Below are 115343 nucleotides of genomic sequence, written 5' to 3'. Positions count from 1 at the left end.
AGCAGCTTGTCCTGCGACTCTTGCTGCGAGCGGTAACGGCTCAGTAAACCGTCCCAGCCGTCGGGGGCGAACCCTATGCCGAAGCGCTCGACAACCTGGTCCGATAACCCACGAAAGGCCAGATAGTCCAACACCTTCTGTTTGTCCTGGTGTTGCCTGAGCTGGCTTTGATAAAACCTGTTGGCCTCTTCCATCAACTGGTAGAGATCGCGGCTGAGCCCTTCGTCGCGACGACGGTTGGGATTGTTCTCCCGCGGCACTTCCAGCCCCAGTTGGCTTGCCAGCTCCTCAATGGCATCGAGGAACTCGAGACGGTCATACTCCATGATGAAGTCAATGGCATTGCCATGGGCACCACAGCCGAAGCAGTGGTAAAACTGTTTGTCTCTGCTGACGGTGAAAGAGGGTGATTTTTCACTGTGGAAAGGGCAACAGGCAGAATAATTCTTACCCGCTTTTTTAAGGGGTACCTTGTGATCGATAAGATCAACTATGTCTGTGCGAGCAATCAGCTCATTGATAAAATCACGAGGTATAGCCATCAGACTGAGTCATGCACCCTTGACCGATGTAAACAAACAAGCCGCGCAGAAGCACGGCTTGTTCATACGTGGAAACCCGCTTATTGCAGTTTGGCACGGATCTGGGCACTGATGGCACCCATGTCTGCACGACCCTGAACTTTGGATTTCAACGCTCCCATTACTTTGCCCATATCCGCCATGGTGCTGGCACCGCTATCTTGGATAGCGGCATCAATCAGCGCAGCGATTTCGCTTTCGCTCAGAGGCTGGGGCAGGAAAGTTTCAATAACTTGAATCTCTGCTGCTTCCGCTTCTGCCAACTCCGGACGACCCGCTGCCTCATATTGGGCAATGGCATCACGGCGTTGTTTCACCATTTTGGTCAAGACAGCTATTATCTGCTCATCATTCAGAGTTTCGCGGGTGTCCACTTCAATCTGTTTGATGGCAGCTAATGCCATACGAATCGTACCAAGGCGGACCTTCTCTTTGGCCACCAAGGCTTGTTTCATTTGGTCTTTTAGCTTATCTATCAGGCTCATAAGGAATTAGTATAAACGTACGCGACGTGCGTTTTCGCGAGAAAGCTTCTTGGCCAGACGCTTAACTGCAGCAGCTTTTGCACGCTTACGAGCAGTAGTTGGCTTCTCGTAGAACTCACGAGCACGCACGTCGGCCAGGATACCGGCTTTTTCACAAGAGCGCTTGAAACGACGCAGAGCTACGTCGAATGGTTCGTTTTCACGTACTTTAATAATTGGCATACGCCATCACCCCTTAGGTGTAAGTTTGTATTGAGTCAATCACTTGACCCAAGTGTATTTAAAATGGTGCGGAATTTTAAACCGACTGGCACTGGATGTAAAGTCCCTAAAGTAAATTCACTTTAGCCTACAACTGGAGAAATCTCTTGGTTAGGGGTAGAATTGGCGCCCCTTTTCAGGCGGAAAGATTTCATAGATGCGGGTTTTAGGTATTGAAACATCCTGTGATGAGACAGGAATAGCGGTTTACGACGAAGAGCAGGGGTTGTTGTCCCATGCTCTCTACAGTCAGGTTAAGTTACATGCCGACTATGGTGGCGTGGTGCCTGAGCTGGCATCAAGGGATCATGTGCGCAAAATAGTGCCGCTGATCCGTGAGGCGCTGGCCAAGGCCGATACCCGTATCGAAGATCTCGACGGCATCGCCTACACCAAGGGCCCTGGCCTGATTGGTGCGCTTTTGGTGGGCGCCTGCGTCGGCCGTTCTCTGGCATTTGCCTGGAATAAGCCCGCAGTAGGTGTTCATCATATGGAAGGGCATCTGTTGGCGCCCATGCTGGAAGAGGATGCGCCTGAATTTCCCTTTGTGGCACTTTTGGTTTCAGGTGGTCACTCCATGCTGGTGAAGGTGGAAGGCATAGGTCGCTATGAAGTCTTGGGTGAATCCATAGACGATGCGGCCGGTGAAGCCTTCGACAAGACAGCCAAACTGATGGGGCTGGATTATCCAGGTGGTCCAAGACTGGCCAAGCTCGCCGCCAAAGGGGAAAAGGCCGGCTATAAGTTTCCCCGGCCAATGACCGACAGACCGGGATTGGATTTTAGTTTCTCAGGACTGAAAACCTACGCCGCCAATACTATAGCCGCCGAACCGGATGATGAGCAGACCCGCGCCAATATCGCCCGGGCCTTTGAAGAAGCCGTGGTCGATACCATGGTCATCAAGTGCCGCCGAGCACTGGAGCAAACCGGCTTTAAACGCTTGGTCATTGCCGGTGGCGTCAGCGCCAACACCCGTCTGAGAAACTCACTGGCCGAGTTGATGCAAAGTCGTGGTGGCAAGGTTTTCTACCCAAGAGGCGAGTTCTGCACGGATAACGGTGCCATGATAGCCTACGCTGGCTTGCAGCGCCTCAAGGCCGGCGAGCGTGAGCCGCTTGCGGTGAAAGGGCAGCCACGTTGGCCGCTGGATACCCTGGAAGCGATTTCCTGAAGCCCGGCTAACCCACCATCTGTAATACCTGAAAAGTAAAAGGCGCCATTGGCGCCTTTTACTTTTTGATAGCTGCTTTAAAAGCTGGCAGCCTTTGGCCCTATTTAGTGCGCTTTGAGCGCGACATCTTGGACTCTTCTCCCTTGAGCAGACGGCGAATATTATCCTTGTGGCGGATAATGATCAGCGTCGATAGCATGGCCACCGGCAGGGTAAATCTGTCATCCAGCCACCAGGTATATACAGGCGCCAAGAGCGCCGTTACCAAAGCCGCCAGTGATGAATAGCGGGTCAGCAATACCACCAATAACCAGGTGCCCATCAAACACAGCGCCAAGCCTTCACCTATGGGCGCCATGGCACCGAGTGCTGTGGCAACGCCTTTGCCGCCCTTGAAGCCGAAGAAAATCGGGTATATGTGCCCCAGACAAGCGGCAATGGCTATCACCCCGAGCCAGATGGCATCTATTCCCATCAGATAAGCGGTATAAGTGGGCAGGGCACCCTTGAGCATATCGAAGAAAAACACCATGGCTGCGGCCCAAGTGCCGCCGATGCGCAACACGTTGGTGGCGCCCGGGTTGCCCGAACCCTTGCCTCTGGGATCCGGCAGGCCCTTGAGGCGGCACACCAGCACGGCACTGGAGATAGAGCCGAGCAGGTAAGCGGCCACAATCATAATTGGGGTCAGTACCATGGTACTCAAATTGGTTTCCTTACTCGTCTTAAGGTATTATCGCGCACACTGAAATATGCAGCCCTTGCCCGGATAACCCAAGGTGAAAATCTTTACCGTCAGCTGGCGGTTAAAAATCTCGGGTTCATCTTGTCCTTCAATGCCTTATCCTACTTAAGATCGGGCCAGGTAGAAAGGGGCTACAGTGAATATCTCCGGAACGGGGCGGATTATAGCGGTTTTATTGCCGATAGCTTATCTGACCTCAGGCCCGGCAGCTGCTAAGGGGGATTTTATGGACAGAGTGCTGATACGGGAATTACAGATAGAAACGGTTATCGGGATCTATGAGTGGGAGAAACAGGTACACCAGACACTGCTTATCGATCTGGATATGGCCTGGGATAACAGAGCCGCCGCCGACAGTGATGATTACAGCCAGGCGCTCTGTTATGAAACCGTCAGCAAGCGCCTCACTGCCCTGATCACCGAAAAGCCCATTGAGTTGATTGAAACCGTGGCCGAGATGATAGCCCATTGCCTGATGAGTGAATTTTCAGTGCCTTGGGTCAAGGTGCGGGTGATGAAGCCCGGCGCCGTTCCTTCGGCCAAAGCGGTCGGTGTTGAAATCGAGCGTGGTATCTAACGGCAATATGGCACATATCTACATCAGTCTGGGCAGCAATATCGACCCGGAACATTATCTGCGTGCAGCTATCAAAGAGCTGCACGCTGCGTTTGGTGAGCTGCAGCTGTCATCGGTTTACGAGAGTGAATCAGTGGGATTCAAGGGCAGTAATTTTCTCAACATGGTAGTGGGCGCTCATACCTCGCTCGGTATTGCCGAAGTGGTGGCCTGCTTCAAGGATATAGAGCTGCGTCATGGGCGTATTCCCGGGGCGAAAAAGTTTGCTCCGCGCACCTTGGACTTGGATCTGCTGCTCTATGATGACCGGGTCTGCCACCAGCCGGTAGTTTTGCCCCGAGCCGAGATCCTGACCAATGCCTTTGTGCTTTGGCCACTGGCTGAACTGGCGCCGCAAACCAAGCATCCACTGGCACAACTCAGCTACCAAGTGTTGTGGCAGGAATATGACAAGGCCAGCCAGAAACTCTGGCCTATCGCTTTCGATTGGGGCCTGTCGGCCTGATTTTTAAAGGACAATTATGGACACAATACAGGTCATCATCCTTGCCCTGATCCAGGGCCTGACTGAATTTTTACCTATCTCCAGCTCGGCGCACCTTATTTTGCCCTCCCAATTACTGGGGTGGGAAGATCAGGGGCTGGCCTTCGATGTGGCGGTGCACATAGGCTCATTACTGGCGGTGGTGCTCTACTTCCGTACTGAAATCATCGCTATGCTGAACGCCTGGTTTGGCAGCATATTCAAGGGTAACCACAGTGCCGAGAGCAAACTGGCCTGGTGGATTATTCTGGCCACCATACCCGCGGTCGTTTTTGGTTTTGTGGCCAAAGATCTGGTTGAAACCTATCTGCGGGGGCCAGGCGTTATTGCCATCACTACTGTGGTATTCGGTTTGCTGCTCTGGTGGTCGGATAAGATGGCACGGCTTGAGCTCACTGAGTATCAAACCGGCTGGCGCAAGGCATTGATGATAGGTTTTGCCCAAGCTTTGGCACTTATTCCCGGCACCAGTCGCTCGGGGATCACCATGACGGCGGCCCTGATGCTGGGGCTAAACCGTGAGGCGGCGGCGCGTTTCTCTTTTTTGATGTCGATTCCTGTGATCCTGGGGGCGGCGCTGCTGATGGGCAAAGATCTGCTCGACGGCGGGCATGTGATTGACTGGCAGGCCTTGATACTGGGCGTAGTGCTCTCTTTTGTGGCGGCTTATACCTGTATCCACCTGTTTTTGAAGATTATCAGCAAGATGGGCATGCTGCCTTTCGTGCTCTACCGTCTGGCGCTGGGTGCGCTTCTATGCGGCTTTATCTTTCTGTGGAGCTAAGATGAATTCAGCGCAATTTCAGTGCCCGGTTTGCCAGAGTGAACTCAAGCAACATCAGGCATCCAGAGGTTTTTACTGCGCCAACAAACATCACTTCGATCGCCAGGAAGACGGTTATTGGCTGCTGGCCAAGCCCAAGAGCGCGGCGGTACATGCCTTGTCGCGCCAGGCGTTGCGGGCCCGGCGTTTTCTGCTGCAGTCTGAGTTGATGGCGCCTTTGCATCAGGCGCTTAATCTTAAGCTGGCCAGGCTCGCCGAAAACTGTGACGCTGTACTTGATCCCAACGCCGGAGACGGCGCCTTGCAGCAGATGCTGCAACTGCCGGATGAACTGCAACGTCTGCTTATCTGTGATGCGCAAAATGCCGCCTTCGCCGCTGCCAAAGCCTTGCCGACGGCGCAGGTATTTCTCAGTGTTGCCAAACGCTTGCCCTTTGAAGATGCGCAGTTTTCACTGGTGACTCTGCTCGATGGTCAGCTCAAGGGCAAGGAGATCCCCAGGGTGATGAAGCCTGGGGCACATCTTGTGATGTTGGCACCCGGGCCCAGACACTTATGGCAGTTGCGTGAGCAATTAAACGCGGATCTCAAGCAGCGGGAGTTCAGTATCAGCCTGCCGGCCGAGTTGACTGTGCTGGAAACCGAGAGCTTGAGTTTTTCTCTGGATGTGAGCGGTGAGCAGGCGTTGACGCTTTTGGAAACCACTCCTTATGCCTGGCGCGCCAGCGAAAAACAGAAGCGTGCGCTTGCTACTCGAGCAGTTAAGGGGCTGGAGCTGGATTACCGTGTGTTGGTGATTAAACGGAACTGAGTTTGAGCCTCGGGTTTAGGCTGAAAAGTGAAGGTTTTGGCTGGAATTTGGGTCAGGACTGACTGGAAGTCACTATAGGTTTTAGCGAAAAGCAAATCGGCAACACCTTGGTGTTGCCGATCCGGGACTGAATTACTTCTTGTAACGAGAAGCAACGTTGTCCAAGCGGTCGTTAGCACGCTTAGCTTCAGACTGAGCGTCCATAGCAGCAGCTTTGGCATCTTTAACGTCAGCAGACAGTTTGCCTTGCTCTGCTTTCAGAGAGCTAACTTCGGCTGATAATTGATCAACTTTGTTGCCCAGGTTAGCAACGCTTTCTTCCAGAGCAGTGGTGTTGGCACAGCCACCCAGCAGAGCAGTCATTGCTACGCCAGCAATCATCAGTACTTTTTTGTTCATGAAGAAATCCCTTTAGATAGGTTGGATTTTTAATGGCTCGACTGTAAAACAGCCGACACCGCCTAATTATGTCATAGTCAATTTATTTTGCTACGAATATTCACGTACAGGCCGCTTTACCTTATCGAATACTCATTGAATTGCCAAGTCTTTGGGAAGATAGCCAGTTTCTTTCGCCATTTTCTTAACATAACTGAAAATATTGCCGTCAATATCTTGCCTTTCTATCAGGAAACGGCGGAATTCAGTAACAGTTGCTTTTCTTGACGTACGGCGGCAATCCGCTGGCGACTGAGCTCTTCTCTGATGGCCGGCCCCTTGTGTCCCGCTGCCACTATGGGTTTGACATCTATGGCTGAGGCGACAGCAAATAACTGCCTCAATGCTTGCGCCTGCGGGTAGGGGGCTTGTTCAAGCCCGCTGCGGCCTCTGGCATCGGCCTCGCAGGCCAGCGCCAGTTGCTCCAGACGCTCGGGCTTGCGCCAGAAATCGGCTTTGTCGAAGATTTTCACTATGGTTTCCGGCTTGAGCTCCGCCAGATTATGAATATTTTGATGCTGATCGCTGACCAGCAACGCCAGATCCCGATACTCGGAAGGCACTCGCAGCCGCTCGCACAGGTTTCGAATAGGTTCAAGTCCCTTCTGGCCGTGGCCATGGTGCTTGGGCAGCATGTCGGCCGGGGTCAGTGCCTTACCGAGATCGTGCACCAGCGCGGCAAAGCGCACGGCTTTGTCGCGGGTTAATAGTGCGGCTTGCTCCAGTACCATCAAGGTGTGAAGGCCGGTATCAATTTCCGGATGCCACTTGGCTGGTTGCGGCACACCAAACAGGGCATCGATTTCCGGCATCAGTGCTTGTAAGGCGTTAACCTGGCGCAGTACTTCAAAAAACACCTGGGGCTGCTCGCAGCCGAGCACCTTATCCAGCTCCTGCCATACCCGCTCAGGCGTCAGTGCGCCAAGCTCGGGGCCGGCGGCAATTTCCTGCATCAGAGCCAGGGTTTCCGGCGCTATACTGAAGCCCTGAGGGGCAAAGCGGGCGGCAAAACGGGCCACCCTGAGTACCCGCAGCGGGTCTTCAACGAAAGCGGGGGAGACATGCCTCAGCACCCGGGCCTCGATATCCTTTTGGCCGTTGTAGGGGTCGTGCAGTTCGCCATCCTCACCTTGGGCTATGGCGTTAATGGTCAAGTCCCGCCGCAGCAGATCCTCTTCCAGGGTGACATCGGGCGCTGCATAGCAGGAGAAACCGCCGTAACCCAGGCCTGTCTTGCGCTCGGTTCTGGCCAGGGCGTACTCCTCCTGGGTTTTGGGGTGCAGAAACACGGGAAAATCCTTGCCCACCTGCCGGTATCCCAGTGAGGCCATCTGCTCCGGAGTCGCGCCTACCACCAGATGATCCCTGTCCTTGACGGGTAAGCCCAATAGTTTGTCACGCACTGCGCCACCAACCAGATAAATCTGCACGCTTGTGGATTCCTTATAATCGACTGCTTTGGTAATGGCCTCAGGATAACATGAGACCCGGCCGTGGGGGACTTTCCCGTGCATCACATAAATGGCGGCCGGGGTTTTACAATTTATGGCCTTGCCTTAAACTGGGCTGTCTCTAGCAAAGAAGGATGGCAGTGCCTATGTACAAGGCCTTTTATGGACTGAACGATAACCCGTTTTCTATCGCGCCCAATCCCAGTTATCTGTTTCTCAGTGACAGGCACAGGGAGGCGTTGGCGCATTTGACCTATGGCCTGGGGGAGACGGGGGGCTTTGTGCTGCTGACAGGTGAAGTCGGTACCGGGAAAACCACGGTTTCCCGCTGCCTGCTGCGGCAACTGCCGGAAAATACCGATACCGCCTTTATCCTCAATCCATCTCTGACCGAGCTTGAACTGCTGGCTACCCTCTGTGATGAGTTGAAAATTCCCTATGGTGAGGGGCCCACCCTCAAACAGCTGACCGATCATATCAGTGGTTTTCTGTTGGCTAACCACCAGGCCGGGCGCAACACTGTGCTGATCATAGATGAGGCCCAGCATCTGCGGGCCGAAGTGCTTGAGCAACTGCGCCTGCTTACCAATCTGGAGACAGATACCCGTAAACTGCTGCAGGTGATCCTCATAGGTCAGCCCGAGCTGCAGCAACTGCTCAAGCGCCAGGAACTGCGGCAGTTGGCGCAGCGAATCACTGCCCGTTACCATCTGTTGCCGCTCACCGAAGAGGAGGTGGGCTTCTATGTGCAGCACAGGTTGCAGGTGGCCGGGCGCAGCGAGCCCTTGTTCAACCGCGGCGCGATTCGGGCGTTGCATAAATTCAGTGGTGGTATTCCAAGGCTTATCAACCTCTTGTGTGAGCGGGCCTTGATGGCGGGTTATGGTCAGTCTCGAACCCCTATCGATGCCAAAATGGTGGCCACTGCCGCCGAAGAGGTGCTGGGAGAGAAAATCAAACAGCGTAATTATTGGTTACCGGCTTCTGCCGCCGCCATGCTGCTTCTGGCATTTGCCGGTGGTTACTATTTCCTGGCTCAGCCCGAACAGGCTGTCGCCCAAGATCAGTCCGGACATCAACTTCAGTCAGTGACAGATGCCAAACAGACTCAGGTTTCCGGTAATAAAGCTGCTGTTAACCATCTTTCTGTCAATCAAGCTGCTGCGGACAAGCCCGCAGTCAACCGGGCGCAGCGGATCTTGACGCAAGCCATAGATCAGAGCCGAAATATAGATACCGCCTTTGCGGCCCTGTTTGCCCTTTGGGACAAGGTGCCATATTCAGGCATCAGTGCCTGTCAGGCCGCCGAACAGCAGGGGCTTGCCTGCTATCAGCAGCAGGGCAATCTCAACTCCTTACTGCGGCTCAACTATCCCGCTGTGGTCTATCTGGAGGATGAACAACAGCAGCCTTTCTATGGCACTCTGGTGACCAAAGATGGTGAGCAGTTGTTGCTGCAACTCAATGAACAACAACTCTGGGTCAGCGTCGATTGGTTCAACCGTCATTTCAGCGGTACTTTTGAAATCATCTGGGATGCCCCCAAGGATCCGCTCAAGGCGATAGGCCCAAGTGCCGGTTTGGCCCAGGTGCAGTGGCTGGAAAATACCCTGGCGCAGGTGGATGAACGCCCGGCCAGGCTGATGAGTTATTTCGACAGCGAGCTGGAGCAGTCACTGCAACAGTTTCAGCGGCGCCACGGCTTGAAACCGGACGGCATTGCCGGCAGCCAGACTCTGGTTCAGCTTAATCTGTACTTGAGTCATCAAGGCCCCAGATTGCACGCAGGAGGAGCGAGCTGATGTCTATCCTTCTCGATGCCGTGACCCGGGCCAAGCAACAGGAAATGGGTGAACAACTGGATCCTGTGTTGACCCCCAGGGCGCAATATCGCCGACAATCTTCAGCAAGTAGCTATCTCAAGCCGCTGGCCGTCTTGGTGGCGGCCGTGCTGGCAGGTGGCGCCTTGGCTTGGGGCTGGCACTCGCTTGATACCAATAAAAAGCCGCTGGCTCCCGAGACATCTTCAGTTGGGGGGCAAGCCTCGCAGCAGCAAGCCAGGCAACAAGATGAGTCTCAAGGATATAAGCAACCGACTCAAGCCGCTGAGGTGGCTGAACAGGGGGCAACGGAAGTACGTTTGGCCGGTAAGGTTGCCTTGCCTATGGCCCAGCCGATACCTCAGACTCAGGCTGTTCAATCTCGGACAATCCAGTCGCAAAATACGCGGCCTCAAAATTCTCAGGCTGAGAATAGGGCGACCATAAACCAAAGTTCAGTAAACCAGGGCTCAATAAACCAGAGTTCAATAAACCAGAGTTCAATAAACCAAAGCGGCGAAGCTGAAATTGCAGCCCGCCAGAGTCCGGCTTCGGTTAATGCACCGTCGACTGGCAGTGATTTATTGGCCGCCAGTGTGGCCGAAGCGGCTAAAGAGCTGCAGTTTGCGCAACTCCAGGCTGATGGCTCAGCAACTGTAAATCAGCCGCAGGAGATGCCGGCGGCTGACGATGAGCCGATTATCCTGGGAGCCAACCCCAATCGCCGTGGGCTTGAGGTGCTCGAGTCTCTCAAGCGCCAGGTTAATGAAGCGGCTGAGGATGTGGGGCTATCCAGTGCCGAGAGCCGCCGCCAGGATGAGTTGGTGGCTCAGTTTCAGGCGGCGCTTGCCGATGTGGAGCACCGGCACTCGGCGGAAAAACCCGTATCGCCTCCCGAATTGGATCCCATTCCCAAGACTGAGGAAGAGGTGCCTCCTTACGGCGGCTTGCCGGCCGGGCTGCAATTGCAGGTTCCTGAGTTTGAGATCAGTGCTCACGTATATGCCTCAGAGCCTTCCAAGCGTTGGCTGAATGTGGAGGGTGCCGAACTGCAGGAGGGTGACAGCATCAAGGGTCAACTGAAGATCGTTGAGATACGTCCAAGGGATGTGGTGCTGGAAATTCAAGGGCAGAAGTTCCGGGTGCCGGCCATCTAAGTCGACCCAAAACGGCTGGAACCAAGCATAAAAAAGCGCCATTAAGGCGCTTTTTTATCTTAGGGAAGGTGCGAATAAGTCCTCGCGGCACTCTGGCTTACACAGCAATTGGCGTTCAAGGCATCTGACTGAAGGCATGCCGGGGCCTGTCAAAGTCGGATAACGCAGAGAGCCGGTTGCTGTGCAAGCCCCGAAGGGCGTGGCTTACAGGCCTGCCTGCTTTGTTGTGCTTCTTACAAAGGACTGAGGCCATTTGCTGCGAACCACGCCTTGCATCCAGGCCTGTAAGCCGACGCAGAGCACGCATGGGACCTGTTCGCACCTTCCTTAGAGCTCAAGCTCCGTAGAAGTAGTTCCCCAGCAGCAGTGTCAGGGCGTAGCCTACAGAGTAGCACAGCAACAGCGCCGGAACATACTTGAGGTAAGAGACAAAGGTCAGCTCTTTGACCTTGCTCATGGCGATGATCCCGGCCGCCGAACCTATCACCAGCAGAGAGCCACCCACACCTACTGCGTAGGTCAGGCCCAGCCACTCAGGCGTGGTCAGTTCAGGTGCGGCTTTCAAAAGCGCCGCGGTCAGTGGCACGTTATCCAATATGGCCGATCCCATACCAGTGACAAAGTTGGAAATGTTGGGGTCGTGACGGGCGTAGACCTGGGCCAGAAGATCCAGCGTGCCTATCTCTTTGAGCATACCCACCAACAAGAGGATCCCGAGGAAGAACAGCAGGGTGTCGTATTCCACTTGGCGGATATACTCGAGGATCTGCAGTTCTTCTTTGTCGTTGCGGGCGGTGTGGCCCACCAGGAACATGATTGATAACCCGGTGAGGAAGGTTAGCACGGGGGGAATGGCAAACAGAATGTTCAGTGCCATGGTCATCAATATGGTGGTGAAGAAGATGATGGCGATAAGCACATCCACTGTCTCGTAACTTTGACGAATAGGTGTGGTGGACACCTCGCCCTTGGCATTGAGGGAGAAGAGTATTGCCAGCAACATCACGCTGAATGCCGCCGGCAGCACCAACATCAGCAGTTCTGACATATGCACATGGCCGCCGAGGAAGATCATCAGGGTAGTGACGTCACCCGTTATCAGAGAAACTCCCCCTGAGTTGACGGCAAAGATAATCAATACCGCCATCCGGCGACGCATCTGTTTGTCGAGCTTGAAGGTGGTCAGCAGCCCAAGAGAGACCAAGGTGGCGGTGACGTTGTCACAGATGGCCGACAATACCAGGGAAAACAGCGCAACCTGCAGCATCAGCATCCGGGTGCTGACCCGCTGCGGAAACAGCTTCTGCACTATTATCTGGATCATGCCCTTGGCGTTGAGATAGGCCACAAAGGTCATGGTCGACATCAAAAACAGCCAGAGCGTCGCGATTTCCAGCAGGTTTTCATTGAGTTGATGCTCTACCAGCTTTTCATGGCCGGGGTCGCCGGCAGACATGAACAGAGCTATCCAGGAGATACAACCGAAAAACAGAGTCGTTTTGGCTTTGTTGAGGTGAGTCACCTCTTCAAAAATGATACTCAGCAGTGCCAACACCGCCAGTATGATAAGAAAGGTATAGAGCATAAATGCAATTCCAACTGCTGATTTTATGTTCGTCTGCCCTGGGGGAAGTGGGCAGTTTTTGTGTCGGCTATCAAGGTTCAATTAATCGAGCTGTGATAACGCGTGCGGATCAGACCACACTGACATGGATAACGCAACTGTTAACTGGAACACATTTTCTTAGACTTTGTGATAAGTGTCCGTCGACTTTCGGGTCGAGCCAGTTATTTGGTCTGTTTGTTTTTTGTATCTTGGTGTTTTGTACTGATTGGATCTGTTTGGCAGCGAAAGGCGACAGTCGACTAGCGGGCCGGTGGCAAGTTGGCGTGACAGCCATGGTGCAGCCTTAATTGGCTTGTGAGTATGGCGCTGGATGGAAAATTTGTGGAAGGGGAATTGAGCAACCAGAATTTGAGCTGGACGCCAGAGAAATCTACCCGGCGGGAGTGGGCATAAAAAACGGGGCCGTATAGGCCCCGTTTTCAATCCATCTGCGGATTACTTCATGCGTGCCAGAACACGATCGGCTGCATCCAGAGTCGCCTGCAGCTCTTGCTCGCCGTGAGCCATGGACAGGAAGCCTGCTTCAAAGGCGCTCGGTGCCAGGTAGATACCTTCGTCCAGCATGCCGTGATAGAAGGCGCGGAACTGCTCCATGTTGCACTTGGTAACCTGCTCAAAGCCGGTGATCTTCTCTTCATCGGTAAAGAAGAAACCAAACATGCCGCCAACATAGTTGATGGCCATGGGGATACCATGCTTGTCGGCTGCGGCCTTGAAGCCTTCGGCAATACGCTTGGTCTTGGCAGCCAGCTCTTCATAGAGGCCTGGTTCGGACAGGGCTTCCAGTTGAGCCAGACCTGCGGTCATGGCGATAGGGTTACCCGAAAGTGTGCCGGCCTGGTACACAGGGCCGGTCGGGGCAATATACTGCATGACTTCTTTCTTGCCACCGAAGGCACCAACCGGCATACCGCCGCCGATCACCTTACCCAGAGTGGTCAGATCCGGTGTCACGCCATAGTGGCCTTGGGCACCGCTCTTGGAGACGCGGAAGCCAGTCATCACTTCGTCGATGATCAACAGGGCGCCGAACTGATCGCAAAGTTCACGCAGTCCTTCAAGGAAACCTGCAACCGGCGGGATACAGTTCATGTTGCCGGCAACCGGCTCGAGTATGATACAGGCGATATCCTGCGGATGCTGGCTGAACAGCTCTTTGACTGAATCCAGATCGTTATAGACAGCGGTCAGGGTGTGCTTGGCGAAGTCAGCAGGGATCCCTGGGGAGCTGGGTTGACCCAGAGTCAGGGCACCTGAGCCGGCCTTAACCAGCAAACAGTCGGCATGGCCGTGGTAGCAGCCTTCGAACTTGAGGATCTTGTCTCTGTTGGTGTAACCCCGAGCCAGGCGTATGGCGCTCATGGTGGCTTCCGTACCAGAGCTCACCATGCGTACCTGTTCTATGGAAGGCACCATCTCAATGACTTTTTCTGCCATCTGCACTTCCAGCTCGGTAGGTGCACCGAAAGACAGACCGTTCTCCACCGCCTTGAGAACCGCTTCGCGGATATTGGGATGGTTGTGACCCAGGATCATAGGCCCCCAGGAACCGACATAGTCGATATAGGCTTTGCCGTCGGCATCATAGATATAGGCACCGTCGGCCTTTTCGATGAAGCGGGGAGAGCCGCCTACACCGTTGAAGGCACGTACTGGCGAGTTCACACCGCCGGGGATGGTTTTCTTGGCCTGTTCAAACAGGTCTTCAGAACGGGTCATGTTTAATCCTTAAAGTCAGTGGCCGCTCTCTAGCGATCGGCCTTGCGTGAATACCAGTTAACCGGACACTCGTATTTTTCCAACTGATTGTCCACCCCGAGTGTCAGGGCAAACAGTGCCATGCGGATCAACAAGCCATTGTCGGCCTGACGGAAGATAGCCAGGTTGGGATGGTTGTTAAGATCATTGTCCAGCTCATTGGCCTGCAGCCTGGAGTCCCGAGGCAATGGATGCATGATCACTGTATTGGACTTACAATTTTTGGTGTATATGGCGCTGTTCAAACGGAACTTGCCACGATACTTATCGGCTTCCTCCTGCGAGGGGAAGCGCTCTTCCTGAATGCGCGTCAGATAGAGTATATCAGCCTGATCTAAATTGCCTTCCAGTTGGTCTGTTATTGTGATCTTATGCCCGGCATTTTCAATGTCGGCGATCACATAGTCAGGCATTGCCAGCTCGGCAGGGGAGATCAGGGTGAAGCTGATGTTCTTGTACATGCACAGAAGACGCGACAGCGAGTGCACCGTGCGGCCGTATTTGAGATCGCCCACCATGGCGATATGCATGCCGTCTATGCCTAAGCCTTTGCTGTGCAGCTCTTTCTGTATGGTGAACAGATCCAGCAGCGCCTGGGTTGGATGTTCGTTGGCACCATCGCCGCCGTTAATCACAGGCACCCGGCTGCCTTCGGCAAATTCGCGTACCGAATAGGACTCGGGGTGGCGCATGGCAATCACGTCCGAGTAGCTGGACAACACCCTGGCGGTATCGTAGAGGGACTCCCCCTTGGACAGCGACGAGGAAGCCATGCCGACCGTTTCAGCGACCCGGCCGCCAAGCAGGTTGAAGGCGCAGCCGAAGCTGACCCGGGTACGGGTACTGGGTTCAAAAAACAGATTGCCGAGAATAGCACCATCCAGCACCTTGGTACGCTTTTCGCGCAGTGCGTATGGGGTCATCTTTTGGGCTACGGTGAAAATGGTTTGAATGGCGTCCAGATCTAACTGGTTTACGGAGAGGATATGTGATCCCTGGAACTGGTTCATCAGCCTTGGTTTCCAATGCAATTGGGTACTGACACTGAGGTCTGGACCCATGGGTTATGTAGGGTTTGGCTGAGGCGCAACTATAACAGAAGGTGACGGCTATGAAAATGACCCATGATTGAAATTACACTTCTCCGGCACGGATTTCCTGCTGCAGGTTAGACCAACTGATCACCCCGACGATATTCTCCGGTGTATCCTGATAGATATAGACTTCACCGGCACGTTTCGGCGCCAGAATTTCGTACACCTCGTTGAGGGTGGCCGAGTCGGGTAGCCCCTGGATCCTGTGCTGGGTCAGGCTGGTGTCAGTGTCAAACGAAGGCATCTGCAGATCCAGCATGGCAATCTGCCCTTCGGCATCTCTGACAAGCACGGGCCTGCCCTGGGCGCGTTTCATCACCTCCAGCAACAGCTCGTCATTGTTGTTGACTATCACTATGCGCCTGTCCATCAGAGCGCGTACCCCGAGTTTCTGCAATCCCAGGTTAACCGGGGCCACCTTGTAACCCAGGCCCATGATGTCCAACTGACGAAAGAATATGGATTTGGCATTCAGCCCCTGATAGGCGATGAGGTAGGCGGGCACGGCCACTATCATTCCGGGCAGTATGATGGAGGCATCGTTGGTCATCTCCAGTAGCGCCACCAGGGCGGCGAGTGGTGCGCTGAGACAAACCCCCATCATGGCGGTCATGCCGATAACAGTATAGAGCCCTGCATAGGGGGCCACCGAGGGAAACAGCAGTGCGGTCGCCTGAGCTAGAATGGCGCCGCCCAAGGCGCCTATGCCGTAGAGTGGACCTATGATCCCTCCCGGGATCCCAAGGCCGATGGCGGCAATGGTCGCGATAATCTTGGCCAGCAATACCGCCAGCAAAAACCAGATGGCCGGGTTGTCGCTGACCGCCAGTCCTATGGCCATTTCACCGCTGCCCAGAGCCTGGGGCAGTACCAGTCCTATCAGAGTGGTGATAACACCTGCCAGCAACAGGCGGACAATCAAGGGCCAGTGTTGGCCGCGCTCGGTCACCTGAATAAGGCTGTGATTGAATAGGGCCGCGGCGACCCCCAGCACTATACCGCCGAGGGCCAGCAGCGGGTATTGATCCAGTGGAATATGGCTGACCTTGATGGCATCAAACTCGTGGATATTACCGAACACCACCTGGCTGGATACGGCGCCGCAGATGGCCGACAGCATGATGGGGAAGAAGTATTGCACCTTGTATTCCCTGAGCACCACTTCGAGGACAAATACCACGGCGGCCAGGGGCGCGTTGAAGGTGGCGGCTATCCCGGCGGCTATGCCACTGGCACACATGATGCGCACACTGTTGTCCGGCAGCTTGAATTTTTCCGCCAATACCGAGGCGGTGACCGCCCCCAGATGAATGGCCGGGCCTTCACGACCAACCGAGAAGTTACTCGCCAGCGCAAACAGCGCCTGAAAAAACTGCCCCGGTGCCGACTGCAGCGGGATCTTGCCATAATGCAGTTTCACCCTGTGCAGCACATAGGCTATACCCATCCGCTTGTAGCGTTTGGAGCCAAACCTGGCTACCAGCCAGATCAAAAAAGCCCCAAAAAGTGGTAACAGGACTCGCCAGTCACCGATTGAGCCCGTAAAATCCCATTCCTGTGTTTGGGTAAAATGATTGGCCCATTGCAGCAGCAGGCGAAACAGTATGATGACAGCCGAGGCCATCAGCGCAAACAACAGGGCCAGCAGACACAGTTGAATACTGATCCTCGTTTGGGACAGCTTGTCTCTCATCTGGTGGCGCAGATACTTTCGCGCCTCAAGTTTGAACTTTCTGAATCTTGCCTGCACTGCTGCTTTCCGAAGCCTGATGTGAAATCTTAGTACCTAAGATGGAAATTTTTATATAAGGGGCTGTTAGTTAATGGCAAATTATCATCGCTGGCTCGATCGCCTGCAAGTGATGGAGCGAAATATTCGTCCATCCAGTCTGTATTTGTTGCTCTTGGTCATGGTGGCCTTTCTGACCGGACTGCTCAGCTATCACTTTTTTATCCCGCCAGGTGAAGTCCAGCTGCAACAAAATGACGGTAAAAAGAAACGCTTGCAGGGACAACTGCAGGAACAAGCACAGCTGCTGGCGAGCCGTAATCTGGAGCTGAGCCTGGCCAAGGAGGCCAATGAGGAGATGCAGCAGCTGTTCAACAAGCAGCATAAGAAACAGAAGGAGCTGGAACGTGAGCTGGCCTTCTACCGCAGTATCATGGCGCCGGAGCATAACGCCGAAGGTGTGGCTATCCATGGTTTGGAACTGATGCCGTTGGCGGGCCCAGGGCAATACCGTCTCAAGCTGATACTGACCCAGTTGCAAAAGCGCAAACAGGCGCTCAAGGGAAGAAGTGAGATACTTCTCATTGGCATGCAAGAGGGCAAGCAAGTCGAACTGAATTTAGCTAAACTGGTGGACACCAAGTTGGCATTTAACTTCAAGTACTTTCAGGTACTGGAAGCGGAATTTACCCTGCCTGAAGGGTTCGAGTTACAGCAGATGAAGGCCAAGGTCGTCGTGCCTGCCAGCCGCTGGAGCAAAGGCGCCGAAACCGAACAAAGTTTCAGCCTGCCGGAGTTGCTGGAGGGCGAAAAAGATCCCGGCATAATACTTGAACAAAACAGTCAGGTAACAGATAATCTGCCACAGCAAACAGATGTAAGAGGTAGTAATGACTGAACAAGCTGAATCAGCTATGCCCATCCAGTTTACCGATGCGGCGGCAACCAAGGTCAAGGCCTTGCTGGAAGAAGAACAGAACAGTGCGCTGAAGCTGCGGGTCTATGTCACGGGCGGCGGCTGCTCAGGTTTTCAGTATGGCTTCACCTTTGATGAAAAAGTGAATGAAGGCGATTTCACCGTGGAAAAACAAGGGGTACAGCTGGTCGTTGATCCCATGAGCCTGCAATATCTTGTCGGCGGTGAAGTAGATTACACCTCAGGGCTGGAAGGCTCGCGTTTCTTCGTCAAAAACCCCAACGCCACCACGACCTGTGGTTGTGGCGCCAGCTTCTCGGTATAACCGAGAGCGAAAGCAGCAAAAAGCCGTCCCATTGGACGGCTTTTTTTGTGGGCGCAAGGCCGGTTACTGCATCAGGTTGAAGTTCATCTTACGCTTGAAGAAGGCTTTGACCTTAGGAGTAAAGGCTATCCATACCTGCAGCATGCAAAAGCCTATCAGAAAGCCGAAAATGGCCCAGTCCGGAGCCTTGAGTTCCATTCCGGCGATATTGAGGGTATTGGGCCCTGTGGCCACACTGTCGCCCTGATCCAGAATATAGGGCAGGAAACTCACCAGCGCGAGCTGCGCCAAGGTATAGAAGCGCAGTGCCCATAAGCCTGCCTGATGGCGCGCCAATACCGCCAACACCATGATCAGCGTCAGCAGACAAAAGACGACACCCTGACCGGCAATCAGGCCACTGACCGAGGCGGCAATATAAAGCAGCATCAGTAACAGCAGGCGTTTGGGAATGGCGTAGCTTTCAGTGGCGGCTTGGCTCATCTTACGGCGCTCCTTGTGCTCTATTGACTCAGTGACGCGTCTTGGGCGCCAGTCGCTGCTCCAGCTCATGTGGTGGAATAACCACGCCGAGATCTTCCAGCATAGGGAAGACGGCAACATAGAGTTCGTCATCTTCCATACCTGGCACCCAGCGCTCCAGCCACTCGGCCAGGCCGATGGACAGCGGCCGACAATCCTGCCAATCATCCACGGCCCACAGGGACGCCGTCTCTTCACTGGGCCAAACCGGAATACAGTCTTCATCATCCGTGGTCAGCATCACGCAGCCGTCATTGTCCTGTAGTACCCATAGCTCTTTATGCTCTTTGACCTGCTCTACCAGAAAGTCGTAGCGGCCTTCCGGAGTCATACCGGCGAACTGGGCCTGGGTTTGTTTCTTGCTCATGGTGACATCTCATCTCGGTGGCCGCGGCACTGCGCCCGGCCAAAAATTGACGGCATGTTAACACCGCTTGCGGGCAAGAAAAAGCGCCCCGCAGGGCGCAATCGATTTTTTGACTATCCAGACTATTTACTCGGATGGATTCTCAAAGGCGCGGTAGATGAGTCCCGCAATGATTGCACCGGCAATAGGCGCAACCCAAAACAGCCATAGCTGACTCAGGGCCCAATCACCGACAAACAGTGCCGGTCCTGTGCTGCGGGCCGGATTCACCGAGGTGTTGGACACAGGGATACTGATAAGGTGGATAAGTGTCAGCCCAAGGCCTATGGCGATGGGAGCAAAACCAGCTGGAGCTCGCTTGTCAGTGGCACCGAGAATGATCAGCAGAAAGAACAGTGTCATGACCAGTTCACAAACCAGCACGGCCGTCAGGCTGTAACCCCCGGGAGAGTGCTCGCCAAAGCCGTTAGAGGCAAAGCCGGCGCTCAGAGAGAATCCGTCCTGACCCGAGGCTATCACATAGAGAATGGCGGCGCCGACAATGGCCCCTGCCACCTGGGAGACGATATAAGGCAGTAGCTCGGCAGCAGGAAAGCGGCCGCCGGCCCAGAGTCCGAAAGAGACTGCCGGGTTGAGGTGGCAACCTGAAATGTGGCCAATGGCAAATGCCATGGTCAGCACGGTTAAACCAAAGGCGAGGGCAACCCCGACAAAGCCGATCCCCAGCTCAGGAAAGGCGGCTGCCAATACGGCGCTGCCGCAACCGCCAAGAACCAACCAGAGGGTGCCGAGAAATTCGGCGAGCATTTTTTGTGTCATCTTCATTGTTGCATCCTGTGCAGTGATGTGTTTCCCACAAATTCGCGGGTATTCAGGATAGCTCCCGAATATTACCGGCGCAGTATAGCCAGATGAACACTAGTTCAATGTGAGCTGAAGCGCCAATTTGTGTCAGAAAAATCAGCTGTTTGGAGGACGCGAAGGTTAAGGTTAACAGGCTGGAAAATTCGCTGTTGCTCAGGTTGGTTTGGGGTAAACAAGGCTGATGTTTAACGTCAAGGTGCTGTTGTTACAGCACCTTGTATCGAAAGGGTCAGGCAGCGGGGAAGCGGGCACCGAGTACGGCTTCGCGGCTGGCACCTGTTACCGCCGGCAGATTGGCCGGCAACCCCTGATGGTGGCGCAGCGCCAACCAGGCAAACGCTATGCCTTCCACCCATTTGGGATCGATACCCAGCACAGAGGTGGTGGCTATGCTATGGTTGGGCAACTGGGCACCGAGGCGTTTCATCAACGCGCCATTGAGTGCACCGCCGCCACAGACGTAGATTTCGCCATCCGGGCTCAACTTGGCTATGTCCCTGGCAATGCTATGGCAGGTGAGGTCCAGGAGTGTCGATTGAATATCCTCTTCCGGCAGATGGCTGAACAGTGCCAGTTGTTGATCCAACCAGGCGTTGTTGAACAGCTCTCTGCCCGTGCTCTTGGGGTAATCCAGCGAGAAATAGGGGTGTGATAACAGTTGTGCCAGAAATTCCGCCGAGCTGTTGCCGCTTTCGGCCCACAGACCGTCTTCATCGAACGGCAGTTGTCTTATCTGCTGGCTCCAGGCGTCTATCAGGGTGTTTCCCGGGCCGGTATCAAAGCCAAGGATCTCCCGGTTATCGGCGGGCAGGAAAGTGATGTTGGCTATGCCGCCAATATTGAGGATGATGCGGTTGGTGCCAGGGCTTGAAAATATCTGCTGGTGGAATGCCGGCACCAGCGGCGCGCCTTGGCCGCCGAGGGCGATATCCTTGCGGCGAAAATCGGCGATAACATCTATGCCGGTTTCGGCGGCGATAGTGTTGGGATCGCCAATCTGCAAGGTAAAACCCACTTCCAGATTGGGCATATGGCGCACTGTCTGACCATGACTGCCGATGGCACAGACCTGTTCCTTACTCACCCCAGTGTTGGCGAGCAGTTGCTTGACCGCGCTGGCAAACACCTTACCTACTGTGCGGTCCAGCCGTCCCAAACGATTGATTTCATCAGTATCCGGTTGGCAGAGACGTTGCAAGCCCTTGAACAGATGGGTGGGTAACGGCTCTGTATGTTGGCCAAGCAGTTTGGGTTGGCCACTGCTGAAGTCCACCAACACGGCGTCAACGCCGTCCATGCTGGTGCCGGACATCAGCCCAATAAAGTATCCAGAATTCATCTATGCTGTCCCTGTTATTGCATCGCAACCTGAACTTGTTTGTTGCGCAGCAGAGTGGCCATCAATTGGCTACTGAGTTGTTGGAAGGCGACACGTTCGCTCTTGGCAATAGCTTCAGCCTTGGGGAGATCCACAGTACGTGGATTTCTGTGTACACCGTTGACGATAAACTCATAGTGCAGATGTGCGCCTGTTACCCGACCTGTACGGCCTAGGGTACCTATGATCTGTCCCTGTTTGACGCTTTCACCCTGGTTAACCTTACGCTTGTTGAGGTGCAGGTATTTGGTGGTATAGGTTTCGTTGTGTTTGATAAACACATAGTTACCGTTGTATTGATTGTAGCCGGCCTTGACCACCCGGCCGCTGCCGGCGGCTTTGATGGGAGTGCCTATGGCGGCAACATAATCTACCCCGCGATGGGCCTTCACCTGACCGGTAACAGGATGCAGACGGCGGGGGTTGAAGTTGGAACTCACATACTTGAAGTCAACCGGTGAGCGCAGAAACGCCTTGCGCATGCTGCGGCCTTCCTCTGAGTAGTAGTTACCGTCTTTGTATCTTACCGCAGTGTAACGCTCGCCCTGGTTGATAAATTCGGCGGCCAATATGTTGCCGTTACGCAGAAACTCGCCGTCGGCATATTCTTCTTCATACATGAGGGCAAAGCTGTCACCTTCGCGGATATCCAGGGCAAAGTCGACATCCCAGCCGAATATGGTGGCCAGTTGCATTATCTGCGCCGGTGTCAGTCCGGCTTCGACACCGGCATTCCAGAAGTTGCTCTTGATATTGGCACGGGCGAATTTATCCCGGGTCTCAACGGTTTTTACTGCCAGTTCTTCTTCATAACTCTTGCCCTGTTTGCGGACTATCAGGGTGGATACGGCATCGAGGCGGTATCTTAGCTCCTGCAGCTCGCCATCGGCGTTTTTGCCTATGGCGACTTCGTCACCTGGCATTATCTTCAGCAGGTTTTTCTTTGCCAGTGGCAGTTGGGTAATGTCGTGAACTTCTCTGGCGGTAAGTGAGGCGCGGCTGAAGAGTGCCGCCAGGGTGTCGCCGCTTTTAATCTCGAAGTGTTCCAGCTCGGCAATGGCCGGACTGGTTTGTTCGGGAACCTCAAGCGCGGCTTCTGCCTGTTGATTGAGTTTCTCTGTCAGCGCCTCGGCGGCGGCTTCTGAATCCGGATGTTGCCCGCTTTCAACCACTTGCTGGGCTGTAGGTGAGGTGGGGGTACGAAAGGCCAGTGGCACTTGGTAACGTACCTGGGTTTGCGGGCCGGCGCTGTTTTTCGATGCCTCGGCTTCGTCAGAAGGAAGCAACAGGGTTATCAAGGTAATGGTGGTTAAAATACTGAGCAGGATTTGATGCTTTCTGGGCAGCAGTCTGAAGAGAGTAATAAGCTTTGCCATCGACCCCGATACCAATTTCTTAATTCTTGGGCATATTGCCTTAGTGTACACACTTTCATTTAGGCTGGCTAACAAGTAACATAAGTCTCTTTGAATTTGAAGAGCCTTGGGAGTTGTTGGCGAGATGGCTGATTTAGCACAAATAATGGCGGAAATTAAACGTGGTACCGACGAGATTTTGCTCGAAGCGGATCTGCTGGAAAAGCTGAAAGAAGGTCGACCACTGAAAATCAAGTTGGGTGCTGACCCGACTGCGCCGGACATTCACCTTGGCCATACCGTAATTCTCAACAAACTCAGACTGTTCCAGGACCTGGGACACGAGGTTATCTTCCTCATCGGTGACTTTACCGGTATGGTCGGCGACCCGAGTGGCAAGAACAGCACTCGCCCGCCACTGACCCGTGAGCAGGTGCTGGCCAACGCCGAGACCTATAAGGAACAGGTGTTCAAGATTCTGGATCCTGCCAAGACCAGGATTGAGTTCAACTCCAGCTGGTTGGAAGATCTCGGCGCTGCCGGCATGATCCGTCTGGCCTCCCGTCAGACAGTGGCCCGCATGATGGAGCGCGACGACTTCAAGAAGCGTTATGCCTCGGGTCAATCAATAGCGATCCACGAATTTATGTACCCATTGCTGCAGGGGTATGACTCAGTGGCGCTGAATGCCGATGTCGAACTGGGCGGTACAGATCAGAAGTTCAACCTGCTGATGGGCCGTGAGTTGCAGAAAGCCGAGGGCATGAAGCCACAGGCGGTGATCATGATGCCACTGCTGGAAGGGCTGGACGGCGTGAAGAAGATGTCCAAGTCTGCCGGCAACTATATAGGTGTCAGCGAAGCTCCGGATGAGATGTTCGGTAAGATAATGTCTATCTCAGATGAGTTGATGTGGCGTTATTTGGAGCTGCTGTCTTTCCGTCCACTGACTGAAATTGAACAGTTCAAGGCCGATGTCGAAGCCGGTGCCAACCCAAGGGATATCAAGATAGCCTTGGCGAAAGAGATTATCGGTCGCTTCCACAGTGAAGAAGCTGCCGAGGCTGCCCATCAAGCCTTTATCAATCGTTTCCAAAAGGGTGCCATGCCGGACGATATTCCCGAGCTGACTCTGGAAGCCGGTGAAGGACTGGCGATTGCCAATCTGTTGAAAGAGGCGGGTCTGGTTGGTTCAACCTCCGATGCCATGCGAATGATCAAACAAGGTGCGGTGAAGATGGATGGTGACAAGCTTGAAGACAGCAAGCTGGTACTGAACGCCGGCACATGCGCGGTATTCCAGGTCGGCAAGCGTAAGTTTGCCAAGGTAACACTGGCCTGAGCCCAAAGTACTTCAATCTAAGCGCTTGTTTTAGCCCTTAAAATATCAAACCCGGCACGGCCGGGTTTTTTCTTGCCTGTATCAGGCTCAGTGTTTGTGAGGCGGGCTGCAGTTGTCGGTACCAAAGTAGACCTTGTTCTGGCAGCGCCAACTGAGCACGGCTTTTTCCACTGACCAGTCGCCGGCATTGTTATCGAGCGCCAGAATAAGCAGCATCTGAGGATGCCCTTCCTGGGTGCTGACATTGTAGGTCAGGGTCTTGCCGTGAGAGTGACTGATGCGAACGAACTTAAAGGCCGAGCCTGAGTATTGGCGGCTGATCCCTTCAGGATCTTGACTCCAGGGAGCCTGTTGATGTTGCGCCTGCAACAGCTTTTGATTGAAACGGTTTACAGGTTGTGCAGCGTAGGAAACCACCAGAGGTGGTTCAAACTTTTCTTCGGCATTGAATGCTGCCTGGGCCTGAGTCATCAAAGGGAAACACAGGGGCAGGGCAGCCAGTACGGATAAGCGACTCATCTTTACCTCTCGGATCAGAGTGAACCCTGATCTCGCTGTTGGCACTCAGAGGGTTGGACAGTAAAAAACAGGCCGGGTTCCCGGCAAGGATTATTGAGCCGAGAGTTGGTCCGCCATGGTCTGATAGTCCATCAGATCCATATGTTCTTTAACCCTGTGATTAAGGGTATCCAGCTTTAGAGTGGTCACTCCGGGAATGGCGATGTCTATGATTTTGCCCGGTTTGCCGAATTGCTCTCCCGGACCCTTGTAGTGATAGTTGCCTATCATCACCACCAGAGAGCCAGAGTTGAACATGTGCTCTATGTTGAATTGATACTCGAGCACGCCGCGGTGGGCCCGCTCCAGAAACTCTATGATGTGCCTGCCGCCCGTGTATTTGCGATCTGCGGTTTTGTCGTTGAAGACACTGTCTCGATTGTAAAAGGTTGCCAGCTCATCATAGTCGTGGGTGGTCAGGGCATGGATATAGCGCACGGCCATCTGCTGCTCCGGCGGCATATCGCCGCTGTTGGCCAGCAGTGGTGAGCTTAACAATGCCAGGATCAACCCCAAATAACGCACAATCATTCTCTCTTGGTCTTCAAGTCAAACGCAGGTAACGACAGGTGCCAATGTATGGCGGCCAGACGCATTATCAAGGCTGTGATAAAAGCCAGCATCAGTGCCGCCTCGGCTTCGAGTTTCAACTGCAGGCTGCAGGTGTACACCAGACCGCCCAGAATAGATGCCGTGGCGTAGATTTCGGTACGCAGCACCATGGGGATCCGGCGGCAAAGCAGATCCCGAATAATGCCTCCTCCCACTCCGGTGATCAAGCCCATGACTACGGCTATCATGCCGCCGTATTCCATTGTCAGAGCCTTCTGGGTGCCGATAACGGTAAAGAGTGCCAGGCCGACGGCATCGGCTATGGCAAGGCTCGATGGGGGCAAACGCCAGGGCCGGCGTACCAGAATCAAGGTCAACACCACGGTCAGCAGTATCACGTAGAGATAGTTGTGGTCATGAAGCCAGAATACCGGAGCGCCCAGAATTGTGTCTCTGAGGGTGCCGCCGCCGATGGCGGTGACCGCTGCCAGCACCAAAACACCGAATGGATCCATCCTGTGTCGGCCGGCAGCCAGAGCGCCGGAAAGGGCGAATACGGCTGTACCAAATAGATCCAGGCTATAGACCCACAGCGTCATTAGCTCATCTCTTTGAGATGAATGTTGAGGGCATCAACCGAGATACGGATTTCAATCACCGACAGGATCAAGGAATACAGCAGTAACAGCAAACTGGCGCCGAAAATCACCGAACCTGTGGTATTGAAGCCAAGATAGATAAAAATCATACACAGCACGCACAGGGCGAAGCTGGTGACGCCGGCCTCCTGCATGCGGCGGATGATAACGATGCGGCGGCGCAGGTTTTTCAGCTGTTCGGCAGCAACGGGTTTATCACCGCCACTCAGGGTACGGATCAAGGCGGCCAGCGAGAAAAATCTGTTGGTATAGGCCAGCAGTAGCAGGGAAATGGCCGGAAACAGCAGTGCCGGGGTCGTCAAAGAGATATGCATATTGTCCAGCACGGCAGTTTTCTCAGTGGCAAGCGGGGAATGAAGGCATTATAAGGAGAAAATGAATAATTTAAAGCGTTTGTGAATAACGTAACAAAACCCAAATCAGAGGTAACAATACGACGAAAGCAAACCAGATGGCGAAGGTGCGAAATGTCAGTGAAATCGCCTTGGGAATGGTCTTGTGATCCGGCACTGGGCCCGGGCCCACTTTCTCCACCTGAACCTTGATGCCGGAATACTTTTGTGGTCCGCCAAGCTCTGTCATCAATACATACGCCGCCATAGTTGCCACCTGGAAGTTAAAGCCGATGGGAAAGCGGCTGTGAGGTGTTTGCCAAAGCAGTTTCAGTGCCTGGGGGCCGCCCTGAATCGCCAGGGTAAAACGCCACAGCTGCGCCGGGATATACAGCAGCACCTGATTGACCAGAAACACGGGCCGACCGAAGAAACGGTATTGTGGATCCAGACACCACCAGCTTTGCTCCAGCTGTTTTAACATTCTCACCAACAGCACCATGGGCGCGCCGGCGAGGCAGAAGAAAAACACCACAGTAACAGTGCCGTGAATGGGAGTGGTCACCAGCTTTTCTATGGTAGCCTTGGCGATGCCAGCCTCGGATAGTTCGGCAGTGTCGCGGGCGACCCAGGGGGAGAGCAACTCTCTGGCGGCCGGTTTGTCTCCCCGCCTGAGGGCCTGGTATATCTCTTCGGCTTCCTGAATGAAACAGGCATCGTTGAGACATAGATAGAGGATCAAAAACTCAAAGAACCAGGGGAATGCCGCCAGTTCCAGCAGGAAGGTGATGATTAACCAAAATGGCAGCACCAGCAGCAAAATGGCCAGAGAGCCGGCAATCAGTTGTTGCCTTTCGTCTCTGTCGCCCCGTTTGACCTTGGCGGCCAGTGACTTGGCCAGGTGGCTCAACCAGGCCAGAGGTTGAAAAGCCTGGGGCAGCGGCGCCAATCGCGCCAGCAACAAGGCAAAAAACAGCACCAGAAACCCCTGAATAAGGGGCCCGTCTAAGGCCAGCAACTGCTCGTAGAAGGGCAGGCTCATGGGCTCCGGTGCTCCTTAACTAAAGGTGATGCAGCATGCCTATGACCATGAGGGCCGAGTGATGCCCCGCCTTGACCAGATAGGCATCAAAGTCGACCGGAGAGTCGTTGTTGGCATTATCGGACAGAGAGCGGATCACCACAAAGGGCACGCCGAACTGATGACACACCTGAGCAATGGCCGCGCCTTCCATTTCACAGGCGGCCATGGTGGGGAAATGCTTCAGCATGACGGCGGTGCGCTCGGGATCGCAAATAAAGCTGTCACCTGTGCAGATAAGGCCTTCAATGGCTTTGACCTCTCCCAAACCTGCGATAGCCTGTTTGGCCGCCAGCATCAGCTTGTGATCAGGAATAAAGGCTGCCGGTTGCTGCGCCATCTGGCCCATCTCATAGCCAAAGGCGGTGACATCGACATCGTGGTAGCGGACTTCATCGGAAATCACTATGTCACCTATCTGCAGCGCATCGACAAATCCACCGGCCGAGCCGGTATTGATGACCGCATCCGGGGCGAACTTTTCAATCAACAGACTGGTCGCTATGCTGGCGGCAACCTTGCCTATGCCGGAGCGGGTAACTATGACTTCTTTGCCAACCAGAGTGCCGCTGACAAATTCAATGCCGGCAACCTTGCTGTGCTGTGGGTTTTCCAAAGAGGCAATCAGGTGAGCAACTTCCGGCTCCATGGCGCCGATAATACCGATTTTCATGGCTTAACCTTCTTTAAATGTCTTGAGTGAGCCTGAGGGCGGCTTAATATAGCACAAGCCAAGGATGGTGCGAATAAGTCAGCCGGTGACAGCCTGGTCGCTGAAGTCAGGCCGCATGTAATAAACGGCTTTGGCTGCGCTATTCCCGGAGTGTAGAACAGATGAAAAAAAGCGCACCCGGGAGGTGGGTTCCCGGATGCGCTCAAAGTGTTGAGTTGTCAGCTGAGGAAGTTGAGTATCCCAAGCGCCGCATCACGTCCTTCGGCGATGGCGGTGACCACCAGATCTGAACCCCTGACCATGTCACCACCGGCAAACACTTTAGGATTGCTGGTTTGGAACGGATTGGCCGCTTCTTTCTCGGCTTTTACCCGGCCCCATTGATCCAGGGCGATATCAAACTCGGCAAACCAGGGCGCCGGGCTGGGTTGGAAACCGAAGGCTACAATCACGGCGTCGGCGTCCAGCAGCTGGTCGCTGCCCGGGATGGCCTCAGGACGCCGACGACCACTGGCATCGGCGTTGCCTAGCGCGGTTTCAACAAATTCGACTCCCTTGACCTTGCCATCGTCTGTAGCAATCGCCACCGGCTGGCGATTAAACAGGAACTCGACCCCTTCTTCGCGGGCATTTTGCACCTCACGGCGCGAACCCGGCATATTCTCCTCGTCGCGGCGATAGGCACAGATAACAGATTCGGCGCCTTGGCGCACCGCCGTGCGCACACAGTCCATGGCGGTATCACCGCCGCCGAGTACTACTACCTTCTTGCCCTTGAGGTCGATATAGGGCTGCGCCGGATCGGCTTGCCCCATTAACTCTCGGGTGTTGGCAATCAGGTAGGGCAGGGCCTGAATAACCCCTTCGGCCTCTTCACCGGGCAGGCCCGCCTGCATGGCGTTATAGGTACCCATGCCGAGGAACACGGCATCGAAGTTGGCCAGCAACTCGGCAAAGGGAATATCCTGGCCGACTGTGACGCCGAGGCGGAACTCTATCCCCATGCCTTCCATCACGCTGCGGCGGGTAGCCATCACTGACTTGTCGAGCTTAAAGGCGGGAATACCATAGGTCAGCAGGCCGCCTATCTGAGGGTACTTGTCAAAGACCACCGCCTTGACTCCGTTGCGGGCCAGGATATCGGCGCAGCCAAGACCGGCCGGCCCCGCGCCTATGATGGCGACCCGCTCGCTTCTGGGCGTCACCTGGCTCATGTCCGGGCGCCAGCCTTGGGCGATGGCGGTATCCGTGATGTATTTTTCCACATTGCCTATGGTGACGGCGCCGAAATCATCATTCAGGGTACAGGCGCCTTCACATAGCCTGTCCTGCGGGCAGACTCGGCCGCAGACCTCCGGCAGGGTATTGGTTTCATGCACCAGGTCTGCCGCTTCCCGGATACGTCCCTGTTTGGCCAGCTTGAGCCAGTTGGGGATATAGTTGTGCAGCGGGCATTTCCACTCGCAGTAAGGGTTACCACAGTCCAGGCAGCGGTCTGCCTGCTGGTCGACCTGCGCCTGGGCAAAGGGTTGGTAAATCTCAATAAACTCTGTCTTGCGGCGTGAGATAGCCTGCTTGATCGGGTCGATACGACCCACTTCGATAAACTGAAAATCGTTACTCATGCTCGCTTACCCCGCTTTTACGGCCAGTTCCGGGCTCGGTTGTTCCAGTTTGAGCAGATCCGAAACCTGAATATTCTTGGGCTTGACCAGGACAAAACAATCGAGCCAGTTTTCAAACTCACTGAGAATGGCACTGGCGTGTTCACTGCCGGTCTCGGCCACATGCTGCTCTATCAGCCCTTTGAGGTGTTGCTGATGAATCGGCGACTCCAGCTTGAGGGTGTCGACCAGTTCGGTATTGACCCTACGGTTGAAGCGGCCGAATTGGTCGAACACATAGGCGAAACCGCCGGTCATACCGGCGCCAAAGTTGACGCCCGTGGTACCCAGCACCACCACTATGCCGCCTGTCATATATTCACAGCCGTTGTCACCGACCCCTTCAACTACCGCCAGCGCTCCTGAATTTCTGACCGCGAAACGCTCACCAGCCCGTCCCGCCGCAAACAGTTTGCCGCCGGTGGCACCATAGAGGCAGGTATTACCGACAATGGCGCTGCGCTCGGATTGGAAGGCGCTGCCGAGCGGCGGATAGATGGCGATTTTGCCGCCGGACATACCTTTACCCACATAGTCGTTGGCGTCGCCGCACAGTGACAGCTCGAGTCCAGGGCTGTTCCAGACCCCGAAACTCTGACCGGCGCTGCCGTTGAAGCTGAGCCTTATCGGCTTGGGACAGCCTTTTACGCCCCAGGTTGCCGCGATATGGCCCGAAAGCGCGGCGCCTACCGAGCGGTCGGTATTATTGATGGGGAAGCAGACATCGAAACCTTCGCCCTTGGTGACGTGCTCGGCGCACTTGGCCAGCAGTTCCTGGTTCAGGCTGCCGGGATCTGCCGGCGTATTGGTCTCTTTCCAGGTCAGACTGGTGCTTGGCAATACTTCGGGTTTGAACAGGATAGGGTTCAGATCCAGTCCCTGCTGCTTGGCGGTCTGGCCTTCGATGGCCTGCAGCCAATCGCTGCGCCCTACCAATTGTTCAAACTCACTGACCCCCAGCTTGGCCATCCATTCACGCACCTCTTCGGCGACAAACTCAAAGTAAGTCATCACTCGCTCGGGCAAGCCATGATAGTGCTTGTCTCTCAAGGTCTTGTCCTGAGTGGCGACCCCGGTGGCACAGTTGTTGAGGTGGCAGATACGCAGGTATTTGCAGCCGAGCGCTATCATGGGCACAGTGCCAAAGCCGAAGCTCTCGGCACCCAGTAAGGCTGCCTTGATAACATCTGTGCCAGTCTTGAGACCACCATCCACCTGCAGGCGTATTTTATGTCGCAGACCATTGGCCACCAGAGACTGGTGAACTTCGGCAAGGCCAAGCTCCCAAGGGCTGCCGGCATACTTGACCGAAGTCAGCGGGCTGGCGCCTGTGCCACCATCGTAGCCGGAAACGGTAATCATATCGGCATAGGCCTTGGCGACCCCTGTGGCTATGGTGCCAACGCCCGGCTCAGAGACCAGCTTGACCGAGATAAGCGCCTTGGGGTTTATCTGCTTGAGGTCGAAGATCAGCTGCGCCAAATCCTCGATGGAGTAAATATCGTGGTGAGGCGGCGGTGATATCAGTGTCACGCCCGGGCGGGCGTGCCTGAGGCCTGCGATTTCAACACTGACCTTATGACCGGGCAGCTGACCGCCTTCACCGGGCTTGGCGCCCTGGGCGACCTTTATCTGCAACACTTCGGCGTTAATCAGATAATGGGCGGTGACCCCAAAGCGGCCAGAGGCTATCTGCTTGATGGCCGAATTGCGTTCGCTGTTGAATCGGCGGGCATCTTCGCCGCCTTCGCCTGAGTTTGAGCGGCCGCCGAGACGGTTCATGGCGATGGCCAGCGCTTCGTGAGCTTCCGGGCTCAGGGCGCCGATACTCATGGCGGCGCTGTCGAATCTGGGGAAGAGTGTCTTGGCCCCTTCCACATCCTTGAGCGCTATGCTCTCGTGCTGCTGTTTGACGCTCAGCAGATCCCTCAAGGTGGCGACCGGCCTTTGGTCTACCAACTCGGCAAACCGTTTATAGAGCGGGTAATCCACCTCTTTCAGAGCTTGTTGCAGGGTGTTGACCACATCCGGGTTGAAGCAGTGGTACTCGCCGCCCTCAACGTACTTGAGCAAACCGCCCTGCGGCAGCGGCACATGGGGGCGGAAGGCCGCCTGACTCAGCAGTTGCTGATCGGCTTCTATGCCATCGAAACCCACACCCTGAATACGGCTGACCACGCCGTTGAAGCATTGTTTTATGACCTCGTCGGCCAGGCCTATGGCCTCAAACTGCTGGCTGCAGCGATAGGAGGCGACTGTGCTGATCCCCATCTTGGACATGATCTTGCGCAGCCCCTTCTCAATGCCGTAGCGGAAGTTGAGCATCAGATTAACGATATCCTCGGCCTGATGGCGCTTGGCGAGTTCGGCAATGGACTCGTACACCAGATAGGGGTAAATGGCCGTAGCGCCAAAGCCCAGCAGTACCGCGAAATGGTGCGGATCCCGGGCCGAGGCTGTTTCCACTATGATGTTGGTGTCACAGCGCAGGCTCTTGTTCACCAGCATCTGTTGCACTGAACCTACCGCCATGGCGGCCGGAATGACCAGGGTATCTTTGCTGACGGCGCGATCCGAGAGCACTATCAGGGTGGTGCCGGTGCGTGCCAGGCGCTCGGCTTCATCCGTGATCCGTTTGATTGCCTGACTCAGGCCTTCGGAGGCCGGATAGTTAAGGTCAACCTTGTTGGCACGGTAATAAGTGCTGTCCAGACTCAGCAGTTGGTTGAAGTCACTGAACAGCAAGATAGGCGAATTAAACATCACCCGATAGGCGTGTCCTGTGGTTTCGTTAAACAGGTTCTGCTCGCGGCCGATACAGGTGGCCAGCGACATCACATGTTTCTCCCGTAGCGGATCGATTGGCGGGTTGGTGACCTGGGCAAACTTTTGCCGGAAATAGTCATACAGCGAGCGCTGTTTCTTCGACAGCACTGCCATCGGGGTGTCGTCGCCCATGGAGCCGGTGGCTTCTTCGCCTTTGCTGGCCAGTACCCAGATCACTTGCTCAAGCTCTTCTCGGCTGTAGCCGAACAGCTTCTGGTACTGCAGCAAAGTGCCCTGGTTGAATTCACTGACGCCCTGATCCTGCGGCGACAGTTGCTCAGCCGGCACCAGAGTCTGACTATTCTTTGCCATCCACTCCTTATAGGGGTGACGACGTTTGAGGTCGTTATCGATTTCGAATGACTGATAAAGACGGCCGCTGAGGGTGTCGAGCACCAAAAGTTCACCCGGGCCGACCCGGCCTTTTTCAATCACTTCATCCGGGCCATAGTCCCAGATACCCACTTCCGAGGCCAGAGTGAGAATTCTGTCTTTGGTGATCACATAGCGTGATGGCCGCAGCCCGTTGCGATCAACCGCGCAGGCGGCGTGGCGACCGTTGGTCATGACTATCCCGGCCGGGCCATCCCAAGGCTCCATGTGCATGGAGTTAAAGTCATAGAAGGCCTTGAGCTCTTCATCCATCTCGGGGTTACTCTGCCATGCAGGCGGGATAAGCAAACGCATGGCGCGGTACAGGTCCATGCCGCCGGCCAGCAGCATCTCCAGCATATTGTCCAGTGACGACGAATCTGAGCCGGTTTCATTGACAAACGGGGCGGCCTGCTGCAAGTCAGGCAGCAGCGGTGAGTTGAACTTGTAAGCCCGCGCCCGAGCCCATTGGCGGTTACCCGTGATGGTATTGATCTCGCCATTGTGGGCCAGAAAACGGAACGGCTGTGCCAGTGGCCACTTGGGTGAGGTGTTGGTCGAGAAGCGCTGGTGGAACAGGCAGATAGAGCTTTGCAGCCTAATATCGGCCAGATCCGGATAAAAGGCCGGCAGATCGGCCGGCATCATCAAGCCTTTGTAGACAATGACCTGGCCGGAAAGGCTGGCTACATAGAAGTCTTTATCCTGGGTCAATTGCTGCTCGAGGCGGCGCCGAGCCATATAGAGGCGCCGCTCCAGATCTTTTTCACGCCAGCCAATGGGAGCATTGATGAGCACTTGCCAAATTTGCGGCAAACTGGACTTGCCTATCTCGCCGAGCACTTCCGGGTTAACCGGAACCGGACGCCAGCCGGCAATACTCAGGGTCTCTTTCTCCAGTTCCCGCTCAAGCAATATTCTGGCTTCGGCTGCCAGGGTTTCGTCCTGGTTTAAAAACAGCATGCCAACGGCGAACTTACGGCTGAGATGCCAGCCCTGCTCGGCCGCAATGGCCTCAAAGAATCCTGTGGGCATTTGCATCAGCAAACCGCAACCGTCGCCAGTGCGTCCGTCAGCTGCAATACCACCACGATGTTTCATGCGGTCGAGGCCATGGATTGCCGTGCGAACAATGCGATGGCTGGCTTCGCCATCCATCTGGGCTATCAATCCAAAACCACAGTTATCCCGCTCGAAACTGGGATGATACAAGCTCATACAAAACCTCCCTTAACATCACTATTACTACTCGGGAGAGAGTACCAAACTCTATAGATATGCACCCGAACCATCCAAATTATCCTGAGACTTGCTAAAGGTCAAACCTAAATATTGCATATATTTGATGATATTTGGGGTGTTTCATACAGAATCTCTAATTGCATTACGTTAACGTAAACTGAAAATTGAGCTGTATAACACTATGAATGAAAAGAAAATCTACTTTGGGGTGATTTGGTGTTCACTTAATTTTAACAAATAGCCTCGAATTATCCTTGCAGAAGAAAAACTGATTTCCAGCCTGATTGTCTCTTGCGTTAAAAAATTGCCTGGAGTGACTAAATATTCACAAAAGTGTGAGCTGGATCGGGTTGTATCCAATCGAATTGGTCATCGATCACCAGCAAAAGCAGCAGTCATTTGTGACATAAATTGACCTGGAGCAGAGCGGCCCTGAACAGGAGTCGTTAGACTGGCGACTTTTTTGAGAGAAGCAAATGGGACTGGACGACTTTGTCACTACCTTTGGTCAATACTGCCGGCAACAATTTGGTCAACGGTTACAAAAGCTGACTCTGGATGCGCGTTTTACCTGTCCCAATCGCGACGGAACTCTGGGGCGCGGTGGTTGCACTTTCTGTAATGTCGCATCCTTCAGTCATGAACATGGAACCGACTTGTCGATTGCGGCTCAGCTCGAGGCCGGCAAACAGAAGATGCAGGCAAAGGCTTCGCGGTTTTTGGCTTACTTCCAGGCTTATACCAGTACCTATGAAGAGTATGCCGAGCTCAAGCGTAAATACGATGAGGCGCTGCAGAGCGAGCAGGTAGTGGGTTTGTGTGTCGGTACCCGCCCGGATTGCGTACCGGATAGAGTGCTTGATCTGCTGGCGCAATATCAACAAAACGGCAGTGAAGTCTGGTTGGAGCTGGGTTTACAGAGTGCTCACGATGCCACGCTCAAACGGATTAACCGTGGCCATGACTTTGCCGTCTATCAGGACGCCGTCTTACGAGCCCGTAGTCGCGGACTCAAGGTGTGTACTCATCTGATCCTCGGACTCCCGGGAGAAGGTATGACGGAGCATCTACAAACTCTGGATGCGGTTTTGGACTCTGGAGTGGATGGTCTTAAACTGCACCCCCTGCATATAGTGGCCGGCAGTACCATGGCCAAGGCCTGGGAAGCGGGCAGGTTGCAGCCGCCGACACTGGAGGAGTATGTTATCAGTGCGGCGCAGTTGATCCGTCATACGCCAAAAGAGATAGTGTTTCATCGGGTGACCGCCTATGCCAGTCGTCCCGTGTTGCTGGCGCCGGATTGGTGCGCTCAGCGCTGGATAGGTTTGGTAGCACTGGTGGATGAGTTGGCGGCCAAGGGCGGGCAGGGCTCTGGGTTAATCAATTTAAATCAATAGCCTATAAACTTTTGTATGAGTTGTTCTCGCTTTTTGTATCACTAATGTTAAATGCAAGAAAGTTTTGACCCGTTTGACGCCTATAAGTTGCACCTGCAATTTTAGCGGGTATGATGTGGTAAATCTGACACATTCGAGGAGCGCCTTCATGGCCACAACTGAACTGGATACTATCTTAGATCTCAATACCCTGGAGCAGTACTGTAGTGCTATAGGTGCCGGCACCTTACTCAAGAGTGTGGTGTTATTTGAACAGTTGCTGCCAGAGTATGTCGCGAACCTGCAAAAGGCCGAGGCGGCCGGAGACAAGGATACCCTGTGTGCCGAGGCTCACAAGTTCAAAGGTGCTGCCGGCTCTGTAGGATTGAAACGGATCCAACAGACAGCACAGCAACTGCAACACGGTGAAGAAGCAGAATGGGAAGCCGGGCACAAAGAGTGGCTGACAATCATTGTTGAACATGCCGGTGAAGATCTGCAGCAACTTAAGTCTTTCCTCGAAGCCAAAGCATAAATTCCGGCCTTGGGTGCCGGAGAGAAGCTCCGGCGCTGCCAAGGTACTCAGAAACTCCCGCCACTACCCCTTTTCTATTACCTGAACCTTAGCCGTCAAGGCTTGGGTTTTCTGCTATTTCCGCTTCAGTGATAGATTTCTTACCTGGATGATTTATCGCCTCGGTCACACTCCTGATTTGATACTGCTGCTCGGCAGACTTTTTGTGTTAGATTAGATAGAACTTTCTAATGCATTACTCAATTGGTAATCGACAAAATGAAACACTTACCCAGTTTGAAAAACCTCTATTATCTGGTGAATCTGCATCAGGAGCAGAACTTCAACCGGGCGGCCAAGGTGTGCCATGTGAGCCAATCGACACTCTCCAGCGGGATCCAGAATCTGGAAGAGCAGTTGGGCTATCAGCTGATCGAGCGGGACCACAAGTCCTTTATGTTTACCGCTATTGGTGAAGAAGTGGTGCAGCGTTCGCTGAAGATTCTGACCGATGTCGACGATCTGGTGGAGCTGGTGAAGAACCAAGGCGCCCCCATGACAGGGGAGATTCGGCTTGGCTGTATTCCCACCATTGCCCCGTTCCTGCTGAGCCGTGTAGTTAAGCAGTGCCAGAAGTCTTATCCGGATCTGAGTCTGCTGCTCAAAGAGGACACCACAGAGCGTTTGTTGACTGCCTTGGGTAAGGGCGAGTTGGATCTGTTGTTGTTGGCTCTGCCGGCCGATACTTCCGGCTATCACAGCATGAAGGTGGGTATTGACCCTTTCAAGATGGTGGTGCACAAGGACTTGTCTGCCGACATTCATGAACCGGTGGACTATCAGGCGCTGCCGGATGAGAGTATTTTTCTGTTGCAGAGTGAGCACTGCATTACCGGTCATGCCATCAGTGCCTGCCAGTTGGGTGACAGCGCCAAGGTCAATCCTTTTGCCGCCACCAGTTTGCATACCTTGGTACAGATGGTGAACAGTAAACTGGGCACGACTTTCCTGCCACAGATGGCGATAGATGCAGGGATATTGAAAGACACGGATCTTGCGGTGATGAGCCCTCCAGGGGAGGCACCATTTCGTGAGATAGGCTTGGTGTGGCGTCAGACAACCAGCCGGATCCTGACCTTCAGAACTTTGGGGTTGGAGATCCAGCAGCTGCTGCAGCAGCAGGTTTAGGCTTGGATTCAATCCATATCAATAAAAAACGGCCCTTTGATGGGCCGTTTTTTATGACTGATTACCTTGTTTGGGCTTAACCCCGAAAACTTCAATGGAGTGTTGTTTTCCCTTGAGCTTGACCGGTCCCAGATTGGTGAGCTGATACTCACTGTCGTCGTTTTCCAGCCTCGCTACCAGCGCGCCGGAGAGCAGCATCCTTTGTCCTAAGGGATTACACTGATCCTGCAGTCTCGCCAGGGTATTGAGCACGTCGCTGAAGAAACTGATCTCCTGCTTTTGCACCCCGACCACGGCTGCAACCACTTGGCCGCAGTGGGCCGCCGCCTTGAATTTGGGGACAAAGCCGTAATGCTCTTCAAAATAGCGTCGCTGCCAATTGAGCTGCTGGCTGAATTCAAAGTAGATGTTCATGCATCTGTCGTTGATGATGCCGTCTTCCAATGGCCAGTGAATGAGCACAGCGTCACCCATGTAACGATAGATCTCGGCATCATTGTTGGTGACTGTGTCGGAAAGTAAGCTGAAGCTGTCCTGGATCAGTCGACTGAAGCGGTAATCCCCCAGAGATTCGGCGTGGGTGGTGGAAGCCACCATATCGAGATAGAGGAACAGTCGCTGCTCGTATCTGGGCTTATGATACTTACCCAGACCTATATTCAACAGGATCCTGGGCCCCACCAGCAGGGCCATCTGTTCGATAAAGGCGAGCCCGACCCGTACGACCACCAGATAGATGATTAGCGCCTGGAATGAGGGGCTATAGAGGATATGCACAGTCAGCATCTGCCTCAAGGTCGCCATATGGTTCTCTATGGCCCACATATTGAGGTACTGGGTCATATAAGCCAAAGTGGTGGCGCCCAAGAGCAGAAACAGCCCTTTGAAGATGACGGAAAAGACGTAGGGCAGGCGATTGATGGCACTGAAATCGGCTATCAGGTTCGACATCCAATGCAGACTGCCGAAAATTACTCCCATGTAGGCGGCCAGGGTCGCGAGATCCGCCGAGCCGACAGCCCACTGAGGCAGCTCAGTGGTTTGGGCATAGCGAAAAAATACAAAAGCTGCCATGGCTCCCGTCCATGCCATAATGGCAAACAGAAGCTTTTTGGCCTGGCGACGCGCTCTCACGAGGTGAAATCTATCCTAAATTTAAGGGGCCTTCTCAGGATGCGCTAGTTTATAGAATATACCCCTCTGATTTCCAGTGGTAATTGTGATCTTAATCAAGGCAAGTGCGGATTAGAGTCGATATCAGCCAAAAAAGCGCTCAAGTAGTCCTTTAGTGAACTGGGTCTTGAGATAAAAGCCCCTTGGGTTTGTCATCTGGATACTGCCGTCTTCGGCAATACTTTCGGTCAACACTTTGCTGTTGGCCGCCTTGGGTCTGAGCTGCAATACTTCACCGTGCCTGGCGGTGATCTTGCTGACTTTACCCATACTGATAAGCTCCATGATCTCTTCCCAGTCCTGGCGCAATAGCCTGTCTTCCTTGGTGCTGGGTTCCCACAGCAGCGGTGAGCCGATACGTCGAACACCTGGGGAAAGTTCTCTGTCTCCCTGAACCGGGATCCACAGTACCCGCTGCAACTTGTGATACACCAGACTCTGTTCCCAGCGCAGTCCTGAGATATTGGTCAGCGGCGCGACACAAACATAGGTGGTTTCCAGCGGCATGCCGCGCTCATCTATCGGGATACTCTTAAGCTCTACCCCAAGATGCAGGAAGTCTTGCTCAGGTTTGGAGCCCGCTGTCGCCCCCAATGCCAGTTCCAGCAGTTGTCCGGTCCAACCTTTGTCGCGGCGAAAGTCTCTGGGCACGGCTACCCCTAAGGATTCGGCGAGCTGTCCCAGCGTCAGCCCGGCGATATCGTCAGCGCGCTGCAGTAGTTGTGCCAATGAGCTTGGCGGCATGATATTGGTTTTCATGGCGCTGATTTTACCTGAGCGGCACTGGATAACAAGGTTGTACAAAAACCGACCGCCACTGTGCAAACCAAGCCAATCCCCTGTGTGCAAGTTTGTATCTTAATGTTTTTATTGGATAAAGTGTTTTTGGTTGACCGCCGAATAATGGTTTTCCTGAGTTACTCGCCGATTTCCCCTGTGTTGCCAACAAACTTATCCACAGCATTTTGGGATAACTAAGTATTTTTGGCTTCAATAAAGCAAATAATGGTGAGTGTCAACCGGGTTTTGGCACCATTTTGGACCTTTAAGCCGAGTTTTTGTCCATGGGGTGTGAATAAAGTTTTGTGATATTGCCCGCAAGTCGGTTCTGATTACTCGTTGGTTAAAAAGTGCTCTGTTGATAGGGTTGCTGTTGATTGCTTTCTTTTTTATATTTCTATCTGTTTGTATTTAAGGTGATTTTGTTTTGATTCTTACTTTTGGGCTTAGACTGTAAAGGTTGCAAAAAACAGCGTTTCCAGAAGCTCAGTCGAGTTTCAAACAGAGATATCCACAGTTTTTGTGGATATCCACTCAAACATGGCAGAGCAGTTGTTGATAAAGTGGAAAACTCCATTTGCTTATCCAGAGAAAAAGCCGTAAATAGAGAATTGCTGCCGACGTGGGATTGTGAAACAATCGAATCATTGAAATTTATCGCTTTTTCGGAGTCCATGTGATTGACAGCGACGGTTTTCGCGCAAATGTGGGCATCATTATCTGTAACAGATTTGGCCAAGTAATGTGGGCCAGGCGTTTCGGTCAGCACTCCTGGCAGTTTCCCCAAGGGGGATTGGATGACGGTGAATCCGCTGAAGATGCCATGTATCGAGAGCTGTATGAAGAAGTAGGGCTCAGGCCGGAACATGTGCAGATACTGACATCCACCCGCTCCTGGTTGCGATACAGATTGCCAAAGCGTTTGGTGCGCCAGGACAGCAAGCCTGTCTGTATCGGCCAAAAGCAGAAATGGTTTTTGCTCCAGCTCAAGAGTCAGGACAGTGCCGTCAACTTGAATTCGTCCGGCCATCCTGAGTTCGATGACTGGCGCTGGGTAAGTTATTGGTACCCTGTGCGTCAGGTCGTATCTTTTAAACGTGACGTCTACCGTAAGGTCATGAAAGAGTTCGCCACCACGGCTCTGGCATTGCAGACACGGGAGCCTTCTCGCCGACGGGGACGACAAAGAGCAGTAGGCTGAGGTTTGATATCGAAAGGGGGAACAGGTGTTAAACACGCTCAGGGATATTACTCAGGCAGTTGCGGCCGCAAGGGATCTTGAGGCTGCCCTTGAGCTATTGGTCGGCCAGATAAAGGCCGCCATGAGCACTCAGTGTTGTTCTATCTATATTCTGGATAAAAATGAGTTGGTCCTCTCCGCCACAGATGGCTTGGAACCCAGTGCCGTCGGCCGGGTTCGCATGCCGTTGACCGAAGGTCTGGTAGGCCTGGTTGCCGAGCGTGAAGAAGCTATCAACCTTGCTGATGCCAGAGCCCATCCCAGATTCAAACTCTTTCCCGAAGTGGCCGAAGAGGAATATCGCGCCTTTCTCGCCGCGCCCATTATCTATCAGAAACAGTTGCTTGGCGTCATAGTGGTGCAGCAGCCCAGTGCCCGTCAGTTCAGTGAAGGGGAAGAAGCCTTTCTAATGACGCTGGCGGCGCAGTTGGCCATGGCCATTCGCGGCCTCAAACAAAAAGCCAGCGTCAAGGAAGATCAGCTGCAAATCCTGTTTCAGGGCACGCCGGCCTCCAATGGTATCGCCATTGCCCATGCTTTGGTGCTGGGCGGGCAGATATCACTGGAGCAGCCGGATCAAACCGCAGCAGATATCCCCAATGAGCTTGAGCGCCTCAAGACAGCAATCGAGCGTTGCCGTAACACCCTGAGTACCCTGGCACAGCGTTTTGACCGTGAGCAGGATGAAGAGGTGGTGTCTATCTTCTCGGCGCTGCAACTCTTGTTGGAAGAGGCCAGCCTTGGGGGCGAATATCGCGATGAGGTGCTTGCGGGTTGGTGCGCCGAGTCGGCGGTCAGTCGCGTGTCTTTGCGTTACATCACCCAGTTTATGGCGATGGAAGACCCCTATCTCAAAGAGCGGGCCAGCGATATCCGTGACCTGGGGCAGAAGGTGCTGCGCCAGTTGATTGAGCCGGAACGGTTGGAGCTCAATGCCGATAAGCCGGTTATTCTGGTGACCCGTGAGGCGGATACTACCTTGTTGGCCGAGTTTCCGCGGCAAAAGTTGGCCGGGATAGTGACAGAGCTTGGCGGGGTCAACTCCCATGCCGCTATTCTGGCTCGGGCACTGGGTGTGCCGGCCATCACAGGGGTCGATCAGGTCTTGGCTGCCGATATCGACAAGAAGCTTTTGGTACTCAATGCCACTCGCGGTCAGCTGATGGTGTCACCGTCTCCGGCCGTGGTCGGTGAGTACCGCAGTTTATTGTCTGCCGAGAGAGCGTTGCAGCGGCAATACGCCAGAGAGCTGAACCTGCCGGCCGAGACGGTCGATGGCAAGCGTATTCACCTTTACATGAACGCCGGATTGCTAAGCGGTTTGGCCTCGGAAATCGCCGAAGGCGCCGATGGTATTGGGTTGTATCGCACCGAAATCCCCTTCATGTTGCAACAGCGCTTTCCCAGCGAGTCTGAGCAGGTAAAGGTGTATCGCCAGGTGCTGGAGGCGGCGTCCGGTCGGCCCGTGGTGATGCGCACCCTGGATGTGGGCGGAGACAAACCCTTGCCTTATTTCCCCATCAAGGAGGAAAACCCATTTTTGGGCTGGCGTGGCATTCGCTTGTCGCTGGACCATCCCGAGCTGTTTCTGGTGCAAATTCGCGCCATGCTCCAGGCCAGCGGCAGCGGCGAGCAGCTGCATATTTTGCTGCCCATGGTCAGTAATCTCGATGAGATAGATCAATCGCTGGAATATATCGAACAGGCTTATTCCGAGCTTAAGTCGGATGTGAACCCTGAGCTGAAAAGACCCAAGATCGGCATTATGCTGGAGGTGCCGGCGCTGCTGTTTCAACTGGATGAAGTCGCCAAGCGTGTTGATTTTGTTTCCGTCGGCAGCAACGACCTGACCCAATATCTGTTGGCGGTAGATCGCAACAACCCCAGGGTCAGCGCCCTGTTTGACAGCTATCATCCTGGAATATTGCGTTCACTGAAACAGGCGCGGGAGACCTGCCGTCAATATGGCCTAGGTGCCAGTGTCTGTGGCGAATTGGCCGGTGAACCCGGCGGCGCTTTGCTGCTTGTCGCCATGGGCTATAACCGCCTGAGTATGAACCAGGGGAGTTTGGCCAGGATCAATTATCTGCTGCGGCGAGTGCGCAGCAGTGAACTCGAGCAGTTGTTGGCCGAGGCGCTGACACTCAGGAGCGGCAGTGAAGTGCGGCAACTGGTGCACGATTATTTGGGGCAAAGAGAGCTGGCGGCCATTCTCAATTGAACCTGCCGTGGCGGGTGTATGGAATAACAACAAGAATTAAGGAACCTCTGTGGACACATTTCTCTGGGTATTCGGTGTTTGTCTGGCGTTGGGGGCCTTTGTCGGCTTTATGGCCGGCTTGTTGGGGATAGGCGGTGGTCTTATTGTGGTGCCGGCGCTGTTGTATATTTTACCCAAGGTGGGAGTTCCCGCCGCGCAGTTGCCCCATGTTGCCATTGCCACTTCGTTGGCGGCCATCATTTTGACCTCTTTTTCATCGGCCCGCGCCCATCACAGCCACGGCAATATTCCCTGGCCACTGTTTAAATCCATGTTGCCTGGTCTGGCGCTGGGGGCCTTGTGTTCGGGGTTTATCGCTGAATTGATCCCGGCCGATGATCTGCGCCGCGCCTTTGCCGTATTTGTAATATTAATGGCCGTCCAGATGGCATTCCCTTTTCGTCCATCGGCGAAAGAGGGCTTGCCGCCATTTCCCGTTTTACTCATAGTCTCGGCGATTATTGCCATTATTGCCGCCTTGATGGGCATTGGTGGTGGGGTGCTTTTGGTGCCTTTCCTCACCTGGTGTGGGCTGCAGATGCGTCAGGCGGTGGGTTTTTCATCGGCTACCGGCCTTATCATCGCCCTTTGGGGGAGTTTAGGGTATGTTATCGCAGGCTGGAATGCCCCGGATATGCCAAGCGGCACTCTGGGATACGTTTACCTGCCGGCTTTGGTGGGCATTATTGCCTCCTCAATGTTGGTGGCGCCTGTGGGTGTAAAAGCGGCCAGCACTTTGCCGACGCCGGTACTGAAGAAAATATTTGCACTTTTATTGGTTGTTGTGGGTCTTAAACTTATTCTGGCCTGATCTGCGCCGTAGTTAATTTAGGAATCGTCTTTCTGTTATGGCTTTAGAATTTCCCAATATTGATCCTGTGATCGTCTCTTTTGGCCCCTTTGAGCTGTTCGGCCAGACTTTTGAACCGGCTTTGCGTTGGTATGGCTTCATGTACCTGCTGGGCTTTTTGGCCGCTATGATACTGCTCAACCGTATGGCTGACAGATCCAAAGGGTTATGGAGCCGCGAACAGGTATCGGATCTGCTGTTTTACGCTTTTCTCGGGGTGATCCTGGGGGGCCGCATAGGTTATGTGCTCTTCTACCATCTGGATTACTTTATTGCCGACCCCTTGTACCTATTCAAGATCAGTGAAGGCGGCATGTCCTTCCACGGCGGCTTGATGGGGGTTATTCTTGCCATGCTCTACATCGCCTGGAAACAGAAGCGCAGCTTCTTCGCGGTGGCGGATATGGTGGCACCCGTGGTGCCCATTGGCCTGGGCGCTGGGCGTCTTGGTAACTTTATCAATGGCGAGCTTTGGGGCCGAGTCACAGATGTACCTTGGGCCATGGTGTTTCCTTCAGGTGGCCCCGAGCCTCGTCACCCTTCGCAGCTGTATCAATTTGCCCTTGAAGGGGTAGCGCTGTTTATTTTGCTGCAATGGTTCAGCAGACGCAGTCCCAAGACAGGAGCCGTGTCCGGGATGTTTTTGCTCGGCTATGGTATCTTCCGCTGCATAGTGGAAACGGTCAGACAGCCGGATGCCCAACTCGGGCTTTATTTGGGCTTTTTGACCATGGGACAGATACTGTCAGTGCCCATGATCCTCTTTGGACTCTATCTGTTAATGCGTAATGCGCCGCAGGCCGGCGTGGTGAAGGACAAGCAGTAATGCAGCAATATCTTGATTTAATGCAACATATTTTAGATTCCGGTACCGACAAGAGTGACCGTACCGGCACGGGAACCCGCTCTGTATTTGGCTACCAGATGCGTTTTGACCTTAGTAAGGGGTTCCCCTTGGTGACCACCAAGAAGTGCCATCTGCGCTCCATCATCCATGAGCTGCTTTGGTTCCTGAAAGGGGACACTAATGTTGCCTATCTGCGTGAAAACAAAGTGACGATTTGGGATGAGTGGGCCGATGAGGCCGGTAATCTGGGGCCGGTTTACGGCGCTCAGTGGCGCAGTTGGCCAACGCCCGATGGTGGTCATATCGATCAGATCACTCAGGTGATAGAGCAGATCAAGGCGCAACCTGACTCCAGACGTTTGATTGTCTCGGCCTGGAATGTCTCCGAGCTCGACAAGATGGCGCTGGCACCTTGTCATGCCTTCTTCCAGTTTTATGTAGCCGATGGCAAGTTGTCCTGTCAGCTGTATCAGCGCAGCTGTGATGTATTCCTGGGACTGCCGTTCAATATCGCCAGCTACGCCTTGTTGACCATGATGGTAGCGCAGCAGTGTGATCTCGAATTGGGCGATTTTGTTTGGACCGGCGGTGATACCCACCTTTACTCCAATCATATGGAGCAAACAGCGCTGCAACTCAGCCGTGAGCCCAAGCCTTTGCCGCAAATGAATATAACCCGCAAACCCGAGTCAATTTTTGACTACCGATTCGAAGATTTCGAGTTGTCCGGTTACGAACCTCATCCTCATATTAAGGCGCCTGTCGCTATCTAAACCGGGTTTTTCGTGGAATACTTCGTATATCTCGAGGTATTCCTCAGAAACTTTCGATTATACTTACTTAAATCCATCTACTACACTCAAATCAATTATGTTTTTGGGAGTTTAGTATGGAAAAGGCACTTCGGAATTTCCTGAGCCAGGAATCTGCCGGCGGTATTTTGTTATTGATTGCTGTAGCTTTGGCTATGGTCCTGGCTAATTCACCGCTTTCCGGCCTCTATCAAGGTTTTCTGGATACCCCGATGCAGTTGCGTCTCGGGGCCCTGGATATCAACAAGCCCTTGCTGCTGTGGATCAACGATGGTCTGATGGCGCTGTTCTTTCTGTTGATTGGTCTGGAAGTCAAACGTGAGCTGCTGGAGGGGGCGCTGTCCAGTGTTTCCAAGGCATCTTTGCCAACCTTTGCCGCTATAGGTGGCATGGTTGTTCCGGCCGCTATCTATCTGCTGTTCAATGCCAATGATCCTGTGACTCAGGGGGGCTGGGCGATTCCGGCCGCGACTGATATCGCCTTTGCACTGGGGATCATGGCACTTTTGGGCAACCGGGTTCCCGTGGCGCTCAAGGTGTTTTTGCTGGCGCTGGCAATCATAGATGACCTGGGTGTAATCGTTATTATTGCGCTGTTCTATAGCAGTGATCTATCCATGATCAGCCTCTTGATTGCCGCCGCTGCCGTCATAGGTTTGGTTACCTTGAACCGCCGCGGTGTGACCGCGCTTGGAGCCTATGGCGTACTGGGGGCCATTCTCTGGGTCGCCGTACTCAAGTCCGGGGTTCATGCCACTTTGGCCGGGGTGATCATCGCCTTCTGTATTCCGCTGCGCGACAAGCAAGGTGGTTCACCGTCCGAGCACCTGGAGCATGCACTGCACCCCTGGAGCACCTTCCTGATCCTGCCGGTATTCGCTTTTGCCAACGCCGGGGTAGCCTTGGGGGGCATGTCGCTGGAAAGCCTGGTATCGCCTGTACCTCTGGGTATTGCATTGGGTCTGTTGCTCGGTAAGCCGATTGGTGTGGTGTTGTTCAGTTTTATTGCGGTTAAGTTGCGTCTGGCTGAGTTGCCTGAGGGCATTGCCTGGCGCCATATCATGCCTGTGGCTGTGATGTGCGGTATAGGATTTACCATGTCGATGTTTATTGCCTCTCTGGCATTTGAGCATGGTGGCGTTGTCTATAGCGATTTGGCCAGGTTGGGGATCCTGATCGGATCTATGTTGGCGGCAGTCGTGGGCTATTTCTGGCTGTCAAAAGTGTTACCTGAAAAAGGAGAAAAGGAATGAAAACAAGCATAATGGCCGGACTCATTCTGGCGGGCTTAGCCCCTTTGGCTCAGGCGTCACAGATAGAAGCCTGTATTGCAGACAAGGAAGCAGCCCTGTGTCAGAGTTACCTCGAAGGCGTTGTTGATGGTGCCCTCATGTATAAGCCACAAGCGGTAGGCGCTCGCCTGGACAGCAACGGCTATGAAGCCCGCGCCCTTAAGTATCGGGGAGGAAAGCGCTTTCAGGAAGCCAATCGCAAGTATTGCCTGGACAGGATCCCGGATCGGGATCAACTGGTACAGGGTATCAGCGAAGCCTTTGAAAGCGGCGAGGTCAAGGATATAGAGACGCTACAACTTGCCGTAAATAATTTGCTGGACTGTCAGCGTTTGAAGTAAGGAGTCGGGGCAGCCTATGTCTCATTTGAACTACAACCACCTGTATTACTTTTGGATGGTGCATAAGCAAGGCTCAGTGACCAAGGCTGCCGAGACACTCTGTTTAACTCCCCAAACCATTACCGGCCAGATAAGGACGCTGGAAGAAAGGCTCAAGGGGAGTCTGTTCAAGCGGGTGGGGCGCAACCTAGCCCCTACTGAATTGGGCGAGCTGGTGTTTCGTTACGCCGACAAAATGTTCAGCCTCTCTTATGAGATGCTTGATGTGCTCAACTATCGCAAGGATGAATCCATCCTGTTTGAGGTGGGTATTGCCGATGCTCTCTCCAAGGCGTTGGCCAGTCGGGTGCTGATGTCGGTGATCCCGGCCAACAGTTCCATGCACCTGGCCTGTTATGAGGCAACCCACGAGAGCCTGATGGCCAGGCTCAGGGAGCATAAACTGGATATGATACTGTCGGACTGCGCCGGTGAGTCTCTCAAGTATCCGGAAATTCTCTCCAAGAAGTTGGGGGAGTGCGGTATTGCCTTTTTCTCGGCGCAGGAGTTTAAAAGTGGCTTTCCCGAGTGTCTGGAAGAGGGGCCCTTGCTGATCCCCAGTCGGCGTACTTCTCTGGGCCAGCAACTCTATCGCTGGTTTGATGAGAAACGCCTTAATGTCAAGATTCTCGGTGAGTTCGACGATGCGGCTATGATGAAGGCCTTTGGCTATTTCCGTAAGGGGATATTTGTCGCCCCCTCCATCTATCAGCAAGATATTCTCGAGCACAACATACGTCTGCTCGGTGAAACCATGGAGATCAAAGAGGAATATCATGTGATGTTCGCCGAACGGATGATCCAGCATCCGGCGGTGCAGCGCTTGCTGGAAACCGATTTTGGTGACTTGTTTGCCGGTCGTGACCTTCAGGTGCAGCAGTTCTGATACGGGTGGATGATTAAGGCGGATATTCGACAGCGCAGACGCCAGAATGTAAACTTGCGACAAAATTCTTGATTGGAGCATGATAGGTGTCTGACTTGATGAGTACCCCCAGGGTTAAGTGGGCATGTCGCCGTGGTATGCTGGAGCTTGATGTACTGTTTCAACCCTTTGTGGAACAGCATTACGAGACTCTGAGCCCTGAGGATAAGGCCTTGTTTGTTCGTCTGCTTGAGTGTGAAGATCCTGAGCTCTTTGCCTGGTTTATGGGGCATGAGCAATGTCAGGATCCGCAACTGGCACAGATGGTAGTGCGCGTTCGTGGCCGGGCAGCGCCATAGGTTTCAACTCAGTTCTTCCTTCAGCCAGTATCTGAGTCTGACGGTGCTGGCTGCTATTTGCCTGAGCAGCTTTCTTGCCTGGCCGGCGCTGGATTATCCTTTCTATTTATTGTTCAAATACCTATGTTTACTGCTAATGCTGGCAGGCTTTGGCCTTGCGCTGTGGCGTTTGCGCTGCTGGCAACTCTGTTTCTGGCTTAATGAATTGGGTGAAGGACAGTTCGAACCCGGTTCGAGTTTCGAACTTAGTGGCAGACCTTGGGTCAGCCCCTTTGTGGTGACTTTTACCTATCAGGGGGAGGATAACTACGGGCGTTGCTGGCTGTTTGCCGATATGTTTGACGACACAGACTATCGTCACCTGTGTCGTCTATTGTTGCAGCGCTCAAAGTCCGCTAACTGAACTCATTCCTGCCCAAGTTATTCAGGTTGCAGAATGGTCGGCTGCGGATTCTCCAGTTTCTGCGGATGATCGATATTACAGTGCAGGCCGCGGCTTTCCTTGCGGGCCATAGCGCAGCGGATGATCAACTCGGCCACTTGCACCAGGTTCCGCAATTCCAGCAGGTTGTTGCTGACGTGGAAGTTGCTGTAATACTCCTGGATCTCCTGTTGCAGCATGGCGCAGCGGCGCAGGGCACGCTCCAAACGCTTGTCTGAGCGCACAATGCCGACATAATCCCACATAAAGAGTCTCAGCTCATGCCAGTTGTGGGCAATAACCACTTCTTCATCCGAGTTACATACTTGGCTTTCATCCCAGGCCGGGATATTGCCGGGCATGGCAATTTTACCCAGTTGGCTTTGAATATCGGTCGAAGCGGCGCGGGCGAATACCAGGCACTCCAGCAAGGAGTTACTCGCCAGGCGGTTGGCACCATGCAGTCCGGTATAAGCCACTTCACCTATGGCATAGAGGCCATTGAGATCTGTCTGACCGTGAAAATCTGTCATTACCCCGCCGCAGGTATAGTGAGCGGCAGGCACCACAGGGATAGGTTCCTTGGTGATATCTATCCCTAAGTCCAGGCAGCGCTGGTAAATGGTAGGGAAATGCTTGATGACAAATTCCGGGTCCTTGTGGCTGATATCCAGATAGACGCAATCGGCACCGAGGCGCTTCATTTCATAGTCTATGGCCCTGGCCACTATGTCCCTGGGCGCCAGTTCGGCGCGTTCATCAAAGTCAGGCATAAAGCGACTGCCATCGGGACGGCGCAGATAGGCGCCTTCACCGCGCAAAGCTTCGGTCAGCAGGAAATTGCGGGCATCTGAATGATATAGACAGGTCGGGTGGAACTGATTGAATTCCATGTTGGCCACCCGGCAACCGGCACGCCAGGCCATGGCAATACCATCGCCACTGGCGATATCCGGGTTTGAGGTGTACTGGTAAACCTTGGAACTGCCGCCGGTCGCCAGGGCGACAAACTTGGCCTTGATGGTTTCAACCTGCTCAAGGTTACGGTTCCAGACATAGGCGCCCAATACCCGGTTGCCCGGACGGCCCAGTTTACGGGTGGTGATCAAATCTATGGCGTTGTAACGCTCAAGTACCAGAATATTGGGGTGTGCCTGGGCCATCTCCTGCAGTGTGGTCTGTACCTCTTTGCCGGTGGCATCGGCGGCGTGCAGAATACGCCTGTGGCTGTGGCCGCCTTCGCGGGTTAGATGGTAGGCGCTGTCATTGATGCTGCCATCGGGATTTTCTTCCTTATCGAAGGCAACACCGCATTCAATCAGCCATTGCATGGCGGCGCGGGCATTTTCGGCGGTGTAGGTTACCACGGCTTCATCACAGAGTCCGGCGCCGGCGACCAAGGTGTCGGCCACATGGGATTCTATGGTATCCTCCTCGTCGAAAACCGAGGCTATGCCCCCTTGGGCATAATAGGTTGAGCCTTCGTTGAGAGGACCTTTGGAGAGTAAAATGACTTTGGTTTTTTCAGCCAGGTGAAGGGCGAGAGTCAAGCCCGCTGCACCACTGCCTATGACCAGGACGTCAGATTGGTGTTCAACTACTTGTTTCATCGGGTATCATGAGATGTGACTGGGGTTCGGTTATGGTAAACCAACTCGCAAGGGATGGATACAACCCAGCTCAGGATATTCACAGTACATTTTTTGCAAAACATCAGAACTTTTTCGAAGCACGCTAGTCTACATAAGTGAATATGATTCGAGCGACTGAGAAATCAGCATTATAAGATTTGGGAGAAGTCGGCTCGGATGAGTGGACAAACAAGTGATCAACAACTGGTTGAGCGCGTACAACGTGGCGATAAAAACGCTTTTAACCTGCTGGTGCAAAAGTACCAGAGTAAGGTCATCAACCTGATATCCCGTTATGTACGGAATCAGGCCGATGTAGCAGACGTGGCGCAAGAGGCTTTTATCAAGGCTTATCGGGCGTTACCTAATTTCCGCGGTGAGAGTGCCTTTTATACCTGGTTGTACCGAATAGCAGTAAATACGGCCAAGAATCATCTGGTGTCACAGGGGCGCAGAACACCTGCGAACGATGTTGATGCCGATGAAGCCGAATTTTACGATGGCAGTGATGCCCTGAAAGAGTTCGCCTCTCCTGAGCGGTTGATGCTTTCAGACGAGATAAAGAAGACTGTCTTCGACACTCTCGAATCGCTGCCGGAAGAGTTAAAGATGGCTATCTCCTTGCGTGAGCTTGATGGTATGAGCTACGAGGATATTGCCAATGTGATGGATTGCCCTGTAGGTACTGTGAGATCCCGTATCTTTCGTGCCCGGGAAGCCATAGACAAGAAGCTCCAGCCTTTGCTGGAAAGATGATCCTTTAATAGAGACAGGTGAGTAATGGATAAATTAGGTCAGGAGTGGGTTTCTGCGGCAGTGGACGGCGAAACCGACGCTCAGACGCTGGCAGAACTGGCTGGTGACACTGCTTCTCACGACAAGTGGCGTAACTATCATCTTATCGGTGATGCCATGCGTGGCGAGTTACCTTCCGCTATCCCCTTGGATCTGTCCGCCAGTATTGCGGCCGCTATCGACAAGGAGCCGGCGATTGTCGCACCTGTCAGCTCAACCCCGGTATCTGTGGCCGATGAGCCTCAGCGTCAGGTTGCCAGCGGTGCTAGAGTGATCCCCATGTTCAAGCAGTTTGGCCAGTATGCGATTGCCGCCACCGTTGCCATGGTTGCCATTGTTGGTGTTCAGAATTACAACCAGTCACCTGAAAGCCAGGATCCTGCATCCCCTGTGCTTATTACCCGTCCTTTGGTGGGCAGTGCCTCACCCGTTAGCCTGCAAACCGGGCCGGTTCAGCAGCCACAGGGCTATACCAATGAGCAGTTGATTGAGCAACGCCGCAGGATCAACAGCTATATTCAGGATCATATGTTGCAACAGAGATTGAATGCCGGTGTGGTTATGGATAACAATAATGAGGTCGTTCCTGTTCCTATGAATCGTTAAGGAAATCTCTTGCGCCTTTTCCTCCTGGCCATTCTGGCCTTTGCAGTACCTGCCTTTGCGCAGGATGATATGTCCGCCAAAGCCTGGCTTGAAAAAATGAGTCAGGCTCTGCGCGAAAAAGAATACAAGATTTCTCTCATCCAACTTCAAGCCGATAATATTCGGCCTTTGGTATACCTGCACGGTAAAGTCAACGGCGAGGAAGTGGCCTTTCTCGAACACCTCAATGGTCCGCCAAAGAATGCCGTTCGTGTCGGCAATACAGTGACCTTTATCGAACACGAACAGCCCGCCTACAGCATCAAAGCCAAGCGTATTCAAGGGGTGATGCCGGCAGCCTTCTTCGGTGACAGTGGCGACCTCGAAGCCGGGTACCAACTGGTGCTGGGTGGCCGCAGTCGTATTGCCGGACGTCCTGGACAGATGGTTCGCATTTTACCCAATGATGAATATCGCTATGGTTTCCAGGTGTGGATGGATATGGAAACCTTTCTGCCGCTGCGCTATGACATGCTGAATCAGGACAAGCAGTTGTTGGAGCAGTTGTTGGTCATTGAATTGATAGAACTGCAGGAAACCGCACCTCTGCTGGTGGAAGCCTACAAGCAGGAATGGCCGGCGGTGATGAATCCATCAGAGCGGGAAGATGGCCAGAACTGGCAATTTGATTGGCTGCCGCCCGGTTTTCAGGTGGTGGTTCGCGATCACCATCGCCTGATAGGCAGTCATGAGCCGGTGGAATACATTGCCCTCACCGATGGCCTCAGCAATATCTCTGTCTATGTTGCCCGCGCCGGTGATGCGCCCATGCCGGAAGAACTGATGACCCGTAATGGCCTTTCCATGGCGGCTGACAGAGTCGGTAATCTGGAAGTGGTTGCAGTCGGTAAGGTGCCGACACAAACGCTTATCCGTATCGCTTCGGGCCTAAGGCTGGAGTGAGGACAGGGTTATGATGGAACAGGTGGCTAAGGTCATAGGTACAGACAGTGATGGTTGGGTCAAGGTGCAGGTGGAGTTGAAGAGCGCCTGCAATCACTGTTCCAGCAGCGAATCCTGCGGCACTTCGGCAGTTGCCAAGGCGTTTGGCAGTCGGTTGCAGGAGTTTTCCCTGCCCAGCACTGAAACTTATCCCGAAGGCACTTTGCTGCGTTTGGGCTTGCCGGAAAGCGTAGTGCTCAAGGCGGCTCTGCTGGTTTACATGCTGCCTTTGGCCGGGTTGTTTCTGGGCGGGTTATTGGGGCGCTTTGTTGCCTCGCTCGCCGGGTTCAGTACAGATGGCGGCGCCATATCCATGGCGATCGCCTTTGCCTTGCTGGCTTGGCTACTGGGCAAGTCTCAGGCACGCAGGATTGAAAACCGGGCTCAACCCGTCATTCTCGCCAATCTTGGCCAAGCCATGGAGAGCGCTTCAGAAACTCACTGCCACTAATCCTGTCCTTCCCACAAAGGCTCAAAGTGTGAATCTAATTGGTATTGGCCCAGCAATCGGGTACAATTTCGCACCTTTGAGCACAGTCTCCCATTAGAATTTAGTCATTGCAGCATAATGAAACATATTAGAAACTTTTCGATTATTGCCCATATCGACCATGGCAAATCTACCCTCTCAGATCGCCTGATCCAGGTTTGTGGCGGCTTAACCGACCGTGAAATGGCTGCTCAGGTGCTGGATTCAATGGATCTGGAGCGCGAACGCGGTATCACCATCAAGGCCCAGAGCGTTACACTCGACTATAAGGCAAAAGACGGTGAAACTTATCAGCTGAACTTCATCGATACCCCAGGGCACGTTGACTTCTCCTATGAAGTTTCCCGCTCGCTGGCGGCTTGTGAAGGAGCCTTGCTGGTGGTTGATGCTGGTCAAGGGGTTGAGGCCCAGACACTGGCGAACTGTTATACCGCGCTGGAAATGGATCTGGATGTCGTTCCTGTACTCAACAAGATTGACCTGCCTCAGGCTGAGCCCGAGCGGGTTGCGGCCGAGATTGAAGACATAGTCGGCATTGAAGCTAAAGACGCTGTACGCTGCTCTGCCAAGACTGGTGTTGGCATAGACGAAGTGCTGGAAACCATAGTGGCACAAATTCCGCCACCGGAAGGTGATCCGGAAGGGCCGCTGCAGGCTCTGATCGTCGACTCCTGGTTCGACAGCTACCAAGGGGTTGTGTCTCTGGTGCGGATCAAGAACGGCGTGCTCAAGAAGGGCGATAAGTTCAAGGTCATGAGCACAGGCCAGACTTACAACGCCGACAAGGTGGGGATCTTCACACCCAAGCAGACAGAAAAAACTGAACTGAGAACCGGTGAAGTAGGTTTTATCATCGCCGGTATCAAGGAGATCCACGGTGCCCCTGTGGGGGATACCCTGACCCATGCCAAACACGGCGCAGACAAGCCTCTGCCTGGCTTCAAGAAAGTGAAGCCTCAGGTGTACGCTGGTGTGTTCCCCATCTCTACCGACGACTATGAAAGCTTCCGTGATGCGCTGAATAAGTTGAGTCTGAACGATGCTTCACTGCAGTTTGAGCCGGAAAACTCCACCGCCTTGGGCTTTGGTTTCCGTATCGGTTATCTGGGACTCCTGCACATGGAGATCATCCAGGAGCGATTGGAGCGGGAATATGACCTGGATCTGATCACCACGGCACCGACTGTGGAATATGAAGTTGAACTGACCAATGGCGATGTTGTCTATGTGGATAACCCATCCGAGTTGCCGGCGCTCAACTATATCGAAGAGATGCGTGAGCCTATCGTCGAAGCCAATATTCTGGTGCCCAAAGATTACCTGGGCAACGTGATCACTCTGTGTGTTGAAAAGCGCGGTGTGCAGAAGAATATGGTTTACCACGGCAACCAGGTAGCACTGACCTATCATATTCCGGCGGCCGAAGTCGTGATGGACTTCTTTGACAGGCTTAAGTCCACCAGTCGTGGCTATGCTTCGCTCGAGTACAATTTTGTCTACTTCCAGGCGGCCGACATGGTGCGTTTGGATGTGTTGATCAACGGCGACAGAGTCGATGCACTGGCGATGATCATCCACAGGGGCAACATACGCCACCGTGGTATCGCCCTGGTGGAGAAGATGAAAGAGCTGATCCCGCGGCAGATGTTTGATATTGCAATCCAAGCCGCAGTGGGCAGTCAGATTGTGGCCCGTTCGACCGTGAAAGCACTGCGTAAAGACGTAACCGCCAAGTGTTACGGTGGTGACGTTTCCCGGAAGAAGAAACTGCTGCAGAAGCAGAAAGAAGGTAAGAAACGGATGAAGCAGCTCGGTAACGTGGAAGTTCCACAGGAAGCCTTCCTGGCGGTATTGAAACTGAACGAGTGATCCTGTGGCGCCTCGGCGCCCTGGATAGCAACATCTCATTTGCGCCGCATTTTGCGGCGCTTTAGTTAGTTTAAGAGGAGACCTGTCCCTGGAACGGCAAATATGGGTAAACTAACTAAGGAAGGTGCGAACAAGTCCTCGTGGCACTCTGGCTTACACAGCAATTGGCGTTCAAGGCATCTGACTGAAGGCATGCCGGGGCCTGCCAAAGGCGGATAACGCCGAAAGCCGGTTGCTGTGCAAGCCCCGAAGGGCGTGGCTTACAAGCCTGCCTGCTGTGTTGTGCTTCTTGCAAAGGACTAGGGCCATTTGCTGCGAACCACGCCTTGCATCCAGGCTTGTAAGCCGACGCAGAGCACACATGGGACTTATTCGCACCTTCCCTAAAGCTGACAAGACTTATTCCAATTTAATACAAGGCAGGAGTTAAATAACCAATGGCAGCCTATTTTTCCATTATTCTGGTGCTGGTGACCTTGGTCAGTGGCCTTATCTGGGCGCTAGATGCCTTTGTGCTGGCCCCCAAGCGTCAGGCTAAACTGGCACTGGCTCAAGCGCAAAATGGCACCTTGACCGATGAAGTCACTGAAAAAATCATTCAGGAGCCAGGTTATGTGGAAACCTCCAAGTCCATTTTCCCTGTGATAGCCTTTGTGCTAATCCTGAGATCTTTTTTGTACGAGCCGTTTCAGATCCCTTCCGGCTCCATGATGCCAACCCTGCTGGTGGGTGACTTCATTCTGGTGGAAAAATTCAGCTATGGCCTGAAAGATCCTGTATGGCGCAGCAAGCTGGTGGAAACCGGCGAGCCGGAGCGCGGCGATATCATAGTATTCAAATACCCTAAAGATGAGCGGGTCGATTACATCAAACGGGTTATCGGTTTGCCAGGCGATAAGATCATCTATCGCAACAAGGAACTCTATATTCAGGAAGCCTGTAAGGAGCAACAACCTTGTCCAGGCCCTAAACTGGTATTGAGAGCACCGGTCAATAAAGGCGAATTCCAGGATGATGGCGTGGATCTGCTGCGTTTTCGCGAGCAACTGGGTGAGGTGACACACGATATTCTGATCAACCCGGCCCGCCCTGAGCCATCGGCCTTCTATTACCGTGAGCCAGGCTTTGCTCAAGGGGAGTTTGTCGTACCTGAAGGCCACTATTTTGCCATGGGTGATAACCGCGACAACAGTACCGACAGCCGTTTCTGGGGCTTTGTGCCTGAAGCCAACCTGGTGGGTAAGGCTGTGGCAATCTGGATAAGCTTTGAGTTTGAGCGCCAGCCTCAGGATTGGTTACCTACCTGGGTGCCAAGCGGTGTGCGTTTTGAACGTGTAGGTGGTTTGAAGTGAGAGAACCTGTGAAGAATTTTGCCCGTCTGTGTCGTACTCTGGGGTATGAATTCAATAACATGGCGCTGCTGGAGCAGGCCATGACTCACAGAAGTGCGGCCAACAAGCATAACGAGCGGTTGGAATTTCTCGGTGACTCTATCCTGTCGATAGTGATTTCCGATGCCCTGTATCATCAGTTCCCCAAGGCGACCGAAGGCGATCTCAGCCGGATGCGTGCCACCTTGGTGCGCGGTGACACCCTGGCACAAATCGCCAAGGAGTTTAAGCTGGGTGACTATCTGACCCTGGGCCCGGGCGAACTCAAGAGCGGCGGGTTTCGCCGCGAATCCATTCTCGCCGATGCGGTGGAGGCCATCATAGGTGCCATCTACCTGGACTCAGATCTGGAAACCTGTCGACCACTGCTCTTGGGCTGGTACCAGCAGCGACTGAAGGCGATTCAACCCGGGGTCAGCCAGAAAGATGCCAAGACCCAGTTGCAGGAGTACCTGCAGGGCTATAAGAAATCTCTGCCTGAGTATAAAGTGGTGGCGGTTTCCGGCGAGGCGCATGATCAGACCTTTACCGTAGAATGTCGTATCGAAGAGCTGGCTCAAGCCGTATCCGGCACCGGCAGTTCACGCAGAAAAGCCGAGCAGCAAGCCGCTGCTGGGATATTGGAGTTACTGAAAAAATGAGTAAGACCCCAGAGGTACCGGCCCAGGAGCCGAGCCTGGATGAACTGCTGGCCAAGATGAACCAGCAGTCACCGACACCCGCCTATGATGTTACCTACTGCGGTATGGTGGCCATAGTCGGTCGCCCCAATGTCGGCAAGTCCACCTTGCTCAACCGTTTGCTCGGCCAAAAGGTGAGTATCACCTCCCGTAAGCCGCAAACCACCCGCCACAGGATCATGGGGATCCACACCGAAGGCCCATCGCAGATAGTCTTTATCGACACCCCTGGACTACACATAGAGGAAAAGCGCGCCATCAACCGTTTGATGAACCGCGCTGCCGCCAGCTCGCTGGCCGATGTCTGCATGGTGATCTTTGTGGTCGATGGCCTCAACTGGACCGCTGATGACGAAATGGTGCTCAATAAACTGCGTCATGGCGGCAGTGAGCGCAAGACAGTGCTGGCAGTGAACAAGGTCGACTATATCAAGGATAAGGAGACACTGTTTCCGCACCTGGAAGCCCTGGGACAGAAGTATGCCTTCGATGAAATTGTGCCCATCTCTGCCAAGTCGGGTACCAATGTCGGCCGCTTGATGTCGCTGGCGAAAGAGTCACTGCCCGAGAGCGTGCACTATTTCCCGGAAGATTATATTACCGACCGTTCACAACGCTTTATGGCCTCTGAAATCGTCCGTGAAAAACTGATGCGTTTTCTCGGTGATGAACTGCCTTATGATGCCACGGTGGAAATCGAGCAGTTCAAGATGATGGAGAATGGCGTCTATCAGATCAATGCGCTTATTCTGGTTGAACGCGACGGCCAGAAACGCATGGTGATCGGCAAGAAGGGCGAGCGGATTCGCACTATCGCCACTGAGGCCCGCAAGGACATGGAGCAGTTATTTGATAACAAAGTGTTCCTGGAAGTCTGGGTCAAGGTGAAGTCGGGCTGGGCCGATGATGAACGTGCCCTTCGCAGCCTGGGTTACGGCGAAGACTGAGGCCGACTATGCTGCGAGGCTATGTGCTGCACGCCCGGCCCTATCGGGAATCCAGCATGTTGTTGAACCTGCTGGTGGATGGCCTTGGTCGGGTCGACGCCGTTGCCAGAGTCGGCAGTGGCAAGCGCTCGATAAAGAGCATAGTGCAGCCGTTTCAGCCGCTGCTGTTCCAACTGAGTGGCCGCAGCGACCTCAGAACCCTGACTCAAATTGAGAGTGCGTCCCCGGCAGTGCCCCTGTCCGGGGACGCTTTATATGCGGCCATGTACCTCAATGAACTCTTGGTGCGGGTACTGGGCAACCACCAGAGTGGCGAAGCGCTGTTTTTCAGTTATCATCAGAGCCTGCTGGCGCTGGCCAAGGGCTTTGAGCAGACAACACTGCGTTATTTCGAGCTCAGACTCTTATCCGAGCTTGGCTGCATGCCCTCATTGGTGAAGGATGCTGATGGCGCCGATATCCAAGCCGATGGCTGCTACAGATTCATTCCTGAACAGGGGTTCATCCCCTTTATTGGTGATGCCAAGCGGCAAGAGGCACTGCCGGGAAGCACTCTATTGGCATTGGCAGAAAACCGCCTTCAGCAAGGGGATTGGCAAGCCGCCAAAGTCTTGACCCGGCAATTGCTCCGGCCACTGCTCGGTGATAAGCCACTGCTCAGCAGGCAGTTGTTTGCCCGCCGGGGGGAAAATTCGTCAAGGGCCCCACAGCCGCCCAGCCGAGGAGAGAAATGAGCTCTTCAGCCCGCTTTTTTCAAATGCTGCCGTTACAATGGCAGAGAATAGAAACTGCTTTTATACCGCCGATCAGGCTGGTGCATTCCAGTAATTATCAAGGAGTTAAAGATGAATAGAATCTTGTTAGGGGTGAATATAGATCATATCGCCACCTTGCGGCAGGTGCGTGGCACCCATTACCCGGATCCTGTGCATGCAGCGGCCGTGGCCGAGCACGCCGGCGCCGAGGGGATCACTATCCATCTTCGTGAAGACAGACGCCACATAGTGGATCGCGATGTCTACCTGCTGGCCAAGACGCTCAAGACCCGGATGAATCTGGAAATGGCGGTCACCGAAGAGATGCTGGATATCGCCTGTGAGGTTAAGCCTGTCTATGTATGTCTGGTGCCGGAGAAACGTGAAGAGCTTACTACAGAGGGCGGCTTGGACGTTGCCGGTCAGCAGCCGAAAATCGCCGCGGCGGTTAAACGTCTGGCCGAGCAGGGCATTAAGGTATCACTCTTTATCGATGCCAACCGCGAGCAGATAGATGCCGCCGTAGCCGTGGGTGCGCCCGTGATAGAAATTCATACCGGCCGCTACGCCGACGCCCATAGCGCCGAAGAGGAGAGCGAGGAGTTGGCCCGTATCACGGAAATGGCTGCCTATGCTCATGGCAAGGGCCTGGTGGTCAACGCAGGGCACGGGTTGCACTATCACAATGTGAAGCCGATAGCTGCCATCCCCGAGTTGCATGAGCTGAATATCGGCCACGCCATCATAGCCAGGGCGGCGATAGACGGCCTGGACAAGGCGGTCAGAGATATGAAGCAACTCATGCTGGAAGGTCGCAGAGGCGAGTAATGGCTGTGCTGGGACTGGGAACCGACATAGTGGAAATCGCCCGCATTGAGGCTCAGTTGGAGCGGGGCGGAGATAGGCTGGCCAAACGGGTGCTGACCGAGGCCGAATATGCCCGCTTTCAGACGCTGAGCGAACCGGCGCGATTTCTGGCCAAGCGCTTTGCGGCCAAGGAAGCGGCTGCCAAGGCGCTGGGAACCGGAATAGGCCGTGGAGTCTCGTTTCAGCATATTCATATCAGCAATAATGCCGATGGTGCGCCCCAGCTTGAATTCAGTGATGGCGCGCACCAGCGCCTGGAAACACTGGGCGCCAAGCGGGCACTGCTGTCCATTGCCGATGAACGTCACTATGCGGTGGCGACTGTTATCTTAAGCGACTAGCACAACTAAGCCTTGCCTGGTACTGAGGGCCTTGTCCAAGTCTGTTAGACTGGCTGTTTGTCAGGTTTGTCAAAGTACAGTTTGTCAAAGCATGAGAGGAGCCGAGAGGCTCCTTTTTTATGGCGTTGTCACAGGTTAATTGTTGCGGTACTCTCAAACCATCAGGTGTATTAATCGCATCTGAGTACAGGCACTTATCTGAAGCTCAAGTATATGGGCCTGCACCGGAATCAAATAGACACTCGAGGTCCCTGCTTGGCGGGAGGAGAATAATAAAACCAAGGAGAGCGTCATGAAGTCGGCTGTTGAACAGTTGTCCACTTATAAGAGTGTGCATCTGAACCCTACCAATATCAAAACTCATTTTATCGGTATCCCATTGATTATATGGTCAGTATTTTTAATGCTGTCGTTGTGGCGCCTGCCTTTTTCAAGCGGCACTCTCAGCGTCGCCATGTTGCTGGCTGTTGGGGTGATGCTTTATTACATCAAGCTGCATTGGCGTTTGGCGCTGGGACTGGCACTGTTTATCCTGCCGATGATTCTGACGACCGAATGGCTCTATACCCTGGGCTATGCCAGTATTTGGTTGGGCATAACGGTTTTTGTCATAGGTTGGATATTCCAGTTTATTGGCCACAAGTATGAAAAGGCCAAACCGGCTTTTATCGATGATCTTAACCAACTGCTTATTGGCCCCTTTTTCCTGATGGCCGAAGTGTTTTTTATGCTGGGGCTGGAAGGTGAGTTGGATAACACCATCACCGCGATAGCCCGGGACAAACGCCGGGCACTGGAAGCCGCCAAAAGGGCAGCCAATACTGCCCAATGACTCAGCTCAAAGTGGGTTGAGTTTCAGGATGGGCGATAAAACTGCGGCATGATCCGCACTGTCTTGATCATGTTGTCGGCCACTTCCACCACTTCCATCGGGTAACCCGCGAGCCTCAGGCTGGTATTGGCCTGGGGTATCTCTTCCAGATATTCCAGAATCAAACCATTGAGGGTCTTGGGGCCGTCGGTGGGGAAGTCCCATTCCATCTCTTTGTTGAGATCGCGGATATTGATGGTGGCATCGATCAGAAAGCTGCCATCCTGCTGCGGGGTAATATCTTCGCTGGGAGTAGTGACCATGGAAGTGGTAAAGTCACCGACGATTTCCTCAAGAATATCTTCCAGCGTCACCAATCCTTGAATATCACCGTATTCATCCACCACCAGGCCTATGCGTTCCTTATTGTGCTGGAAGTTGGCCAATTGCACGTTGAGCGGTGTGCCCTCGGGAATAAAGTACAGCTCTTTCACGGCTCTAAGTAGCGAGGATTTACTGAACTGCTCCTTGGACTGCAGTCTCAAGGCATCACGCAGATGCACAAAACCCACGGCATCATCTATGTTGTCACGATACAAGAGTACCCGGGTATGCGGGCTCTGAATAACCTGCTTGTTGATACTCTTGAAGTCATCATTGATATTGATGGCATAGAGCTCGGAGCGGGGCACCATGATGTCTTCCACTGTAACCTTTTCCAGATCCAGAATCGATAACAGCATCTCCTGGTGGCGTCTTGGGATCAGGGCCCCGGCTTCATGTACTACTGTGCGCAGCTCTTCCTGGCTCAGGGCATCATCGGCACGGATGGAGCGTATTCCCATCAGCCTGAGAATAAAGGAGGTGATAATATTGACGCTCTTGACCAGAGGCGAAAACAGCCACAGCAACCACTTGAGTACCAGGCTGGAGGGGAAGGCGATACGTTCGGGGTGCAGCGCAGCCACAGTTTTGGGCGTCACTTCGGCAAATACCAATACCACAAGTGTCAGTACCCCGGTGGCTATGGCCAATCCCAAGTCGCCCCAGAGTCGAATCCCTAAAATAGTGGCGATTGAGGAGGCCAGGATATTGACCAGGTTGTTGCCTATGAGGATCAGGCCTATGAGCCTATCGGGGCGGTCCAGCAACTTAATGGCGCGTCTGGCGCCCTTGTGACCATTATTGGCCAGATGACGTAACCTGTAGCGGTTTAGGGTCATCATGGCGGTTTCCGAACCGGAAAAATACGCCGAAATCAGGATTAACAGCAGTAGAATTATCAGGAGTATGCCGGTCGATATATCGTCCAAAAAGGGGCCCCGTCAGGAATAGCGAAAGTTAGTAAATACTGGCAATTGGATGGAGTGTCAAGTCAGGCAAAGGTCTAGGCCTTGCCCGACTCGACTCAGATTAGCTCAGGATGAGCTCTTTGACGATGCGGGCGCCAAAGTAAGCCAGGGAGAGCAGGCTGGCGCCTGTCAGACTGTAGATCACCGCCGTGCGGATACGGCAACCCACGGTATATTGCTGCCACAACATGGCGATATAGACGAACCAAGCCAGAATGGAAAGTACCGCCTTGTGACCCTTGCCATCGGCAAACATATCATCAAGGAAGATAAAGCCGGTGGCGAGCGACAGACTCAGCAAAATCACCCCTATGATGATCAGGTGGTACAGCTGCTTTTCGACCGTCATCAGCGGCGGAATAGCCGGGCTCAACATCAACTGCTTTTTCTTCAGCTTGTTCTGGATAACGGCCAGTTGGATGGCATAGAGTGCCGCTATCATCAAGGCACTGTAGGCCATCAATGACAACACCACATGGACCAACACTTCGGGGTGCAGCTCAAAATGGGTAATGTATTTGGGTGGCAGCAGCCATAGCAGGGCTACGGATATCACAGAGCAGGCATACACAACAGGCACCAAGACTATGACCTTGATACGGGAAAGCACCAGAGTGAACGCCAAAGCGATGATCCAGTTCACCATGGATATCACATTGGTCAGGCTGAAGTTCTGGCCATCGGCGGTAAAGATCGCCTGGTACAGGGCTGCGGCGTGCAGTATCACACCCAAGGCGGCAAAACCGGCTACGGCGCGGCGGTTGGGCCCCTCGGCATGAAATAAGCGGCTTGTCACTAATATCAGCGCTATGCTGTAGAAAAACATCGCGGCAGCAGAGAGAATGACCATCTGGGATTAACCTATCCTTATGTGTAATTGGCCTCTGTGGGCGGCATCGGAAAAACTTGTTTGCGTTAGAATAACATGAGCCGTCGGTAATTGGGCAGTGACCCAGACGACAAAATTATGCAGTTCCCGACAGTTAGTGCATAAAATACGGCAATTGGTTCCCACCCGCATTAAGGCAAAATGTTTATTTGCACCTTGATAAGCGTCTATTTAACCCCATCTTGAGAACAGGGCTGCATTAATACCCCGGCATAGTTATAATACGCCCCATCATTTTACATTCATAAACGGTATAGAACTGGACGATGTTTGAGAATCTCACCGACAGATTGTCCCGCACCCTGAAAAATATCAGTGGTCGGGGTCGCTTGACTGAAGAGAACGTGAAGGACACCCTGCGCGAAGTTCGTATGGCATTGCTGGAGGCCGATGTGGCCCTGCCTGTGGTGCGGGAATTTGTCAGCAGCGTCAAAGAACGTGCCGTTGGCCAGGAAGTGGCCAAGAGCCTGACCCCGGGCCAGGTGTTTGTCAAAATTGTCCAGAGTGAACTGGAAAAAGCCATGGGCGAGGCCAATGAGGCCCTCAACCTGGCCGCCCAGCCACCTGCCGTATTGATGATGGCGGGCCTGCAGGGCGCGGGTAAAACCACCAGTGTCGCCAAGCTGGGTAAGTTCCTGCGTACCAGACAGAAGAAGTCTGTGCTTGTGGTCAGTGCCGACGTATACCGTCCGGCGGCGATCAAGCAGCTGGAAACCCTGGCCAATGAAGTTGAAGTCGAATTTTTCCCATCGGACGTCAGCCAGAAACCGGTGGATATCGCCAATGATGCCATAGCTTACGCCAAGCGTAAGTTTATCGATGTAGTGATTCTGGATACCGCCGGTCGTCTGCATGTGGACGAGGCGATGATGGATGAGATCAAGGCACTGCACGCTGCGGTCAAGCCGGTTGAAACCTTGTTTGTGGTCGACGCCATGACAGGTCAGGATGCGGCCAATACCGCCAAGGCCTTTAATGAAGCGCTGCCGCTGACCGGGGTGATCCTCACCAAGGTGGATGGTGATGCCAGAGGCGGTGCCGCCCTGTCCATTCGCCATATTACAGGTAAACCCATTAAGTTCCTTGGGGTCGGTGAGAAGACTGATGCCCTTGAGCCTTTCCATCCAGACCGGGTCGCTTCCCGTATTCTGGGGATGGGAGACGTGTTGTCGCTCATCGAAGAAGTTGAGCGCGGTGTCGATAAGGAAAAAGCTCTTAAGCTGGCCTCAAAAGTGAAGTCCGGCGGCAGTTTTGACCTGGAAGACTTCCGTGAGCAGCTGCAACAGATGAAGAATATGGGCGGCATGATGGGGATGCTGGAAAAACTACCCGGTGTCGGTCAACTGCCTCCCGATGCTTTGGCGCAGGTGCAAAACGGTAAGCTCACAGGTCAGATGGAGGCTATTATTAACTCCATGACGCCAGATGAGCGTAAGCGCCCGGATATGATCAAGGGCTCGCGTAAACGCCGCATCGCCGCCGGTTCCGGCACTCAAATTCAGGATGTAAACCGCTTGCTGAAGCAGTTTACCCAGATGCAGAAAATGATGAAGAAAATGTCCGCCAAGGGCGGCATGCATAAGATGATGCGTGGCCTGGGAGGCATGTTGCCTCCGGGAATGAAATTCCCCGGCCGCTGATACCAAATGACCTTACCGGGAAGGTGCAAACCTTCCTTAGCTATTGTCCCGCTTGGGATAAGCTGTGAATGGGCGTTGTAAAATTAGCCGGGATCGGTTGCATTCGCCCGAAAGTCAGGTAAAATCTTCCGGCTTTCTATCTGGGACTCTTCGCGAACACGGGGTTCCAGTTTTTATTTTTGCTGAAAAGCAAATCATTAGAGGATAAAGAACGCATGGTTACCATTCGTTTAGCTCGTGGTGGCGCGAAAAAGCGTCCATTTTACAACATCGTTGTTGCTGATAGCCGCAATGCCCGTGACGGTCGTTTTATCGAGCGTGTAGGTTTCTTCAACCCTCTGGCCAAAGGCCAGGAAGAAACTCTGCGCCTGGATCTGGACCGTGTTGAGCACTGGGTTTCAAACGGTGCTGCAACTACAGAACGCGTAGCAAAACTGATCAAAGACGCTCGTAAAGCAGCTGCTTAATAGCGTTTAAGGTATAGATTGATGAGCAGTAACCCACAGCCAATCGTGTTGGGCAAACTTGGTTCCAGCTATGGCATTAAAGGTTGGCTGAAAATCACCGCCTATACCGATTCTGTTGAAGGTATTTTTGACTATTCACCTTGGCTCATTAAAGAGCAGGGCGAATGGCGTGAAGTGAAGGTCACCCAGTGGCGCTATCAGGGCAAGGCGGTTGTTGCCGCTCTTGAAGGGGTAGAGACGCGGGAGCGGGCGCAGATGCTCACTAACTGTGAGATCGGCATACTGCCTGAGCAGATGAAAGACCTGCCGGAAGATGAGTTCTACTGGCGCGATCTTATCGGCTGCGAAGTGATCAACACCAAGGGCTACAACATGGGTAAGGTCGATCAGATCGTGGAAACAGGATCCAACGACGTCTTGCTGGTGAAGGCCAACGCCAAAGATAGCTTTGGCAAAGCGGAACGTATGATCCCCTTTGTCACCGAACAGTTCATCAAAGAGGTGAACGTTTCGGCGAAACAGATTTTAGTGGATTGGGATCCGGACTTCTGAGTCGAGGAAACAGCTTATGTGGTTAGGGGTAATCACCCTGTTCCCGGAGATGTTTCGAGCAGTAACAGACTTTGGCGTGACGGGTCGGGCCGTGAAGAATGGCCTGCTGGAAGTACAGACGTGGAATCCCAGGGATTTCACCCATGACAGACACAACACTGTGGACGACAGACCTTATGGTGGTGGTCCCGGAATGTTGATGATGGTTCAGCCCCTTCGCGATGCCATTCATGCAGCCAAGGCTGCGGCAGGTGAGGGAGCCAAGGTGATATATCTGTCACCTCAGGGACGCAAGCTGACTCAGCAAGGCGTATCTGAGCTGGCACAATCATCCAAGCTGATCCTGGTGTGCGGTCGCTACGAAGGTATCGATGAGCGCATCATTCAGACGGAAGTGGATGAGGAGTGGTCGGTTGGTGATTACGTGCTCTCGGGCGGTGAATTGCCGGCAATGACCCTGATAGATTCGGTTTCGAGACTGGTTCCCGGCGTGCTGGGCAAACAGGCCTCGGCAGAGCAGGATTCCTTCTCTGACGGATTATTGGATTGTCCTCACTATACCCGGCCTGAATGTCTCGATGGACTGGATGTTCCGGCGGTGTTGCTCAGCGGCAACCACGAAGAAATTAGACGCTGGCGTCTACAGCAGAGTTTGATAAGAACACTGCAGCGACGACCAGAATTATTTGAAAATCTAGCTCTGACTGACGAACAGACGACTCTATTAGCGCAGTTCGTTGACGCAATGGACTCAGCCTAGTCGCAGCTCAGTTAATTCTAGAACGGAGTAAGTTATGAACAACATCATTAAAATGCTCAACGATGAGCAAATGAAAAAAGACGTACCTGAGTTCGGTGCCGGTGATACCGTAGTCGTTCAGGTTCGTGTTAAAGAAGGTGACAAAGAGCGTCTGCAGGCCTTTGAAGGCGTGGTTATCGCTAAGCGTAACCGCGGTCTGCACTCTGCATTTACCGTACGTAAGATCTCTAATGGTGAAGGTGTTGAGCGTGCTTTCCAAACGCACAGCCCACTGATTTCCAGCATCGAAGTTAAGCGTCGTGGTCGCGTTCGTCGCGCCAAGCTGTACTATCTGCGTGAGCGTTCAGGTAAGTCTGCACGTATCCGTGAGAAGCTGGCTACTAAGTAAGCCGCTACATAAAGACGCAAGTGTTCGCACAGAGACCCGCCTATATGGCGGGTTTTTGTTTTCTCTTTCTCTGCTCCACGAACTGGCGACAGCAGATTGCTATCGCGCAAGTCAGCCAAGCTCACAATCCTGCACGCCTGCACAGACTAAGTGCCCAGCCTATTGCTCCCACCTTTGCGACGACATGAAAATTTTTCTGGTTTCGCCCTTGATCTCTTGGCTCAGTCTCGGCATAGTGTAATGCCGTAATGGTGTACCGCTACGATGATGCGATTAAGCAAGTCGCGCAAATTAATTTCAGGTGATCAGAATGCAGTCCAGTAATATAGAGAATGTGCACATCAGTGCCGAACAAGTCCTCATAACTCCCGAAGAACTCAAGCAGCAGTTGCCACTTTCTGATCACGGTTATCGCTATATTCTCAGTGCCCGCAAGACGGTTTCCGACATAGTTCACAAGCGTGACAACCGGGTGCTGGTCGTCACCGGCCCTTGCTCTATTCACGATATTGAGTCGGCCAAGGAATATGCCCTCAAACTGAAAAAGCTCCATGACGAGCTCAAGGATCAGTTTTTTATCCTGATGCGGGTCTACTTTGAAAAGCCCCGAACTACAGTGGGCTGGAAAGGGATGATCAATGATCCCGATATGGATGAGTCCTTCAATATTGAAAAAGGGTTGCGGATGGCGCGGGAGTTGATGCTGTTTCTGGCCGAACTCGAGTTGCCGGTTGCCACCGAGGCGCTGGATCCCATCAGTCCGCAATATATTTCCGAGCTGGTGACTTGGTCAGCCATAGGCGCCAGAACCACAGAATCACAAACCCACCGGGAGATGGCCTCCGGGCTTTCCATGCCGGTAGGGTTCAAGAATGGCACGGATGGCAATCTGGGGGTGGCCATTAACGCCCTCAAGTCGGCGGCCAGCAGTCACAGATTTATGGGGATCAATCAACAAGGGCAGGTTGCTTTGCTGCAAACCGCCGGTAACCCGGACGGGCATGTGATCCTGCGAGGTGGGGCGGGCCCCAACTATGACGCCGATTCGGTGGCCGAGTGTGAACGGCAGTTGCATGGTGCAGGGCTCAATGCCAGACTGATTATCGACTGTAGTCATGGCAACTCCAACAAAGATCATCGGCGGCAACTGCCTGTGTGCCGGGATGTATTTGACCAGATAGCGGCGGGCAATCGTTCCATAATAGGTTTGATGCTGGAAAGCCATCTGTTTGCCGGTAGTCAGGCCTGTGATAAGCCGCTTGCCGAGCTTGACTATGGGGTTTCGGTCACAGATGCCTGCATAGATTGGCAGGACACAGAGCAACTGCTCAGGCAAGGAGCGGCGCAACTGAGTTCTATTTTACCCACTCGCTTTGATATGCTCAGGGTGGCAAATGGCTGACGGAAGATTTGAGATGAGTGAGAAAACCACGACAGAGCTGGAAAAGTTACGCGGACTGATTGACGGCGTCGACCAAGAGTTACTCAAGTTGCTGCGTCAGCGGCTGGATTTGGTGGCCCAGGTCGGCGCGGTCAAACACAACGCCGGCCTGCCCATCTATGCACCGCAGCGGGAGGCCGCCATGTTGGCCAAGCGCCGTGCAGAAGCCGAAAGTCTGGGGGTATCGCCGCAGTTGATAGAAGATGTGCTCCGGCGCTTGATGCGGGAATCCTATCTCAACGAGAAGGATGTGGGTTTCAAGCAGGTGAACCCGGATATCAACAAGGTGGTGATCATTGGCGGTCGTGGCCAGTTGGGCACCCTGTTTGCCCAGATGCTGACACTCTCCGGCTATCCAGTACATCTGCTCGATAAAGATGATTGGAATAATGCTGATGCTATCCTCGACGGGGCCGGTCTGGTATTGGTCACTGTGCCGATTGCCATTACCTGTGAGCTTATTCGCTCCCGTTTACAGCGTTTGCCCAAGGATTGCATTCTTGCGGATCTGACCTCGATAAAGTCGGAGCCGCTGCAAGCCATGCTCGAGGCCCACTGCGGGCCTGTGGTGGGGCTTCATCCCATGTTTGGCCCGGATGTGGGCAGCCTTGCCAAGCAGGTTGTCGTAGTGTGCCATGGCCGGCAGAGTGAGGCCTATGCCTGGCTGCTGGAGCAGATAGCTATTTGGGGAGCTCGGCTGGTGGAAGCGGATGCCGGTAAGCATGATAAAGCGATGCAACTGGTGCAGGCGATGCGCCACTTCTCCAGCTTTGTCTATGGCCTCAACTTGTGCCGGGAGCAGGCCGATCTCGATAGTCTGCTGCAGTTCAGCTCACCGATTTACCGGCTGGAGCTGGCCATGGTCGGTCGCTTGTTTGCCCAAAGCCCAGAGCTTTACGCCGATATCATCTTCGCCCAGCAGGAGAGCCTGGGGGCTATCTCCGACTATCTGGACAACTATGCCGGCGCTTTGGCCATGCTCAAGGCCGGCGACAGAGATGGCTTTGTGCGCCAGTTCCGTGAGGTGGCCGAATGGTTCGGTGACTTTGCACCACAGTTTCGCAGCGAGAGCCGCAGCATGCTGCAGTCGGTCAATGATATGAAGAGTCACTGATCTCAAGGCCGTTAACTCAGCCGACGGTGCAACGTGATTTATCCAAGGGAGCCTTCTAGGCTCCTTTTTCATTTGTATCAGCCAGATAGAAGTCAAAAAGCCATTTGTTCAGCAATCGCTTAAGGTGATCCCCTTCAAGCTTTGCGACTCACGTTCTTTCGTCTGAGCGATGAAAGAGTACACTGATTTAAAACATGCAAAAATAAAGCATGATTAAAGGAGATATGCCGTGTTTTGTATTCAGTGTGAGCAAACCATTCGAACCCCGGCCGGTAATGGCTGCAGCTATGCCCAGGGGATGTGCGGTAAATTGGCCGCGACCTCGGATCTGCAGGATCTGTTGATTTACATGTTGCAGGGGCTGTCGGCCTATGCTGTCAAACTCCGGGAGTTTGAGGTTATCGATCCGCAAGTCGATACCTTTGTGCCCAAGGCATTTTTCGCCACTCTGACCAATGTCAACTTCGACGATGAGCGGATTAGCGAATATGCAAAAGAGGCCGCTCGCTTGCGAGATCAGTTAAAGCAGCGCTATCTGGAGCTTTGCGAACAAAGGGGCGTGACACCCGAGCCTATGTCCGCCGCGGCGACTCTGCTGCTGGGGGCGTCCAAGGCCGAACTGTTACAACAGGCCAAAGTGGCTGCGCCCAACCGAGGTGATGACCTCAATGAAGATATTCTCGGTCTGCGACTCCTGTGCCTCTACGGCCTGAAAGGGGCGGCTGCCTATATGGAACACGCCCGGGTTCTGGATCAGACCAGCAGCGAAGTGGCCGGTCGTTTCCACGAAATCATGGCCTTTCTGGCGACCGACAGCACAGATGCTGACAAGCTGTTTGCCACCGCGATGGAGATAGGTCAGCTCAACTATTCTGTGATGGCTATGCTAGATGCCGGTGAAACCGCGGCCTTTGGTCATCCAGAGCCGACTCAGGTCAACACCAAGCCGGTGAAGGGCAAGGCAATCTTGGTATCGGGCCACGATATGAAAGATCTCGAGCTCATCCTGCAACAGACAGAAGGCAAGGGTATCAATGTCTATACCCATGGTGAGATGTTGCCGGCGCTGGCCTATCCCGAACTGAAGAAATACCCGCATCTGGTGGGGAACTACGGCAGCGCCTGGCAAAATCAACAGAAGGAATTTGCCAACTTCCCCGGCGCCGTGGTGATGACCTCCAACTGCATTATCGACCCTAATGTCGGTCAGTATGCCGACCGCATCTTTACCCGCAGTATCGTTGGTTGGCCGGGCGTGACTCACCTGACCGGCGACGATTTCAGTGCCGTTATCGACAAGGCACTGGCGCTTGAAGGCTTTGCCTATGATGAGATCCCCCATATGATCACCATAGGTTTTGCCCGCAACGCTTTGATGAACGCGGCGCCTGCCGTGGTTGAAAACGTCAAGAACGGCAATATCCGCCACTTCTTCCTGATTGGCGGCTGTGATGGTGACAAGGCCGAGCGCAGTTACTTCACCGACCTTGCCAAGGCTGCCCCCAAAGACAGCCTGATCCTGACCCTGGGCTGTGGCAAGTACAAGTTCAACAAACTCGAGTTCGGCGATATCAACGGTATCCCCAGACTGCTGGATATCGGCCAGTGTAACGACGCCTACTCGGCGATTCAGCTGGCGCTGGCACTGTCTGAAGTTTTTGAGTGTGATATCAACGAACTGCCGCTGAGTTTGGTGTTGTCCTGGTTTGAGCAGAAGGCGATAGTGATCCTGCTGACCTTGCTGTCACTGGGAGTGAAGAACATACGTACCGGCCCAACTCCGCCGGCCTTCCTGACCGCCAATTTGCTGAAGGTACTGGAAGATAAGTTCGGCCTGCGCAATGTTGGCACGGTTGAGGAAGACCTGGAGGCGATTCTCGGCGCCGCTTGATGCGTATCTCTTGAGGCCGGAATGCCTGCGGCATTCCGGCCATTTCTTTCTCTGTAGAGGGAGTTTCGATGACACTCAATCCATTACAAGTTTCGCCGGCAATCAGTCAATTTCAGGCTGGTCAATGGGTTCCCGGAGAGCTGCGGCTCATTTGTGTCGCTCGCTGGCAGGAAACCCCGGATGTGGTGAGTTTTCGTTTTAAAGCGGCTCAACCGCTGTCTTTTCATTTCAAGCCCGGGCAGTTTGTGGCATTGCAATTGGAGATTGCCGGTGAGGAGTATCGCCGCTGTTATACCATCTCCTCTTCGCCATCTCGGCCCAACTCATTGATGTTGACCATCAAGAGGGTCGAAGGCGGCAAAATTTCCAACTACCTTATCGATAATCTTAAGCCGGGTCACAGCCTGATGGCTTCCGGGCCTTACGGCCAGTTTAACCTTATCGATATACCGGCCGAGCGCTATCTGTTTTTAAGCGCCGGTTGTGGCATCACGCCGATGTTTTCCATGAGTCGTTTTCTGACCGACAGCTATCTTGACAGCGATATCGCCTTTATTCACTGTGCCAGAAGCGAGCAGGATCTCATCTTCCGAGGCAGTTTGCGGGCCATGAACAGCCGTCACGATAACTTTAAGCTGGGCTATCTGCTGGAGCAGGGAGGTGAGACAGCCTCAGTCTCCGGGGACCTTGCCGAGTGCCCTATGTTACCGGGACGCCTGAGCTTGGCGGCACTGGAACAACTTGTGCCGGATTATCGCCAGCGCACCGTGTATGTCTGTGGCCCCGAGGCTTATATGACGGCCACAGAGGAGATGCTGGCGCAAGCAGACTTCGATATGACGCGCTTTCACAAGGAAAGCTTTGCTGAAAATACCTCGGCGCCCGCGGGTGACGGTTCGGCCAATTATCGCTTGAGTGTTGCCGGCCTTGAGCTCAGCATCAATGGCGATCAGACCCTGCTCGAAGCGCTGGAGTCTGAAGGTTTGCCCATTATTGCCGCCTGTCGCAGCGGCGTTTGTGGCTCCTGTAAGTGCCGGGTTGTCTCCGGTGAGGTGGAAAGCAGCAGCCAACAGACGCTCAACCAGGATGAGATTGACTCAGGTATGGTGCTGGCGTGCTCCAGCCGGGTGAAGAGTGATATTCAACTGGAAACCGGCCCCTTCTAATTCTGTTTCCGGCATTGCAGAAGTGGCGATCTCACAGTATGGTTAAAGCAGGGCAAGAGCTTTGGGCCCTGCATTCCAGATGTTGGCCGGAGACAGACTATGACCAGCTTACCCTCAGAAGCATTTGCCAGTGAAGATCGCAGCATGGGCCATTTTTTATATGCGCTTATGTGTGCCTTTCCGTTGTTTTTCCTGCCTGTGCTCCTGAGCCTGTTGATTAACTTAAGCCAAAGGCAGGTTGCACCTCTGTCGCTGCTGGGCTCTCACTTGCGCTGGCAAAGGCGCAGTATTATGGGTTTGGCACTGTTACTGGCTATGGGCTACTGGGTCAATCCGCTGTGGCTCAGCCTCAGCTTGTGCGCCCTGGGGGTTATCTGGTTCAGTTACCGGATCTTCAAGGGCTGGCTCAGCCTCACAGATGGACAAGCCATGTAGCTCTTGTCTGCTACCAGGGAAGCGGTCAGCCTGATCGCAAGGAAATATGACGGACTATCAACTCTTCTGTGTGCTGGCGGCGCTGGCACTGATTATCTCGCTGTTATCCAGTCGTTTTCACTCACTGCAGGAAACCATTGCCATCACAGGCTTGGCCATGCTCCTTAGCCTGATTATCCTGGTGGTGGGTAAGTGGTTTGAGCTGGATATCCATATCAAAACCATTTCAGTATTGCAGCGGCTCGACTTTAAGGCGCTGCTGCTGAACGGTATGTTGGGTTTTCTGCTCTTCGCCGGTGCGCTGCAGATAAGGCTCAAGGTGCTGGCAAGCCAGAAATGGGAAATTCTCTGTCTGGCTCTGCTTGGTACTGTGATTTCCACTCTGACGGTGGCGGCGCTTTGTTTCTATTTGATGCCGCTGCTGGGGCTGGCGCTACCCTGGAGTTATTGTTTGTTGTTCGGGGCCTTGATATCACCAACCGATCCGATAGCGGTTTTGGCCATCTTGAAAAAACTCGGCGCGCCTGAGGATATTGCTATTCAGGTTGAGGGTGAGTCGCTGTTCAATGATGGCATTGGCCTGGTGCTGTTTGTTGCTGTCTCGCAGCTGGCTTTTTCCGCCGAGGTTCTGAGCCTGGCCGATGTCGGCGCGCTGTTTTTCCATGAGGCCGTTGGTGGCATTGCCTATGGCCTGGCGCTGGCCTTTGCGCTGCATCAACTGATGAAACTCACGGATGAAGAAACCCAGAGACTCTTGATTACCTTGGTGGTGCCGACCGCAGGTTATGTGATGGCAGAAAAGCTCTCGGTGTCCGGCCCTCTGGCCATGGTGGCCGCAGGAATCGTGCTGGGGAATTTCACCGTGCCAAAATGCTTTGGGGTCACGGGGAGAATATTGCTGCAAAGGTTCTGGGGCCTGCTTGAACACTTCTTCAATTCGCTCTTGTTCCTGCTATTGGGACTCCTGTTACTGTTGACCCATCTGGATATGCAACTCTGGTGGTTTGTGCTGCTGAGTATCCCTGTGGTGTTGTTGGGAAGATGTGTCAGCGTGTACTTACCTTATCTGGGGTTCCGGCGTATGCGGCAATACAGCCAAGGCGCGGAGGGGATCCTGATCTGGGGCGGGCTCAAGGGCGGCCTGGCGCTGGCTATGGCCATGAGTATTCCGGCTGGGATAGTGCTGACCCCCGAGCTGGAGCTCAGGGATCTCTTGCTGGTAATGACCTATGCCGTGGTGGTCTTTTCTATCATGGTGCAGGGCTCAACGGTTTCCCGTTTGATCCGCCGCAGCCGCGAGGCGGCAGAGGCCGGTAAAGCCGCTGCCGAATCGACTCAGGCTGCCTGATACAGTTTGGCGATTAAGCCTGCATGTTGCTGTGCATGACGAACATCGGCTGCGATGATTAAACCATCTACGCCCAACGCCTTGATAGCCAAGGCCTGAGCAGTCAGTGTTTGCTCACTGCTGCTTGGGTTGAGGCACAGACTTGGATTTACCAATAGCGGCAGGTGGCTCTGGGTTTTTAGTTCCACCAGGGCGGCGAGATCCAACACAAGTTGTTCTGGTTGATTCAATCCACTGACCCCCGCATCACAGAGGATCAACTGCTGATTCCCGGCGGCGAGCAGGGTATCTGCGCTGGTCAGCCAATCCTGTTGGCTGGCCATGGGATTACGCTCCAATATCACCGGCAGGTTCTGTCCGCCAAGCGCATTGAGCAGTTCTGTGTTGTACATCTGTTTACCGCTGAGCAGCAGCATGTCGGCCGCGGTCTGAGCCAGAGCCAGATCTTCTGCATGCTCCAAGGCAACAATGCTCTGCAGCCCGGCTTGGTTTAACAGGCTCTGCAACTTGGGCAGTTGCTGTTTGGCATTGGGTTGGCGTGTCAGCGTGCTGAGAACCACCCCTTGAAATCCCGCTTCCCTGAGGGCCTTGGCGCTTGGGGCAAAGCTGGCTGCATCTATGGGGAGGTTCAGTTGCGCCAAGGCGGCGAACTGGCCTTGCCCCAGTTTGAGCTGGCCGCAACTAATTTCTGTGCTTGCCGGTTTATAGTGGCGGGAATGTCTCTGGGGTGACGGTTTGGCGCTGTCCTGCCTGGAACTCTCAGGTTCAATCAGCAGTTGGCTGTGACTCAGCTGGGTTGGCTCGACCGTCTCACAAGGGTAACAGCCAAGTACCTTGATAAAGCGGGTGAGCCGCTCAAGCTCGGCAAGTGCTTGCTGCATAGCTATGGATGCCAGATTGGCATCGACATCCAGATAAAACATCTCTTCCCAAGGCGTGCCCGGGATAGGGCGTGACTCCAGCTTACTCATATTGAGGTTGTGATCTTTAAGGATCAGCAAGGCTTCCACCAAGGCGCCTGGCTTCTGACCGGTGGCCATAATCAGAGTGGTCTTGGCCGGCAGTTGCTCCGGCACTTCTATCGCCTTGCGGGCCACTACGATAAAGCGGCTCTGGTTGATTTTTTGATTGGCCAGTTCCTGCTCCAGAGGTTCCAACTGGTAGAGGGCGCCGCCTTCACTGGAGCCAATAGCGGCCACAGTGTTATCGCCCTGGAGAACTTTTTCCATTGCTTCGGCGCTGCTGGCACAATATTCCAGACGAAAGTCGGGATGGCGGCTCAGGTAGCGGCTACATTGGCTGATGGGTTGGGGGTGGGCGTAGACGGTTTTGATATCCGCAAGTTTGCTTCCCGCTTTGGCCAGCAGACAGTGGCCCACTTCTATGGTGGTTTCACCCACAATAGCCAGGCTGGTGTGCTGCAACACATCGTAGACTTCGTTGATGGAGCCGGATGAGGTGTTCTCTATCGGCAGAAAACCATAGTCGGCATGGCCGGACTCGACGGCCTGCACTATATCATCGAAGTTCTGGCAACCCAGATCCTGCATCTCTACCTGACGGCGTTGACAGTAGCGGCTGGCGGCCAGGTAGGAATATGAGCCTCTGGCGCCCAAATAGGCGATGCAGTATTGCTGCTTCTGGGTTTCGGGATTGGCTCTGCCCTGGAGGTAGGCCTGCTGGTTCAGTACAGAATCTTCAATAATGGCCTGGTACAGACTGATGACATAGTGGGCATCCAGCCCCTGTTCCCGCCCTTGGCGAACCAGCCTGGCCAAAAGTTCTTTTTCTCTCTGGGTATCACGGATAGGGCGAATATCTACCTCTTTGCTGCGGGCGACTTCCAGGCTGAGTTGTCGGCGTTTGGCCAACAGCGCCAGCAGATCCCTGTCCAGGGTAGTGATGTCATCCCTTATTCGCTCCAGCGACGGTACTTTGTTCATTCTGACCTCTAAACCAGTAATACTCAGTGCATGATACAGACAAAAAAGCCTCCCGGGTGGGAGGCTTGGCAATTTTCATTTTCGTTTTTACACGTCAGGGCCGCCTCCGGGAATGAGGTGTAAAAAAGAAAATAAAAAACGAGCGATTGAGGTATTTCATGGCATTTAAGCTAAAACTATCCCCTTGGGCTGTCAATCAAAAAATCTTTGGATTCAGCAATGAAAAGCGCACCCGGAGGTGCGCTGGTTAGTGGGAGATTGAAATATCAAGCTGCGTAATCCTCCTTGTAATCATATTCGAACTCAGGTTCGGTGGCTTCGGTTTCCAAGGCACCACGCTGAGCTGTGGGTTTGTGGGTCAGGCGATTGAGCTGTTTTTCCAGCTTTTGTCCCATTGCATTTATGGCTGCGTAGAGATTTTCATGTTTCGCCTGGGCAAAAAGTTGTCCGTTGGCCAGTTTAATTGATGCTTCTATTTTAAAGAGTGGCCCTTCTGTGAGGATGATGACATGGGGATTAATCAACTGGGTATCGTAACGGTTCAGTTTGGCAAGGCGGCTCTCAACACGTTCACGGATAGCGGCTGTGACTTCAAATTGCTTGCTGGTGATCTTTAGCATATTGTCAAACCCTCTGTTGTTTCCTTGACTTCAGACTAACAATACCTGAGGTTAAAAATGTGATCTAGATCAATATTTTTGGCGAGTCAGAGAGCGTTTGTCACTTATTTGATCACTTAGACAAGTTTGGATAATTTTGCCCTAAAAAGCCTTGAACCCTTGTCAATAAAGGGTCATATTCGATGAGATCACTGAGTATCAGTCCTTTCCGATTGCCTCCTTCCCTCGCTTTAAATATCATCATGTTTGTCATCTACAACTCTTTACCCTTATGCCGTTCGGGCCAAAACGGGTGATAACAGGAAGTACTTTATGAATAACAACGAAGTTAAAGTGAAGGTCTGGGATATACCTGTGCGGGTGTTTCATTGGGGTATGCTGTTGCTCCTGGCCGGGCTATGGTGGAGCGCCGATCAGGGGGAGATGAGTTATCACCAGTTGTTTGCCTATAGTTTGATGATCTTGCTGGTGGTGCGGCTTATTTGGGGCTTTATCGGCAGCGACACAGCCCGTTTCAGCCACTTTGTCCGTCATCCCCGCCAGGCATTGGATTATCTTGCCAAGATGAGGGCCAAGCAGGCTCCTCATTCTTTAGGGCATAACCCTCTTGGGGGTTATATGGTGGTGCTATTGCTGGTAATCATCAGTCTGCAATTGGTGTCGGGTTTGTTTGCCACAGATGAGATATTTACCGAAGGGCCCTTGGTCTCCTATGTCAGCGGTGAAACCGCCAGTTGGTTTACCTGGTTACACAAGAAGAATTTCGATCTTTTATTGATCCTTGCCGGTATTCATGTGGCCGCCGTCTTGTTGCACCGCTTCAAAGGTGAAAAGCTGGTGGGGGCCATGTTCAGTGGCTATAAGCGCTTACCTGCTGCAGAAGCACAGCAGCCCAGATTTGCGTCTCTGATGTTGGCACTGGTGCTTTTGTTGGTGGTTGCCGTGCCTGTGGTGCACTTCTTGATGATGCCCGTGATCGGCATGTTGTAAGTTTCCAAGCATTAAAAAAGCCTGCTCAATGCAGGCTTTTTTAATGGAATCAACGAAAGAGCTTAGTCTTTCTTGTAGACGTCGTGGCAGCCTTTGCAGCTTTTGCCAACGGCACCGAAGGCTTTTTTCAGCTCATTCTTGTCGCCACCTTTGGCTGCTATGGCCAGGGCATCGGCATTGGTTTGCAGTTCTTTGAACTTGGCTTCAAAGTCAGCCTTGTCAGCCCAAATCTTGGCCAGGGCTTCAGTATTACCCTTGTCTGAACCGTCGATAAAGCCTTCCAGTGGCAGTTTCGCCAGGGCGGCCACATTGGCTGCACGCATAGCTGCAACATCGGCGTCAAAGTCTTTCTTGCCTTTGAGCATGGCACCGATATCACCGAAGTTATAGGCCATCAGGCTGAAACCAGACTGACGGTACTGGATGGCATCATCGCTGCTTTCAAAGTTGTGGGCCTGAACAGCTGTAGCGCTAAGCGCCGCGGTGGCGGCTAACATCAGTAAGTATTTTTTCATTATCATTCTCACAAGTTTGTGCGTTAATGTGACATTGCTTGGCTATTGTACACATTTTGTGTGACAGAGGGAGTAGGCTTTTTCAGTTTACATGTAAAGTTTTGTCAGTAACTGGCTGCTAAAACACGACTTTTTTTCGCAGGAAAACGAGGCTATACTGTGTTCACGTACCATTACGTGAACACGAATGAGTTTATATGCGCCCAGATTGGATATCAGTACTGGATAAGGTGCTGGCCCATAACAATCCAGAAGATCTTAATTGCCTGTTTGAGCTGCTGCTGACCGATGATGAAAGGCATGCCATCGCCGGCCGTTTGAAGGTGTTTCAGGTATTGCTTGAAGGGGAGATGAGTCAAAGACAGATAGCTGCCGAATATGAGGTGAGCATTGCGACAATCACCCGTTGCTCCAACTATTTGAAGCATATGCCCGCAGCGCTGAAAGAAAAGATCCGCGCCTTGATCCTTTGAGTTACATCAGGGGCTGTCGCGGCAATTTGTGGCGGCGGTAGAGGTGACGCTGACTCAGAATATAGCTTCCCCAGGCACAAATGAGCAGCCCCAGCAGTTGGTACACTTCCTTATCTGCAAATCTCAACAGCAGCATGCCCGACAGTAACCAGAGGAAAGGCAATCCTGCATACAGGGGTTCGGGCCAAAATCCTCCCCGTCGCAGGCGTTTGGGATCGCTGCGTCTGTGACTCGAACGCAAGTTGTAAATCCAGGCCGCGGCCAATATAAGCAAAACGGAACCCAGGATCCCAAGTAGGGGATCGAGTAGATAGAGTGCCAGACTACCGGTAAAAAAATACAGATAGGGCAGACTCTCATAGACCATTCTGGACAAGATCACGGGGCATTCCTTCGCATCCAGGTTATCTATTGATTCTAGTCCAAAGCAGGAGCCCCAGCCTTGTTTTCCAAAGTGGCATAAACAAAGAGTCCGGCGTTGGCCGGACTCTCGATTGATATCAGTAGTAGGCGTCGGTGTGACTGGCTATCAACCGCGGCAGCCGCAACCACCGTTACCGTCACAACCTTCTTTCTTGGTGCCTTCTTCGGCATCTGAGCTACAGCAACCGCCATGCTCGTGATCATGACCGCCGCAGCATCCGCCGTGATCATGGCCGTGACTACCGCAACCGCCATGGGCGTGGATATGGCCGTGGGCGACCTCTTCGGCCGTCGCTTCACGCACGTCCATCACTTCCACATTAAAGGTCAGTGATTGGCCAGCCAGAGGGTGGTTGCCATCAACGATAACACTGTTGTCCAGTACTTCGGTCACTTGTACCGGGCGCTGGCCCATTTCAGTTTCGGCGATAAAGCGCATGCCTGGTACTATGTCCTGGATATCGCCAAAGGCTTCCAGAGGAACTTCCTGACGCAGACCATCGTGGTATGGGCCATAGGCTTCTTCGGCTTCTATGGTCACTTCCAGCGTATCGCCTTTGCCTTTGCCTTCCAGTGCTTTTTCAAGTCCCGGGATCAGGTTTTCCATACCGTGGAGGTAGACCATAGGATCTGCCTCAAAAGAACTTTCTATCAACTGACCCTTGGCGTCAGTCAGGCGGTAGTGAATGGTAACCGCGCTGTGTTGGGTGATTTGCATATCGCCTCCCGTTCAGAATGTGGCCGCATGATAACGTGCTTTTTCCGCGCTGGCGATATCCGAGCGTTGCTTATGCCAACTGTTGCACAGAGTTTTGTCACCATGATGACATTTTGGGTTGGAAAGGCACTAAAAAAGCCATTATTTTTCAAACGTCTTTCCAAAAATCTTGACTTGAGTGTTTTTGAACCCTGTAGGCTTTCATCTTGGTGTGCTCGACGGTTCCTGCTTGGCTGATACTCAGCTTTTATTCAATACACTTTACGTCAAGGTTAATTACAATGAGGAGATTTCGTTGATGCTTATCCAGTTAAAAACAGACTTTGGTGAGGCTTATTCAATGAGATTGCCATTTCATTAAAATTTTCATGAAAACGCCCCTTGACAAGGGCTACAAAAAAAAGCAATCCTGTTTGCATTGCTGTCATTCTCGGGCTCAACTCCTGAATGAACCGGCCTGAACACAAGAGAACGAAACGAGTATAGAAACCCTATGTATCAGCTAAGCTCAGTTGTAATTACCACCATTACAACCACCACCATTACCAGTGTGGGGGCGGGCTGACTATACCCTGAAGAATTGCAAACAAGAAGCCCGCTCCCACCAAGGAGCGGGCTTTTTTGTTTCCTGGGCGGGCGCGGTATTTAAAGGAGAGATAGATGAAAGTAATGAAGTTCGGCGGTACCTCGCTGGCAAACTGGCAAAGGTTTGAAATGGCAGCAGAAATAGTTCTGACCAGTGCCAGAGAAGACCAAGTGGCCACAGTGCTGTCGGCTCCGGCAACCGTAACCAACAATCTGTTGGCCATGGTTGATATGGTATTGGCAAAGGGGGATGTCGACGAGGCCCTTGCCAAGGTGGCTGAGGTATTTGAAGCCTTGTATGCCGATGCATCTGTATCTCTCGCAGAGGAAGCCGGACAGCAGCTGAAGAAGGTATTGGCGCAGCAACTGGCGAGTTGGCAGGCAAAATTGGCTGGGGTTCAGCTTCTGGGGGAGTGTCCTGACAGTGTGCGGGCCGAGATCCTGGTAGCCGGGGAGCGACTCTCGGCAGCCTTGATGGTTGAAGTGCTCAAGGCCAAGGGAGTCAGTGCCGGTTTACTCGACCCGAGAGAATTATTCCTCGGCGTCGGTACACCTCTGGAGTCTGTGGTGGATATCGCTGTCAGTAAGCCCAGATTTGCGTTGCTTAAACTCGATGAGCAGAGAGTGTGGGTTATGCCCGGGTTTACCGCCGCCGGTGCCGATGGCAAGGTGGTGACTCTAGGACGCAATGGTTCGGATTATTCGGCCGCAGTTCTGGCAGCCTGTCTGGATGCCGACAGCTGCGAAATCTGGACAGATGTCGATGGGGTCTACAATACCGACCCCCGGGTGGTTGCCGATGCCAAGCTGCTCTCCCAGCTCAGTTACCAGGAGGCGATGGAGCTCTCCTACTTTGGCGCCAAGGTACTGCACCCCAAGACCATTTCACCCATAGCCCAGTTCCAAATCCCTTGCTACATCAAAAACAGTTTCAACCCCCAGGCGCCGGGTACTCTGGTATCCAATCTGCCGGATCAGACCGGGCTGCAGGTCAAGGCGATTTCCAATCTGGATAACCAAACCATGTTCAACGTCTCAGGCCCGGGAATGAAAGGCATGGTGGGCATGGCGTCGCGTATTCTGGAGTCCATCGCCAGAGCCAAGGTTTCGGTATCGCTGATCACTCAAAGCTCCAGTGAGTACAGCATCAGTTTCTGTGTGACCACTTTGGATGCCCCCAGAGTTAAGTGGGCGCTGGAGCAGGAGTTTGAACTTGAGCTCAAGAGTGAACTGTTGGAGCCGCTGGAGATGCGGGATCAACTGGCGATAGTGTCCCTGATAGGTGACGGTATGCGTACCCATAAGGGCGTGGCTGCGCGATTTTTCCAGGCTCTGGCCCAGGCTAGTGTCAATATCATCGCCATTGCCCAGGGCTCGTCCGAGCGCTCCATTTCGGCCGTGGTCGAGCAGCGCAAGACGCGTCATGCGGTGGCGGCCTGTCACCAGGGTTTTTTCGATGTGCAGCAGTATCTCGATGTCTTCCTGGTTGGCGCCGGCAATATAGGCGCAGGCTTGCTGGAGCAGATAAAACAGCAGGAAGCCATGCTCAAGGAGCAACATATCAGTATTCGGGTTTGCGCCATCGCCAACTCAGGCAAGATATTGCTCGATGCTGCCGGTATCTCCCTGGCCGATTGGCAATCAAGGCTCAACGACTCGTCCGTCGCCTTTGATCTGACACAGATGTTGGCCTGGGCCAAGGAACAGCAGTTGCTCAATCCCGTATTGCTGGATTGCACTTCTTCGGATGTCATTGCAGGCCGTTATCTGGATGTGATGAATGCCGGTTTGCACGTGGTGACACCCAACAAGAAGGCCAATACCCGTGAGTTGGCTTTTTACCGCGCGCTGCGGCAAACCGCGCTGGCTCAGCGGCGCCAGTTCCTTTATGAAACCAATGTCGGCGCCGGTTTACCGGTTATCGACAACCTGAAAAAGCTGCTGTTTGCCGGTGATAAGCTGCTGCGTTTCCAGGGGATACTCTCGGGTTCGCTGTCGTTTATCTTCGGTATGCTGGATGAGGGGATGAGCCTGTCACAGGCAACGGCCATAGCCCGGGAAAAGTGTTTCACTGAGCCGGACCCCAGGGACGATCTCAATGGTATGGATGTAGCGCGCAAGGTGTTGATTTTGGCACGGGAAGTGGGCTTGCCGCTGGAGCTGGATGATATTCAGGTGGAGTCTGTCTTACCGGATGACTTCGATGCATCAGGCGATGTAGCCCAGTTTATGGCGGCTCTGCCACAGCTGGATGCCGCCGTTGCCGAGCGAGTCGCTGCCGCCCATGCCAAGGGTAAACGCCTGCGTTATGTCGGCCAGATAGATGAGTCAGGTTGCAGGGTGCGTATCGCCGAAGTGGCGGCCGATGATCCCCTGTTCAGCGTCAAAGGCGGCGAGAATGCACTGGCTTTCTACAGCCGCTACTACCAGCCGATCCCCTTTGTACTCAGAGGCTATGGCGCCGGTACAGAAGTCACTGCCGCCGGGGTGTTTGCCGACTTGCTCAGAACCCTCAACTGGACTCGGGAGGTCAGCGCATGAGACAGTTTATTCCCGCCAATGCACCTGTGACTGTCTATGCGCCCGCCTCTATGGGAAATGTCGGTGTCGGCTTTGATTTGCTGGGCGCCGCACTGGCCCCCATTGATGGCAGTTTGCTGGGGGATACAGTTACAGTGGGCCCAGCGCCTTGCGGCGTTTCTCTGACTCAACTTGGCCCCTGGGCTCATAAGCTGCCACAGGAACCACAGCAGAATATTGTTTATCGCTGCGCCGAGTTTTTCCTAGGTGAGGCCGGGAGCAATCAAGGCGTTTCCTTGACCCTGTCCAAGAACCTGCCGGTAGGCAGCGGCCTTGGTTCCAGTGCCAGCTCAGTGGTGGCGGCGCTCTATGGTCTCAATGAATATTTCGGCCGTCCCTATGATGAGCAGGCCTTGCTGGGGTTGATGGGGCGTTTTGAAGGGGAGATCAGCGGTTCGGTGCACTATGACAACGTGGCGCCTTGCTACTTGGGTGGATTGCAACTGATGCTGGATTTACCCGGGCGCATCTGCGAGCCCTTGCCGGCCTTTGATTCCTGGTACTGGCTGGCGGCCTATCCTGGGATTTCATTATCGACGGCGGCCATGCGCGCCTTGATGCCGAACCAATACGACAAGGGAACCTGCATAGAATTTGGCCGCAATCTCAGCGCCTTTGTTCATGCCTGTTATCGCCAGGATGAGGCGCTGGCGTTGACTGTGTTGAAAGATGTGTTGGCCGAACCCTATCGGGCCGAGGCTATCCCCGGGTATCTGGCGGCGCGGCGCGGATTGTCTGAGCTGGGTATGTTGGCCACCGGGATTTCCGGCAGCGGCCCAACTCTGTTTTCCATCAGCGCCGATCTGGCCCGCGCCGAGCAGGCCAAACGCTACCTGGAACAACACTATTTAACCGAAGCGGGCGGCTTTGCTCACATCTGCCGCCTGGATATGCAAGGCACCCGGGTATTGTCCTGAAACGCATTTTCATCCAAAAAAGAATTTAAGGCATCAATATGGAACTCTATAACCTCAAGCACCCGGCACAGCGGGTAAGTTTTACTGAAGCGCTCAAGCTGGGTCTTGGCATGGATCGAGGGCTCTTTTTCCCGACCCGGATCCCGAAACTGGCAGATGTCGATGCCCTGTTGGCTCTGTCTTTTGTCGAGCGCAGCAAGCAGATACTCGGTGCCTGGCTCGCCGATGAACTGGGACAGGACTGTGTCGACAAGCTGGTGGAGAAGGCGTTTAATTTCCCTCTGCCGCTGGTGCAGGTGGACGAGCAGCGCAGTTGTCTGGAGCTGTTTCATGGGCCAACCTTGGCTTTTAAAGACTTCGGTGCCCGTTTTATGGCTCAGTGTCTCAACCAGCTTGGCGGCTCAGAACCGCTGACCATTTTGACCGCGACCTCGGGGGATACAGGCGCGGCGGTGGCTGATGCCTTCTTTGGCCTGGATAAGGTGCGGGTGATGGTGCTCTATCCCAAAGGCAAGATCAGTGAGTTGCAGGAGAAGATGTTTGCCACTCTGGGCGGCAATATTCACACAGTTGCGGTCGAAGCCGACTTCGATGCCTGTCAGCACTTGGTCAAGCAAGCCTTTGAAGACAGTGATATTCGTGACGGTTTGCACCTGAATTCGGCCAACTCCATCAACATCAGCCGCTTGTTGGCGCAGATCTGTTATTACTTTGAAGCGGTCGCCCAGCATAGAAAGCAGCATCAATCGGCGCCGGTTGTCAGTGTCCCCAGTGGTAACTTCGGTAACCTGACCGCGGGTCTGCTGGCCAAAGCCATGGGATTGCCCATCAAGCGTTTTGTGGCGGCCACCAACAGCAATGATACCGTACCGCGCTATTTGAGTTTTGGTGATTGGGCGCCGCGGCAAACTGTTGCGACCATGTCCAACGCCATGGATGTGTCCGAGCCGAGCAACTGGCCCAGAGTGGAAGCGATTTTTGCCGAGATGAAATGGCCGCTGTCTGACTTGTCAGGCTTGGCGCTTTCCGAGGGGCAAACCCGTCAGGCCATGTTAGCGCTTGAGCAGACAGGTTATCTGGCAGAGCCCCATGCAGCGGTGGCCGCCGAGGCACTGCGTTTGTCTCTGCAGGATGAAGAGCAGGGGATTTTTCTGGCGACGGCACATCCGGCCAAATTCAAGGATGTGGTCGACCGCGAGTTGAACACCAGTCTGCCACTGCCACAGGCATTGCAAAGGGTGGCTGATAAGCCGCTGCTGTCGGCTGTTCTGCCGGCCGATTTTGATAGTCTTAAACAGCACATGTTTGCGGTGTTGAACTAAGACCTTGGTTCAGCTCTTGGAGGTCGATAGGGCTGCCAAGGATTGAATTTAGTGCAGTAATTATCCCAAAAGCCGCATCATTTGCGGCTTTTTACTGGGGCAGTTAGGAGATTGAATCGACGGAGAGCGAATAGATGGTTTAGCGGCTAAGGCTGTTCAGCCAGGTAATTTCTTCGGGCCAGATCTCCGGGCGTATGGTTTCCAATATCAAGGGTATCCCCTTGGTGGCTGGGTGGCCGAGAATATACTCGAAAGCGGTTTTGCCTATTTCGCCCATGCCCAGGGAGTCGTGGCGATCGACCCGGCTGCCGAGTCCCGTCTTGCTGTCGTTGAGGTGCATGCCCTTGAGGTATTGAAAGCCCACTATGCGGCCAAAGGCGTCAAAGCTTTCCCGGCAGCTTTCCTGAGTGCGAATGTCGTAACCCGCGGCAAACATATGGGCGGTATCCAGGCAAACACCGACTCTGGATTTATCCTCAACCCCGTCAATGATCTGTGCCAGTTGTTCAAAGCTGTGTCCCAGGTTGGAGCCTTGTCCCGCGGTATTTTCGATGACGGCACAGACGCCATCACAAGCTGCCAATGCCAGGTTGATTGAATCGCTGATGTTACGCAGACAGTGGTTTTCACTTATCTGTCGCAAGTGGCTGCCTGGATGAAAGTTCAGCAAGGTTAATCCTAACTGTTTGCAACGAAGCATCTCATCGACAAAGGCATCGCGGGATTTTTCCAGCAGCAAGGGATCCGGGTGTCCCAAGTTAATCAGATAGCTGTCGTGGGGCAGAATCGCCTCGGGTCTGAACCCCAATTTTTGGCAGTTTTCCTGAAAGGCGGCGATGGACTGCTCGGTTAAAGGTGCTGCCTGCCAGCGACGTTGATTCTTGGTAAACAGTGCAAAGGCACTGGCCCCTATCTTGTGGGCATTGAGCGGAGCATTTTCCACACCACCCTGGGCGCTGACATGGGCACCAACCCACCTTTCCTGACTCGTCACCCAGACTCCTCTATAGCGCTTGGCAAGCTGGATAAGTCGCTAATATTGCAAACTTGTCTATGCTTGAATGACTGAAAAACAACGGAAAGGGACTTTAACGTGTTTTCCTCTGAGGCTCAAACCGAATTCCCTGGCGACTGGTCCCGACTGCTGATTGAACTGGCTAAATTGCAACTGGGTTTGACCCAGGGACAGGACGTATTGCCGGCCCTGTGCCAGACCCTGGTACATGCCTCAGGGGCAGAGGCTTTGCTGATGGTGGAACGCTCAGAGTTGGGCGCCAATGATATGCCGGAATCAGTCACCTGCTGGTGTCGGGATCCGGTTATCTATTTGACGTTTTGGAGCAGTGTTAATCAATGGGCCAAAGAAGCGAGCCAACAAGAGCTTCATCAATGGCTGAAGTTTACCGTCTGGCCAATCAAAGATTCAGATCTATTGCTGTTTTTCCACTCATCTACTCCCGGTTGGTTTGAGTCTTTGGCCTCATGCCAGGCCAGTATCGGCCCCTTGGTGGGGGCTATCTATCAATGTCAGCTCAGCCGCAGTTCATCACAGTCGGCAGAGGATGAACTCTGCTTCAAGGCCGTTATAGATGGTGCCGACAGTTTATTACTGCTGTTTAGTCTCGAACCTGAGCGAGAACCCATCCTTTACGCCAACCCGGCAGCCACAGCAGTGACCTTATATGCCAACCGGGAATTGGTGGGCGCCAATTTAACCGGCCTGCTGTTTGAAGGCGAAGAAAGTGACTCCTTTAGGGAGCAGTTGCGCCGCAAGGGCAGTTATACCGGGGAACTTTGGTGTCATAAGGGCGATGGCGGCAGGGAGTTATTGCATCTCAATTGTTACTGTATTTCCCAAAGTCGGCGCATATACGCCGTTATAGGTCGCGATTACAGCGAGCAGCATCAGTTGCAGCAGGCCGTGGCCAGAACCCAGAAGATGCAGGCCATAGGGGAGTTGGTCGGTGGCATAGCCCACGACTTCAACAATATTCTCGGGGTATTGAAGGGTAACCTGGAGTTAATGCAGCTTAAAACCTCTGATCCCAAAGCTGAAAAATACCTCAATACCGCCTTTAAGGCCTGCCAACGGGGCACAGATCTGACCCGCAGACTATTGTCGTTTTCGCGCCAGGAACAGTTCAATGCCGAGCCTTGCCAGGTCAATGAGGTGATTGAAGGTTTGCAGGAGTTGTTTGCTAAGTCCTTGACCAGTCAAATAACGCTGAGTATTGAGCTGGCACCGGATAACAAACCTGTGATGCTCGACAAAGGGGACCTGGAAGACGCCTTATTGAATCTGCTGCTCAATGGTCGCGATGCTATGGAGGGCAAGGGAGAACTCAAGATACGTACCGGCAATTGCTATTTGAGTGGTTATCTACCCGGGATCGCCATAGGCAAGACCCAGGTAGAGCCCGGGCATTATGTATGGATCAGCGTGATTGATGGCGGTAGTGGTATTCCTGAAGCCTTTCAGGACAAGGTATTCGACCCGTTCTTCACCACCAAGGACAAGAGCAAGGGCACAGGTCTTGGGCTGGCCATGGTGTACGGTTTTGTTAAACGTTCCAAGGGTTATATCGCCATCCTGAACACGGGAGTTGCCGGCACTGAATTCAGATTATGGTTCCCGCAGAGTCGTAAGTTGGCGACTGAGCCACAACTCAGTGCCAATATGGGGGAATTGCCCAGAGTCAGGCGTCCGATAAAGGCGATAGTGGTGGATGATGAGCCTGAGATGCTGGAAGTGATGGCCGACTATTGCGACCTGCTGGGGATAGAGGCGGAGCTGTTCCACGACCCCATCACAGTGCTGCAACGCTACGAGCAGCAGCGTTGTGATGCCGAGCTTCTTATCACAGATGTGTTGATGCCTGGCGGTATCAACGGCTATGAACTTGCACAAAAACTCAATGTTAAACACTCACTGCTGGTGTTGCTGATCTCCGGCTTTATTCAGGACATAGGTATTTCCAGCGCCGATGAGATGCCGTTTCCGGTACTGCATAAACCCTTTGATCTGACAGGATTGATTCTGGCACTCAAGCAGGTGGGAATTAGATTTGCTGATGACAGTAAGGGAGAGTTATGGACAATTTAACTGTCTGGGTAGTGGATGATGATGTTGATTATCTGGCTTTGATAGAGGAAGTCTTACAGGATGATTACTCAGTCCAAGTGTTTGATTCGGCAGCAGCATATTTGGCGGCGTTGGAGTCGGCGACACCGGAAATTATCCTGATGGATATCAATCTGCCGGATTCCAGCGGTGTGGAGTTATGTGCTCACTTGCAATCACAGGGGCGAGAGGCGTCAGTGGTATTTGTTTCCGGTATGAATACCCTCAATGAGCGCCTCAAGGCCTATGAGGCCGGGGCGGTAGACTTTATCGCCAAACCCTTTGAGCTGAAAGAGCTGTTGGCCAAGGTACGCAGTGTGGCGCAATATCAACAGCGCAAACAGTCTCTGATGCAGGCCGAGTCCATGTCGAGAAATATGGCGTTTCAGTCCATGAGTGAATCGTCCCAATATGGCTGCGTGCTGCAATTCTTCCGCCAATGTTTTCTTTGTAACAACTACCGTGCCCTTGCCGATGCCTTTTTTGAGCTGATGACTCAGCTCAACCTCAATACCTGTCTGGAAATACGCACAGACAGCGCCGAATATTTTGTGCCGGACAATGCCCAGATAAGCCCGATAGAAGCCAATATCTTTGAACTTTTGGACAAACAGGGACGCCTGTATGACTTTGGCAACCGAACCATGTGCAATGACAAGCATGTGTCATTCTTGATCAAGAATATGCCGGTCAAGGATGAGGTGCTTTACGGCCGCCTCAGGGATGTGATTGCCGTTGTGGTCGAAGGATTGGAGGCCAGGGTATTGGACATAGAGCGCCAGCAGATGCTGCGACGGGTGATGGATAGGTTACACCTGTTGATGAAGCAGTTGGGTGATTCCATGCAGCAACAGGATCAGCGCTTCTGCGATACCTTATCGGGGATCACTACTGAAATTCGCAGCAGCTTTCATGTGCTGGACATGACAGAAGAGCAGGAGAGTTATTTTACCTCCATGGTTGAGCGACATCTGCGCGAAGCCAGCTCTGCCGGTGAAGCCTTCAATCGTATCCGTGGCTCTCTCAAAGAGATGCTGGTGATGATGGAAGAAAGCCAGGGGTGCTGAGGCGCTTGGCCCGCTTTTGGGGCAAGTAGCGTAAGGGCATTGAAGATTATACAAGGTGCTAATTTATGAATTATTGATTTAGAAGGTTATTTTCCTTGATCTTTATCATGTCCCCGGAAAACATCTATGGTTAGTATTGAGTAATATTTGGCCTGTTTACTACTATTACCTAGAAAGGCCCGACTCAAAATGGAGTGCCCTATGCTGCAAAGATTGATGAATGACCACAAGCATATTGCCATATTGCTGAAGTTGCTGAAGGGGAAATACCTGAAGCTGGCCGAAGGTGAGCACGTCAATTTTAATCTGGTACGGGATGTTGTCGAATATATGCAGGGCTATGCCGAGCACAGCCATCATCCACTCGAAGACATCATTTACGACTATTTCCTTATCAAGGAGAGCCGTACCGAGCCTACCCGGCGTCTTGAGGAAGAGCACCAAAAATTGATTGAAGCTTCATCGGCCTTGATGGCGACACTCAACCTGATCCTGAACGACGTGGTGGTGGCCAAGGAAAAACTGGTTGCTGAATTGAAGGGATATGTGGATTTGCAGGAAAAGCACATGCTGTATGAAGAGCGGGAGATCTTTCCTTTGCTTGCCAAGAGCCTGAAGGATGAAGACTGGCAGAAGATCCAAAGCATGTGTGAGTTGAAGCTGATAGAGGATCCTTTGTTCAGCAGCGATGATAACCAGCTATTCGACGAGCTGAGAAGCTATATTCAAACCGCAGACAGATAACCTTGTGGGAAGCAGACATTAAAAAAGAGCGCTTGGCGCTCTTTTTTAATGTCTCTCATATTCAGAGGAGGCTGTCGATATCATAGTCAAAACTGCTGTCTATCTCCTGTAGTTCCTTCAACAGACGATGTTTATCTTTCAGCGCTTCGATTTCACGCCATTTGCGCTTCTTGTTGGAGCTTCGAGAGCGGCTTGGTCTTTCAACGACTTCGTCTAGCGCACTACCATAATCCAAACGATCCATGGCAACCTCCTGTTGTTGTATGTTTTATCAACATTTAAATATCATACTTGGCAAACAGGGTGCAAGAAGAATGTTTCTATTTTGTTAAACTTGAGTGATGCTTTGATGATGGCGTATAGACAAGATGGCGGGCAAAAAAATACCAGCCAGTGGAGCTGGCTGGTATCTGTTGATTTACAAGGTTAACGGGCTAGATTTTTCCTTGTCTGAAGAGGTTGATCAGGGCATTGCTGGAAGCATCCAGATCCTGGCTGTTTTGCTCTGCGCCGATACGCGACAGCACTTCATTCCCCAGCGTTTTACCCAGCTCAACTCCCCATTGATCGAATGAGTTGATATCCCAGATAGCGCCCTGAACCAGGGTTCTGTGTTCGTAAAGAGCAATCAAGGCGCCCAGGGTTATTGGGGTCAGCTTGTCCATCAACAGGGTATTGCTCGGCTTGTTGCCTTCCATGACCTTATGTTTGGCAATAAGCTGTTTCTCAGCCTCTGAGAGTGGGCTGTCGGCCAGTTCGGCCAAGGCTTCATCGAAGGTTCGTCCTTGCATCAGCGCCTGGGTCTGACCAAAACAGTTGGATGCCAGCTGAGCGTGATGCTCACCGATAGGATTATGGCTTTGCAGCGGCAGGATAAAGTCTGCCGGGATCAATGCCGTACCTTGGTGCAACAGCTGGTGGTAGGCGTGTTGGCCATTGGTGCCTTCTCCGCCCCAAATAACCGGCCCTGTGCTGTAATCCACTGAATTGCCGTCCAGAGTGGCGGACTTGCCGTTACTCTCCATATCCAGCTGCTGGAAATAGGCCGGAAGCCCTCTGAGGTAGTGATCATAGGTCAACACCACGTGGGACTGGGCATTGAAGAAATTGTTGTACCATACAGAGAGCAGGCCCATGATCACCGGCATATTCTGCTCAAGAGGTCTGGATGCGAAATGTACATCCATTGCTCTGGCGCCGGCCAACAGTGCCTTGAAGTTATCCATGCCTATCAGGGCGGCTATGGGCAAACCTATGGCCGACCAGAGAGAATAGCGCCCGCCAACCCAATCCCACATGGGGAAGATGTTGTCTTCATCTATGCCAAACGCCGTTGCCTTGGCGACATTGGAGGTAATTGCCGCAAAGTGCTTGCTAATATCTTGCTGTGAACCGCCTTTGGCCAGGAACCACTCTTTGGCGCTGAGGGTGTTGGTCAGGGTTTCCTGAGTGCCAAAGGATTTTGACGACATCAGGAACAGGGTGGTTTCAGGATCCAGCTTCTTCAGTTTTTCACTGATGGCCGTGCCGTCGACATTGGCGACGAAGTGACACTGTAGCTTACCGTTCCAATAGGGACGCAGGGCCTCGGAGATAATCTTGGGGCCGAGGAAGGAACCGCCAATTCCGATGGAGACAAGATCTGTGATCTTCTTGCCGGTATAGCCGCGCCACTGACCTGAATAAAGCGCCTCGACAAAAGCCTCCATTTGCGCCAGGGTTTGCTGAACTTCAGGGACTACATTGACGCCATCGACGCGAATATCCTCATCGGCCGGCGCTCTCAGAGCTGTGTGCAACACGGCACGCTGCTCCGTAGTATTGATTGCTTCGCCGGCAAACATAGCCGCTATTTTTTGCTCAAGTCCGGCTTCACGGGCGAGTTTGAGCAGCTCCTGTAGCACGGCATCAGTGAGGCGGTTCTTGGAGTAATCCAACAGCAGTCCACAGTCTTTGAGCGACAGCTGTTCAAAGCGCTGCGCGTTTTCGGCAAAGAGTTCACGCATGTGAGGCAGGTCTGCACTCATCGCCTTAAGCGCCTGCCAGCTAGCGGATTGAGTCAAATGTGTCATGAGTTGTCCCTGATCTTCAATTTCAGCACAGACCTTGTTTAGCTCAGTTTAACCTTGAGCATGGTCTCGAGTTTGCCCTGATCTATGGCAAAGTTACGGATACCTTCAGCCAGTTTTTCCACTGCCATGGGATCTTCGTTGAACTCCCAGCGGAACTCAGCCTCGGTCAACGGCTTGGGTGGTTCTTGGGTTTCAGTGGCAGGTTGCAGCTTGGTCACTATTTGGGTGTCTGAGTTGGCCAGTTCTTCCAGCAAAGATGGGCCTATAGTCAGGCGATCACAGCCGGCGAGCTCAATGATTTCACCTGTGTTACGGAAGCTGGCACCCATAACCACTGTCTGATAACCATGCTGTTTATAGTAGTTGTAGATCTGGGTTACTGAGACCACGCCTGGATCTTCACTGGCGCTATAGTCCTTGCCGGTGTTCTTCTTGTACCAGTCGAGAATACGGCCGACGAAGGGCGAGATCAGGTAAACTCCGGCTTCGGCGCAGGCTCTGGCCTGGGCGAAACTGAACAAGAGTGTCAGGTTGCAGTTGATACCGTTTTGCTCCAGCTCTTTGGCGGCACAGATGCCTTCCCAGGTGGAAGCCAGTTTGATCAGAATGCGTGACTTATCGATACCGGCTGCTTCATAGAGCTTAACCAGCTTATAGGCCTTGGCGATGGAGCCGGCTTTATCGAATGACAGGCGGGCATCTACTTCGGTTGAAATACGCCCTGGTACCAGCTTGAGAATTTCTACCCCTATGTTGACCGCCAGCTTGTCTGCGGCGTCTTCCAGTTGTTGCTGCGGATCCTGGCTCTGAGATTTGGCCCAGGAAATAGCATCATCGATCAGTGGGGCATACTCAGGGATCTGAGAGGCTTTAAGGATCAGTGATGGGTTGGTGGTGGCATCTTGCGGATGATAGAGCTTGATCGCCTCGATGTCGCCGGTATCAGCAACTATGGTTGTAACGGATTTGAGTTGCGTGAGTGTGTTTGCCATGAAAAACATCCTTCTCAGATTGCGGCCGTTTACGCGGGGATTGCATGACGCTATTAAAAGCGATTTTGCCCTCGTTTCCAACCAGGATTGAAAAAAAATTACAAAAATGGTGAGAAATTGTCAATGAGGGCCGTTTTCGGTTAAAGGAAGTGTACTCCCATAACCGGGGGAATTCTAATGACACAAAGGCTGAAAACAAAAAAGTCGCTGCAGGGCAGCGACTTTTCCAGAAGAAGTTCAGCTTACTTCAGCAGAGCTTCTTTTTCTTTAAAGCTCATGTGAGCTTCAATACGGCGGTTAACCTTGTTGGCTTCAGCAGAAGAACCCTGCATCAGCGGCTGGCTTTCACCGTAGCCCTTGGCGTTGATACGGCTGGCATCGATGCCATACTGGTCAACCAGTACTTTGGCAACTGCGTCGGCACGTTTCTGAGACAGCCACTGGTTGTAATCGGCTTTACCAGGCAGTGATGCGTGGCCGGCGATTTCCAGATCGGCTTTAGGGTACTTGTTCATGAAGTCAGCGACTTTCTGGATTTCAGCCATAGAGTCGGCTTTCAGTACAGATGAGTTGTTATCGAACTCAGCCTTAACTTCCAGCTTCTCCAGCTTCTCAACATAGATAGAGCAACCGTTGGCGTCTACCTTGTGGTTAGCTGGTGTGTTTGGACACTGGTCCATATCGTCGTTGACACCGTCGTTGTCGCTGTCAACTGGCTCTATGACCACTGGTGCTACTGGAGCAGGCTTTGAAGTGCTGCCGAAACGGTAGCTCAGTTCAAGACCCCAGTAGTTGCTTTCCATTGCCAGAGTGTTCCACTTTTCTTCGTCGAGGTTTTCATAACGACGATACTTGGCGGCCAGTTTCAGGTTCTCTGTGATGTTGTAACCGATACCGGCACCGAAGTAAGGTGCAACACCGCTGTCACTGTAGTACTCGCTACCCCATTGTCTGTTGTTGGAAATGTGGTAGTTCATGGCACCGGCTTCAGCAGACAGGCTCCATTTGTCGGCGAAAGGCCAGAAAGCCACCAGGCCCAGAGTGGCGCCCTTGGCACCTACGTCATTGAGCTTGTTGGCATAGTCGGTCCATTCGGCACGACCCAGGTCACGATAACCCAGTTCTACACCAAAGTAATCGTTGAACAGGTAACCTGCAAACACGTCCCATGCATATGGATCGTCTTCACCACAGGTTTTCATGGTTTTCTGATCGCAGTTAGGTTCGTAGTTATTTACACCGAGGCCCGCACCCACATACCATGGGCTGAGCTCGTCTGCTGCAGATGCTGCAAAAGGCATCATAGATGCGAGCAACAATACTTTAAATGTCTTATTCATCATGTTCTCCAAGTCCATTGCTATTCAATTACCCAGATGTCCCGTATAGGAAACATGACTAGCACTTAATGTGGGATTTCCTTTAGTGTTTTAGCTAGCTGGGTCAATTATCCATTGAAAAAAAGCAATTTTCCACTTATCGACCAATAAATTTATTGTTCAAGATTTGCTCTTGGGCTTTGCTTAACAATTTAAAATAAAGAAAAAGCGCCTGTTTGAAGGCGCTTTTTTTATTTTTGGCAAACAATTTTATAACTAAATTATTTGTCTATTGTTTAGCTAAGGTTCAGCTTAACGGGTCCAAATCCAGTTCTCGATATACTCAGGATCCACACCATTGGCCTTGATATAATTTCTATGATCAACCAAGCGTTGTAACATATCTGTGGTAATCGCAACGTGGCGGGTTTCATCGATAACACCTTGCTGGAATAGTTTGTAAGCCATGTCTATTACCAGGTGATAACGGGAAGTACCGTTACGAACACCCATATCAAATGGTGTGGTGGTTGAACCTTCCTCTTCATAACCTTTAATTCTGAATCTGTGACTACCTTTGTAATCGAAGATCAGTTTTTTGATGGTGTTTGGATAACCGTGATAGTTAAATACCACACCTTTATTTTCGGTGAATATCTCATCCATCAACCAAGGTTTTTCCTGGAACTTGAGGCTACCCAGACCACTGCTGTGTAATTCAGTGACGCTGACAAAGCGGATACGCACTCTTGGCAGGAGTTCACGAATTAATACCAATGCCGCCATACACTCCTGAGTGACATAGTCACCACAGCCAGCCAGGACGACATCAGGGTTTTCATCAGAGGCAAAGTCCCAGACCATTACACCGTCTTTGGCCTGTTTACGGGCTTCATCAAGGCTCAGCCATTGAGGCAGCTCTTTCTTACCGGCGACCAGAATGTTCAGTTTGTCGCGGTCGGCGAAAGCGCGTTCTGTGTAAACCAGAGTGGTGTTGGCATCCGCAGGCAGATAAGCCGAGATAATCTTCGGATGTTTCTCAAGCATGGCGCCCAGGAAAGAAGGGTTCTGGTGAGAGTAACCGTTGTGATCCTGACGTTCCAGCAGAGAGGAAAGCACCACGTTGCAAGCCGGCAGCGGCTTACGGAAGTGAACCCCTTGGCTGGCATAGACATACTTACAGTATTGGTCGGCCATGGAAGACACTACCTGAGAGAAAGACTCATAGGTAGGGAACATGGCGTGACGGCCGGTAACTGTGTAGCCGTGCATCATGCCGAACAGCAGGTTTTCAGACAACAGCTCCATGACCCGACCATCGCGGCTCATATCTTCATCCCAGCTTTCAATCGGCCATTGCCAGGCGCGATCTGTCGCTTCGAATACGGCTTGCAGCTGGTTGGAGTAAGTTTCGTCAGGGCTAAAGATCCGCAGGTTGCGCTGATCTTTATTGAGGCGGAAGGCTTCGCGCATCCACTGACCCATTTTCAGCATGGAATAACCACGATGACCTCTTGGGACTTCGGGGCCATAGGCCAGTTTTTCCAGATCCGGATTGCTGAGGGCGCGCACCACTTCACCACCATAGCTCATCTTTTGACGGCCACAGCAGAGTTCTGCAGGGGGCAGCAGTGACTGGATGTCTTTGTCGAAGACAATCTGGTTCTGCTCATTGATAGAGTAAAGTTCAGAGAACTTGTAACTGTCGAGCCAGCCATCCAATGCGGCCAGATGACCTTTGTCGGTGGCACACTTATTGACAATTACCTGGTGAGACTCGCAGTTGCCTTCGAGTTTTTTGCCATCGTATTCGGGAACGCCGGTCCAGCCTTTGGCGGTGCGCATCAGTATCACCGGCCAACGTGGCTTGACCACATCTTCGCCGTTGCGGGCACGTTTCTGGATGTCGTTGATCATCTCATAAGCCGTATCCATCGCTTTGGTCATCTGCAGGTAGACATCTTCTTCCTGCTCGCTGTCCACTATGATGGGGTGATAACCCAGGCCTCTGAATTCAAGTTCCAGCTCTTCGTGGCTCATGCGTCCCATACGGGTTGGGCCGGAAATCTTGTAACCATTAATATGCACTATTGGCAGTATGGCACCGTTGGTGGCAGGAGAAACCAGACGGTTGGCATACCAGGAAGCAGCCAGTGGACCGGTTTCAGATTCGCCGTCACCAACGAGTACAGCGGCAATCAAGTCAGGATTATCCAGAACAGCGCCCCAAGCGACAGACAAGGAGTAGCCCAGCTCACCCCCTTCAAGAATTTGTCCGGGAGCTTCGGGGTTGGCATGCGAAGGATAGCCGTAAGCCGCGGAGAACTTGCGACAGATATCTTCAATACCGGTTTCGTTGTACGGAATGGTTTCTGGATAGAAGTGGCTGAGAGAGCCTTCAAGGAAGAGGTTAGCCTGTACAGCTGGGAAACCGTGACCTGGGCCGACCAGGTAGAGGAATGGGCGCTTGTGCTTGGTAATCAATCTGTTCACGTTGGCGTAGACAAAGTTGATCCCCGGACAGGTTCCCCAGTGACCCAAGAGCCTTGGCTTAATATCACTGTGTTGCAACGGGCGTTTGTACAATACATTGTGCTTGAGGTAAATCTGTGAGGTTGCCAGGAAGTTAGTGGCCCGGACAAATTTCTTCAGTGCACCTATCTCTTGCTTTTGGGTCATATCGTGCCTCGCTTGAGCTAGCTAAAAGTGAATCAGATTATCTTGTAGGTACTATATTTGTAGTTTTATTACAAAAATGTGTCCCGCATCCAAGTTTTGAAAGTTTGTTTAGCCGGTGGCTTTTTTCGAAAGTCTCTGTGATGCCCTTGTTATTTAGGTTATAACACTAGCTTGTTCTGGTGTTTTTATGGTGAATTTACTGTCACATGAGTGATTAAGTGTGATCTTGATCACGCGAGAATTTTAGCATCCTATGCTATTTTCTCCGCCCTCAAGCGCGGCCAGCATACCTTAGTGTATGTAGGATAATTCGAAAAGAAACTGGCCGATGCTTATCCTTTTTCATTCAGGAAGGAATCTTAACCACAAATTTGGCGTCATCCAGTCAGTGATGGGCCAGGTTTGCCACGGGAAAGCTTACAATTATGATAATAGAAACTATCGAAACCATAGTCGGTTTTTTGAACTCTCTTCTTTGGGGAAAACTATTGGTTTATGCCCTGGTGGGGGCCGGCCTGTACTTTACCCTGAGGTTGTTGTTCATTCAGCTTACTCACCTGGGGCATTCTGCCAAGGTGATGGCAACCAGTAGACAGGGCTGTGAAAGTGGTTTGTCTTCATTTCAGGTGTTTTGCACCAGCATGGCCGCCAGGGTCGGGGCCGGTAATATGGCCGGTGTGGCGGTTGCCATAGGGGCTGGTGGCCCTGGAGCCGTATTCTGGATGTGGCTCATTGCCCTTCTGGGTATGGCCACGGCTATGATTGAGTCGACTCTGGCTCAGATCTATAAAGTAAAAGATAAAGATGGCCAGTTTCGTGGTGGTCCCTCCTATTATATGGAACGGGGACTGGGACAACGCTGGATGGGGATTCTTTTCTCCGTGTTTCTGATCATCGCCTTCGGCTTGGTATTTAATGCGGTGCAGTCCAATACCATAGCCGGTGCTCTGGAGATCGTGTTTGATGTAAAAGAGGCCTACTGGTTTGATGTAAAAGCCAGTTATTGGATAGGTATTTTCCTGGTGCTGGCCAGCAGTGTGGTGATCATGGGGGGGCTGCGTAAGGTTGCGCGGGTCTCCGAGGTGGTTGTGCCTATTATGGCTTTTGCCTATATCCTGATCGCCATGGTCGTTGTCGGCATGAATATTGAGCAACTGCCGACCATTATTGAACTGATAGTCAACAGTGCCTTCGGCTGGCAGGAAGCGGCCGCAGGGGGAGTCGCTTATACTGTGGCTCAGGCGATGCAGTCCGGGGTTGCCCGCGGTCTGTTCTCCAACGAGGCCGGTATGGGTAGTGCCGCCAATGTGGCTGCCAGCGCGTCGCCAACGCCTAACCATCCAGCATCTCAAGGTTTTGTACAGATGATAGGTGTGTTTATGGACACTATCGTTATCTGTAGTGCTACTGCTGCCATCATATTGCTGGCCGGTGATCTCAGCAGTGTCAACGTCAGCGAGGGAGACAAGGGGATTCAACTGACCATAGCTGCTTTGACCAACCATGTTGGTGATTGGGGCGGCCTGTTTGTGGCCTTTGCCATCTTGCTATTCTGTTTCACTTCCATTATCGCCAACTACTCTTACGCTGAAACCAATGTGCTGTTCCTTTCCAATAACAGCCGCAAGGTACTGCCCCTGTTCCGCTTGTGTGTACTCGGCATGGTGATGTTTGGCGCTGTTGCCAAGATCCAGCTGGTGTGGGATATGGCAGACTTGTCCATGGGGTTGATGGCCACTGTCAATATCATCGCCTTGGTATTGCTTTCCGGTGTTGCCATGCGGGTGATCAACGACTACCGTGATAAGTTGAGCGAAGGCAAAGAGCCTGTGTTTGACAAGAGCCAATTCCCAGAGCTTGAAGGCCATATCGAAGAGGGTATCTGGACCGGTGAACCTGTGGTTCGCAGTGACAAAGGCCTGTAACTGAATCCGGCCCCAGATTGGGGCCATCGAAAAAACCACGCCATCAGTGCGTGGTTTTTTTATTTCCTGCCAGTATCATAGGTAAATCTATATGAATAAGACGGAGTGAATATGCTGATTTTGGTTTCACCGGCCAAGACCCTGGATTATGACAACCCTGCGGCGGTATCTGAATACAGCCTGCCACAGTTTCTTGAGCACAGCAGCGAGCTTATTCAGGTTTGTCGGGATCTGACTCCAGCCAATATTGCTTCTTTGATGAAAGTCAGTGACAAAATTGCCGGCTTGAATGCTGCCAGATTCGCCGAGTGGCAACCTGATTTCACCCCGGAGAATGCCAAACAGGCACTCTATGCCTTCCGTGGTGACGTATACACAGGTCTGGATGCTGACAGCCTTGCCCCGGAAACAGTTGCTCGGGCTCAGCAGCATCTGCGTATTTTGTCAGGTCTCTATGGCCTCTTGAGGCCTCTGGACTTGATGCAAGCCTATCGGCTGGAAATGGGCACCTCCTTGGCCAATCCCAGGGGCAATAACCTGTACGCCTTCTGGGGGGATATCATCACAGATGCCATTAATCAGGCATTGGCTCAGCAAGGGGATGATATTGTAGTGAATTTGGCGTCCAACGAGTACTTCAAGGCGGTTAAAACCAAGCAGGTTGACGGGCGTATCATTACGCCTGTGTTCAAGGACTGCAAAAAAGGTCAGTACAAGGTGATAAGCTTCTATGCCAAGAAGGCCAGAGGCATGATGGCTCGTTACCTATTGGAGCAAGAGGAACAGAGTCTGGAGCGGTTAAGGGCATTCAACAGCGCCGGCTATTATTACAGTGAAGCCGAGTCCAGCACTGATAATCCAGTGTTCCTGCGGGAAGAACAGAGCTGATAGTGTTTCCTGTATATAAAGATAAGAAAGCCGTTCATTATTGAACGGCTTTCTATATAGAAGGCGGCAGTGATTTACTGTTTGGCAGGCAGTGGCCGCAGTTCCAGTTCAGACTGTGCCATCAAATAGGCGAACTGGGCATAGGCCGCAATGTTTTGTGCCAGCGCCTTAGGAGCTATCTTGTCCAGGGTATCGTTGGGGGTATGGTGGTAGTCGAAGTAATCGGTACCATCCTGGCGCAGGGAGGCGACAGGCACGCCACTGGCCGGCAGCATGGAAACATCCGGGCCACCATAGGCGCTGTTGTCACCGGCGGCAACGCCGTTTCGCTGCATCACCTGGGTCAGTTGCTGTAGTTTGGGCAGCACTTGGTCATTGACCTGAAAGTCAATGCGGTAGATAGGGCCAGCCCCGAAATCGGATTCGGCGGCGATATAGTGTTTATCCAGCTCTGCAGCGTGGGCTTTGGCATAAGCCTTACCACCAACCAAGCCTATCTCTTCGGCCGCATAAAGCACGACACGTACTGTGCGTGCAGGTTTTACAGGTAAATCCTGGATAAGCTTCCCGGCCGCAGTGACAATCGCGACTCCGGCACCGTCATCTATGGCCCCTGTACCTTCATCCCAGGAGTCCAGATGAGCCCCTATCAGCACGATTTCATCTGGCTTGCTGCTGCCGGTGACTTCGGCGATGACGTTATAGGAAATGGCGCTGCCCTTGTTCTCGGGTGACATCTTTAACGTGAGAGTTATATCTGCAGAGCGCTTGAGCATGGCATTGACAAGATCGGCATCCGGCGCCGACATGGCCGCAGCCGGGATCCGCTTCAAGCCTTCTTCATAGCGCATGGTACCTGTGTGAGCCATACGGTCATGATCTGTACCTATCGAACGGATAACTATTGCCAAGGCTCCTTTACGCGCCGCCTCTATGGCGCCTCTTGAGCGGCCACCTACGCTCTTGCCGTAACCTTTACCTGTCTTGTGGCGCTCGGTTTTCTGATCGATAAAGACAATTTTCCCGGCAACATCATCAGGATTGGCTTCTTTAAGTGCAGCCAGGCTGTCAAAGCGGACTATCTTGGCCGTAATGCCCTCTGCCGGGGTGGCAACGCTGCCGCCTAAGGCCGTGATGACCAGAGGCTGTTGGAAGGGGGCCACTATGCTGGCGCTGGCTTCACCGCGCTCCCACACTGGGACTTCCACCGCTTCCTTATAGACACGGTCAAAACCCAGTGACTGTAGCTTTTTCTCCGCCCAGGCAACCGCCATGGCGTCTTTTGGGCTACCGGCCAGGCGAGGGCCGACTTCCACTGTTAAAGATTCCACAATTTGAAAGCCGAGGTCAGAATCTAGGGCTTTTTGCTGCAATGATTCAGCAAGCAGTTGATTTGTATTGGAAGGAGAGGGGGATTGACAACCAATAAGTGAAGAAATCAACAGTGGGAGTAACAGGGCGGTTCGATAGTTTTTCATGTGTTTCCTTTGTTTTTATTAGGTATGTCCCATTTTTGAAAACAATCTAACAAAAAGTGTGCTTTATGTCCCGACTATCTCCGTAAGGCAAGGCTATATTAGGGACGGAGTTTGTATTAGGAGAATAGGCTCGTCATGAATATTGAGTTGATGCAGCAGCGAGCGGACCATGCCGTCGTATTATTGAAGGCGCTGGCCAATGAGAGGCGTTTATTTATTCTGTGCTATCTCCTGAGTGAGGGAGAGATGTGCGTTGGGGAAATGAACAAGAAACTGGGATTGAGTCAGTCGGCTTTGTCTCAGCATCTGGCTTGGTTGCGGAAAGACAATCTGGTGGCAACCCGCAAAGAAGCCCAGACAGTGTACTATTCGCTCAAGAGTGAAGAAGTGCGCGAAATCATCAAGCTGTTGAATAACATCTATTGTCATTGATGTTATTGAATTTCAGATATAAAAAAACCGGCAAATGCCGGTTTTTTTTATGCTGGTATCGAATTAAGCAGCCAGTGCTTTGATACGAGCGTTCAGACGAGCCTTATGACGGGCAGCCTTGTTCTTGTGGATCAGGCCTTTGGTTGCCATACGGTCAAGAATGGGTTGTGCAACAGCGAAAGCTTCAGTAGCCGCTTTGTGATCGCCAGCTTTGATAGCAGCGATAACTTTTTTCACGTAGGTACGCAACATAGAGCGACGGCTAGCGTTGTGTTGACGACGCTTTTCTGATTGAAGCGCGCGCTTCTTTGCAGTCTTGCTATTAGCCAAGGTGCAACTCCTAAAAACTGGATTTGATACTTTTAAAGGCCGAGGAGAATGCCCGGTTTTCGCCACTTTGTCAATGACAATGATTGAATATCCATCATAAAGATAAATTAATCCAACCTGATTTGGCTATCCTCAACCCAACTCGTGTAAGATGTGGCGCAATTCTACCAGCAATTGCTGGCATGTGACAGAGCTTAAGTGGAATTTTTGAGACTTGTCGCCGTTTATGGCGGCTTGAGTCTTCTGGGGGAATATTTGAGCAAAAAATTGGTACGGTCCGGCGCCATTGTCAGCGTCATGACCTTGATTTCTCGTGTGCTGGGATTAGTACGGGATGTGGTAGTCGCCAACTTGATGGGCGCGGGCAGCAGTGCCGATGTGTTCTTTTTTGCCAACAAGATCCCTAACTTTTTGCGGCGCTTGTTTGCTGAAGGTGCCTTTGCTCAGGCTTTTGTACCTGTATTGACTCAGTATCAGGAGAAAGAGTCCAGCGAAGAGGTCAAACTCTTATTATCAAAGGTTGCCGGTACCTTGGGGTTATTGGTAACAGTCGTGACCCTGATAGGGGTTCTGGCTTCGCCAATATTGACCGCTTTGTTCGGAGCCGGCTGGTTTATGGCCTGGGTCAATGACGAGCCTGACGGTGCCAAGTTTGAACTGGCCTCGTTAATGCTGAAGATCACCTTTCCCTATCTATGGTTTATCACTTTCACCGCCTTGGCCGGCTCGATTCTCAATACCCGGGGCCGCTTTGCCGTTTCAGCCTTTACCCCGGTATTTCTCAATGTTGCCATTATCGCCGCTGCCCTATGGTTGAGCCCCACCCTGGATAAGCCTGAAATAGGTTTGGCCTGGGGGGTATTCTTCGGTGGTGTGATTCAGTTTTTGTTTCAAATTCCTTTTCTGCTGCAGGAAAAAGCCCTGGTCCGGCCCTCATGGGGCTGGAATCATCCGGGAGTGGTCAAAATCCGTACTCTGATGATCCCGGCACTGTTTGGGGTATCTGTGTCGCAAATTAACCTGATGCTGGATACCTTTATTGCCAGTTTCCTGGTCACAGGTTCTATCAGTTGGCTCTATTATTCAGACCGTTTGTTGGAGTTTCCGCTGGGATTATTTGGTATTGCCATCGCCACTGTTATTTTACCTGCTCTATCCAAAAACCATGTCAATGCCGAGGGTGAGGGCTTTGGTCGCACCATGGATTGGGGGATTCGTGCCATTATGCTGCTGGGTTTACCGGCCATGATGGGGCTGATTGTATTGGCTCAGCCGATGTTGATGGTGCTTTTTATGCGTGGCGCCTTTAGCATCAGTGACGTGGAAATGGCTTCCTATTCTCTGGTGGCCTACGGCACAGGTTTGTTGAGTTTTATGCTGATCAAGGTACTGGCGCCCGGATATTATGCCCGTCAGGACACCAAGACACCTGTGCGTTATGGCATCATTGCTATGGTTAGCAACATGGGTTTCAATATTATTTTTGCCGTGCCATTTGGATATGTGGGGCTGGCGATCGCCACTTCTCTGTCTGCTTTACTCAACGCTTCCCTGTTATATCGCGGTTTGCATCTGGCCGGTGTTTATCGAGTCAGCAAACAAACAATCATCTTTTTTATCAAGGCATTACTTGCTACTGTCGTGATGGTGGCCCTATTGCTCTACTTTTCTCCAGAGCAGGCGCAATGGCTTGGCTGGTCGTTTGTTGAGCGAATCAGCCATCTGTTTGCCCTGATCTTAGGCGGCGCTCTGGGGTATTTTATTGCACTGGTGCTGCTTGGGATCCGTCCATGGCGGCTCAAAGCCCGGAACTGAGGGCTGATTCTGCTGCCGAGCTGTTATATAATCCGCCAATTTACGTTTAAGCGGTCGTTGATTTCATGGAACTGATTCGCGGAATACACAATATATTGCCGGCCCATCGCGGTTGTGTGCTCACCATAGGTAACTTCGATGGTGTGCACAGGGGCCATGCCGAAGTGATAGCCAATCTGGTCAAGAAGGCACGTCACTTTGGTTTACCGGCCACCCTGATGACATTTGAGCCGCAACCGCAGGAACTGTTTCGCGGCCAGGATGCCCCTGCGCGGTTGAGCCTGCTTCGCGACAAGGTCAAACTGCTTGCTGAACTTGGAATAGACAGGCTTGTGTGTGTCAATTTCAATCAAAAGTTTGCCCAAGTGCCGGCCAAGGAGTTTGTCGAAGAGCTGCTGGTGCGTAAACTTGGGGTCAAGTATCTGGTAGTCGGTGACGATTTCTGTTTTGGACGGGCTCGTCAGGGCAATTTTGAGCTGCTTCGCTCTGCTGGTGAACAGCACGGTTTTGCGGTAGTCAGTACCCAAAGCTTTTTGGTTGGCGATCACAGGGTCAGTTCCACCATGGTCAGAGATGCGCTGGCCAAGGGCAATCTTGAGCAGGCCAGACGTTTATTGGGACATCCCTATACTCTCAGTGGTAAGGTGGCCCATGGGAAAAAGCTGGGCCGGACGCTGGGGTTTCCCACTGCCAATATCGCCATGAAGCGCAAGGTGGTTCCTGTGAGGGGCGTATTTGCGGTCAGGCTCTGGTGGGATGGCAGTGAGCAATACGATGGTGTTGCCAATGTGGGTTTTCGCCCCACGGTTCAGGGACAAAACTGCCAGTTGGAAGTGCACCTGTTTGACTTTGAAGGTGACCTTTACGGGCGTAAAGTAGAAGTGGAATTAGTGGCCAAGATCCGTGACGAGAAACCGTTCGAGTCCCTTGAGGCACTTAAGAAACAAATAATGAATGACGCTGATGAGGCTCGCGCCTTACTCAGCAATGAAGCAGGCTGAGCTCTCTTAGCTAAATTAATGGTATAGGATCAATGAGCGACTATAAATCAACTTTGAATTTGCCGGAAACCGAGTTTCCGATGCGTGGTAATTTGGCAAATCGCGAGCCAGAGATGTTGAAACGCTGGACCGAGGAGAATCTGTACCAACAGATCCGTGATAGCCGTATTGGCCGCAAGCTGTTCATTCTGCACGATGGCCCTCCATATGCGAATGGCGATATTCATATTGGTCACTCAGTTAACAAGATCCTCAAAGATATTATTATCAAGTCCAAGACCTTGTCAGGATTTGATGCGCCTTACGTGCCAGGTTGGGACTGCCATGGTCTGCCGATTGAACTTAAGGTAGAACAGAAAGTCGGTAAGCCAGGGCAGAAAATCTCTGCTGCCGAGTTTCGTGACGAGTGCCGTAAGTATGCCGCCAAACAGGTGGATGGCCAGCGCAATGACTTTATCCGTCTCGGCGTGCTCGGTGACTGGTTTAAACCTTACCTGACCATGGATTTCAGCACTGAGGCCAACATCATTCGCTCATTGGCCAAAGTGATTGACAACGGCCACCTGCACAAAGGGGTTAAGCCGGTGCATTGGTGTACCGACTGTGGTTCTGCCCTGGCCGAAGCCGAAGTGGAATATGAAGACAAGACTTCACCGGCTATAGACGTGGCTTTTACCGCTGTGGACAAGACTAAAGTTTTGGCCGTTTTCGGGGTTACTGAGTATCAAGCGCCAGTTTCCATGGTTATCTGGACTACCACTCCCTGGACCTTACCTGCCAACCGCGCGCTGTCTCTGAGCCCGGATTTGGACTATGTGCTGGTGGAGATTGAGTCTGAAGACGGCGCCAAGCAAGCTGTTATTCTGGCGGAAGCCCTGGTGGAAAGCTGTATCACTCGTTATGGCGTCAAGAGCCATCAGATCCTTGGTCGTGCCAAAGGTGCCGAGCTTGAGTTGATGCAGTTCCAGCACCCTTTCTATGATTTCAGTGTGCCGGCGATTCTTGGCGATCATGTGACCACCGAATCCGGTACCGGTGTGGTACACACAGCACCTGGACACGGTCAGGACGACTTTGTGGTTGGCCAGAAGTACGGTCTGGAAGTGGCTAATCCTGTGGGTGATAACGGCGTTTACAAGGCGGATACCCCGCTGTTTGCCGGCAAACACGTGTTCAAGGCCAATGATGAAATTGTGGCGCTGCTGCAGGAAAAAGATGTCTTGCTGCACCGTGAAGCCTATCGTCACAGCTATCCACACTGCTGGCGCCACAAGACTCCTATTATTTTCCGCGCCACACCGCAGTGGTTTATCTCCATGGATAACAAAGGACTGCGTGCTCAAGCCATGGGTGAAATCGAGCAAACCCAGTGGATCCCTGATTGGGGACAGAGCCGGATTGAGAAGATGGTCGAGAATCGTCCTGACTGGTGTATCTCGCGCCAGCGTACCTGGGGCGTGCCTATCACTCTGTTTGTTCACAAGGAAACCGAAGAGCTGCATCCAGATAGCGTGGCCTTGATGGAGCGTGTTGCTCATCGCATTGAGCAGCAGGGCATTCAAGCCTGGTGGGATCTGGACGAGTCTGAGCTCCTGGGTGAAGATGCAGCACAGTACCGCAAGGTGACCGACACTCTGGATGTTTGGTATGACTCAGGTTCTACCTTCTCCTCAGTGGTTGCCGCCCGCCCTGAATTCCAGGGGCAGGGAATTGACCTCTATCTGGAAGGCTCTGATCAGCACCGTGGTTGGTTTATGTCATCACTGATGATTTCAACCGCCATGAACGGCAAGGCACCTTACAAGCAGGTATTGACCCACGGCTTTACCGTGGATGGCAAGGGCCGCAAGATGTCCAAGTCTATCGGCAATGTGATTGCACCACAGCAGGTAACCAACAAACTGGGCGCCGATATTCTGCGTCTGTGGGTGGCTTCTACCGACTACAGCGGTGAAATGACGGTATCCGATGAGATCCTCAACCGTAGCGCCGATGCTTATCGCCGTATCCGTAACACAGCCCGCTTCCTGCTGGCCAACCTGAGCGGTTTTGAGCCAGAGACAGACATGATCGCCATCGAAGACATGGTGGCGCTGGATCGCTGGGTGGTGCGCCGCGCCGCCAAGCTGCAGGAAGAGTTGTTGGAAGCCTATGATGCTTACAACTTCCACATAGTGACCCAGAAGCTGATGCAATTCTGCTCGGTTGAATTGGGCAGCTTCTATCTGGATATCATCAAGGACAGGCAGTACACCGCCAAGCGTGATGGTCACGCCCGTCGCAGTTGTCAGTCGGCTCTGTATCTGATTGCCGAAGCCATGGTGCGTTGGGTTGCCCCTATCCTCAGCTTCACTGCCGATGAAATCTGGCAGTTGCTGCCGGGTAAGCGCGACGCCTATGTGTTTACTCAGGAATGGTTCCAGGGCCTCAAGGCCGTACAGCTGGACTCAGATCTGAGTGATGAATACTGGGCTCAGTTGCTGCAGGTTCGTGATGAAGTCAACAAGGCTCTGGAACAGGGCCGCCGCGATAAACTAATCGGCGGCGCGCTGGAAGCCGAGGTAACTCTGTTTGCCGATGCGGCGCTGACCGAAGCTCTGGCCAAACTGGGTGACGAGCTGCGCTTTGTGCTGCTGACCTCCAAAGCCGTGGTTAAGCCGCTTGGCGATGCGCCTGCCGATGCCCGTGAAACTGAGCTGGCATCACTTAAGCTCAGCGTCGCCAAGTCCGAAGCGGCCAAGTGTGACCGCTGCTGGCACCACAGAGAAGACGTTGGCCAGATCGCCGAGCATCCACTGCTGTGTGGCCGCTGTGTGACCAATATCGAAGGAGAAGGTGAACAGCGCCTGTTCGCCTGAGGATAATAAACATGCCCGCAGACTGGAAACAAAGTGGCCTGCGCTGGTATTGGGTGGCTGTGTTGGCCTTTTTGGCTGACCAGCTGTCCAAACAGTGGGTATTGGGTAACTTCAAGCTGTATGAATCGGTGCAGCTGTTGCCTTTCTTTAATCTAACCTATGTGCGCAACTACGGCGCCGCCTTCAGCTTCCTCAGCGATGCCGGCGGTTGGCAGCGTTGGTTATTTACCGCCGTCGCTGTCGGTTTCAGTGTGTTGCTGACCGTTTGGCTCAGACGGCAATCGGCCGGATTGTGGCGCCTCAACCTGGCTTACACCCTGGTAATAGGCGGCGCCCTGGGAAATCTTGTCGATCGCCTGATGCACGGTTTTGTGGTGGACTTCCTCGATTTCTACTGGAAAACCAGTCACTACCCGGCATTCAATATCGCTGACTCGGCTATCTGTGTTGGCGCAGTCCTGATCATCTGGGATTCATTTTTCGGCGGTGACAAGGCCGCAGCCAAGCAGAATGAAGCCAAGGAGTAACACAGATGTCTGATGTGAAATCCCTCTTGTGTCACCTGAATATACTGCTGGAAGACGGCTCGACCGCCGACAGCACCAAAGCCTCCGGTAAACCCGCCCGGCTCAATATCGGTGACGGCAGCCTGAGCCCGGCGTTTGAGGCTGAGCTTCTTAAGCTGAAAACCGGCGACAATCACAGCTTTACCTTGGCCCCTGCCGATGCTTTCGGCGAGTCCAATCCCGATGCCATTCATCACTTGGATCGCAGCCGATTCCCGGCAGATATGACGCTGGAACCCGGCGTTATCGTCAGTTTCGCCGGCCCTGGCGGCAGTGAAATACCCGGAATTGTCAGGGAGATAGCCGGTGATTCTGTCACAGTGGATCTGAACCATCCGCTGGCGGGCCACCAGGTGACATTTGAACTGGAAGTATTGCAGGAGCTTTGATATGTCAGTAGCAAAATCTACCGGTCTTAACATATTGCTGGCCAATCCCAGAGGCTTCTGTGCCGGTGTCGACCGGGCCATCAGTATAGTCGAGCGGGCGCTGGAACTCTTTTCCCCGCCTATCTATGTGCGCCATGAAGTGGTGCATAACCGTTATGTGGTTGAAGATCTCAAGCAGCGCGGGGCGATTTTTGTCGACGAACTGGATCAGGTACCCGACAACAGCATAGTGATTTTCAGTGCCCATGGGGTGTCACAGGCGGTGCGCAATGAGGCCAAGCGTCGCGGTCTTAAGGTGTTTGATGCCACTTGTCCTCTGGTGACCAAGGTGCATCTGCAGGTGACCCGCGCCAGTCGTAAGGGAATTGAGTGCATTCTTATCGGTCATGCCGGTCATCCCGAAGTGGAAGGCACCATGGGGCAGTACGATAACCCTGAAGGGGGAGTCTATCTCATTGAGTCTCCGGCCGACGTGGATGCATTGCAGGTGAAAGAGCCAGACAATCTCTGCTTTGTCACCCAAACCACGCTGTCGGTGGATGATACCCTGGATATTATTGCTGCGCTGCAGAAGCGGTTCCCTTCGATTGAAGGTCCTCGTAAAGACGATATCTGCTACGCGACTCAAAACCGCCAGGATGCGGTACGTAAGATGGCCCAGGATGTGGACTTGTTGATAGTGGTTGGCTCCAAAAACAGCTCCAACTCCAACAGACTGCGCGAACTGGCGCTCAAGTCTGGCACTCAGGCCTATTTAGTGGATAACGCCGATGATGTTGAGCGGGATTGGTTTGATGGCGTCAGCAAGGTTGCCGTTACTGCCGGGGCTTCTGCTCCTGAGGTGTTGGTGCAGCAGGTGGTTGAGGCCATAGCCAAACTGGCGCCAAGTGTGGTGACCGAAGTGGAAGGGCGCAAGGAAGATACCGTGTTTGCCGTTCCGGTGGAGCTAAGGTAAGAAGCCGCGGATTTATTGCGCTTATATAAGTGAAAAGCATTTTAAGAAGAGGCTATCTAAGCCTCTTTTTTTTATGGAAAAAATACCTCTTATAAGGCTTGAATTTATTAGCGTTCTTTGTTACTGGAGATTTACATTCGACTCAACTATCATTAACAGGTATTATTGTGGTCTTGAGCTAACTATAAGATATTAAAGAACTAATAGGCTGAATTTATTGTCAAAAACATGGCATTGTCTGGAGATTTGACACAGATGAAAAAACGGAGAGAGGGATTCTCTCTGATTGAGGTTATGGTAGCGCTCGTCATTTTGGTGATAGGGCTTATCGGGATATTTAATTTACATATAGTGGCAAAGCGCGCCAGCTTTGAATCATTTCAACAGACTCAGGCGGCGTACTTTGCCAACGATATCCTCAATCGGATGAAGCTTAATAACACGGTACTGAATAATTACGACGACGGCTCTCCCTATTCCGGGGGCGGAAGTGCTCCTGCAAAATCCTGCGATGTGGCCCTTGGCGCCACGGTGACCTGCACTGCTGCCGAGACCCTGGCCTGGGATCTTTACCAATGGCAAGAACTCTTTACCGGCGCCGCTGAAGCCGTGGGCAGCCAGAATGTCGGCGGCCTCGACAGTGCTACCGCTTGTCTGAATGTCAATGGAAGCAATGTCACTATTGTGATGGCATGGCGAGGCATTCAGGAAACCGCCGGCACCGCCTATGAAACGACTGACTGCGGCAGTAGCTTGGGTAAGCGCCGGCGGGTCTTTATCCTCAAGACAGTGATCAATCAAGGTTAAGGCGGTGAGTGTGAAAAATTCAAAGCAGTCGGGTTTTTCTCTGGTAGAACTCATGGTGGCCATGGTCATCAGTCTGTTTCTGGCGCTCGGATTGTTCGCCATGTTCAGTATGTCTGCCACTAATGTTACTACCACAGGGCAGTTCAATCAGTTACAGGAAAATGGCCGTATTGCGTTGGCCATCATGGTGCCGGATCTGAGTCAGGTAGGCTTCTTTGGCGATATGACAGGGACAGATTTCGTGCTGGGTACCAACGCTCGGGTCGATGATGCTGTCGGGACAGATTGTATTGGACAAGGGCTCAACAATGCCACTCTGCCCAATGGCCAACCGGCCCACTTCAGACGTCTTTGGGGGTATGAGGCCGGGGTGAGTGCCGGCTCACTGAGCTGTGTCAATTCAGCGATGACAGGGACAGATGTGATTCAGATTAAACGACTGGTAGGCCCTCCCGGAGCCACCAGTGGTTTTCGGGTGGCAGCAACGGCCAGCCAGGCGGTGTTTTTTAAAGATACAGATCCCGGCCTTGAAAACCAGAGGGTGTGGGAATACCAACACCATGTCTACTTTATTAAAGACAACAACGGCGTGCCGGTTCTGACCCGCAAATCACTCTCTGCCAGCGGAATGAACGTAGACGAGCCCTTGGTCGAGGGTATCGAAAACATGCGTATTCTCTATGGTTTCGACGAGAACGGTGATGACACGGCCGATAGCTTTATGCCGGTACAGAATGTGACGGATCTGATGTGGGACAACCAGTTGTTCCAGCGAATAGTGGCCTTGAGAATATTTTTATTGGTGCGTTCGCCCAATGCTGACAATAGTTACACCAATAATGCGACTTACTCACTGGGCGACAAAACCGGCGACAGAGCCATCAGTGGTGGTGGCGATAACTTCCGCCGGAAAGTGGTTTCGACCACAGTGGTACTTGAAAACCCTGTGTTGATTAGGAACTAAGCAGATGAAAATAAGACAACAGCGGGGAGTCGTACTATTCTTCGCACTTATCCTCTTGATTATTCTGACCCTGATTGGGGTGGCTCTGGCAGTTAACTCCAGTCAGTCGCTGCGTATGGCCGGCGCCGGTGCCGAGCGGGTGGAAGCCAAGGCCTTGGCCGACGGTGGTTTGCAGGCGGTATTGAATGCCAAGAGCCAAGCAGAATTGGCGACAATGACAGCGATAGATACAGGCAACAGCTATTCGGGTGGCACTCAGGTTTTGACGCCTCTGCCATTAAAGAGTGATGGCACTGTGGATGCCAGGAATGTTTCCTGTCAGCGTAGCAGGGATGCCAGCGGTACAGATCTTATCAAGTGCCGAAGAGTGGAGGTTTCCAGCCAGGTTAGGTACGGCCGGGACAACCTCGGGCAACTGACAGTTATCGAAGGAGTTGAGCAGGAAGTGCTTAACGGGAGCGGATCATGAAACTCAAAAAGTGTTTATGCGGTTTGTTGTTTGTGCTGGTTGGCTCTTCCGGGCAAGTCTCGGCCGATGATACAGACCTTTACTTGATCCCGCCGCCAAATCAGGGACGAGCCAAGGTGCTGATTATTTTTGATAATTCGGCATCAATGGATACCATAGAAACCGGAGTGCCAGGAGGATATGATCCAACCGAAGAGTATCCCCCTGTCGGTTCCTCGAATTCCTATCAAGGAAGGATGATCTACTTTACCGTCGGCTCCGGGATGGATGAAAGTTCATTACCTGTGCCGGACAGCCCTTCGGAATCGCGCCGTTTCAACGATGCTCTCAATGGTTGCGCCGTCGCTAAAACCGCCTTGGATCGCTATGGTCGTTTTACCGGTTATATCCGAGAGTTTGTGTTTTCCGGTAATGCCAAGGGAACCTGGCAGCAGATAAAAGAAAACAGTGGCGCCGAAAAGAACAACCCGGTGGACTGTTGGGAAGATATTGAAGCCGCCAATCCAAGCAATAACGGTATCACAGTAGATGGGGTTACCTATGGTGATGGCTATCCACAGAATAGCGTCAAAGTGGGTAAAAACTATATTCCATACAGCAATGAAGCAAATGCACTCAGCAACGCGCAATCCATGGGCTTTAACCAAGGCGAGCTGGTAACCTTATACACTGACAATTATCTGCGTTGGTACACCCTATATAAGAATGGCGACTTGGATGATACTCAGGACCTCAGCAGACTGGATATTGCCAAGACAGCTATCGCCGGGGTGATAAGTTCGATGCCGACGGTTGATTTTGGCCTGGCGGTATTCAATATGAACTATCGCTATGAGGGGGATCGGGATGGTGGCCGAATCGTCGCCGGTATTCGTAGCCGCACGGCGCCTGAGAAAGAAACCCTGATCAGTACGGTTGAAAACCTGCCGGCCGAAACCAACACTCCACTTTGTGAAACTTTGTTTGAAGCCTATCGGTACTTTAGCGGCGGCCCGATTACCTTTGGCCACAGTGATAGGAACTATAACAGTGGCTCGATAAAGTATACCGCCAACAGGCCTATGTATGACACGACCATTGAGAATAGCGGCAATTATAAGTCTCCCATGAGTGTCTGTAGCGATATTGCTTATATCATCTATATTACCGATGGGGTGCCAACGCTGGACTCATCTGCCGATGCCACGATTCAATCCATTACAAGCGCTTCGGGGGTGAACTCCGACGGTAATTACAGCCCATACACCTATGAAGTAGATTATTACGGTAGAGAAAAGAAGAGCTATCTGCCGGCGCTGGCCAGTTACATGTATCGCAACGATATTTTGCCGGCCACGGAGAAATTCCAAAGGGTGGTAACTCACACCATAGGTTTTGCGCTGGATGAGGGATCTGCGGCCGAGCCCTTGCTGGAAGAGACAGCCAGACGAGGAAAGGGCAAATACCATGCTGCCAATAGTGTGGCCGATCTGCAGCAGGCCTTCAGCAATGTGCTTGACAGTATCACGGACGAAGGACAAAGGTTTTCGGCGCCAGGGGTAGCCTTCAGTAATGCTGACCCAACCCGTACTCTTGACTCTGCCTATTATGCCTTGTTCAGCCCATCTCAAGGGCCCAAGTGGGCCGGTAACCTGAAGAAGTTGAAGGTGAACTCTTCTGGCGTACTGATAGATGCCAACGACAGACCGGCTATCTCAAGTTCGGGTGGTATTGCAGACACGGCTTGTAGTCTATGGAGTAACTGCTCTCCGGACCCTGATGGCAACGATGTACAGGAAGGCGGTGCAGCCAGAACCATAGTACCTGACAGCCGTACTCTCTACAGTAACATCAAGGTGGGTGGTGGCCTGGCGCCCCTGAGCAAGAATCAGGCTTCCAGCTATGCCGGTGGTGACCTTGCCTTGTTGACTCATATGAACATGAGTGTAGCCGCCGGTACAGAAAGCTCTGAGCTGGAAAAAGCCTTTGAGTGGATCAAGGGCAAAAATGTCGATAAAGATGAAAATGGCGAGTTTACCTCTGACGATTACAACGGGGTTCGCGGCGATATCATGGGTGACCCCATGCACTCGCAACCGCTTGCCATTGACTTTGGTGGCGATGGCAATAGCAATGTGCGCATTTTCGTTGGCACCAACCATGGTATGTTACATGCCTTCAAAGACACGGGTAGCAGTGTTGAAGAGAGTTGGGCCTTTATGCCCTATGAGCTACTCAGTAATGTGCAGGAACTCAGAGATAACAGCTATGCCAATGGTCACAGTGTTTATGGCATAGATGGCTCGCCGGTTTCCTATTTGGAGCGCAACGACTCGGGTGCCATTACCAAGGCTTGGATCTTCTTCGGCATGCGCCGGGGCGGGAGTTCTTACTATGGCTTCGATGTTACCGCCCCGGATTCACCTCGAATGATGTGGCGGATTGACAACAATAGCGCCGGGTTTGCCAATATGGGGCAGACTTGGTCGACACCGGTTGTGACTAAGGTGCCGGGTTCAGATAAACCTGTAGTGATCTTCGGCGGTGGTTACAATCTGGGATATGACGCCAACACAGGCAGCAACTCAGATGGCCGCAATGTGTACTTGGTCGACGCCGAAACCGGGGTACTCAAGCATAGCTTTGGTGTCGATGGTGGCACAGCGTTGACCGGCATAGAACACAGCATTGCCGGTTCAATAGCCACTCTCGACAGCAACAGCGATGGCGCTACAGACAGGTTATATGCCGCAGACCTTGGTGGTAATGTCTGGCGCATGGATATGCCTTCAGAAAACACCTCCAGTTGGAGTGGCTTCAAGTTTGCCTCTGTGGGCGGCGCGCTGGCATCTTCCGATCGCCGCTTCTTCTATGAACCTGTGGTGGCCCAGACGGTATTTACCAATGTCACCCGGGTGACGACGACAGATGCCGACGGTAACACCAGTACTACTACGGCATATCAAAACGTACCTTATGATGCCGTCACGCTCGGCAGTGGTAACAGGGCATCACCACTGGCTACCGATGCCGAAGATATGTTCTTTGTGCTGCAGGATCGCAACGTGGTGACCAAGACTTTTGGCGGCTCAGGTGCGACAGTGCCCAGCCCGATCACTTTGGCCAACCTTTACAATGTGACATCAGCGGCGCCAAGCAGCGACAGTGAGAATATCGACTTTGGTACCAAGCTGGGCTGGTACTATAACTTCTCTGTCATTGGTGAGAAGAGTCTGTCACCTTCGGCCATCATCAAAGGGCGTGTCTACTTCACCTCCTTTGTGCCGGCACAGTCGACACCCGAAACTGAAAATAGCTGTCTCATCTCTTCGACCGGACGCTTGTACAGTTTCGACCTGCATAAAGGCGGGCGTTACAA

General features: G+C 52.9%; 109 protein-coding genes and 2 other annotated features (2 of these 111 cut by a window edge). Of the genes, 67 read left to right on the top strand and 42 right to left on the bottom strand.

The window, feature by feature from the left end:
- The 3 genes from dnaG to rpsU all read right to left on the bottom strand — a co-directional run.
- Positions 1 to 542, bottom strand: the 5' portion of a protein-coding gene (gene dnaG / locus ACWAU4_RS16305; protein ID WP_071238292.1) for a DNA primase. It extends 1186 nt beyond the left edge of the window; only the first 542 of its 1728 coding nucleotides appear in the window; its start codon is at positions 540 to 542; its stop codon lies beyond the left edge, outside the window.
- Positions 543 to 622: 80 nt separating this feature from the next.
- Positions 623 to 1066, bottom strand: a complete 444-nt coding sequence (locus ACWAU4_RS16300; protein WP_025010513.1) for a GatB/YqeY domain-containing protein — start codon at positions 1064 to 1066, stop codon at positions 623 to 625.
- A 6-nt stretch (positions 1067 to 1072) separates the two neighbouring features.
- Positions 1073 to 1288 carry a 30S ribosomal protein S21 gene (gene rpsU / locus ACWAU4_RS16295; protein WP_006080725.1) on the bottom strand — a complete coding sequence of 72 codons (216 nt, stop codon included), beginning with the start codon at positions 1286 to 1288 and terminating at the stop codon, positions 1073 to 1075.
- A 196-nt stretch (positions 1289 to 1484) separates the two neighbouring features.
- Here rpsU and tsaD point away from each other — a divergent pair, with 196 nt between their 5' ends.
- Entirely contained in the window at positions 1485 to 2501 is a 1017-nt protein-coding gene (gene tsaD / locus ACWAU4_RS16290; protein ID WP_045283522.1) for a tRNA (adenosine(37)-N6)-threonylcarbamoyltransferase complex transferase subunit TsaD, read from the top strand.
- 100 nt (positions 2502 to 2601) lie between these two features.
- Here the strand turns inward: tsaD and plsY are convergent, their stop codons facing one another.
- Positions 2602 to 3198, bottom strand: a complete 597-nt coding sequence (gene plsY, locus ACWAU4_RS16285) for a glycerol-3-phosphate 1-O-acyltransferase PlsY (RefSeq protein WP_371873721.1) — start codon at positions 3196 to 3198, stop codon at positions 2602 to 2604.
- Positions 3199 to 3472: 274 nt separating this feature from the next.
- Between plsY and folB the strand changes: the two genes are divergently transcribed.
- From folB to ACWAU4_RS16265, 4 genes are read left to right on the top strand one after another with little or no spacing between them, the layout of a single operon-like run.
- The gene (gene folB / locus ACWAU4_RS16280) at positions 3473 to 3823 is read left to right on the top strand and encodes a dihydroneopterin aldolase (RefSeq protein WP_025010515.1); all 351 of its coding nucleotides are present in this window, start codon (positions 3473 to 3475) and stop codon (positions 3821 to 3823) included.
- A 7-nt stretch (positions 3824 to 3830) separates the two neighbouring features.
- Positions 3831 to 4328, top strand: a complete 498-nt coding sequence (gene folK / locus ACWAU4_RS16275) for a 2-amino-4-hydroxy-6-hydroxymethyldihydropteridine diphosphokinase (RefSeq protein ID WP_208124988.1) — start codon at positions 3831 to 3833, stop codon at positions 4326 to 4328.
- Between the two features lie 16 nt (positions 4329 to 4344).
- Positions 4345 to 5151, top strand: coding sequence for an undecaprenyl-diphosphate phosphatase (locus ACWAU4_RS16270; RefSeq protein ID WP_101059502.1), 807 nt, complete (start codon positions 4345 to 4347; stop codon positions 5149 to 5151).
- A gap of 1 nt (position 5152) precedes the next feature.
- Entirely contained in the window at positions 5153 to 5962 is an 810-nt protein-coding gene (locus ACWAU4_RS16265; protein WP_025887815.1) for a putative RNA methyltransferase, read from the top strand.
- A gap of 132 nt (positions 5963 to 6094) precedes the next feature.
- Here the strand turns inward: ACWAU4_RS16265 and ACWAU4_RS16260 are convergent, their stop codons facing one another.
- Together ACWAU4_RS16260 and ACWAU4_RS16255 are read right to left on the bottom strand one after the other, a co-directional pair.
- Positions 6095 to 6361, bottom strand: a complete 267-nt coding sequence (locus ACWAU4_RS16260) for an Lpp/OprI family alanine-zipper lipoprotein (RefSeq protein WP_025010519.1) — start codon at positions 6359 to 6361, stop codon at positions 6095 to 6097.
- 227 nt (positions 6362 to 6588) lie between these two features.
- Positions 6589 to 7830: a multifunctional CCA addition/repair protein gene (locus tag ACWAU4_RS16255; RefSeq protein ID WP_101059501.1), complete on the bottom strand. Its 1242-nt coding sequence runs from the start codon at positions 7828 to 7830 to the stop codon at positions 6589 to 6591.
- Between the two features lie 167 nt (positions 7831 to 7997).
- Here ACWAU4_RS16255 and ACWAU4_RS16250 point away from each other — a divergent pair, with 167 nt between their 5' ends.
- Positions 7998 to 9653, top strand: a complete 1656-nt coding sequence (locus ACWAU4_RS16250) for an ExeA family protein (protein ID WP_144132559.1) — start codon at positions 7998 to 8000, stop codon at positions 9651 to 9653.
- Positions 9653 to 10828: a general secretion pathway protein GspB gene (locus ACWAU4_RS16245; RefSeq protein ID WP_243756791.1), complete on the top strand. Its 1176-nt coding sequence runs from the start codon at positions 9653 to 9655 to the stop codon at positions 10826 to 10828. Before ACWAU4_RS16250 ends, ACWAU4_RS16245 begins: the two co-directional genes overlap by 1 nt.
- A gap of 334 nt (positions 10829 to 11162) precedes the next feature.
- Here the strand turns inward: ACWAU4_RS16245 and nhaD are convergent, their stop codons facing one another.
- The 4 genes from nhaD to ACWAU4_RS16225 form a co-directional block, all read right to left on the bottom strand.
- Positions 11163 to 12413, bottom strand: coding sequence for a sodium:proton antiporter NhaD (nhaD, locus tag ACWAU4_RS16240; protein ID WP_045283525.1), 1251 nt, complete (start codon positions 12411 to 12413; stop codon positions 11163 to 11165).
- A gap of 477 nt (positions 12414 to 12890) precedes the next feature.
- Positions 12891 to 14174: a glutamate-1-semialdehyde 2,1-aminomutase gene (gene hemL / locus ACWAU4_RS16235; RefSeq protein ID WP_208124987.1), complete on the bottom strand. Its 1284-nt coding sequence runs from the start codon at positions 14172 to 14174 to the stop codon at positions 12891 to 12893.
- Between the two features lie 29 nt (positions 14175 to 14203).
- The gene (locus tag ACWAU4_RS16230) at positions 14204 to 15223 is read right to left on the bottom strand and encodes an aspartate carbamoyltransferase (RefSeq protein WP_025010522.1); all 1020 of its coding nucleotides are present in this window, start codon (positions 15221 to 15223) and stop codon (positions 14204 to 14206) included.
- Positions 15224 to 15347: 124 nt separating this feature from the next.
- Positions 15348 to 17000: a chloride channel protein gene (locus tag ACWAU4_RS16225; RefSeq protein ID WP_081782932.1), complete on the bottom strand. Its 1653-nt coding sequence runs from the start codon at positions 16998 to 17000 to the stop codon at positions 15348 to 15350.
- A gap of 130 nt (positions 17001 to 17130) precedes the next feature.
- Here ACWAU4_RS16225 and ACWAU4_RS16220 point away from each other — a divergent pair, with 130 nt between their 5' ends.
- On the top strand, positions 17131 to 17934 hold the full coding sequence (locus tag ACWAU4_RS16220; protein WP_025010524.1) for a DUF6776 family protein: 804 nt from the start codon (positions 17131 to 17133) through the stop codon (positions 17932 to 17934).
- The gene (gene erpA / locus ACWAU4_RS16215) at positions 17927 to 18277 is read left to right on the top strand and encodes an iron-sulfur cluster insertion protein ErpA (RefSeq protein ID WP_025010525.1); all 351 of its coding nucleotides are present in this window, start codon (positions 17927 to 17929) and stop codon (positions 18275 to 18277) included. The genes ACWAU4_RS16220 and erpA overlap by 8 nt, the downstream gene beginning before the upstream one ends.
- A 63-nt stretch (positions 18278 to 18340) precedes the next feature.
- Here the strand turns inward: erpA and ACWAU4_RS16210 are convergent, their stop codons facing one another.
- The 5 genes from ACWAU4_RS16210 to ACWAU4_RS16190 form a co-directional block, all read right to left on the bottom strand.
- On the bottom strand, positions 18341 to 18760 hold the full coding sequence (locus ACWAU4_RS16210; RefSeq protein WP_028779765.1) for a hypothetical protein: 420 nt from the start codon (positions 18758 to 18760) through the stop codon (positions 18341 to 18343).
- A gap of 28 nt (positions 18761 to 18788) precedes the next feature.
- Complete coding sequence (locus ACWAU4_RS16205; RefSeq protein ID WP_025010527.1) at positions 18789 to 19166, bottom strand: DUF2750 domain-containing protein; 378 nt, start codon at positions 19164 to 19166, stop codon at positions 18789 to 18791.
- Positions 19167 to 19292: 126 nt separating this feature from the next.
- A complete protein-coding gene (gene aqpZ / locus ACWAU4_RS16200; protein WP_028779766.1) occupies positions 19293 to 19991 on the bottom strand; it encodes an aquaporin Z in 699 nt (232 codons plus the stop codon).
- A 268-nt stretch (positions 19992 to 20259) separates the two neighbouring features.
- On the bottom strand, positions 20260 to 21369 hold the full coding sequence (locus ACWAU4_RS16195) for an anhydro-N-acetylmuramic acid kinase (RefSeq protein ID WP_208124986.1): 1110 nt from the start codon (positions 21367 to 21369) through the stop codon (positions 20260 to 20262).
- Positions 21370 to 21383: 14 nt separating this feature from the next.
- A complete protein-coding gene (locus tag ACWAU4_RS16190; RefSeq protein WP_025010530.1) occupies positions 21384 to 22784 on the bottom strand; it encodes a peptidoglycan DD-metalloendopeptidase family protein in 1401 nt (466 codons plus the stop codon).
- Positions 22785 to 22908: 124 nt separating this feature from the next.
- Between ACWAU4_RS16190 and tyrS the strand changes: the two genes are divergently transcribed.
- Entirely contained in the window at positions 22909 to 24105 is a 1197-nt protein-coding gene (gene tyrS / locus ACWAU4_RS16185) for a tyrosine--tRNA ligase (RefSeq protein ID WP_025010531.1), read from the top strand.
- An 87-nt stretch (positions 24106 to 24192) separates the two neighbouring features.
- Here the strand turns inward: tyrS and ACWAU4_RS16180 are convergent, their stop codons facing one another.
- The 8 genes from ACWAU4_RS16180 to gltB form a co-directional block, all read right to left on the bottom strand.
- The gene (locus ACWAU4_RS16180) at positions 24193 to 24624 is read right to left on the bottom strand and encodes a hypothetical protein (protein WP_025010532.1); all 432 of its coding nucleotides are present in this window, start codon (positions 24622 to 24624) and stop codon (positions 24193 to 24195) included.
- A gap of 90 nt (positions 24625 to 24714) precedes the next feature.
- Complete coding sequence (locus tag ACWAU4_RS16175) at positions 24715 to 25188, bottom strand: nuclear transport factor 2 family protein (protein WP_025010533.1); 474 nt, start codon at positions 25186 to 25188, stop codon at positions 24715 to 24717.
- A 2-nt stretch (positions 25189 to 25190) separates the two neighbouring features.
- Positions 25191 to 25814, bottom strand: a complete 624-nt coding sequence (locus ACWAU4_RS16170) for a trimeric intracellular cation channel family protein (RefSeq protein WP_208124985.1) — start codon at positions 25812 to 25814, stop codon at positions 25191 to 25193.
- Positions 25814 to 26188: a DUF2721 domain-containing protein gene (locus ACWAU4_RS16165; RefSeq protein WP_025010535.1), complete on the bottom strand. Its 375-nt coding sequence runs from the start codon at positions 26186 to 26188 to the stop codon at positions 25814 to 25816. The genes ACWAU4_RS16170 and ACWAU4_RS16165 overlap by 1 nt, the downstream gene beginning before the upstream one ends.
- Before the next feature lie 70 nt (positions 26189 to 26258).
- Positions 26259 to 27248 (bottom strand): cobalamin biosynthesis protein CobD/CbiB, encoded by a 990-nt coding sequence (locus ACWAU4_RS16160; protein WP_044734956.1) that lies wholly within the window; start codon positions 27246 to 27248, stop codon positions 26259 to 26261.
- Positions 27249 to 27267: 19 nt separating this feature from the next.
- The gene (locus tag ACWAU4_RS16155; RefSeq protein ID WP_045283528.1) at positions 27268 to 27960 is read right to left on the bottom strand and encodes a 5'-methylthioadenosine/adenosylhomocysteine nucleosidase; all 693 of its coding nucleotides are present in this window, start codon (positions 27958 to 27960) and stop codon (positions 27268 to 27270) included.
- A 218-nt stretch (positions 27961 to 28178) separates the two neighbouring features.
- A complete protein-coding gene (locus ACWAU4_RS16150) occupies positions 28179 to 29585 on the bottom strand; it encodes an FAD-dependent oxidoreductase (protein ID WP_208124984.1) in 1407 nt (468 codons plus the stop codon).
- A 6-nt stretch (positions 29586 to 29591) separates the two neighbouring features.
- Positions 29592 to 34040: a glutamate synthase large subunit gene (gltB, locus tag ACWAU4_RS16145; RefSeq protein WP_101059494.1), complete on the bottom strand. Its 4449-nt coding sequence runs from the start codon at positions 34038 to 34040 to the stop codon at positions 29592 to 29594.
- 500 nt (positions 34041 to 34540) lie between these two features.
- Between gltB and ACWAU4_RS16140 the strand changes: the two genes are divergently transcribed.
- The 3 genes from ACWAU4_RS16140 to oxyR all read left to right on the top strand — a co-directional run bounded on the left by ACWAU4_RS16140 (position 34541) and on the right by oxyR (position 37142).
- On the top strand, positions 34541 to 35461 hold the full coding sequence (locus ACWAU4_RS16140; protein WP_025887834.1) for a TIGR01212 family radical SAM protein: 921 nt from the start codon (positions 34541 to 34543) through the stop codon (positions 35459 to 35461).
- A gap of 148 nt (positions 35462 to 35609) precedes the next feature.
- The gene (locus tag ACWAU4_RS16135; RefSeq protein ID WP_025010539.1) at positions 35610 to 35975 is read left to right on the top strand and encodes an Hpt domain-containing protein; all 366 of its coding nucleotides are present in this window, start codon (positions 35610 to 35612) and stop codon (positions 35973 to 35975) included.
- Between the two features lie 258 nt (positions 35976 to 36233).
- On the top strand, positions 36234 to 37142 hold the full coding sequence (gene oxyR, locus ACWAU4_RS16130) for a hydrogen peroxide-inducible genes transcriptional activator OxyR (protein ID WP_028779775.1): 909 nt from the start codon (positions 36234 to 36236) through the stop codon (positions 37140 to 37142).
- A 51-nt stretch (positions 37143 to 37193) separates the two neighbouring features.
- On the opposite strand, the gene ACWAU4_RS16125 is transcribed toward oxyR, so the two are convergent.
- Complete coding sequence (locus ACWAU4_RS16125) at positions 37194 to 38276, bottom strand: adenylate/guanylate cyclase domain-containing protein (RefSeq protein WP_025010540.1); 1083 nt, start codon at positions 38274 to 38276, stop codon at positions 37194 to 37196.
- Between the two features lie 123 nt (positions 38277 to 38399).
- Positions 38400 to 39074, bottom strand: coding sequence for a DNA mismatch repair endonuclease MutH (mutH, locus tag ACWAU4_RS16120; RefSeq protein WP_190532863.1), 675 nt, complete (start codon positions 39072 to 39074; stop codon positions 38400 to 38402).
- Between the two features lie 697 nt (positions 39075 to 39771).
- Here mutH and rppH point away from each other — a divergent pair.
- From rppH to ACWAU4_RS16070, 10 genes are all read left to right on the top strand, one after another.
- A complete protein-coding gene (gene rppH, locus ACWAU4_RS16115) occupies positions 39772 to 40296 on the top strand; it encodes an RNA pyrophosphohydrolase (RefSeq protein WP_045283530.1) in 525 nt (174 codons plus the stop codon).
- A 25-nt stretch (positions 40297 to 40321) separates the two neighbouring features.
- A complete protein-coding gene (ptsP, locus tag ACWAU4_RS16110) occupies positions 40322 to 42556 on the top strand; it encodes a phosphoenolpyruvate--protein phosphotransferase (RefSeq protein WP_025010543.1) in 2235 nt (744 codons plus the stop codon).
- 49 nt (positions 42557 to 42605) lie between these two features.
- Entirely contained in the window at positions 42606 to 43406 is an 801-nt protein-coding gene (locus ACWAU4_RS16105; RefSeq protein ID WP_208124983.1) for a sulfite exporter TauE/SafE family protein, read from the top strand.
- Positions 43407 to 43443: 37 nt separating this feature from the next.
- Positions 43444 to 44271 carry a prolipoprotein diacylglyceryl transferase gene (gene lgt / locus ACWAU4_RS16100; protein ID WP_093982518.1) on the top strand — a complete coding sequence of 276 codons (828 nt, stop codon included), beginning with the start codon at positions 43444 to 43446 and terminating at the stop codon, positions 44269 to 44271.
- Complete coding sequence (gene thyA, locus ACWAU4_RS16095; RefSeq protein WP_208124982.1) at positions 44271 to 45065, top strand: thymidylate synthase; 795 nt, start codon at positions 44271 to 44273, stop codon at positions 45063 to 45065. The genes lgt and thyA overlap by 1 nt, the downstream gene beginning before the upstream one ends.
- Positions 45066 to 45181: 116 nt before the next feature.
- A complete protein-coding gene (nhaA, locus tag ACWAU4_RS16090; protein ID WP_025010547.1) occupies positions 45182 to 46357 on the top strand; it encodes a Na+/H+ antiporter NhaA in 1176 nt (391 codons plus the stop codon).
- Complete coding sequence (locus ACWAU4_RS16085) at positions 46354 to 46737, top strand: hypothetical protein (RefSeq protein ID WP_062793820.1); 384 nt, start codon at positions 46354 to 46356, stop codon at positions 46735 to 46737. The genes nhaA and ACWAU4_RS16085 overlap by 4 nt, the downstream gene beginning before the upstream one ends.
- A 16-nt stretch (positions 46738 to 46753) precedes the next feature.
- Entirely contained in the window at positions 46754 to 47662 is a 909-nt protein-coding gene (gene nhaR / locus ACWAU4_RS16080) for a transcriptional activator NhaR (RefSeq protein WP_025010548.1), read from the top strand.
- Between the two features lie 98 nt (positions 47663 to 47760).
- Positions 47761 to 48000: an FAD assembly factor SdhE gene (locus ACWAU4_RS16075; protein WP_208126214.1), complete on the top strand. Its 240-nt coding sequence runs from the start codon at positions 47761 to 47763 to the stop codon at positions 47998 to 48000.
- Positions 47981 to 48403 carry a protein YgfX gene (locus ACWAU4_RS16070; protein WP_025010549.1) on the top strand — a complete coding sequence of 141 codons (423 nt, stop codon included), beginning with the start codon at positions 47981 to 47983 and terminating at the stop codon, positions 48401 to 48403. Before ACWAU4_RS16075 ends, ACWAU4_RS16070 begins: the two co-directional genes overlap by 20 nt.
- 17 nt (positions 48404 to 48420) lie before the next feature.
- On the opposite strand, the gene nadB is transcribed toward ACWAU4_RS16070, so the two are convergent.
- A complete protein-coding gene (gene nadB, locus ACWAU4_RS16065; RefSeq protein ID WP_025010550.1) occupies positions 48421 to 50031 on the bottom strand; it encodes an L-aspartate oxidase in 1611 nt (536 codons plus the stop codon).
- Positions 50032 to 50229: 198 nt separating this feature from the next.
- Here nadB and rpoE point away from each other — a divergent pair, with 198 nt between their 5' ends.
- From rpoE to ACWAU4_RS16005, 12 genes are all read left to right on the top strand, one after another.
- Entirely contained in the window at positions 50230 to 50808 is a 579-nt protein-coding gene (gene rpoE, locus ACWAU4_RS16060) for an RNA polymerase sigma factor RpoE (protein WP_025010551.1), read from the top strand.
- A gap of 24 nt (positions 50809 to 50832) precedes the next feature.
- On the top strand, positions 50833 to 51453 hold the full coding sequence (locus ACWAU4_RS16055) for a sigma-E factor negative regulatory protein (RefSeq protein ID WP_159352951.1): 621 nt from the start codon (positions 50833 to 50835) through the stop codon (positions 51451 to 51453).
- Positions 51454 to 51462: 9 nt separating this feature from the next.
- A complete protein-coding gene (locus ACWAU4_RS16050; RefSeq protein ID WP_025887844.1) occupies positions 51463 to 52395 on the top strand; it encodes a MucB/RseB C-terminal domain-containing protein in 933 nt (310 codons plus the stop codon).
- Between the two features lie 10 nt (positions 52396 to 52405).
- Positions 52406 to 52885, top strand: a complete 480-nt coding sequence (locus ACWAU4_RS16045) for a SoxR reducing system RseC family protein (RefSeq protein WP_208124981.1) — start codon at positions 52406 to 52408, stop codon at positions 52883 to 52885.
- Positions 52886 to 53002: 117 nt separating this feature from the next.
- The gene (gene lepA, locus ACWAU4_RS16040) at positions 53003 to 54793 is read left to right on the top strand and encodes a translation elongation factor 4 (RefSeq protein ID WP_025010555.1); all 1791 of its coding nucleotides are present in this window, start codon (positions 53003 to 53005) and stop codon (positions 54791 to 54793) included.
- 437 nt (positions 54794 to 55230) lie between these two features.
- Entirely contained in the window at positions 55231 to 56145 is a 915-nt protein-coding gene (gene lepB, locus ACWAU4_RS16035; RefSeq protein ID WP_025887849.1) for a signal peptidase I, read from the top strand.
- On the top strand, positions 56142 to 56825 hold the full coding sequence (rnc, locus tag ACWAU4_RS16030; protein ID WP_025887850.1) for a ribonuclease III: 684 nt from the start codon (positions 56142 to 56144) through the stop codon (positions 56823 to 56825). Before lepB ends, rnc begins: the two co-directional genes overlap by 4 nt.
- Positions 56822 to 57811 carry a GTPase Era gene (gene era, locus ACWAU4_RS16025; protein WP_025887851.1) on the top strand — a complete coding sequence of 330 codons (990 nt, stop codon included), beginning with the start codon at positions 56822 to 56824 and terminating at the stop codon, positions 57809 to 57811. The genes rnc and era overlap by 4 nt, the downstream gene beginning before the upstream one ends.
- Before the next feature lie 8 nt (positions 57812 to 57819).
- Positions 57820 to 58545: a DNA repair protein RecO gene (gene recO, locus ACWAU4_RS16020; protein ID WP_144220805.1), complete on the top strand. Its 726-nt coding sequence runs from the start codon at positions 57820 to 57822 to the stop codon at positions 58543 to 58545.
- Between the two features lie 111 nt (positions 58546 to 58656).
- Positions 58657 to 59394: a pyridoxine 5'-phosphate synthase gene (pdxJ, locus tag ACWAU4_RS16015; protein WP_025887852.1), complete on the top strand. Its 738-nt coding sequence runs from the start codon at positions 58657 to 58659 to the stop codon at positions 59392 to 59394.
- Positions 59394 to 59774, top strand: coding sequence for a holo-ACP synthase (gene acpS, locus ACWAU4_RS16010; RefSeq protein ID WP_028779787.1), 381 nt, complete (start codon positions 59394 to 59396; stop codon positions 59772 to 59774). The genes pdxJ and acpS overlap by 1 nt, the downstream gene beginning before the upstream one ends.
- Positions 59775 to 60066: 292 nt before the next feature.
- Positions 60067 to 60606 carry an Mpo1 family 2-hydroxy fatty acid dioxygenase gene (locus ACWAU4_RS16005; RefSeq protein WP_096140810.1) on the top strand — a complete coding sequence of 180 codons (540 nt, stop codon included), beginning with the start codon at positions 60067 to 60069 and terminating at the stop codon, positions 60604 to 60606.
- 23 nt (positions 60607 to 60629) lie between these two features.
- Here the strand turns inward: ACWAU4_RS16005 and ACWAU4_RS16000 are convergent, their stop codons facing one another.
- Together ACWAU4_RS16000 and ACWAU4_RS15995 are read right to left on the bottom strand one after the other, a co-directional pair.
- The gene (locus ACWAU4_RS16000) at positions 60630 to 61898 is read right to left on the bottom strand and encodes an HlyC/CorC family transporter (protein ID WP_025010562.1); all 1269 of its coding nucleotides are present in this window, start codon (positions 61896 to 61898) and stop codon (positions 60630 to 60632) included.
- Positions 61899 to 61998: 100 nt separating this feature from the next.
- Complete coding sequence (locus ACWAU4_RS15995; protein WP_025010563.1) at positions 61999 to 62787, bottom strand: cytochrome C assembly family protein; 789 nt, start codon at positions 62785 to 62787, stop codon at positions 61999 to 62001.
- A gap of 305 nt (positions 62788 to 63092) precedes the next feature.
- Between ACWAU4_RS15995 and ffh the strand changes: the two genes are divergently transcribed.
- The 11 genes from ffh (at position 63093) to ACWAU4_RS15940 (ending at position 74028) form a co-directional block, all read left to right on the top strand.
- Positions 63093 to 64466, top strand: coding sequence for a signal recognition particle protein (ffh, locus tag ACWAU4_RS15990; protein ID WP_025887855.1), 1374 nt, complete (start codon positions 63093 to 63095; stop codon positions 64464 to 64466).
- Positions 64467 to 64681: 215 nt separating this feature from the next.
- A complete protein-coding gene (gene rpsP / locus ACWAU4_RS15985; RefSeq protein ID WP_025010564.1) occupies positions 64682 to 64933 on the top strand; it encodes a 30S ribosomal protein S16 in 252 nt (83 codons plus the stop codon).
- Between the two features lie 21 nt (positions 64934 to 64954).
- Positions 64955 to 65485, top strand: a complete 531-nt coding sequence (gene rimM / locus ACWAU4_RS15980; protein WP_025010565.1) for a ribosome maturation factor RimM — start codon at positions 64955 to 64957, stop codon at positions 65483 to 65485.
- A gap of 16 nt (positions 65486 to 65501) precedes the next feature.
- Positions 65502 to 66245, top strand: coding sequence for a tRNA (guanosine(37)-N1)-methyltransferase TrmD (trmD, locus tag ACWAU4_RS15975; RefSeq protein WP_025887856.1), 744 nt, complete (start codon positions 65502 to 65504; stop codon positions 66243 to 66245).
- 34 nt (positions 66246 to 66279) lie between these two features.
- Positions 66280 to 66633, top strand: coding sequence for a 50S ribosomal protein L19 (gene rplS, locus ACWAU4_RS15970; protein ID WP_025010567.1), 354 nt, complete (start codon positions 66280 to 66282; stop codon positions 66631 to 66633).
- Positions 66634 to 66943: 310 nt separating this feature from the next.
- The gene (locus ACWAU4_RS15965) at positions 66944 to 68035 is read left to right on the top strand and encodes a 3-deoxy-7-phosphoheptulonate synthase (protein ID WP_025887857.1); all 1092 of its coding nucleotides are present in this window, start codon (positions 66944 to 66946) and stop codon (positions 68033 to 68035) included.
- A 13-nt stretch (positions 68036 to 68048) separates the two neighbouring features.
- Positions 68049 to 69188: a bifunctional chorismate mutase/prephenate dehydrogenase gene (gene tyrA, locus ACWAU4_RS15960; protein ID WP_208124979.1), complete on the top strand. Its 1140-nt coding sequence runs from the start codon at positions 68049 to 68051 to the stop codon at positions 69186 to 69188.
- A gap of 229 nt (positions 69189 to 69417) precedes the next feature.
- Complete coding sequence (gene hcp, locus ACWAU4_RS15955; protein ID WP_208124978.1) at positions 69418 to 71079, top strand: hydroxylamine reductase; 1662 nt, start codon at positions 69418 to 69420, stop codon at positions 71077 to 71079.
- Between the two features lie 68 nt (positions 71080 to 71147).
- Entirely contained in the window at positions 71148 to 72245 is a 1098-nt protein-coding gene (locus ACWAU4_RS15950; protein ID WP_208124977.1) for an FAD-binding oxidoreductase, read from the top strand.
- A gap of 99 nt (positions 72246 to 72344) precedes the next feature.
- A complete protein-coding gene (locus ACWAU4_RS15945; RefSeq protein ID WP_025010570.1) occupies positions 72345 to 72680 on the top strand; it encodes a hypothetical protein in 336 nt (111 codons plus the stop codon).
- A 46-nt stretch (positions 72681 to 72726) separates the two neighbouring features.
- Positions 72727 to 74028, top strand: a complete 1302-nt coding sequence (locus ACWAU4_RS15940; RefSeq protein ID WP_208124976.1) for a cation:proton antiporter — start codon at positions 72727 to 72729, stop codon at positions 74026 to 74028.
- On the opposite strand, the gene ACWAU4_RS15935 is transcribed toward ACWAU4_RS15940, so the two are convergent.
- Both ACWAU4_RS15935 and hpf read right to left on the bottom strand, forming a co-directional pair.
- Entirely contained in the window at positions 74016 to 75971 is a 1956-nt protein-coding gene (locus tag ACWAU4_RS15935) for a chorismate mutase (protein WP_208124975.1), read from the bottom strand. The two genes, ACWAU4_RS15940 and ACWAU4_RS15935, sit on opposite strands and share 13 nt — an antisense overlap.
- A gap of 38 nt (positions 75972 to 76009) precedes the next feature.
- Positions 76010 to 76129: a sequence feature (Phe leader region), on the bottom strand.
- 108 nt (positions 76130 to 76237) lie between these two features.
- The gene (gene hpf / locus ACWAU4_RS15930; RefSeq protein ID WP_054744341.1) at positions 76238 to 76591 is read right to left on the bottom strand and encodes a ribosome hibernation-promoting factor, HPF/YfiA family; all 354 of its coding nucleotides are present in this window, start codon (positions 76589 to 76591) and stop codon (positions 76238 to 76240) included.
- A 312-nt stretch (positions 76592 to 76903) separates the two neighbouring features.
- Between hpf and ACWAU4_RS15925 the strand changes: the two genes are divergently transcribed.
- Complete coding sequence (locus ACWAU4_RS15925) at positions 76904 to 77581, top strand: cytochrome b/b6 domain-containing protein (RefSeq protein ID WP_025010574.1); 678 nt, start codon at positions 76904 to 76906, stop codon at positions 77579 to 77581.
- Between the two features lie 62 nt (positions 77582 to 77643).
- Here ACWAU4_RS15925 and ACWAU4_RS15920 read toward each other — a convergent pair whose 3' ends face one another.
- Positions 77644 to 78096, bottom strand: coding sequence for a c-type cytochrome (locus tag ACWAU4_RS15920; RefSeq protein WP_025010575.1), 453 nt, complete (start codon positions 78094 to 78096; stop codon positions 77644 to 77646).
- A 197-nt stretch (positions 78097 to 78293) separates the two neighbouring features.
- Here ACWAU4_RS15920 and trpR point away from each other — a divergent pair, with 197 nt between their 5' ends.
- Positions 78294 to 78569 (top strand): trp operon repressor, encoded by a 276-nt coding sequence (trpR, locus tag ACWAU4_RS15915; RefSeq protein WP_025010576.1) that lies wholly within the window; start codon positions 78294 to 78296, stop codon positions 78567 to 78569.
- Between the two features lies 1 nt (position 78570).
- Here trpR and ACWAU4_RS15910 read toward each other — a convergent pair whose 3' ends face one another.
- The 3 genes from ACWAU4_RS15910 to ACWAU4_RS15900 all read right to left on the bottom strand — a co-directional run bounded on the left by ACWAU4_RS15910 (position 78571) and on the right by ACWAU4_RS15900 (position 80138).
- Positions 78571 to 78951: a hypothetical protein gene (locus ACWAU4_RS15910; protein ID WP_025887196.1), complete on the bottom strand. Its 381-nt coding sequence runs from the start codon at positions 78949 to 78951 to the stop codon at positions 78571 to 78573.
- A 147-nt stretch (positions 78952 to 79098) separates the two neighbouring features.
- Positions 79099 to 79710, bottom strand: a complete 612-nt coding sequence (gene slyD / locus ACWAU4_RS15905; protein WP_025887197.1) for a peptidylprolyl isomerase — start codon at positions 79708 to 79710, stop codon at positions 79099 to 79101.
- Positions 79711 to 80012: 302 nt separating this feature from the next.
- Positions 80013 to 80138 carry a hypothetical protein gene (locus tag ACWAU4_RS15900; RefSeq protein ID WP_261381880.1) on the bottom strand — a complete coding sequence of 42 codons (126 nt, stop codon included), beginning with the start codon at positions 80136 to 80138 and terminating at the stop codon, positions 80013 to 80015.
- 77 nt (positions 80139 to 80215) lie between these two features.
- Positions 80216 to 80336 (top strand) — a sequence feature (Thr leader region).
- A gap of 34 nt (positions 80337 to 80370) precedes the next feature.
- Between ACWAU4_RS15900 and thrA the strand changes: the two genes are divergently transcribed.
- From thrA to thrC, 3 genes are read left to right on the top strand one after another with little or no spacing between them, the layout of a single operon-like run.
- On the top strand, positions 80371 to 82836 hold the full coding sequence (gene thrA, locus ACWAU4_RS15895; protein ID WP_208124974.1) for a bifunctional aspartate kinase/homoserine dehydrogenase I: 2466 nt from the start codon (positions 80371 to 80373) through the stop codon (positions 82834 to 82836).
- Entirely contained in the window at positions 82833 to 83792 is a 960-nt protein-coding gene (gene thrB / locus ACWAU4_RS15890; protein ID WP_096140801.1) for a homoserine kinase, read from the top strand. Before thrA ends, thrB begins: the two co-directional genes overlap by 4 nt.
- A gap of 38 nt (positions 83793 to 83830) precedes the next feature.
- Positions 83831 to 85114 (top strand): threonine synthase, encoded by a 1284-nt coding sequence (gene thrC / locus ACWAU4_RS15885; RefSeq protein WP_208124973.1) that lies wholly within the window; start codon positions 83831 to 83833, stop codon positions 85112 to 85114.
- A gap of 139 nt (positions 85115 to 85253) precedes the next feature.
- Here the strand turns inward: thrC and nfo are convergent, their stop codons facing one another.
- Entirely contained in the window at positions 85254 to 86108 is an 855-nt protein-coding gene (nfo, locus tag ACWAU4_RS15880; protein ID WP_144134841.1) for a deoxyribonuclease IV, read from the bottom strand.
- Between the two features lie 99 nt (positions 86109 to 86207).
- Between nfo and ACWAU4_RS15875 the strand changes: the two genes are divergently transcribed.
- From ACWAU4_RS15875 to ACWAU4_RS15865, 3 genes are all read left to right on the top strand, one after another.
- A complete protein-coding gene (locus ACWAU4_RS15875; RefSeq protein ID WP_243756790.1) occupies positions 86208 to 88217 on the top strand; it encodes an ATP-binding protein in 2010 nt (669 codons plus the stop codon).
- A complete protein-coding gene (locus ACWAU4_RS15870; protein WP_093982536.1) occupies positions 88205 to 89302 on the top strand; it encodes a response regulator transcription factor in 1098 nt (365 codons plus the stop codon). Before ACWAU4_RS15875 ends, ACWAU4_RS15870 begins: the two co-directional genes overlap by 13 nt.
- Positions 89303 to 89503: 201 nt before the next feature.
- Positions 89504 to 90046, top strand: a complete 543-nt coding sequence (locus tag ACWAU4_RS15865; RefSeq protein WP_025010584.1) for a hemerythrin domain-containing protein — start codon at positions 89504 to 89506, stop codon at positions 90044 to 90046.
- 61 nt (positions 90047 to 90107) lie between these two features.
- Here the strand turns inward: ACWAU4_RS15865 and ACWAU4_RS15860 are convergent, their stop codons facing one another.
- The 5 genes from ACWAU4_RS15860 to ACWAU4_RS15840 form a co-directional block, all read right to left on the bottom strand.
- Positions 90108 to 90290, bottom strand: a complete 183-nt coding sequence (locus ACWAU4_RS15860; protein ID WP_025010585.1) for a DUF3545 family protein — start codon at positions 90288 to 90290, stop codon at positions 90108 to 90110.
- Positions 90291 to 90480: 190 nt separating this feature from the next.
- Positions 90481 to 92118: a glucose-6-phosphate isomerase gene (gene pgi / locus ACWAU4_RS15855; RefSeq protein ID WP_208124972.1), complete on the bottom strand. Its 1638-nt coding sequence runs from the start codon at positions 92116 to 92118 to the stop codon at positions 90481 to 90483.
- 38 nt (positions 92119 to 92156) lie between these two features.
- Positions 92157 to 93110: a transaldolase gene (gene tal / locus ACWAU4_RS15850; RefSeq protein ID WP_144191141.1), complete on the bottom strand. Its 954-nt coding sequence runs from the start codon at positions 93108 to 93110 to the stop codon at positions 92157 to 92159.
- Between the two features lie 242 nt (positions 93111 to 93352).
- Positions 93353 to 94453 (bottom strand): OmpA family protein, encoded by a 1101-nt coding sequence (locus ACWAU4_RS15845; RefSeq protein WP_025010588.1) that lies wholly within the window; start codon positions 94451 to 94453, stop codon positions 93353 to 93355.
- Between the two features lie 288 nt (positions 94454 to 94741).
- Positions 94742 to 97108, bottom strand: a complete 2367-nt coding sequence (locus tag ACWAU4_RS15840) for a phosphoketolase family protein (RefSeq protein ID WP_045283541.1) — start codon at positions 97106 to 97108, stop codon at positions 94742 to 94744.
- Positions 97109 to 97533: 425 nt separating this feature from the next.
- Here ACWAU4_RS15840 and ACWAU4_RS15835 point away from each other — a divergent pair, with 425 nt between their 5' ends.
- Positions 97534 to 99033: an alanine/glycine:cation symporter family protein gene (locus tag ACWAU4_RS15835; RefSeq protein ID WP_208124971.1), complete on the top strand. Its 1500-nt coding sequence runs from the start codon at positions 97534 to 97536 to the stop codon at positions 99031 to 99033.
- Between the two features lie 111 nt (positions 99034 to 99144).
- Positions 99145 to 99921 carry a peroxide stress protein YaaA gene (gene yaaA, locus ACWAU4_RS15830; protein ID WP_025887206.1) on the top strand — a complete coding sequence of 259 codons (777 nt, stop codon included), beginning with the start codon at positions 99145 to 99147 and terminating at the stop codon, positions 99919 to 99921.
- A 74-nt stretch (positions 99922 to 99995) separates the two neighbouring features.
- Here yaaA and ACWAU4_RS15825 read toward each other — a convergent pair whose 3' ends face one another.
- The gene (locus ACWAU4_RS15825) at positions 99996 to 101399 is read right to left on the bottom strand and encodes a M28 family metallopeptidase (RefSeq protein ID WP_208124970.1); all 1404 of its coding nucleotides are present in this window, start codon (positions 101397 to 101399) and stop codon (positions 99996 to 99998) included.
- Between the two features lie 135 nt (positions 101400 to 101534).
- On the opposite strand from ACWAU4_RS15825, the gene ACWAU4_RS15820 reads away from it, so the two are divergent.
- Positions 101535 to 101831, top strand: a complete 297-nt coding sequence (locus ACWAU4_RS15820) for an ArsR/SmtB family transcription factor (protein WP_025011907.1) — start codon at positions 101535 to 101537, stop codon at positions 101829 to 101831.
- Between the two features lie 63 nt (positions 101832 to 101894).
- Here the strand turns inward: ACWAU4_RS15820 and rpsT are convergent, their stop codons facing one another.
- Complete coding sequence (gene rpsT / locus ACWAU4_RS15815) at positions 101895 to 102161, bottom strand: 30S ribosomal protein S20 (RefSeq protein ID WP_025011908.1); 267 nt, start codon at positions 102159 to 102161, stop codon at positions 101895 to 101897.
- 255 nt (positions 102162 to 102416) lie between these two features.
- Here rpsT and murJ point away from each other — a divergent pair, with 255 nt between their 5' ends.
- From murJ to ACWAU4_RS15765, 10 genes are all read left to right on the top strand, one after another.
- The gene (gene murJ, locus ACWAU4_RS15810) at positions 102417 to 103976 is read left to right on the top strand and encodes a murein biosynthesis integral membrane protein MurJ (protein ID WP_101059508.1); all 1560 of its coding nucleotides are present in this window, start codon (positions 102417 to 102419) and stop codon (positions 103974 to 103976) included.
- A 65-nt stretch (positions 103977 to 104041) separates the two neighbouring features.
- Entirely contained in the window at positions 104042 to 104977 is a 936-nt protein-coding gene (gene ribF, locus ACWAU4_RS15805; RefSeq protein WP_028779808.1) for a bifunctional riboflavin kinase/FAD synthetase, read from the top strand.
- A 32-nt stretch (positions 104978 to 105009) separates the two neighbouring features.
- Complete coding sequence (gene ileS, locus ACWAU4_RS15800) at positions 105010 to 107835, top strand: isoleucine--tRNA ligase (RefSeq protein ID WP_208124969.1); 2826 nt, start codon at positions 105010 to 105012, stop codon at positions 107833 to 107835.
- An 11-nt stretch (positions 107836 to 107846) separates the two neighbouring features.
- On the top strand, positions 107847 to 108362 hold the full coding sequence (gene lspA / locus ACWAU4_RS15795) for a signal peptidase II (protein ID WP_025011911.1): 516 nt from the start codon (positions 107847 to 107849) through the stop codon (positions 108360 to 108362).
- Between the two features lie 5 nt (positions 108363 to 108367).
- Positions 108368 to 108790: an FKBP-type peptidyl-prolyl cis-trans isomerase gene (gene fkpB, locus ACWAU4_RS15790; protein WP_025887209.1), complete on the top strand. Its 423-nt coding sequence runs from the start codon at positions 108368 to 108370 to the stop codon at positions 108788 to 108790.
- A gap of 1 nt (position 108791) precedes the next feature.
- A complete protein-coding gene (ispH, locus tag ACWAU4_RS15785; RefSeq protein ID WP_025011913.1) occupies positions 108792 to 109745 on the top strand; it encodes a 4-hydroxy-3-methylbut-2-enyl diphosphate reductase in 954 nt (317 codons plus the stop codon).
- Positions 109746 to 110000: 255 nt separating this feature from the next.
- On the top strand, positions 110001 to 110552 hold the full coding sequence (gene pilV / locus ACWAU4_RS15780; RefSeq protein WP_025011914.1) for a type IV pilus modification protein PilV: 552 nt from the start codon (positions 110001 to 110003) through the stop codon (positions 110550 to 110552).
- Positions 110553 to 110556: 4 nt separating this feature from the next.
- The gene (locus ACWAU4_RS15775) at positions 110557 to 111516 is read left to right on the top strand and encodes a PilW family protein (RefSeq protein WP_025011915.1); all 960 of its coding nucleotides are present in this window, start codon (positions 110557 to 110559) and stop codon (positions 111514 to 111516) included.
- A 10-nt stretch (positions 111517 to 111526) separates the two neighbouring features.
- Positions 111527 to 111985, top strand: a complete 459-nt coding sequence (locus ACWAU4_RS15770) for a PilX N-terminal domain-containing pilus assembly protein (RefSeq protein ID WP_044735902.1) — start codon at positions 111527 to 111529, stop codon at positions 111983 to 111985.
- Positions 111982 to 115343: the 5' portion of a pilus assembly protein gene (locus tag ACWAU4_RS15765; protein ID WP_208124968.1), read on the top strand. The gene runs 220 nt beyond the window's last position; 3362 of the gene's 3582 nt are visible here — the first part of the coding sequence; the start codon lies at positions 111982 to 111984; its stop codon lies beyond the right edge, outside the window. Before ACWAU4_RS15770 ends, ACWAU4_RS15765 begins: the two co-directional genes overlap by 4 nt.

This window comes from Shewanella sp. FeAMO, assembly GCF_053653955.1.
The sequence above is the reverse complement of the archived record's forward strand: the minus strand, read 5'-3'. Positions and strand labels throughout refer to the sequence as shown.

Excerpts from the sequence above, each read along its gene's own strand:
- tal (WP_144191141.1), bottom strand. The coding sequence starts at position 93,110 with ATGGCAAACACACTCACGCAACTCAAATCCGTTACAACCATAGTTGCT.
- oxyR (WP_028779775.1), top strand. The coding sequence starts at position 36,234 with ATGAAACACTTACCCAGTTTGAAAAACCTCTATTATCTGGTGAATCTG.
- tyrA (WP_208124979.1), top strand. The coding sequence starts at position 68,049 with ATGAGTGAGAAAACCACGACAGAGCTGGAAAAGTTACGCGGACTGATT.
- ACWAU4_RS16170 (WP_208124985.1), bottom strand. The coding sequence starts at position 25,814 with ATGACGCTGTGGGTCTATAGCCTGGATCTATTTGGTACAGCCGTATTC.
- yaaA (WP_025887206.1), top strand. The coding sequence starts at position 99,145 with ATGCTGATTTTGGTTTCACCGGCCAAGACCCTGGATTATGACAACCCT.
- nhaR (WP_025010548.1), top strand. The coding sequence starts at position 46,754 with ATGTCTCATTTGAACTACAACCACCTGTATTACTTTTGGATGGTGCAT.
- ACWAU4_RS15860 (WP_025010585.1), bottom strand. The coding sequence starts at position 90,290 with ATGGATCGTTTGGATTATGGTAGTGCGCTAGACGAAGTCGTTGAAAGA.
- ACWAU4_RS16265 (WP_025887815.1), top strand. The coding sequence starts at position 5,153 with ATGAATTCAGCGCAATTTCAGTGCCCGGTTTGCCAGAGTGAACTCAAG.
- ACWAU4_RS16190 (WP_025010530.1), bottom strand. The coding sequence starts at position 22,784 with ATGGCAAAGCTTATTACTCTCTTCAGACTGCTGCCCAGAAAGCATCAA.
- ACWAU4_RS16045 (WP_208124981.1), top strand. The coding sequence starts at position 52,406 with ATGATGGAACAGGTGGCTAAGGTCATAGGTACAGACAGTGATGGTTGG.
- lepA (WP_025010555.1), top strand. The coding sequence starts at position 53,003 with ATGAAACATATTAGAAACTTTTCGATTATTGCCCATATCGACCATGGC.
- ACWAU4_RS16250 (WP_144132559.1), top strand. The coding sequence starts at position 7,998 with ATGTACAAGGCCTTTTATGGACTGAACGATAACCCGTTTTCTATCGCG.
- ACWAU4_RS16150 (WP_208124984.1), bottom strand. The coding sequence starts at position 29,585 with ATGAGTAACGATTTTCAGTTTATCGAAGTGGGTCGTATCGACCCGATC.
- nhaA (WP_025010547.1), top strand. The coding sequence starts at position 45,182 with ATGGAAAAGGCACTTCGGAATTTCCTGAGCCAGGAATCTGCCGGCGGT.
- tyrS (WP_025010531.1), top strand. The coding sequence starts at position 22,909 with ATGGCTGATTTAGCACAAATAATGGCGGAAATTAAACGTGGTACCGAC.
- folK (WP_208124988.1), top strand. The coding sequence starts at position 3,831 with ATGGCACATATCTACATCAGTCTGGGCAGCAATATCGACCCGGAACAT.
- ACWAU4_RS16180 (WP_025010532.1), bottom strand. The coding sequence starts at position 24,624 with ATGAGTCGCTTATCCGTACTGGCTGCCCTGCCCCTGTGTTTCCCTTTG.
- rpsU (WP_006080725.1), bottom strand. The coding sequence starts at position 1,288 with ATGCCAATTATTAAAGTACGTGAAAACGAACCATTCGACGTAGCTCTG.
- ACWAU4_RS15950 (WP_208124977.1), top strand. The coding sequence starts at position 71,148 with ATGACACTCAATCCATTACAAGTTTCGCCGGCAATCAGTCAATTTCAG.
- ACWAU4_RS16270 (WP_101059502.1), top strand. The coding sequence starts at position 4,345 with ATGGACACAATACAGGTCATCATCCTTGCCCTGATCCAGGGCCTGACT.
- ACWAU4_RS16075 (WP_208126214.1), top strand. The coding sequence starts at position 47,761 with ATGAGTACCCCCAGGGTTAAGTGGGCATGTCGCCGTGGTATGCTGGAG.
- acpS (WP_028779787.1), top strand. The coding sequence starts at position 59,394 with ATGGCTGTGCTGGGACTGGGAACCGACATAGTGGAAATCGCCCGCATT.
- recO (WP_144220805.1), top strand. The coding sequence starts at position 57,820 with ATGCTGCGAGGCTATGTGCTGCACGCCCGGCCCTATCGGGAATCCAGC.
- ACWAU4_RS15945 (WP_025010570.1), top strand. The coding sequence starts at position 72,345 with ATGACCAGCTTACCCTCAGAAGCATTTGCCAGTGAAGATCGCAGCATG.
- ileS (WP_208124969.1), top strand. The coding sequence starts at position 105,010 with ATGAGCGACTATAAATCAACTTTGAATTTGCCGGAAACCGAGTTTCCG.
- ACWAU4_RS15820 (WP_025011907.1), top strand. The coding sequence starts at position 101,535 with ATGAATATTGAGTTGATGCAGCAGCGAGCGGACCATGCCGTCGTATTA.
- lspA (WP_025011911.1), top strand. The coding sequence starts at position 107,847 with ATGCCCGCAGACTGGAAACAAAGTGGCCTGCGCTGGTATTGGGTGGCT.
- ACWAU4_RS16300 (WP_025010513.1), bottom strand. The coding sequence starts at position 1,066 with ATGAGCCTGATAGATAAGCTAAAAGACCAAATGAAACAAGCCTTGGTG.
- ACWAU4_RS16245 (WP_243756791.1), top strand. The coding sequence starts at position 9,653 with ATGTCTATCCTTCTCGATGCCGTGACCCGGGCCAAGCAACAGGAAATG.
- ACWAU4_RS16260 (WP_025010519.1), bottom strand. The coding sequence starts at position 6,361 with ATGAACAAAAAAGTACTGATGATTGCTGGCGTAGCAATGACTGCTCTG.
- rpsP (WP_025010564.1), top strand. The coding sequence starts at position 64,682 with ATGGTTACCATTCGTTTAGCTCGTGGTGGCGCGAAAAAGCGTCCATTT.
- ffh (WP_025887855.1), top strand. The coding sequence starts at position 63,093 with ATGTTTGAGAATCTCACCGACAGATTGTCCCGCACCCTGAAAAATATC.
- thyA (WP_208124982.1), top strand. The coding sequence starts at position 44,271 with ATGCAGCAATATCTTGATTTAATGCAACATATTTTAGATTCCGGTACC.
- ACWAU4_RS15840 (WP_045283541.1), bottom strand. The coding sequence starts at position 97,108 with ATGACCCAAAAGCAAGAGATAGGTGCACTGAAGAAATTTGTCCGGGCC.
- era (WP_025887851.1), top strand. The coding sequence starts at position 56,822 with ATGAGTAAGACCCCAGAGGTACCGGCCCAGGAGCCGAGCCTGGATGAA.
- plsY (WP_371873721.1), bottom strand. The coding sequence starts at position 3,198 with ATGGTACTGACCCCAATTATGATTGTGGCCGCTTACCTGCTCGGCTCT.
- ACWAU4_RS16205 (WP_025010527.1), bottom strand. The coding sequence starts at position 19,166 with ATGAGCAAGAAACAAACCCAGGCCCAGTTCGCCGGTATGACTCCGGAA.
- ACWAU4_RS16140 (WP_025887834.1), top strand. The coding sequence starts at position 34,541 with ATGGGACTGGACGACTTTGTCACTACCTTTGGTCAATACTGCCGGCAA.
- ACWAU4_RS15845 (WP_025010588.1), bottom strand. The coding sequence starts at position 94,453 with ATGATGAATAAGACATTTAAAGTATTGTTGCTCGCATCTATGATGCCT.
- rpoE (WP_025010551.1), top strand. The coding sequence starts at position 50,230 with ATGAGTGGACAAACAAGTGATCAACAACTGGTTGAGCGCGTACAACGT.
- gltB (WP_101059494.1), bottom strand. The coding sequence starts at position 34,040 with ATGAGCTTGTATCATCCCAGTTTCGAGCGGGATAACTGTGGTTTTGGA.
- trpR (WP_025010576.1), top strand. The coding sequence starts at position 78,294 with ATGCGCCCAGATTGGATATCAGTACTGGATAAGGTGCTGGCCCATAAC.
- ACWAU4_RS15835 (WP_208124971.1), top strand. The coding sequence starts at position 97,534 with ATGATAATAGAAACTATCGAAACCATAGTCGGTTTTTTGAACTCTCTT.
- rimM (WP_025010565.1), top strand. The coding sequence starts at position 64,955 with ATGAGCAGTAACCCACAGCCAATCGTGTTGGGCAAACTTGGTTCCAGC.
- nadB (WP_025010550.1), bottom strand. The coding sequence starts at position 50,031 with ATGAAACAAGTAGTTGAACACCAATCTGACGTCCTGGTCATAGGCAGT.
- ACWAU4_RS16210 (WP_028779765.1), bottom strand. The coding sequence starts at position 18,760 with ATGAGCCAAGCCGCCACTGAAAGCTACGCCATTCCCAAACGCCTGCTG.
- ACWAU4_RS15965 (WP_025887857.1), top strand. The coding sequence starts at position 66,944 with ATGCAGTCCAGTAATATAGAGAATGTGCACATCAGTGCCGAACAAGTC.
- ACWAU4_RS16055 (WP_159352951.1), top strand. The coding sequence starts at position 50,833 with ATGGATAAATTAGGTCAGGAGTGGGTTTCTGCGGCAGTGGACGGCGAA.
- ACWAU4_RS15825 (WP_208124970.1), bottom strand. The coding sequence starts at position 101,399 with ATGAAAAACTATCGAACCGCCCTGTTACTCCCACTGTTGATTTCTTCA.
- thrC (WP_208124973.1), top strand. The coding sequence starts at position 83,831 with ATGGAACTCTATAACCTCAAGCACCCGGCACAGCGGGTAAGTTTTACT.
- ACWAU4_RS16220 (WP_025010524.1), top strand. The coding sequence starts at position 17,131 with ATGGCAAATTATCATCGCTGGCTCGATCGCCTGCAAGTGATGGAGCGA.
- ACWAU4_RS16005 (WP_096140810.1), top strand. The coding sequence starts at position 60,067 with ATGAAGTCGGCTGTTGAACAGTTGTCCACTTATAAGAGTGTGCATCTG.
- ACWAU4_RS16230 (WP_025010522.1), bottom strand. The coding sequence starts at position 15,223 with ATGAACCAGTTCCAGGGATCACATATCCTCTCCGTAAACCAGTTAGAT.
- ACWAU4_RS15870 (WP_093982536.1), top strand. The coding sequence starts at position 88,205 with ATGGACAATTTAACTGTCTGGGTAGTGGATGATGATGTTGATTATCTG.
- mutH (WP_190532863.1), bottom strand. The coding sequence starts at position 39,074 with ATGAAAACCAATATCATGCCGCCAAGCTCATTGGCACAACTACTGCAG.
- ACWAU4_RS16160 (WP_044734956.1), bottom strand. The coding sequence starts at position 27,248 with ATGAGCCTGCCCTTCTACGAGCAGTTGCTGGCCTTAGACGGGCCCCTT.
- hemL (WP_208124987.1), bottom strand. The coding sequence starts at position 14,174 with ATGACCCGTTCTGAAGACCTGTTTGAACAGGCCAAGAAAACCATCCCC.
- ACWAU4_RS15995 (WP_025010563.1), bottom strand. The coding sequence starts at position 62,787 with ATGGTCATTCTCTCTGCTGCCGCGATGTTTTTCTACAGCATAGCGCTG.
- ACWAU4_RS16195 (WP_208124986.1), bottom strand. The coding sequence starts at position 21,369 with ATGAATTCTGGATACTTTATTGGGCTGATGTCCGGCACCAGCATGGAC.
- ACWAU4_RS16165 (WP_025010535.1), bottom strand. The coding sequence starts at position 26,188 with ATGCATATCTCTTTGACGACCCCGGCACTGCTGTTTCCGGCCATTTCC.
- ACWAU4_RS15925 (WP_025010574.1), top strand. The coding sequence starts at position 76,904 with ATGAATAACAACGAAGTTAAAGTGAAGGTCTGGGATATACCTGTGCGG.
- fkpB (WP_025887209.1), top strand. The coding sequence starts at position 108,368 with ATGTCTGATGTGAAATCCCTCTTGTGTCACCTGAATATACTGCTGGAA.
- pilV (WP_025011914.1), top strand. The coding sequence starts at position 110,001 with ATGAAAAAACGGAGAGAGGGATTCTCTCTGATTGAGGTTATGGTAGCG.
- ACWAU4_RS16085 (WP_062793820.1), top strand. The coding sequence starts at position 46,354 with ATGAAAACAAGCATAATGGCCGGACTCATTCTGGCGGGCTTAGCCCCT.
- pdxJ (WP_025887852.1), top strand. The coding sequence starts at position 58,657 with ATGAATAGAATCTTGTTAGGGGTGAATATAGATCATATCGCCACCTTG.
- ACWAU4_RS16225 (WP_081782932.1), bottom strand. The coding sequence starts at position 17,000 with ATGAGAGACAAGCTGTCCCAAACGAGGATCAGTATTCAACTGTGTCTG.
- ribF (WP_028779808.1), top strand. The coding sequence starts at position 104,042 with ATGGAACTGATTCGCGGAATACACAATATATTGCCGGCCCATCGCGGT.
- ACWAU4_RS15940 (WP_208124976.1), top strand. The coding sequence starts at position 72,727 with ATGACGGACTATCAACTCTTCTGTGTGCTGGCGGCGCTGGCACTGATT.
- ispH (WP_025011913.1), top strand. The coding sequence starts at position 108,792 with ATGTCAGTAGCAAAATCTACCGGTCTTAACATATTGCTGGCCAATCCC.
- lepB (WP_025887849.1), top strand. The coding sequence starts at position 55,231 with ATGGCAGCCTATTTTTCCATTATTCTGGTGCTGGTGACCTTGGTCAGT.
- slyD (WP_025887197.1), bottom strand. The coding sequence starts at position 79,710 with ATGCAAATCACCCAACACAGCGCGGTTACCATTCACTACCGCCTGACT.
- ACWAU4_RS16155 (WP_045283528.1), bottom strand. The coding sequence starts at position 27,960 with ATGAAAATCGGTATTATCGGCGCCATGGAGCCGGAAGTTGCTCACCTG.
- ACWAU4_RS15935 (WP_208124975.1), bottom strand. The coding sequence starts at position 75,971 with ATGAACAAAGTACCGTCGCTGGAGCGAATAAGGGATGACATCACTACC.
- ACWAU4_RS15865 (WP_025010584.1), top strand. The coding sequence starts at position 89,504 with ATGCTGCAAAGATTGATGAATGACCACAAGCATATTGCCATATTGCTG.
- aqpZ (WP_028779766.1), bottom strand. The coding sequence starts at position 19,991 with ATGAAGATGACACAAAAAATGCTCGCCGAATTTCTCGGCACCCTCTGG.
- rplS (WP_025010567.1), top strand. The coding sequence starts at position 66,280 with ATGAACAACATCATTAAAATGCTCAACGATGAGCAAATGAAAAAAGAC.
- thrB (WP_096140801.1), top strand. The coding sequence starts at position 82,833 with ATGAGACAGTTTATTCCCGCCAATGCACCTGTGACTGTCTATGCGCCC.
- trmD (WP_025887856.1), top strand. The coding sequence starts at position 65,502 with ATGTGGTTAGGGGTAATCACCCTGTTCCCGGAGATGTTTCGAGCAGTA.
- pgi (WP_208124972.1), bottom strand. The coding sequence starts at position 92,118 with ATGACACATTTGACTCAATCCGCTAGCTGGCAGGCGCTTAAGGCGATG.
- ACWAU4_RS16135 (WP_025010539.1), top strand. The coding sequence starts at position 35,610 with ATGGCCACAACTGAACTGGATACTATCTTAGATCTCAATACCCTGGAG.
- hpf (WP_054744341.1), bottom strand. The coding sequence starts at position 76,591 with ATGCTAAAGATCACCAGCAAGCAATTTGAAGTCACAGCCGCTATCCGT.
- tsaD (WP_045283522.1), top strand. The coding sequence starts at position 1,485 with ATGCGGGTTTTAGGTATTGAAACATCCTGTGATGAGACAGGAATAGCG.
- thrA (WP_208124974.1), top strand. The coding sequence starts at position 80,371 with ATGAAAGTAATGAAGTTCGGCGGTACCTCGCTGGCAAACTGGCAAAGG.
- ACWAU4_RS15900 (WP_261381880.1), bottom strand. The coding sequence starts at position 80,138 with ATGACAGCAATGCAAACAGGATTGCTTTTTTTTGTAGCCCTTGTCAAG.
- erpA (WP_025010525.1), top strand. The coding sequence starts at position 17,927 with ATGACTGAACAAGCTGAATCAGCTATGCCCATCCAGTTTACCGATGCG.
- folB (WP_025010515.1), top strand. The coding sequence starts at position 3,473 with ATGGACAGAGTGCTGATACGGGAATTACAGATAGAAACGGTTATCGGG.
- ACWAU4_RS15920 (WP_025010575.1), bottom strand. The coding sequence starts at position 78,096 with ATGAAAAAATACTTACTGATGTTAGCCGCCACCGCGGCGCTTAGCGCT.
- nhaD (WP_045283525.1), bottom strand. The coding sequence starts at position 12,413 with ATGCTCTATACCTTTCTTATCATACTGGCGGTGTTGGCACTGCTGAGT.
- lgt (WP_093982518.1), top strand. The coding sequence starts at position 43,444 with ATGGCTTTAGAATTTCCCAATATTGATCCTGTGATCGTCTCTTTTGGC.